The sequence below is a fragment of the Rhodococcus sp. IEGM 1341 genome (assembly GCF_030056895.1).
In the GTDB taxonomy this organism is placed as follows: Bacteria; Actinomycetota; Actinomycetes; order Mycobacteriales; family Mycobacteriaceae; genus Rhodococcoides.
Genome location: NZ_JASHKV010000006.1, coordinates 56,853 through 172,195, shown reverse-complemented (window position 1 = coordinate 172,195; position 115,343 = coordinate 56,853). Strand labels below are relative to the sequence as shown.

The window sequence follows — 115,343 nt, the reverse complement described above, 5'->3', positions numbered from 1 at the left end:
GCGTTTGGCCAAAAGCATGAACGACCTACGCGGGGCGATCCGCACCAAGTACGGGTCGAAGTTGCTCAATGATTGGTCCACCATCCCACCCGCAAACAGTTACGAAGCCGCCATTCCGCACCACACCTGGGTGCGATCAGCGGACGCACTGACCACTAAAATTCGTGCGTCGGGAACGCCGCTGCTCAAGTCGCAGCGGCTTCAACAGTTTGGCGACTTGGTCGGTGCTACGAACAAGTTGATGCTCAGCTACACCGGTTCGCTCGACAGTCTGCAGTCCGAGTTCGACCGAACGGTTGCCGAGGTCTACAGGACTGCTTTTACCTCGTTTTCCAGTAAAGCGAAGTCTGCAGCTACACAGTCAATCGCACACTGGCAAAAGACCCTCCCTGTGCGACTGCCGAAGCCACACTCAACGCTCGGACCGGTCTGGTTGTCCAAAGTCGCCGCGTCAGATATCCGGACCGGTGTTGCCGAACTAAAATTTCCGGTCGGTCACGTGGGTTGCTCTGGTTTCGACTACGGACTGACCTATAGCCCTGGGCACCCAGTCGAGACCAGCCTCGAGGCGAAGGGAACGGTATCGCTGAAGCCCGAGGAGCACTCAATTCCACTGATCCTGGATTTGGACAAGTCCGGTGGGTTCGTAACCGACAGTGCAGTCGTTCTCGAGAATGTCGCAATCGAGATGCTCGCGTTACTGCCTGCTGGACGCGTGAAGATCGACGGCGTCGACCCAGTAAAACTCGGCGCTTCCATGAACTTCCTGTACGGCTTGGGCGACGCAGGACCGAAAATCTACGGTGACAAGGTATGGGGCAGCCACAACGTTGCCGAACTGCTGGTCGAACTAGAGGCCCACGTCGCATTCGTCACCCAGAAATACCTTCAAGGTAGCCACGAAACGCTCACGAGTTACAACCGAGAAGCCGGTGAGGTCGCGGAGCCTTACCGTCTCGTCCTCCTGTTCGACCATCCGAAAGCATTCTCAAAGGACGGTCGAACCAAAGACGAAGAGGCCCTGACACGGCTCAAACGGCTCGCCGATGTCGGTCGACGAGCCGGGGTGATCATTCTTGCGCAAGCACCAAGCAAGCCATCCGAGCTGGCGGCACTGGGGTCTGCCATGACTTCGATCGAGGATACGACGACCACCGCTTCGTTGCGATTGCCGACCTCGTTGCCCAAAGACAACCCCGTCGCGGCTACCGCGACACACTGGATACTCTCCGCATACGCCTCCCCAACCGCCGCGCAGAGAAGTGACTTGCTGGCCCACATCGAGCGGCAATTGGCGGCCGCAGCAGACGTCCGCGTAGACCCCGCAAAAGTCTTCGTTCTTGCTCAATCCGAAGCACGACGGGCGGCGGCGAAAGGTATCCGTGCGAGCGAGACCATCGCAGATCCCGATTCACCTGCGACATGGTGGACCGGAGAGAGTTCGATCAACGTAGTGACCCGATTCGGACGCATGGGTGCAGCGAATGTGGCCTCGTTACAGCTGAACTCCGGTGACTATCCCGCCGCGCTGGTGGGTGGCCGCACTGGCTCTGGAAAGTCTGTTCTTTTGCACTCGCTGATTCTCGGCTGGGCTATGCAATATCCTCCTGAGGAACTCGAGTTCTATCTGATCGATTTTAAAGAGGGTGTGGAGTTCAAGCCCTACGCTGCGGGAGAACTACCCCATGCACGCGTTGTCGCCATCGAAACCAACCGTGAATTTGGCATCAGCGTTCTACAGAGCTTGGACAACGAGATAGAAACGCGTGGCCGAGCATTCAAGAAGGTGGGCGGGGGCGAAGTGAATCTCGACACCTACCGGAGAAACACGGGAATTCTCCTCCCCCGAATAGTGCTGGTAATCGATGAGTTCCATATGATGCTCGAAGGTGACGACGAAACATCTCGAGTTGCCGCAGCGCTCATAGAACGGGTAATCCGCCAAGGTCGCGCGTTCGGCGTTCATGCACTACTTGCATCGCAATCGGTGTCAGGTAGTGCTCAGAAGATTCGCGTTGCATTAGATCAAATTCGTTCCCGTCTTGTCTTGGCGAGTTCGGCCAAAGACTCCGAACTCTTGCTCGCCGACAACAACGTGGACGCACAGCTTCTTAGTAAACCTGGTGAGGGAATCATCAACACCAAGGCTGGAATACGCGACGCGAACAACCGTTTTCAGTGCGCATACTGGTCCGGCGAAGCCCGAGAGCGCGCCGTCCACACCATGCGAGACCTCGCTCATTCTCGCGGGTACACCCGCCGACCTGTTGTCTTCGAGGGTAACGCAGAGGCACATGTGGAGGACTTCGATTACCAACTCTTCCAGGCTTCGTCGCGCATCGGCGCACTCGAACTACCTGTTGGTGCACCCATGAGCCTTTCCCAACCCGTTTCCATGACCATTGCGCGCGCGGCCGGTGGAAATCTACTGATAGTGAATCCAGAAGGAGAAGAAACCCTGGCGCTACTCGCTGCATCACTGCTGGCATCGGGTATCGACGTCGACATTGTCGACTTCGCGGCTCTTTCAGAGAAATGGGTAGACACATTCAAGGCGTTCACCGACCACGGCGCGAAGCTCACTCGCGGACGTCAGATGCCTAACCTTCTGAAAGAACTGTCGGATCTGATAGACGAACGCGTCGCGCTGGACGACTTCCACGCGACATCCCGTGTGCTCATGCTCGCCGGTGTTCAGCGGGCGCGCGACCTGACTCCAGACTCACCCTACGGAAACGACGAGCCCACTCCCAGCGAGTTACTGACGAAACTGATTAAGGACGGCCCGGAGGTTGGCATACACGTAATCACCTGGACCGACCGCTACGCGTCTTTTCTCCGCCGATTCGACATCAGTGCGGGACGAGAATTCTCGCACAAGCTACTCGGCCCCATGAGTGAATCCGACTCCCGCCAGCTTGCCGATACTTCCGATGCAGCTGAGTTAGCGAGCTCGCAATACCTATACGATGATTTCGATACCGGCGATCAAATTCGGGCTCGTCGTTTCGCGGTGCAAGATCCGCAGTGGCTCATCGCGCTTGCATCTCGAGCGGGAGCGTCTGAGAGTGTCTAGGGGCGCGCGGGTCGATCCTCAAGCCGTTGTGAGACTCGCAGTCGACCTCCAAAGTCATTCACGGACGGCGCACGAAACGTGCGCTTCGGCATCGGCGACCGCGAGTCGAGTAGCAGCCGAGATCGCTACAATCGTCGACCGACGGCGCGGACACGTCCGGCAAGCCGAGCAGGACTACCGCAACTGCACAGCACGAAACCTCGACGATGCGGTTCCAGATTGCACCGTTGAGGCCCGTACCTTGGCCTCAGCCGTCGATAGTCTCGAATCCGCACAGAACGCAATGCGCAGGTTTTCACGGGCACAGGAGGCGTTCTCCCAATCGACGCACACATACCGATCGACGATCTCTGCATGCCACGATGAGGCGCGATCGAAGCTGACTCAGATCGCCCAAGACCTGGAAATCTACGAACGCTTCTCCCTCACTCTCGGTCGGACCGGCGCGTCTCAAAGTTCCTACGGCCTCGCAGGTAAGGGCGACGGAGCCTCGGGCGCTGGCAGTGCGATCGGTGACCAAGCCGGCTCGACGCCCGCCGGTGACACTGCGGTCATCTACCCAGCCGGGGTTCCGGATGGCTATGGCTTGATTCCGCTGAGTCGCATAGTGCCCGACGACAGCATCACCGGACCCGAGAGCTTCAAGATGGACAGCCCACCCGGGGATCTCGAATGGGCATTCACCGCATTGAATAACGTCGTTCTTCCAGCTCTCGCGCTCGGAAAGACCGCGGAATACTTCGCGGACCGCGATTCGAGAGAAGGCAGGGTCGGGAATCGGAGCTACTCAGCCACGTTCAGTGGTTTCTTCGGTCAAGACGAATGCCCTCGATTCTCGATTGCAGACAACGGCCGCATAGACGTTGCCAACGGCCGTCACAGAGTCTGGGTTGCGTCACATCTGAACCTGCAGCACATTCCTGGATTTGTGATCAACCCGTGAACCGACTCCACCGGAGCAGTGACCTGCACGCGCGTAATGTCTCTCATCGTCGGGCAGCCCAGGCAGCTGCCGCGTCATTGTGGAACGATGTCGTCCACGACCGCGTCAAGACCGGAAAATTGGATGTTCTGGAAGCGGCCGATCGACGCTATGAAGCGGCGCTCGTCGAGTTCGGGGAACAGATTCACGACATCATGGACTCGCTCGAGCGATCCTGAATTTGAACTCACTCAAAACGAAAGGCACAACATGGCTGGTGTCAACGCTGATCCCGCATCGTTGCGAAAGCTTCGATCCGATATCGACAGAACTCAGAAAGATATTCAAGCTGCGATCTCGCGGACGCGAGGGTCTTTGAGGTCCGCACAGTGGAAGGATGCCGCCAAGGACAAGTTCGAGCGCGAACTGGAGTCGACACTGCAGACTCTCCAATCGTTCGACAAGAACGCTGAGCTACTGAAGTCGCACCTAGAGCGCAAAGCACGCGAACTCGACCAATACCTAAGCCGTTAGCCAAAATTCCATTTTCGCCCGAATCCGATTACCCACTAGACGAAGGGCAGACCCAACGTGTCTTCTTCGCAGGTTCGCGTCACGGATCTAACTTCAAGAGCAGTCGGCCTTGGAGCTCTCGGTCTCATTACCTGCTTCATGCTGTGGCTTTTCATATGGCTCTTCGAAGGTCCAACAGAGAGCAAGCATGAATACGGTCAGACGTACCTTCCGGACGGACTTTACGCAGCAACGCTCATTTCGCTGATCGTTGCATACGCGATCACTGTCGTAGCTGACTTCGTTCTCGGCAAATCGAAGTGGTCTTGGTTCGTGGGTGGCTTTCTGTTCGGTTTGATTATCTTCCTTTTCAACGTGCCCTGGAGCCAGCTCGACAGAGGTGCCGGCATGATGTTCAACCCACTTCTGTGGTGGTTGCCACCGATCGCTGGAGTCGTCGCGTACACCGGGCACGCAATCTACGCCGAGTTCGGTGCTGACGCCTAGCGGTTCGCCTCTGAAATTTTTGGACGGTTGGCGTCATTCCCGCTATCTTGCCGGCACTGGCCACCTGTACGCGCATGACCTTCAGCTTGGCATTCAGGGGTCCTGATTCTCGCTGGGATGTTCTCGTCGTCCAGCGGCATCGGATACGAACTGCTCCGGAACGTCAGCCTGGTGCGAATGGAAAACATCATGGGCATGGTTGTGTTGATTCTCGTGATGGCGTTGCCGCCGACCGTCGCCCTGTAGTCGTTGGAAACTCGCATGACCTCGAAATACGGCGGTCGGTGACATCTCTCTCGCCCTGTCAGGATCGCCCCGATCCTAGGCACGACAAAGTGTGCCGGCGGATCAACCCCGGTCCGTATCACCGAATCGATCAGCCCAGAAGGGCGCATTTCTGAACGAGTCAATATTCTGCGGCTTGTCGAAGAACGCGAAGTCGATGACCTGGTCCCAACTGAATTTGCGACCTTTTGCCATTGGCCACACAGCATCCTGGCTGGTGTAGAGATAGAACCTCGGTGATACCGGCCTGGGCGCTTCCCACTTGACCTCAACCGAACACCCATCGCCCGGGTTGTGAGTGATAACGCCCCGCAGGTGAAACTCCATGGCCGAAACGGAGTGCCCACGGTTATCGAATGGCACATCGTCGGTGAAGTTTCGACGCGTACGCACTGCGATCCGTTCGCCGACCCGCATGTCAGCGACTTTGGGTTCGTACAAAGGATGTAAGTCCATTCGCCACTCGCCGGCCGACAGGAAGTCGGTCACCTGGTTCTTCTTCGATGCACGAGAACCGGTCCCAACGACCCAAAACAGGTCGACGTCACCCAAGTCCTCAATGTCCTCGATGTCCTCGGTGGACGACGTCACGACATCCTCAACATTGCCGAACGACAGGGCGACGTCCTCATCAATCTTAAGGTCGGCGTCACTTTGCGCGCTGCTGCCTCCGAGATCTGCTGTTCTGGTGAGTTCCGGGTACAGCCGCTCGACGAGCTGGGGGCAGTGATAGCGCGTGTAGATACAGAAGTGCTTCCGCATCACATCGAGGACCAGCGCACCAGCTGCCCGTCGGACGTCAGGATCGGCCACGAGCGACTCCAACTGCGCGAAGTCGCTGCAGTGCAATGCAATTGTGTCTCCTCCGCCGTCTTCGTAGAAGCGCTCCTTCCTACGAACTGCAGGATGCCTCTTTCGGAACGCCGCTGGTGTCAGCGATTCGTACAGAACACTCTTCCGGACGTTGACGAAACCCAGGAGGGAGCCGCCGAGCCGCTTGCTCGCGGACAAGACGAAAACCTCCATCTTCCCGACGCTGACGCAAAATCGACGCGGAAAAGCGGAGCTGGCGTACGTTCCGGTGCTGACCGACCAATACTGAAACTCGGTCGCTCGCGGTGCCGGTATGCAGCCTTCTACATAGGTTTTGAGTAACGTGGTCATTTCCGGCTCCCGGTCAAGCTCCGCGTACCTGTCGGCCGCCGTAGAGTATCGAACCGATTGTGCAGAGAGCTCCTTCAAAGGCGTTGTGTCGTCTGCGTTGAACCGACCGGGGTCACGACGCCAGCGCTCCTGCGCTTCGTTGTCTAGAAGCTCGTCGAGTGCGTCGATACCGAAAGCGACACTTGCGTTCAGTACGTTTCGCAGCACTATTCCCGCTTCCTCAGCGTCACGGGTGAGTGCGCGTTCGAGTCGCTTCAACTCCTGTTTCGATGCCGTACGCGCAAGCAGGCGTACGGTCGAGATTTCGTTACCCCACTTCGTTTTGTGCCCAGCCATTCTCGATCGAAGGTCGACGGACTCGCCTACGTAGTACGACTCGTTGTCGAACTGAAGGAGGTACAAGCCGCTTTGCCTGGGGCCACCGGATGGGAGAGTCACCGATCTGACGTCGGCGAATTGGACCTCAGGTCCGAACCGATTGCGGTCTGCCCAGCGCGACACCGCGACGCGCGACGCCGGCTTCACAGCTCCCACCGGCCGACCGGACGGGCTCGGAGCTTAGGGTAGCTACCGACAGTGTTCATGTTTGTTCGACTCCAGGCTTCGAGTTGCCGTCCAGCCAAAGCCGAGCGGACAGCGTCAAGACATTTCGGGCGGAAGCGTACAGCGAACCTCCGACATGCCCGGACAGTCGAAGGTGGAAAACGATGTCACCCCGTTTACAACTCTGCCATTAGGACATACTCCCCTTTCCCCTCGCGCGCGTCTGCGATCCTCCGTATTGAAAGCCGATACCGAACACGCATCGACACCGGCCGTTCGCTTCCGGAACTGGAGGTTCGCCACCGAATCGAAGGCAGCCGTCACGCCGACCGATGTCGAAACGTATGTCATTGACTTGCCGCACTGAAAGCCCAGATCGGCGCCCACCTCGGCGGCGTCGATGTTCGATCCCAGGAACACGAAGTCCCAGCTGTACTCGGCCTCCTGCCGCTAAATCAACTTCCACATGGCAGAATTGGTCCACTCCCGCTACCCCAGCCAGAACCGCTGCTCGAACCCACCGCGCTCCACTCGTTTGTCCGCAACCAGGTTGTCGAGATCCTCTTCGGTCAAGCCCAAATGTGCGGCCAGGGCACGGACGACCTCCAGGACGTCGGCCAACTCCCCAGGCCAATCTTCTGGCGTGTCGTCATGAAATTCGCGCGCTTCCTCAAAGAGTTTGTCGATGAGTGCCTTTCCGTACTCACCATGATCGAGGGTTCGATATTTCGGGACGCGACCTGAGGCTTCGATGATCGACGGAATCAGATCACGAACAAGTTTTGCCATGCTCAGTAGTGTGCAGGTATGTCGATTCCCTCGCCCGCTGATCCGCTGACGCTTGGGCAGCACCTGGTCAGCGTTCTCGACTCTGGCGCGCGTGTCGCCACCTACAAGCTGGCCGTCCTGGTCGCGCTACTCGAGTTCTCGGTCGAGAACGTTCCCGAGGATCACGGTTCCGCGGTCGATATCGATCTCGACGACTTAGCCGAGCGCGTTGTAAGTCTCTACTGGCGGCAGGTCCGTGACTTCGACGGTCATTATCTCCGCCAGTCGACGCAGGCGAGAGCAACGATTCCCGACACTGTCCGCGAGTTTGCTCGTGCGACGGCAACTGCCGGCCGAGAAACGCCGTTGGACATCGCGGCCCGGAGAAACCCTGGTCTGTTCCGCGAGATGATCAAGAAGGTGAAGCTTGTTCTCGTGCAACAGCCGCTGCATCGCCTGCAACGAGTTCCGGGCGGGTACGCGGGCGAGTCATTTCTGTACGACGACAGTTGGATGAGCGCCAAGATGGGCACGAACACCGTCCTGGCCCAAGGCAACCGGATCACGCTGTACCCGGGAGTGTGTTTTGCTCTGGCGCGATTGTCCTCGTTGCTCAAGCCCGCGTTGATGCTTGCATGGGTCGACGATGTCCGGCGAAAGAACAGCTTCCTCGACGAGCGCGTGCCAGATCTCGAAGGCCATCTCTTCGGCAGCAGCCGAATCGCACTGATCCGTCCCAAAGCCGCGTTGATCGAGGCCTTCGGTCCGACTTGCTTTTATTGTTCGGCGCGCGTGGGGTCGGACGCCCATGTCGATCACGTACTCCCGTGGTCGAGAGTGGGCATCGACGGCCTCGCGAACTTGGTGTTGGCTTGCCCATCGTGCAACACGAGCAAGTCTCAGCTGCTGCCCGAGCGATCACACGTCCTACGCGCGCTCGACCGTGGCCGCGACCCCATCACCGAATTGGCGGCGAGCATCGACTGGCCTGTGCAGTTCGATCGAGTGGTCACTTCGGCACGAGGACTGTATGCGAGCCAACCAGACGGCTCCCCAATCTGGTTGGGCCGGAACAAAATCACAGCTATGCAAGTCGACTATTCCTGGTTGCAGGGGTACCACATCGACGTGGGGAATATCGTCGCGCCCGAGTAGATCGACCAACACGAGGGCGAATCCACTTGAAGATGGCGCGTAATTGCAAGTGAGCTGGCCCAGGTTGATCCGTCAGATCGTCATCCCGGCGGTGCTGCCAGCGTTGGCGACGGCTATGAGAATGACCTTGGGGCCCGCGTTCCCGGGACTGCTCGTCGCCGAAATATGTCCCCTCGGTCGAAGCGAGATTCAAAAGTGCCGGGACGAGTGCTGCCGCGGATCTATGTGTAGTCAACTTCGACATCCAGCAATCGTCATCGTATCGCCCACTGAGCATCCCACTCGGGCAGTGCAATTTAGAGGCGAGCGCTGTGTCGAAAAAGCGGAGGCCATCCGCATTAACGTTGTTGCTGTAGTGCCGGAAGCATAGCTGTCTTCGGCTGTAACGCCGTACGCCAAACCCCGATACTCAACGGGCTCGCGAGGGAGCTCCTTCTCTATACAGATCGGAATGTAGCGTTGCGTGTTTCGTTGTTGGTCGCCGTTGTGTCAGGCCTGCTGATCCTGAGCGGCTGCAGCTCAGACGTGTCATCGAGTGCCCCCAACCCGGGAGCGACCACTCCGTCGACGTCCGCCACCGTCCCTACCCCGGCGGTGACCGGTAGCTCGGAACCTATGCCCGCCCTCACTCCTGTAGAGAGTCCGGTGGCCGAAATCGAAGCTGCACCTACCCCGGCCGAGCCCTTCGTTGTCGAGTGTCTGTTCGGGACCCCGGGGCCTGCCCGATGGAGCGACGGCACCACGCGTTTTTCGCAGTGGTGTTTCGATGAGCTGGACGGCGATGGATACCTGCGGTCCGAACGAGAAGCCAACACATTCGAGTGCGACGGCTACGTGTGTCGGAACCCGTACAACGGAACGACCTATCCCGATCCGGATGCGGTGACTCCGGTACCTACAGGCACGACGTCCGGCCGCGGATATTCTTGCAACTCGAATGAATGTTATTGGCCTGACGGCTCCTTCGTGATCGGAGCAGATCGGTGCGGCATTGCGTGTGGAGAACCGCCGACGTCGGGCGATATTCAGACCCGATCGGGCTGCGAGGCGGGGTACATCACCGATCCCGATCTGTGCAAGTCCGTGGGCAACTAAGATCCGACGCATTCGCGTTGTAACACCTCCGCCGTTGAAACCGACCATATGGTCGTAACTGTCTGGCTCAGTGCCCGGCACCAGACCCGTGGCATTCGAGAGAGACAAACGATGAGCAACCAATTCCACAACAGTCCGAACTACGGCACGATCAACATCCACCAGACAACCCATGTCGGATACGTTGTGCCACAACGTTCTTGGCCGCGTCGCCATCCGATACTGACAGCGTTTCTGGTGCTGCTCGCCATCGGATTCGTGGGATCCAATCCATGGGTGCTGTTCGTCGTCGCGGCGATCTGGATCGGCATGAAGATCTACAAGTCCAACGAGGCGAAGAAGTTGGCTGCCCGGCAGGAACAACAGCGTCTGATCAACAGCGCGAACGCTCAGAATGAGGCCTTCCTGCAGGGCCACCAGTTCGGCACACACGGTCACTTTCCGACACAGCCATAGCGCCCTAGCCGCGGTCGATCGGCTCAGAACGACTATCTGAGCTGATCGGCGGCGATGCGAGGTCCAATACTGATGCGGTCGGCACTCTAGTCCCAGCAGCGAACCCGCGTGTCGCCCGCGACTGACTCAGCCCTACTCCCCTCGCGCCCGTCTTCGATCCTCCGGGGTGAAAACCGATGCCGAGCGCGCATCGACACCGGCCGATCGCTTTCGATGCTGATAGTCCGCCACCGAATCAAAGGCCGCCGTCACGCCGACCGATGTCGAAACGTACGTCATCGACTTGCCGCGCTGAAAGCCCAGATCGGCACCCACCTCGACGGCGTCGATGTTCGATCCCAAGAACACGAAGTCCCAGCTGCACTCGGACTCCTGCTGCTGAATCAGCTCCCGCACAGCGGAATTCGTCCACTCCCGGCTCGCGTTCTCGTGACCGTCGGTCATCACGAGAACGGTCACCGAGCCTGGACGCTCGCCCTCCGGCATCGTAGCCAGCCCGGCACCTACCTCGCTGACGAGTCGGCCGATCGCGTCGTACAACGCGGTGCTTCCCCGCGGCTCGAGCACAAGCGGGTCGACGTCCTCGATGGGTGTGTTGTCGTAGACCAGCTCGTACCGGTCGTCGAACTGTGCGAGCGTGACCACGGTCCGACCGTCGGCCTCACGCTCCCTGGCAATGAACGAATCGAATCCGCCGCGGGTGTCGTCGGCGATGGAATGCATCGAACCGGACCTGTCGAGCAAAGCAGCAACGAGAGATAGTTTCGGGTTGGTCATTGTTTCCTTCCGTGGGACGCAGCCTGAGCTGCGTCGAATGAATTGAATTGCGGGATAACGGAAGAGCGAATAGCGACGGCTACCGCAGCGCAACCGTCGTACCGCCCGAGAACGCCGAATCATACAGCTCGATTTCCGCAGGCACGGTCCCGACGGGGACGTCGAACACGACGGTCGTGTCCAGCGCGTTGCCCGGGTTGATTTGCTCGTAGCCGATGCCCTCGTCGAGGTAGGCAGTTGCGAGGCTGTCAACCGAGTACTGCTTGCCGTCGGCGTCGAGCAACTTCTGCGAGGACGCGTCCAAGCTCTGTGCTCGGTCGCCGATGTTGCGCACGGTCATCGTCACCTGAACGAACTCGCCCTGAGCGGTCTGCGTCAAGTACTCCGAGCCGACCGTCGCGACGGGTGGTGCGACCTCGGTGACGACGAACTCGAACTTGCCGTCGCGCACCGGGACACCGATCCCCGGACTACTCGGCTCGGCCGGTGCCGCAGGAGCCGCTTCCTCCGACGCCGAGGACCCGGCCGGCGCGGGAGCGGTCGGGGTCTCGGATGAACCACCACCGATGAGCCGAATGAGGACACCCAGCACGACGATCGCCAGGATGACGGTCAGGATCTTGTGTCGGGCAAACCAACTCTTCTTCTGCTCGGGAGCGGGCGGGGCGTACGGCTGCTGCGGGGGGTTCGGATTGTGGTTGGTCATGTCGAAATTCCTTTCGTTCGGCGATGCACCAACAACACCGCAGTCGGCCGTGTCCGCGCCTCGGCAGACCGGACGGTGCACCTCCTCCTTTCGGTCGCAACAGACGGCAATGCGGGCCGATCGGGCGATCCGCCGTGTCGGTGCTCGGCCGTACGCTGCAGTTCGTGAGCACCCACCGAACAGGCACCCTGCGCCGCAAAGCCTGGACTACGGCGGCGGTGACCTTCAGCCTGTTCTGCTCGATGATGACCGCGGGGTTGGCAGGCTCGTCCGGGACGCCGGGGTGGAACCTGGGCATCGGCGTCACGCTCAATCTTCTGGCGGGCGTCGCCTTGATCTGGCGACACGAACGGCCATGGGTCGTTCTGGGACTGGCGTTGGCCGGACCGCTGTTCTTCGCAACCGACGCGACAGCAGCATTGATTTCGCTGTTTGCCGTCGGTGCGTTCGCACGCACCAAGCCGCTGATGTTGGCTGCCGTCGCGGTGTATCTCGCGTGCGGGGTGTCGTTGACGTACGACGCGCATCGCAGTCGGTACTACTCCGTGCTGACCCTCGGCTCGACGAAGGCCGAGGATGGGTCCATTCCGGTGGAGTGGGACGTCCCAGCCTGGATTCCGTGGGTCGTCGCAGCAGTGCTCGTCGGGTTGGTCGTGGGTGGAGCAGTGCTGCGCCGGACACGATCCGACCTGACGGAGGCCGTTGTCACGCGAGACAAGGTGACGGTGGAGTCCAACGCTCTTCGTGAGGAGATGCTGCTGAATGCGGAACGTGCCCGCATCGCCCGCGACATGCACGACACCCTCGCTGCCAGCCTCAGTCGCATCTCGCTGTTCGCAGGCGGAATGCAGGTCAACAGCGCCGATGGACCCGAGAAGGTAGCTCAAACTGCGTCGTTGATTCGGCAGACCGCGCACGATGCGCTCGATGAGCTCAAGCGCATCATCGGCGTGCTGCGCGGATCGGCCGATGCCTCGAGCGGTGGCCGGCAAAGTGTCGAGGGCATCTCCGATCTGGTGCACTCGGCGCGGGACGCGGGCCTGCACACGACGATGATGCTCGACGTGACGCCCGGTGAGATTGGGGCTGCGAGCAGTCATGTGGCGTATCGGGTGGTGCAGGAATCGCTCACCAATGCGCAGAAGCACGCTGCCGGTTCGACCATAAGGGTGGCGGTGCACGGGTCCGATCAGGCGGGCGTTCGTGTGGAGGTGCGCAATCAGCTGATGGGGCAACCGGCGTTTGCGCATGGGTCGGGTACGGGGTTGGCCGGACTGGCCGAACAGGTTCGCGGGGTGGGCGGGACGTTCAGTGCCGGTGCGCAGCCGGACGAGTTCGTGGTCTCGTGCTGGTTGCCGTGGTACTCCTGACGGGCAGTGTCGGAGTCGCGTTCTAAGCTCAGCGAACCATGACAGCGCCAGCCGTGATTACCGTTCTGATCGTCGACGACGACCCCTTCGTTCGGCGTGGCGTGACCGATATCTTCGCGAAGACCTCGGACATTTCGGTGGTGGCCGACGTGGAGGACGGCGACCAGGTGCCTGCTGCGGTGGCGGCGTTCCGGCCGCATGTGGTGCTGATGGATCTTCAGATGCGCCGGATCGGCGGGCTGGCCTCCACTCGCGAGTTGATGACGCTCGCCCATCCACCCAAGGTCATTGCGATGACGGCGATGGATGTGGACGATCTGGTGGTACGGGCGATCGAGGCGGGAGCCCACAGCTTTCTGAGCAAAAGCGAGGCACCCGAGACGTTCCATCAGTCGGTTCGAGCAGTGGCATCCGGAAACACTCTGTTCAGTGAGGACTCGCTCCGGAAAATTGTGGCAACGTCGGTGTTGCCGGTGGCCCGGCGATCTGTGTCGATGGACGTGCTGAGCCCTCGGGAGCGAGATGTGTTGCGCATCTTAGCTACTGGTTCGACCAATGCGGATATTTCCTCCGAGTTGTACCTCAGCGAGACGACGGTGAAGACTCATATTTCCGGGATCTTCGTGAAGCTCGGGGTCCGCAATCGAGTCGAGGCGGCATTGGCTGCCTTCCGGGCGGGAATGGTCACGTGAGCGAGCCGATCCAGAACCGCTAATCACCAATTGAATTCAGTGTCCACGTATCTCGCGTCCTTATTGGTACCTTCACTCTGCCCGTATCAATCTGCACGAGGAGCCACGTGACCACACCGGTTACCGACCAGACCACAACGAGCACGCTGACCGGACATGTGTTCGTAGTTCGCGGTCTTCTCGAATCCATTGCGTGCGATGCGGTCATTGTGCCCACCAGCTCCAGCTTTCGCCCGCGCTACACGTGGTTCTCGGTCCTCGGTGTCAAGGACGGCACGGCACCGTTCGGCGCAGTCGACGATCGAGTCAGATCCTTCCCCACCGCCTCGAATCACGGCCCCGCGTGGCTGCTGAATGTGGCTCACGACGGTCACAGATCGGTCGACTGGTTGGTCGACGGTCTCAGAGCCGCGTTCGATCGAATCGCGTCCGAACTCGCATCGCGAAGCCTCGGTGATGGTCGGGTTCGTCCTCTCATTGCTCTTCCCACTTTGGGCGTAGGTCAAGGCGGGTACGAGGGTGTCCGAGGACAGGTGATACGAGCTCTTCATTCGACGGCAATGGACTTCGTCGCTCATTCGGACTTCGACGTCGTGTTCGTGGTCGAGAATGCAGCCGACTACGCTGCCTTCCAGTCCATACGCAAGGCCGCATCGAACGAAGGGCATGATCAAGCCCGACGGCTGGCCGAGCTCATTGCAGGCGGTGACGTCGCACTCCTTCTCGGCGCGGGTGTCAGCATTTCCGCCGGTCTGCCGACCTGGGACAACCTGCTGCGTCAGCTCAAGAACACGCTCCTTCCCGATCTCGATCCCGAGGTGTTCTCAGAACTCGGAGTACTAGATCAGGCACAGCTGCTCGCGAACTCGAGCCCATCGAAAGCGTTGGGGCACAGCGTCTCGCAGCTGATCAGATCGGTCGGAGTCAAGAAGCCGACGCTCTCACATTGCCTGTTGGCATCGCTCAACGTCGCTAAAATCGTCACCACCAATTACGACTCGTTGTACGAGGACGCATTCAATGCAGCTCACCGATCTGCATCGATCTCTGTTCTACCTCGAGGTGACGTGGTGGCAGATCAGCCGTGGCTCTTGAAGATGCACGGCGACGTCGAAGATCCGGACAGCATCGTTCTCAGTCGGCGCGATTTCGTGCAGTACGACGCGGAGCGCCGCCCTCTGGGTTCGATCGTCCAGTCACTGATGTCCACCGGTCATCTCGTGGTCATCGGTGCGTCGATGACCGATGACAACGTGCTCCGGCTGGCGCACGAGGTGCTGGCCATGAATGCCAGGTACGACCAGGAAAGAGTTCTCGGAACAGTCATCACTCTGCGGCCCGACGCGATCCGAAGCGCGTTGTGGAAGGGCGACTTCGACTTCGTCCCCGCGTCGACGGCTCCGACCGACAGAATCGCCGCGCGCGATCTCGAAATTCTGCTCGACCGAGTCGCCATGCACGCGAGCGAACAATCTCGCTATCTCTTGGACCCCAGGTACGCCGAGCTCCTCGCCGAGGACGAACAGCGCCTCGCCCGCACACTGAGGGGAGTCGCCGGTGCAATCGACGGGATGTCGACAGAGTCGAAGAACCGATGGACGGCGCTCAGCATGGTGATCTCCGAATTGGGGCACACGCAGAACAACGAGTAGTCACTCGGCTGGGGTGCGCGACGGGCTGCAGTGTCGCGCGCATCTTGAGCTGTCTTTGTCGAAAGACCGATGTGTCACTCCCCGTAGCTACAACAGGGACTGGGGGCGCATAAGCACGGATCTTCGACAAACCTGTCGGTGCCCTCGTGTACACATGAAGTTGCAGGCAGTCCGGTACTCCGGACTCCACTTTCGCCGACCTTCTCGGCAACACCTTCGCTCGACACAGAGGAGAACTATGGAACAAACACGCCTCGGGCCCAACGACATACCCGCTGGAGATCCCGGATTCATGGTCGTTATCGAGGTCGACCATCCGCTTTCGGACCTCACGCCCCAACGGCGTACGGAACTGCGTCGGAGCGTCGACATGGAGTCAGCACACGTGGAGGAGTCCGTGTTCGGGAATGCCCGGGTTGTCTTCCACACCGCCCACTGTGGATGGTGGGACGCAGGACGTCTCGCCCTCCGAACAGAAGAAAACGTCCGCCTGACGTGGCCTACCGTCGGAATCGAAATCTGCCGCGCCGACGTGTGGAGCGACGAACCGTTCTTCGATCACGAGCCCCACGGTCTCGGCGCGCTACCCGACTGGTGCCATCGGAGCGATCCACGACGCCATTCGACGGTGATCGTCGAGGTCGAACCCGAAGGCGAAGTACCTTCACGCCTGCGAGACTCAGACCTGGTGAGCGTCATGTACACGCCGCGGGATGCACGAACGAGTCGTTCCTCCACCGGCCGACCACAGATGATCGTGGAGCAGCACTTCCATGCCGCCAGCGCCGCGATGTCGACGGCCAAACCCGCAATTTCGATCGGCATGAATCGATCGATTACCCGTATTCGATCCGTGCGATCCGATGTCTATCGTGCCGAGGTTTCACATCGCGCGACGGCCAACAGTCTCGCAGCGATGCCGCAGATTCCGGACTGGCATTACAACCTCGACGACGAGGGCTATCGATATGTCGTGGTGACCGACCTCCGAGTCCGGCTGGAGGGGTGGAGTGTCGAAAGTATGGATGCCGACGAGACCGTTACGCGAAGTGACTTCACCTTCGGTGCCATCTGGGCCGATCAAAGTGGACGCGCGAACAGCACCGACGACGGCTGGGCGAAGGATGCGTGGGAAGCTCCGGTCGAACCCGGTTCACTAGTCCGTGCGTTCATCGTCGATGGTCGACGGTTGGAGGTCGATCAATGGGACTCGTTGGCCGCATGGATGATCGAGTCGCTGTTCGACAAGCCGGTCGGATTCATCGTCGAGGTGGGTCCCAGCGACTATGTTGCCGACTCCACCGATGACGCCCCGGTAGTGTGCTCGCAGGTGGTCGTCCTGAGCGGCGGCGTGTTGATGCTCAGACGCTCCCGGACCGAGCTTGGCCACCTACTTCTTGCCGATTATTCGGCCTCAGGCCTCCCTCTTGACGAGTGGCAGAACGACGGCCATTTCGAGGACTGCACTGACGGATATCTGTTCACCAAGGACATTCGTCTAGTTGCGCGGTCGTGCATCGCGTGGATCCGAGTCAATGCCGGCGCGAACACGACAGGCAACATCGGTTGTTCCTACCGATTCGCCGACGAGCTACCGCGGTCCTCGTGACGCACCAAGGAGAAGCTACTTTCACCCCAACCGACAGGAGATAGAAGAATGAAAGATCTTGGATCGATCTACCGTGCAACCAAGCTGAAAGACATGGACTCGGCCGCTCTGGTGTTCGCCATCCTGCACGAGATCGACGCCGACCGTGTCGACCGAGCACAGCTTCACAACGCCATGGAGGTGGCTACCGCCGCCCACATGTCGCAAAAGAGGATTGGGCGCGCCGCATACCCGATCGACCCGTACATCGTGCATCCACTCAGGAACGTTCTGCGCCTGATCAGGCTCGGTTGCACCGACACCGATGTTCTCGCCGCGACAGCTCTGCACGACACCGTCGAGGATCAACCGCGGGAGATCGTGTCGATTCTGGATGAGTCAAGGCTATCGGACGGACCGAATCAACAGGCTGCGCTGGACCTCATCACCGAACACTTCAGCCCAGAGACTTCCAGACTGGTTGCCGCAGTGACTAATCCGTCTACTGATGCGGTGCTATCGAAGGCCGAGAAGAACGCCGCCTACGCCGCGCACGTCGCAGAGGTGATCAAAGACCCCAAGGTCTTCCTGGTCAAGTTCGCCGACTTCGTAGACAACGCTGGCAGCGTGAAGTATCTCGAAGACGAGGCCAAGCGAGCGAAGCTTGCAGCCAAATACGCTCCGGTCGTCGCGGTCTTTGCCTCAGCCTTCGACGCCAACCGTAACGGACTGCGTTTGCCTCAGCACGGTCTCGACGCAGTGGATGCTCGGCTGACGGCGTTGTCGGAAAGGATGACCCGCTGATGCAGGCTAGGGGGTCCTTTTCCGCAACAGCCGCAATTATTCACCGAAGCCCACCGTCGGTGCAGGCCGCGCAACCACTTTTTCTCCCATCACCTGCTCACTGAGGAATCTACTCAGTTTCTGAGGGTCTGGTTCGACACGTTCCGCGTCCAATACATATTTCCATGTCGAGTGGTCCGCTGGGTCTGCGAATCGAATGAAACCGACTCCGTGAGCCGCCGCGACGGACCGCACTGCCTTGATGTCACTGCGCAGGGCCGCCGACAGGTGAGCCGGAACATGGACGGCGACGTATGCATGCGTGGCGGCCCTCCGGTGAGCCACGGCCTCGTAGACAGCCGAAACATCAATGGCATTGAAAGGTTTGACCTCGATTGTGGAGACTTCGAGGAATTCACCAGGAACATATTTGAATTTCCGTCGTCGAACAAAGGTGGCGTCGGGCCGCGACCACCGACCGCCGGTTCTCTTGGAGCCGGAGTTTGCGGTATCGTGCACACCCGCCGGTGGTACGGTTTCCGATTCTTTTTGCCAATGATTTTTCAGGGTTTGCACGACTGGCCCGTACAGGGCTGACTCTTTCGTCGAGGCGGGAACGAATTCCCACGGTTCGATATCGTTGCCGTTCACGTCTCGCGTAACCCAACCAGGAGGCGGGCTCACTCTTTTTAGGCTGCCGCGGTGACCTAGGACGACCAGACCCAGCTTCAGGAGTTCCTCCTTGGCCTCTACATATCTTTGCGGGGTCCACCTGAGCCGGGCTGCGAGCGATGTATGACCCGGCGGCGGGTCCGGGCTGTGCAGGAGACTGAGCAACTCATTGGAGTCGAGCTCCATCGGGTATTTTGACGGCAATAGTTCGTCCTTTGATCAGCGGGTCTTCAACCTATTTCTTACCGGATCAGTCCGGGTCAGTCGGTAGCGCCCTCGGAGTGGCCAAAACGGACTTGCGCAATCAAGACAGAGCTCACTGCGGTGTGACCGAAGCTCGATAGCCGTTTGCCAGCGAGAAGTCCGAGATGCCAGCGACTGCGTACGCGATCATTTCCGAGTGTTCCTGCAAACTGCAGCTGTGACTGAACTATCCGTCACCACAGGTTCTTCGATGTCGCTGCGAACCAACGACTCTGCAGCGCAGAGTATTTGAGCGCTTCCTTCCGCTGCCGGGCGTCAGCGGTTGCGACGTCAACAGGTCGACTGTTCGATGCTCAGACTGACACTGCGTACCGGCTGTGCTGGTTTGGGCTCAGGAATCGACTAGAGCACTTCGAGCGGTTGAGTCCGAAGCGGCGAAGTCAGAGACCACAGTCGCCTTGATCGCGCTGCCAAAGGCGTCGACACAGACAACTTCTTCGTCGCACCAGTCCCCCGGCCGACTCACACTAGGACAGCTGCCACTGACTAGCTGCATTGCTCACCGAAGGTCTCCTCAATTCGCCGAACAGGCGGCACTGGCATGAGTGGCTACTCAAGCCAGATCCGCTGCTGGAAGCCACCGCGGCGTGACCGCTTGTCCGCAGCTAATGCGTCCAGGGCCGCGTCGGTCAAGCCGAGATGCTCGGCGAGTGCACGGACTACCTCTAGGACGTCGGCCAGCTCCTCGGGCCTGCACTCCGGAGGTGCGTCACGAAACTCGCGTGCTTCTTCAAACAGTTTGTCGATCAGCGCCTTTCCATAATCCACAGGGTCTAAGGTTCGGAATAGTGGGACACGACCCGAGGCCTCGATGATCGAAGGAATCAAATCACGAACAAGTTTTCCCATGCTCAGTAGTGTGCAGGTATGTCGACTCCCTCGCCCGCTGATCCGCTGACGCTGGGCCAACACCTGGTCAGCGTTCTCGACACCGGCGCACGCGTAGCCACCTACAAACTGGCTGTGTTGGTCGCGTTACTCGAATTCTCCGTCGAGAACGTTCCCGAAGACCACGATTCCGCCGTCGACGTCGATCTCGACGACTTGGCCGAGCGCGTTGTAGGTCTCTACTGGCGGCAGGTACGTGACTTCGACGGTCACTATCTCCGCCAATCGACACAGGAGAGAGCAACGGTTCCCGACGCTGTCCGCGAGTTTGCTCGTGCCACGGCAACGGCCGGGCGAGAAACGCCTTTCGACATCGCGGCACGGAGAAATCCTGGCTTATTCCGCGACATGATCAAGAAGGTGAAGCTCGTTCTCGCCCAACAGCCACTTCATCGCCTGCAGCGGGTGCCGGGCGGGTATGCAGGTGCGTCTTTTTTGTACGATGACAGTTGGATGACCGCCAAGATTGGTCTGACCGCCGTCCTGGCCCACGGCAACCGGATCACGCTGTACCCCGGAGTTTGTTTCGCTCTGGCGCGACTGTCCTCGTTGCTCAAGCCAGCATTGATGCTCGCATGGGTCGACGATGTCCGGCGGAAGAACAGCTTTCTCGCCGAGGACGTGCCGGATCTGGAAGGACATCTGTTCGGGAGCGATCGAGTCTTGCTCGCACGTCCGCGAGCCGCGTTGATCGAGGCGTTCGGCCCATCCTGCTTCTACTGTTCGACGCGTGTAGGAGCGGAGGCGCATGTCGATCATGTGCTTCCGTGGTCGAGGGTGGGCATCGACGGTCTCGCGAACTTGGTGTTGGCATGCCCATCGTGCAATATCAGCAAGTCTCAGCTGCTGCCCGCACGATCACACGTCTTGCGAGCCCTGGACCGCGGCCGCGAACCCATCGCCGAGTTGGCTGCGAGCATCGACTGGCCGGTCCAATTCGATCGAGTGGTCACATCAGCACGGGGACTGTACGCCAGCCAGCCGCCGAGCTCCCCAATATGGCTGGGCCGAAACAAGATCACCGCTCTACAGGTCGATTTCGCTTGGCTGCAGGGATACAACATCGACCTTTCAGACATCGCCGAGCAGTAGTCTTCGACCTACACGAAAAGTTAATTCCAGAGTCGTCCATGCTCGGCCTGTTTGCACCGTTTCGGTCCTTCGTCGTACTGACGACTCTTCGAGCGAACAGCTGGTCACACCGCAATTCTCAAAACGCGGACGTCACCAGTTGGACCGTTCCGTCGAAGTGGCTACCCGGTTCCGCGTCGGGCGGAGCATAGTTGTAGCGATACCTCGCCGGTTCCGCAAGACGATCCTGCACAGATTGCGAAGTCATAGGCCCGATCGGGAATGCGGTCACGATCTGAACATCATCCCCGGACACCGAACCGTAGACCAGCGCAGTGGAATCGGTCATGCGGTCACAGATGTAGACGGTTCGCATCCGCCGACGCCAATCGACGACCTCGTCGACGGCCAACACCGTCCGGCTGTCTGCAGCTGGATCAGTCAGTAACGGCAACACGGCTGACGCGACGCGTTGCATCAAGGGCACCGTCGAAGCAGTCGGAAAGAAGAACGACGGCTTCAACCCGAAGGCTTTCGCAAAATCGTCGGTCAACCAACGCTGCCGTTTGAGGCCGTACGGAGTTTCGACCGAGGAAAGCAAATAGCCGTAGACATGCATGAGTCCCGCGTGCCCGATGGGGAAGTTGAACGCACCGGATACGCCATAATGCAACCAGGAGAACACACGTTCGCTGAACACGGGCGCTTGTACGTTGTCATCGATAACGGTAGACGAGGCCCACTTCGCCATTTCGACTTCATCGCACTTCGACGCCACGACCTGTTCGTCAAACCAGACGGCATCCAAATCAGAAAGAACAGCGCGGCCATCGACAGACTCACTGATGGCTAGTTCGATCCAGGTGAGTATCGACGATATGCCCTCCACGTGAATTCCAATCGCTGTATCGACTGCTGACTGAGTATTTGACAACTCGGGACCACCGCCAATTAGCCTTACACCGAGCTGAAACCTATGCGCCCCCTAGGTGCTGATGCCTTAGGTGGCGCGTAGCCAAACAGCGTGGCGATATCGCCCGTATCCACCGGATCTGTTATCAAACTTGGGTCCGAGCCGACAGCGAGATCCGCTGCGTAAGTGAGCAGCAGCGCGCCCGTCGTGCCCGTACGGAGCTTATCTGCCTCGTCGCCACCCGTATTGAACCGTCCTCCAGCAATGTGCTCGACCGGTTGTCGCTGTCTGAAGGAATTTCCTGAGAAACCAGGACGAGCCGACAACGACGTCGGGTCGACGTTACGACGCTTACGTCGGATGACTGGAACATCGATCGAAACCCCTTCGACTCGAAAGGTACGAGGATTGTTGAGGACGGGAAGTAGAACGGCAAAATCAGTAATGGTCGGAGACGCACCCAGTATTTGCTTCTCTAGAAAGTCCAGGTCAGCGCCGAATTCCCATCCATCCGCCCAGGTGAACTTTTTGAGCGCGTCCAGTATCTCAGCTGCGGGGACCGAAGCGACATATGCTCTAAACGTTTTGTCTCCAGTCTCGCCTTCCACGACATCCTCCAGCTCGAAGTAGTGGAACGTTGAAGGTTCACCGCTGAACCTCTTTAAGATCGGCAAAAAAGCATCGAAATGTGTTCTATTGACTGTACCGTCGCCGCGCTCAGGGTGCCGCATGAAGTCCGTCATCACTCCACCCTTGCCGCGCGTAGTCAGACGCGCGTGGTACATCTTGTTTGCTGCAGCCGGACGGAGCCAAGGGAGTTGCTGAAAAACAAGCGGCCTCACATCTATCGGCCGCAGTGTCGGTATGCCGTCTTCGTCGATCTCGGAGAAGTCGCTTAATTCTTTACGAAACGTCTCCTCATCACTGGTGATTGCCTCGAACGCCTCATAGAGATCGAAAGACCGACCTTTGCCATCCACGACATTGCTTGCGATATACAGCCGCACCAAGTCGCGGTACCCCGGCCGGAACCCGAACCAACGTCCCGCTTGCATCATGGTGTCTGCGCTAATCGAACGACGCATATAGTACGAGATTGTCAAGCCTTCGACGGTAAACCCTCGGCTCAGTTTGGTGCCACCTACAAGAATTTTCCAGACACTTCCGCCTTGAAAGTCGAGCTCCGCTTGAGCGTAGTCGCTGTTATTGTCACCATTCACCACAATAATCGGATGACCACTCGCGATCTTATCGACAGACCTGCCGATAAACTCTTTGAGCTCGTCGAAACTAGCCGGCATCCTGCCTTTTTCCAGAGGACGCGATTGTGAAACCGGATAGAAGTCGTCCTCCCACAGATTTTTCAAGCGACTTAGGCCACGAGGCTCGCTGTAGCCGCTCGAATTCCAAAGCTTCTTCAAATCCAGCCTAGTTTTGTCGTGCTCAGTCTTTTTCACACTTTCATGCACGAGCATCGTATGGTGTTTGAACTGCTTCGATCCGTGAGCCTCACGAAAAAGCTTTATGGCTCCGGTAAGCACGAAGGAGTCGAGCGCCGCCTGACGGCTGGACTTAGACTGCGCCAGGTTAGCGATATCGACCTTGCGTACTCGAGCAAGCTCGTTCGAGTTTCCGATGTCTTTAACATCTTCGTCGGCATGTTCTAGATCGTGAAAATCTGCCCCACCCATGTAGTCTGCAGGGCGATCCAGACTTATGATGAAGTCGCGCGGAAACAGCTGCTCCGGACTCTCAGCATCGATCAAAACGTTTGCGTAAGGCGTGGCTGTGTAGGCTAAGTACTGAGCTCGCGGCATAGCACCTAATAGATTTACAATTGCTTTGTTAATCGCCGTCTTATCGTTGACGGAATTTGTTCGCGGGTTCAGAGTATTGACTGATGCCTGATCGGCCTCATCATCCAGAATAACCGCAGAAAGTTCCTCGAGACGGCCGACCTTGGAAAGATCGGACAGTAGTCGCTCCAGCACGGTTTTATTCTTTTTCACCACTGCCAATCGTACGTTGACGCCCTGCACGTTGACCTCAGAGTAACTCGTAGCTTTAATATCTACGAGCTCACCATTGAGGCGTGGATCGAGTAGCGATAGTTTCGAATTTCCGAGCTCTTCGTAGTCTTTCAGATACGAAGTCAAACGTCGAATTGCTGGAATTGAAGGATCTGTATAAGGATTGACGCTGTGAGATAGGAAATCCGGCCAGTCTTCGTCACTCTGTGCATAGTACTCTGCCGATTCCAACGTTGCCCGGGTCACGTCGTCTGTGGCAGCAATTATGTTTTCTTTTCCCACAAGCTCCATGTCCAACCGTCGCTGAGTTTGACTTCGGAGGAGTTCAATTGTACCCGTCAAGACAATAATCAGCTTATAACCTGCGTCAACAGCCTTAGCAATGACACTTGTAAAATTCGCCGTTTTCCCACTTTGTACGTACCCAACGACTAGGCCTTTAGCCTGGAAAGATTCCGTCCGTCTCGGATCCGCCAGCAGGCCTACTATCTTATCGGTCGATTCATCGATGTCATTGACAACGGAAGGATCCCATCCCTTATCGATCAAAGATCGATAGTAAGCCTGACGATAGAATTCGTGCTCCGCTTTGCGATCTGATGTGTACCACGCGTCCCAGGGCTTCCCGCCGCTTATAACAATTACGCCGCTCTTCTTTGCTAGCGGAAATTTGGCGTCGAGGTTGGCGAAGTCAAGCCCGCCCAATCCCAGCTGACCGTATACGAAATGACGACGTTCCCTCGAAAGGGGTTCGGTGGAGCTAGACCAAGAGTCCGTCGAAGAATCCCACTGCTTGAGGCGTGCAACGAGTCGAGGGCGAACTAAGCTACTAGCTGAGTCATCGAGCAAAAGATCGACTATGTCTTCGACTTCTAGATTGAGGCCAAGCGAACGCGCACAAACGCGGGTTATTTCGTCGATCAGATCGTAGGGTGGCAATCCGGACTGTGCATCGATTTGCGCTACCGCGACCTTTACAAGTTGCGTAGTTTGATCATCGTTCATGAGCACCTTTCCGATCCAGCATTTCATTACCGCTAACTCAAACTTCGCGCCAACTCGTCTTCCGCAGCATCGGTCAAGATGGCCTGCCATATTTCAACATTATCTTTCGCTTTTGCACCAAAAGCCGATCCCCTGAAAACCTCCTCCATAAGCAGGTAGAGGGAGGCCTTCAGAAGAGGCGCATCGTTCATTCCGGAGCGACGCCCCATTGACAAAGTTTTCCTATACCTCTCATTCAACCAGAGCGTTTGCTCTGCGCGATCCACCTCGAAGAATTCGCCTGAACTAATGGCCTTCCAACGGACCTGGACTGGTGGGCGCGGTGCAGACTCCTCATACTCTTCGTCTACGGCCCGTTTTACCGCCGGCGAGAAGCCGGATCCTGGACGGACGACCGCTTCCCTCTTGCGTGACCTAACGTTGCCGGTGCGGAATACCGCCTCGGACTCATTCAAGTAGTTCGAGAATGAGACCCCGCTCTCTGAGACCGCTCTTTCGACTGCATGCCCAAATTCCGGTCGCGGCTGGACGCTGCTTTTCTCCATATTCATGTCGAAGACTTCGGGTAGACTGTCGATATCAAGTTCCACCCTAGCAAGCTGTGTGCGGCGACCATTCGTAAAAATATTCTTCCATCCGCCGGCTTCCAGCAACCGATCGTTTCTGTAGAAGTAGAAGCCCTGCCTCTGAACGGGGTCTTCATTTAGACGGAACTCCAGCGCCTGACTTCGAGCGGGCCATAGGTGCGCCGTAGCGGTGATAGCAGAGGGGCCGACTTCAACTGAGAATCTCATTGGGTACCGGCCATCCCCGCTGCGCCGATAAGCGAAAGGGTTCACTGCATCAACGATCCTCGGCGCTCCAGCGGTGCCGGTATCTGCGTCGTACACATCGATCAATATTCGTATATTCCGCTTTTCGATCAACCGATGTAAAACAAATCCTAGGTGAAATCTCAGGCTGTCGATAGTCCTAGATAGGTACTCGTTTACGACGTTCTCGTTTGTGCCGCTCGGGAAAGTCCGCACGTTGTCCCAGCGAACCATAGTCCCAAATTTCGAGTCAACAGATTCGAGGGCGAGGTCAAGTTGTTCGGCGCACTGAGAGCTCTCAAGGACTTCGCATTCAAAGTTTTGAACACCTTGGCGAGACCAACGCCGCCCCGCTGTATGATGCGTCTTGTCGAATTGGTCCCTTGCGATGACTGTCAACGATTCGGCCTGGCTGAATGACGCGGCCTTTAGCCCCATTCCGTAGTGTCCAAGCGATGACCCGTCGTAGTGATGACGCCTGCCGACCGTCATAGCCGCGTCAATTGCCTGCTCGCTCATTCCGAAGCCGTTGTCCATGATCAACAGTGACGAGGGTCTGCCCTGACGCAACATGAATCGGACAACAATCTTGTTCGCGGTTGCGTCTAGACTGTTGTCAATTAGGTCTGCAACTGCAGTATTCAGGGTATGCGAAAGCCCGATTGCTGCCATTACGTCCGGATCGGGCGGCAGAACCCGCATCTCTACGGCTTCTAAAACGGTGTTCATCGAAGGCGTGGTCATTTCACCGAGCCCGCAATGTTGTCGAGTAGGCGACCGAAAGGAGGTGCGAGTCGTTGACGCGTCGCTGGCAATTCAGGGTATCTCCCAACCGGTGCTCACCTTGAACACGGCCCCGACTCCGCATCCTCTTCGCTCATTCCTATCACAACCTAATGAAATTGGGCGGCGAACCCTCCACTCCTCATTCAACGGCACTTGGCAAGAGCGAACTCGCCTTACCAGTCCACACCACTACCAACTCGTCTCTTGCGCGAGTAGCTGCTACGTACAGCAATGACCTCTCACGCTGCAAGGCATCCTCTCGCTCCCCCTCAGGCAAGGAGTCGATGATGTATGACCGAGGAACCGAGTTCTCTCCAACTCCTACCAGGACAACCTTCGCGAACTCCATGCCCTTGGCCCGGTGCATTGTCATGACTTGGGGAGTTCCCTTCGCAGAGGCGGAACCCCGATCGACGAAGGTAGCCCGCACGTTTCGTTCACCGAGTGCACGCGGAAGCGACTGACCTTCCTTCTTTGTCGATACGAGCAGTCCGATCGACTCCGGATCTGTACCGGCCTCGATCCAGTCCTCGACGAGCTCGGCAACAACCTGGTACTGCTCGGTGAGGTTGGATACCTCTAGGCGGTTCGGCTTCGGCCCGGTTCGGGCCGACCGGTACCCCTCCGACGACTCGATCTGGTCCCCGAGGTCAGTGAACTCAGTGCCCGCAAGAATGCCAAGCGCAAAATGCAGATTCTGCTCAGTGGTGCGGTAGTTCAGCGTCAGCCGCCGCGAGCGGCCCACGATATTGATTCCGTAACGCCCGAGAACTACCCGTTGCCCGTATATCCGCTGGTGAGTGTCCTCGGCAAAGAAGAGGTCGTTCTTGCCCTCGGGTACAAGGGCTCTCAGTAGCAGAAACCTACTTGGGGTTAGATCTTGCGCTTCGTCGACGAGTACGTGGTCCGCCAGATCATTCGTGTCGCCCAATACCGTCGAGGCAATCGCGGCGCGCTCCTCGTAATCGGTCGAACCCGACGCGGCGGATGATGCTCGGTAACCAGCGATGACGTCCCACACCGCATTTCGCTTCGCTCGGTTCAGAGACACACCTCGTCCTGCTCGCTTCACACGTAGATAGTCTTCGCGAGTCGTGACAAGGTTCGGCAGCACGATGAGGCTGTACTCGGCCTCGAAGAACCAGTCCACTTTGAGGTCGCTTGGCAGGTCGACGCCGTATGTCGCGATCGCCTGCTTCCACGCATCCTGGGCCTGGCTCTTGAAGACCTCCGCAGTGCGGGGGCCGAGAACCTGTGCGACTGCTCCGTTTCCGGAGGCTTCGCCACCGAGCGCGGCCTCGTACTTGTGGAGGACGCGGGTCGCGATGGAGTCGACTCCCGCGATGAACACGCCGGACTGACCCAGATCGGTTGTCAGAGGAACCGACGCATCCAGTTGACGAAATTGTATTCGCAGGCTTTCGGCAAGGGTTGAACCGTAGGTGGTGAGCACAATCCGCGCTGCCGGATTCTTTCGGTAAAGCTCGCGTGCGCGATGCAGGAGGACGACAGTCTTGCCAGTTCCCGCTCCACCCGTCAGGCGGAATGGCCCGTTGGTGTCACGCCCCGCGTAGGTTCGCTGTTCCGGGTGTAGGAAGATACGCCACGCCGCGAAATCCGACCGCTCGATCGCTTCGCGAAGCTCGTCGTTGTCCTCGATGAAGGCAAACTCCATCTGTGCGGCGGGATGCCGCAGTGCCTTGAGCAGCTTGTCGTCATCGGTGCCCTCGTCCGAAGTATCGGTGTCGAGGGTGTACTTGTCTTTGATGTCGGTCAGAGACGTACCAGTAAAGATATCCACGAGGGCGGTGCCTTGCCAGGTCGCGGGTGCCGACTCGGCATACTCCAGTAGCGCGTCCGGGTCGTTGATGTCCAATGCACCCGCGGCAAAATCGTGATCCATCCCCAGATCGGCCAGATGCTCTACCGTGAATTCCCTTTCCCGCAACGTTTTCTCTGCATGGGAGTCAGGAAGCTCCAGCGCTTCCGCCCGTGCAGCCGTCACCGTGGGAGCGACGAAAACGGGCGGAAGATCTTCTACCGGCAACAGTTCAGCCACACCGTTGCGCGGGTTGATCGTCATTCGGCGAGTTTGAGCAATCTTGATTGCCTCGTCGTGCTGAAACGTTCCGATGAAGACGTAGGACGCCTCCTGTCCACTCCCCTGAAGTTTGAACAACACTGCTCGGTTGGACAGGTCCACGCGGCCAGTTCGCGCGCGGGGATCAGCCGAGTTGTTGATCGGCTCGATGTGCAGACTCTTGTTGTCGTCGTTCGCTGACAACTTCGCAAGGAATGCGTAGGTCGCTTTGTGAAGACTTCCATCGATCTTGTCCAGCCCACGACCGATCACAATCTGGGGCACTGAATCGCCTTCCTTCTGAACCAACGGTCAACTATGAGCACTAGCGCAACGCCGCAGCTTGAATCGCTTCTGCTACTGACTCGGCATCAGCCGCACACAGTGTCCACCCTGCCTCCGACAATTCCTGCTGATCTGTTCCGTCGAGCGTGGGATCGACTGCTATGCGCAACGTTGGCCACGAAATCTCCACCGGCAGTCCGGACACTTCTTCCCCTACCTCAGGCACCGGCACACCCAACTTTGCGAGGGCAGTCACCAACGCTTGGACGGGGCCGATCACCCCGTCGTAGACCTCGCGCCATGGTCCAGTCAATGAATCACTATCGGCCGCAACAGGTTGAACGGGCGTATCGGCAGGTGCGATGTTCATCGACGCCGAGCTCAGGTGTCGCCGTGTGGTGACCACGGCGGTGAGTGGACGCAGTTCGAGCAGGTTGGACCAACGAAGCCACTCTCTCCACTGATCGCGCGTCTCCACTGACAGTGCCGAGTCATTGTCGTCGATGACGATGGCAATTTCGGCCTCGCCGAGTGACTTACCCTCTGGGACTCGCACCGACACTGCGAAGCCCTGGTCCCGCCATACGAGCGTGTCGCCCGCAGTTTTCTCGACGACGTTCCCGTCGATGAGACTCAATGCCAGTTCTGCCGGTGCTGCACCGCCGGTGCGTGTCGCAGAAGTACTCATTCCCATGATTGCCAGGACCGGTAGCCAATGAGCAAGGTTCCGACGGGGGTGGGCTTGCGGGCTCTGCATCCACGCTAGGAGAAGGTCGATGCTCGTCGTAAAGACCAGGTCTATGGAGCCTTTCGCGAGTTGATCGCCCGCCATCTTCAAGAGGTTCGGAATGTGATCCGCGTTCAAAACCGCGGACGTCGACGGGTTCCCCTCCAAGTCCTGGTGGGTGACTGCAACTACCTGATACCCGCCGTCGCGAAGATTTCGTCTCTTCTCCGCGTCGTCCGCCAGTCGGTTCGTCGCCGGACTGGCATGGAATTGCCAACCGTCGGTGAATATTGCCGTTGGCGGGACATCGGGTGTCGCCGATGTCAGAACGAAGTCGGGTTTACTGCCCAGGATGTTCTCCTGAGGCCGAACACTCCACCTGTTGGACGACCCGAGCGCGACGTCCCAAGCGACTCCCCTATCGGTTGGTTTCTCGACGATGGTCGCGCCGAGGGCTTTCAGCCTTTCTGCGAAGACGACTCGGAACCGACGTTCCAGATTGGACTCGTGGTCGATTGATGGAGGCTCATCCGTCGTGATCGGCCACGGCATTGTGTCTGGGATCGGGGAATCGTCGTCGCTGGGCAAATCGCGGCCCAACAACAGAGTTCGCAGATGGCGTACGGCAGCACTTCGCGACGTGAACTTCACATCGGGGAACGATGCGAAGGGCAGCAAGCATTTTTCGCAGGCCAGCTTTCCGGCGTACTGGCACTCGCACGAAGCGACGACATCATGTGCGAGCCGAAGCACGTCCCAGATCGCGTGCGGGTCAGCGAGATCAGACAGGTATCCCGTTCCGCCAGGGACTATGTCATGCAGTAAGAGACCGGGTCGGTTGTCCCCGTTGAGAGATGGGTCGCTGACAGAAACAATCTGCAGATGGTCAGGATCTCCACCGATCCGTTCTCGCAACCCGAGTAGCACCGCAGCAGACAGTGATGGGATAGCAAAAGAATCTCCCCACGTCACCGAGGGCGGCAGCCGAAGGACAAGGCCTTCTGTGGTCAACGAGCGCGCCAGTGCGACCGAGACAGTCGACTCTTCGAGCGCTTTCCTGTACGAGCACCAAGGTCGGTGCTCGCCGGCCGAGTTTCGTCGAGTATCAGTGTCGAGCTTCCCGCATTCGGAGCACACACGGAACATTGCGGATTCGACTTCACCGCCGGCCAGCAACCGCGACGAACCACCACCCCGGCTCCCACCGGTATTGATCCATCGGATCGTCATCGAACGACGGTGAGTTGCGCCAAAGCCGAGACCGTCCACGAACCAGCGCCGGGTGAACGACTTCGGGTCGATATCGGCTGCGGTGGTGATGGTGTACGGGGTACGTAGCCGCTCTTCTCGCCCGTCGTCGATGGATGCCTCTTCGCGACGAATGACAGCCGAGACGCTCGACAGCTCGACAACGGGTAACCGCTGGCCTATGTCGCCGATCGCAACAGTTCCACACCGGGGGCACTGCGACGGCGCGACCCCGCCTCCTCCGAGATCGGCGACGAAACCGCATTCGGGACAGCATGCCCACTCGCGAACCGCGTCTCCATCCGCACCGAGGTCCACTGCATCGATAGCGATGGCGAATCCGCTTGCGTAGAAGGTTGATCCGGGTGCGAAGTCTCGCAATGCCTGAGCAGAACCTCGGCTCAACTCGAACTCGGTGTGTTCGAACTCCTGGGTCTCAGGGTGAATCCAGTTGACCGATACCGACAGGGTCACAGAGTCGTCCAGCAGCGTGTAGTTGGGGAAGAGTCCGAACGATTCGAGTGCGCTGATCCAGTACTCGGACCGGAGTTCTGAGAGTTGGTTACGCACCAGTCGTTGCGCCGCGAGCGCGGTCCGGTACGCCACCTTGTCTTCCTCGGTCGCAACCGTACTGTTGAAGGCCGTCAGCAACTCTGGGATAGCAGCTTCGACAGCCTTCAGACGATGCTGCAACGTCTCAACCCGGTGCGTCCACTCCACTGACGCTGCATGGCAACGAGACGCCAATTCACTGCTTTCGGAACCGCTTTGGGGCGTAGCAAAAGCGCGCAATCGCTCGGTAACATCGGAGGCAAGCGTGGAGAAGCCGAACACGAACTCGTCGACGTACAGTGCTGAATGGTCCTCAGCATCGGCGATCAGCGTGCCCAGGTAGGTGCTGGGTCCGGTGGCGGCCAAAGCGTCTGGTGTCGTCCTCGGATGAGGTGCGTTCTTTTGACGAGCAAGACGGTCGGCGACCGATGCCAGGAACTGGCGCCGAAGAATCTCCTCCGCGTCGAGGTAAGTGGCGGGCGGACGCACCGCTCCGTTGATGGTGGCATTGGGATCGGCAAAGCGGGGCAACTGATCTCCGCGCGCGGTGACGTAGGCCAGCGCCAACGCATTTCCGGTGAGTCGGCCGGCGCGGCCCACCCGTTGGAGGTACGACGCTACCGTCCGCGGAAGTGAGGACAGCATCACGGCGGACAGATCGCCGATATCGATGCCCATCTCGAGCGTCGGAGTGGCGACAAGGACATTCGGCGCGTTGGGAGGCGGATTGGTCTCCTTGAACTGAGACTCGTACTCCAACCTTTTCTCATCCGGCAGCAGCGAGGTGTGTTCGCGGGCAACGACTCGGCGGATGTCGTTGACGGCGTACATCTGTTGATAGAAGTTCGCGGCTATTGGCGACTGCTCCAGCTTGCCGGTGCAGTTGACAGTCAAGCACGGGCCGCCCTTGAGCTGGTCGATGGTTTCCTGCCCGCTGACGATGGAGTCACCGCAATGCGAACACACCAAAGCAACCGCTTCTTCGCTGTCGACTGCACGGGCCACTATCGATGCCGGCGATAGATGGAACGTCCGAGTCAAAGCACCACCTGGTAGTTCGCCGATCACGTCGCGGTGGCGCAACCGCTCGAACAGTAGGCGACTCAGCACTGCGCCTTCGGCAGGTGTGACCTCAAGTGTCTTGGCGGCCCAACTCGCATACCAACCTCGAGCCGACGCGATCGGCTCGAAATCGCTGTCTCGACGGTTCGTGGTCCCTAGCATTGGGAACCCCGGGGCCGATGTCCCACGACCGAAGCCCGGCATTCCTTGACTCCGCTTGCGACCACCAGTGATCCACCACCGGTTGCCGTCGTCCGTTCGGTATTTCTCGAACCACTCGTGGGCGATCGCGCCTCGGTTCCGCATTCGCTCGACAGTCCCTCGAACCCACCTGACCATCTGCGCATCGCCGATGGTGTCGGTGGTCAGCTGGACGTCCTGCCCATCGAGAACTTCTTTGGCGCACGACAAGAGAACGGCGCGCGAAATGTTCACTTCGGCAAGAGCCGTGCCGGTTCTCGTCAACGTTCGACCGACGCCAGAGCGAAGGCCGAATTCCATCTCGATGTCGAGTTGCAGTCGCTGGGTGACGAAGCCGGTCAGTGTCGTCGACGATCGCCCCAAGCGTGCCGTGCTCCAAAACTTCGAGAAATCGTCACGATCCGCCAATTCAGGCGGGAGTAGCCGGTAACGTTTTGCGCGGTCGTTACCGGCCATGGTGACCATTTTGTGAGCAAGTGCGTCGAGGCTCATGTCGCCGTCGGCGAGCGCTTGCCGGATCAGCGTGCGCAGCGTGAGCGCCCTCGACCGTGCCTGGACGAATCCTGCACGGTGAGCAGCGTCCTGCACGCTGTCGGTAAAGACCAGTGCTCGCTTCTCCCGCGGATCCAGCCCCGGTGTTCCGAATAACGTGGAGAGCGAGACAGACAGCATCGTCGCTATCGCGGATCCCAGGAATCTAATCCCATCGCGCTGCCGGCAGGACGGGCAGACGTCGCGCACCGAGTCTTCACCGGCGGTGTCGCCGACGTTGACCAAAACCGGCAACGCGCCCCCCTCCGCCACCACTGATTCGGCAGGACGCTGCGACGAGAGGCAGCGATCATCGACCGCAAGCCAATTCAGCTCGGAACCAGTGACAGGTTTGGTGGTCGAAGGTGTTGATGGAGAGGCTGATTCGGCGACCTCGTCTCCCTCAGAAGGGGCGTGAATCAGTGCCCGGAATCTGTCGTCGTCTCCTAGCTTCCGGCGACGGATAGTGGTGTCGTCCACGTCGAGGTCTGAACCGGTGGGAGCAAGCAAGACGCCCCAGCCCGACCTGTTGCAGTGCCGACAGTACAACGCCGGCAGGAAAGGTGCCGTCGGTCCATCTGCGTCCGCATCGTCTACGACCAGACCGTCATCACCCCAAGCGAATTGCGGCGCACCGGATGCCGCACGATCGAGCCGGGTGAGTTCTCGTATCCACAGGTGTACATCCACAGACGGTGCAGCTCGCCCGGACGTGGCACGAACGTGGCTCAAGGTGGTCACTAGCGAGCGAAGCGCGTTGGCAAGCACGGGCGGATCGACTCGCGCAAGATCAGCTGACGCAGCAATATCGTTTCCGGCAAACAGTTCCGGGGCTGCCAGCTCGCCAACGACAGCGGCGGCTTCGCATCGTTGGACCAAACGGCTGAAGACCGGATGTGCTTTGACTAGATCAAGACTCGCTTCGTCGATCTGATTGTCGGTCAGACTTTCAGGGTGAGTGAACAACGCACGAAGTACCGTGCGCGCAACCTCGACGGGATCACTGTCGTCATCGGGTGAGGCGGCCGCGAGCCGCAGAACTCGATCCTCGTCGATTGCGGTCGGGCGGATCTCAAGGCCGGCGAGCCTCGGTTCCGCACCCGCGGTCCACTCGGAAAGAGTTTCGCGGGATTCGGTAACTACAGCGTTATCGCTGAATTCATCGCCGAACACCGTGCGTGCAAATTCGAGCATCGTCGACGGATCATTACCGTCACCGAGTGTTGCCGACGTAGCAACAGGCGTAACTCGCCCTAGCGGGCGGGAGCGATCCTCGGACGATATGTCCGGCTCATCCTCAGACCAATGGCTCTTCAGCGTCATTCCCAGTCTGCGAAGAAGCATCGACACATCGGTGCCCTGAGCGCCGTCATAAGTATGAAACTCGTCCAGAACCAGATACTGCAGACTGGTGGCGCTTTGACGCCACAAGTCGGCATCGGCATGCCGCAGGAGTAGCTGGTCGAGCATCTTGTAGTTGGTGAGTAGGACATCCGGCGCAACACTACGAATCACGTCACGGTCGGTGATGAGTCCGTCACTGCTCACAATTGTTCTGGTCGAGCCTTTTTCACCTGTGTACAGAGCGGCAGTGATGCCATCGAGCTCCTTGTGTTGGGTGATCAATGCGGCGAGGCGTTGCGCCTGATCGTTGGCAAGAGCATTCATCGGGTACAGGATGATTGCTTTGGTACCCGTGATGCCCTGCCGCTTCGAGCGAAGAACGTGATCGAGAATCGGGTAGAGGAATGCTTCGGTCTTGCCAGATCCGGTGCCCGTAGTGACAAGCGTCGGTAGCGGGCGTAACTTGTCCGGTCCGAGATTGGCGCTGCTGAGTCGCTCGAATGCCGCGGCCTGGTGGCCGTAGGGGGTCAGACCGCCGACCCACTCCAACGACCTCTGCCAGCCGGGTTCAGCTGGTCGAAACGGCATCCGGAGACGCAAGTAAGGCCCTCGGAACATTCCGGTGGTCGGATGCTCGAGAAACGTGTCGAGGGCACGACGCGCGTCCGGATCTGCAAGAGCAAAGGTGGTGCCGAGGTAGTCCAGCAAGCTCGCCGTGATCCGCTCGGCTTGAGCGAGGGGCAGGAGCTCGGACGCCATCAGTGTGTCTCCATCGATGTTCCGCCTTGAATTCCGAGCCGCCGCTCGAATTCTGCGTACGCCTCACGCATATCTGCTTCGCGGTCGAGGAATTGGAACGGCGGCTCGTAGGTGTAGGTATTGCCCGACGGGTTGGTGGCGGTGCGCTCCTCCTCGTTCATGGAGTCACCTTTACGCCGCCAGATGCTCAGCACTTCGTTCGGGACAAGTCGGCCATTGGTGTCGTAAAGATACGTCTTTCGGTCGTATCCGTAGAGCACCGGAAACTGCGTGCGATAGATAGTGCACAATTCGTCAGCCGTAAGACCCAGCCCCAGCGCGACAAGGGCGTCGATCTCGACAAGCGCTTGGCGTCGGTCTGCTGCGATACGAAGGGGGGCTGAGTTCGTCCAAACGGCCGAATTATCAGCAAGGGCGTTTGACCGTTGGTGCGCGAATCCACCCGCCCACGAATCGGGCTTCAGACGGGTATCGATCGACTCTGCCCAAACATCAGCATACGCTTCGCTGACACAATTCAAGCGAAGCGCTCGCAATTGCAACCATCTCTGTATGTTCACGTCGCTCACGAACGGCAATCGATCCACTGAGGAGTATACGATATTGGCCTTGGGCGCGGCTCGCATCGTAAAATCGGAAATCAATGACGACATAATCGCCAAGCAGAGCATTAATTCGCGCGTGCTCGTGACGGTCCCCGACAAAATTGCATCTATATGAGTCGAACCAGGGGGGATAAGTGCGGGAATCAGCGTCCTTACTCCAGTATTAGCAGCCATCTTGCGCCAGGCGATACGGTACGTTTCTCGCGAAGGAACATTCCGAAGTTCGCCCGTAGGAGTGGCCATTTGCCAGCAGGTGTACGACGCATCATAACGAGCCATGTCTCCTACCGGCTTGTACGATGTTGCCGGTACGGTGCTTGCCGACAGCATCTCCAAGTCAACGTCGATCCAATCAAGGTTATTCATCATCGATTCGTTAGGAGTCTTATAGAACGGGTTACTCACGTGAATATGTGGGCCCTGCAATATGACGTCTGCCCAGCTTGAAGGCGTTCCCCACCTCTTATCAAAAAACCCCCTGTTAAAATCAGTGGTACCGTTCCATCCCTGCGAATAATATAGCCCGACCGACCCAATACGACGTGCCGACGAAATCTTTTTCAACGCTTCCGTGGAGGAGCGGTTCACGGTGTAGACCATCCGGGCATAACGAACGGGCACCTCCGACACCTCCAACAAGTCTTTCCACGACTTCAGAACATCATCATCAACCTCAATTATGCGGCCGCGATGAGGACGGAGATCCCACTTTCCATCAGGGTCCTTCAAACCCGGTTCGACCCCTGACCCGTCATGGGCAAGAGATCGCTCGACGGTGTCCGGATGGTAAAGAGACGTGGCCGACATGAAGCTGGGCTCTCGATTTGGTCCATAAACGTGCACTCCAAAAGACACTAGGTGGTGCACCTCGTACAGCTTCAATTCGTTTACAAATTGCCAGTGACGACGCAATCGGCTGTAAGTGGATTGCCGGAGCAATCCCGCCTTTTCATCTGTAAAGTGCGTCTCCGGATGAATCAGCGCCACAATTCCAGCTTTTGAACTGTTACGCCAAACCTGTTCCATGAAACAACGATAGAGATCTGGCCTCAACCCCTTGAGACTTGGGAAGAATCTCCAATCCGACACAAATTCCCGGACCGCCACGACGCCGGTCACCTGATCGAGGTAGAACGCTGCAGCGGACTCCGATTCTAAAACGGCAGCCCGCAATTTTAATGCGCGAGCGGTCGAGATCTTGGTCTCGAGTGCGAACGTCGCATCGAACTCGCCCAATGCCGCTGTCTCGTCGAAGTCGGGCCTTACCCACGGCGGATTCCCGACCTGCAGATCGAAGCCTCCCCCTGCGAAGACAGGAGCGAACTCTAGTTCCCAGTGAAAGAATCCCTGCCGCTGAGCAACTCGCTCTGCAACCCGCAACCAAGGCCACTCGGTTTTCAATGCATCAATTTTCGTGGCCTGCGCAAAGACCAGCTCGTTGGACTCGGTGGCTTCGAGTTCATCCCAGGTCGAAATGGCGAACAGGTTCAGCTGCCCGTCCTTCTTCTCACGCGCAGATTTCGCAACCGGGGAACCCAGCAATCCGGTCAAAGTCTCGATCCACTGTTCGAGAGTAGGCGGCTCTACGAGATCGCCACCCACGGATGCGTCTTCGTCTACGAGAGGCCAGAACCAAAGCGCACACCACGCATCCATCACTCGACGCAACCGCCTGTAAGCACCGTCCGGGTTGGCGAGTGACTTTTCGATTTCATCGCGAGTCACGACGGTCTCGGTAACCTCCGAATCGCGCCCCCACACCGGTATCGGCCGGCGGATTTCGCGCTCGGCAATCTCTAGCCTCTTCGACGCCAGCAGCCACAGGGTTTCGACGCGACCCGCAAGATCTTTGAGCTTGCGCAGCTGCTCGATGGTCGGCTTGGGCTTGAGGTCTTTTCGCCACGTCTTGAGATCAGCGAGCGCCTCGGGCGCGAGCTCTCGGGCCTCTTTCGCTTCGACCGTCGAGCCCCAACCGCTGGTGGGGAGCAGAAAATGGTGGATTCCATTCTTGACTGCGGTGATCGGCTGTCCGGGCGCGCTGTCCGCAAACCTGACATCAATCGGGGTGGCGTCCAGCCAGTCAAGGGAAGTCAATTGCCCAGTGGGAATGAGGGCGCGCCGAGCGCCGATGAGCGAATTGCCTCGCCGCAGGTGCAGACCGAACCATGGGGCGTCGAGGTCACGTGCCATTGTGTCGAGCCAAAGCGAGATCTCGGCAAACTCGACGGCGGTGGCGTTGAGATCGACTCCGTAAACTTGGTGCAACGCGATGTACGCCTTCACCCTTTGCAGCTCAGCCGGATATTCCTCGGGGTCAACTCGCTTATCCAGCTCACGTTGGCGTCGTGTCAGATATTGATCTGCAAGCTGGCGCACAGCCTCGATCGCGAATGCACCCGAGCCCAACGCAGGCTCGCAAACAGTAAGACCGAGCACCTCGTTCGCGGTGGTCGTCGACCCGTCTTGGTCGAGAAGTTCCGCGAGAGCTTGGCCGATAGTGAATTTGGTCAGCACTTCGGGTGTGTAGTACGACGCTGACTGTTGGCGCTCCCGGCCGGCCAGTCGAAAGACGAACGTTCCCAGCTCATGTCGGACTTTGAGTGGTTCGCCGGTGAGATCACTTTTCACCGTGACGAAGTCAGCCTCGGCGATTCCCTCGGTTCGACCCTCCGGGACGACCCAAGAACCCTTCGACGAGTCACCGTTCTTTGCCACCTCGTACAGGGTGTCTTTCGCGAAGAAGCCCGTGTAGCTCATCAACCCCTCGTATACCGCGCCGAGCTGATTGATACCGAGGTCGGCGTAGGAGATGAACCCACGATCACGCCCACGAGACTCTTTGCTGAGCAGCAAATGTCGCAACACCTTCTGCACAGCCGAGTTGCTGAGCTTGACCTCGTCGATCAAAGATGTTGCGGTCGGGAGGAAGAGGTCGGCTTTGAGGTTCCGGAAGGTCAAGCCCTCGGCTCGCGTCGAATCATCAGAGGAGCCGTTGTGGCCGCTGTCCACCCACTGGCACAGCACGTGCAGCGAATCGTAGAAGTGCGTGCCGTGTTCGGCTCGCGGCGTGACCAACTCGACGAGGAGTAGCTCGCGGAGACGGTCGAGGCTGTAACCGCGCTCGTAGGTCTGCTCGCCTGTGGGTAGCACGCCGAGCTCTGGACGAGCTTCTGCGTACAGCAAGAAGAGGATGCGATAGAGGTACCGTAGTGATTGCGCCGCAAGCGTCTGCGCCTGGGAGTCCTGCAGCGGGTCTAGTTTCCCATCGCGTCGGCGGGTAACGACGTCGTTGGCGATGAGTTCGATAGACAACCGCACACCCTCGCGAAGGTCCTTGGACACCCCCACCGTGTGCTTGGCGGACTCGTCGATGACGGTTGTCCACCAGATGTTGCCCTCGGCATCAGGGGCAAGCGACTCCGCCGACACACAGGTCAGTGCTCGATCGGTCTCCCCTCCACGCTTGTCGTCGTTGCGTTCGCACACCAGTTGAAGATCGACGGCAAGGTAGCGTCCCTCTAGCCATCGGCTTCGCTCGGTGATGAGTGCCTTCGAGCCAGCCAGGACCAGCATGAATTGCGGCCCGTCCTCCAGCGTTGCCAAATGGGATAGAAGTTGCGCGACGGAGTGGAGCGACTCCCCAGGCGCGTCATCGTTTCCGGTGCGGAACGTGCTTCGCAGTGTCTTTTCGTCTTTCGACAACAGCTGTTCGACGCTGAGCTCTGCTGCACCTTCCACGATGACCATTGGTGCGGGGCCCGTGAGTCCGCGACTGCGTACTGCCAGTGCCGGACCGTCCTCGGTCTCGGTTGCACCGAAGCGGATGAACTCCCAACTTAGGCCCTCGAACCCTAAGATCGACCGCAGGTTCGCATACAGCGACTCGAGCGTCTGCTGGTCTGCCACCTCGGCGAGATCCAGGAATTTCCGCGTCAGATCTCCGCGTTGCGCGGTGAAACGTGAACGCGCAGTGGGCCGATTATCGGCTCGCTCGGTCTCCCATTGCTTGCGTCGTTCGAGGACCCGGGCATGGAAGGACTGAGATGTGGCATCAGTGGTGAAGTAATGCTCGCTGATGAAGTCTTCGCCGACTATCAGCGCATCGGACGCGGTGCTCATTGATCGCTCTCCCTCGTCGTGCTTGCGGCCTGCAGGTCGAGTTCGTCTGGAACTGCCACCAATAGGGGGCGGATCAGACGGCGGTCGGGGTTCATAGCCGCTGCTGCGTCACGTTCGTGCATCACGCGTTCGGTTCGCTGGCGCAATTCATCTCGCTGAATCAGAGCATCGGCTTCATGAGTCCATCGCTCGGCGCGCAAGGTCCACGTTCGAATTCGGGACTCCGTTTCGTCACGGATAGCCGCTGCCTGCTGCTCTGCTGCAGAATCCGCTGCGCGGACCGCAGCGGCCACGACGGGGAGCAGTGGGGCGACGTCGCCCAAGTCACCTCGATTGATGTCTCCGAGGCCAAGGGCGATTATAGCGTCCGAGGATCCATTGTGCGGGAGCGCGAAGTTGAAACTCGGGTTACTCAGATCCGGAAACGACACTGTGTAATACGAGGCGGCAACCACCTGCCCTCGAGAGTTGGTCTGCGTAACCTGCACCAGCACCGTCGTGTCGGCCACCGATCCGCGCACCGCAAAGATCTGCCGGCGCCCGAGGTCAGCGAGGGATCGATCCGCCGCCCAGTCCAGAATGGGATGCAGTGGAGCGAGAAAGTGAGCCTCGGGCCACGTCGAGGTGGACTCCCCCGCACGTGCGGACCGGAGCTCCTCCTCACCTCGCAGCGGGGTGAGCGCAAGTTTGTACGTGTCGGTAACCGACCGGGCACGAAGATAGGACTGCGGCAACACCTGGAGCCGCTGCTTCAGGTCACGTGGTGGCGTTAGGCTCGCAATCGACTGCGCCGCATGAACTTTCCATGACACCCCGTTCGGTGCCGGTTGCCTCGGTGTTTCGATGAACTCTTCCAAAGCGTCGGAGAGATACGCGAACTCGGACGGGTACACGTCCGCGGATTCCACGAAGCTTGGAGTCGGCGCGGGCGTCGCTTCCTCGGCTGCCGCTACCGATCCTCCGCCAAGGCCGAGTTGTGCAAGCAGGCCGTCGAGTCCCCCACCCGACACGACTTGATCCACAGATCGCACCACCGACTCCAGGCTTTTTTCGCCTGCAAGCACCTTGCGAATTGCTTCTTCCTCGGCGGCAACGTCGTAGGTGCCCATCAGCGAGGATGATTCGCCCAAAGCCTTGTGCGCCTCGTGTTCTCGCTCCACCAATCGCGTCAACACCCTGAGGTCACCGGCGAAATGGGTGGTCGATGGAGTGAGGAGAAGCGTCACGATCCGAGGACGGTGTCGCTGACCGTAGCGGTCGATGCGACCATTGCGCTGCTCGATGCGGATGAGGCTCCACGGAATGTCGTAGTGCACCATGTCGTGACACTGAGAGTGAAGGTTGACGCCTTCCGACGCAACATCACCGGTCACCAAGATACGGATCGGCGAGGATTCGAGCTTGAACGATTCGACAATGTCCTGCTGCTCGGTATCGCTGAGCCCGCCGTGCAGGACCGTGACGTTCCCCAAGTCGCGACCATCGGTGAGTGTCATCTTCAAGTCGGCCGACAAGGCCTGCGCGAGAGCCTTGAGTGTTGCAACTCGCTCGGCGAACACGACGACGCGGGTATTGCCGTTGCGCTTCACTCCGATCTCGGCCAGGTAGGCGAGCAGAGCAATGTACTTGGCCGACTTGCGCAGCGGGGTTGCTTGGACCAACTCATCAAGATGATCGAGGGCGCTGATCTCCCGCGCTGCGTCGAGGTTCTCGGGATCCAACCGCTTGCGGCGCTCGGTGATCGACTGTGTCAGCGCATCGGGCGAGGAGAGGTACGCCTTTGCGAGCACCCATGGGAACAACCGTGTCGATCCCGAGTACGCCGACTGCCCCTGCTCGGGCCAGAGCCACACATCTTCTAGTTCACGGGCCACCAAATCCTCACTCGCCGACGCCGGTACCGTGATGTTTCGCGGCGGCTGACGTTCCGCCCACGCGTCGCCCACCTCACTGGCTACATCGGGATGGTGCCGATGCCGCCGAATCACCAGCTTCTTCACTTGTTCGGTGTCCAGCTCGCCCGAAGGGGATACCGCGCTCGGATCGAGCATGCGAATGAGCTCGGCAAACGATTCCGCTCGACCGTTGTGCGGTGTTGCCGACGCCAGAATCAACGCATCGGTTCGCGAGGCTAGCAGGCGTGCGAGTCGGTTGTTCTGCGCCGCAACATTGGTGACGTTGTGAGACTCGTCGATGACGACCGCATCCCACTGCTGCTTACGGAGGTGGTTCAGGTAGCGGTCGCTTTTGAGAGTGTCGATCGAGATGATGACCCGCTTGTAGTAGGTGAACGGGTTTCGGGTGGCAGGCAGAATTTGGCGAATCCGTTGAATACCAGCCGAATCGAGACGGACGAACGGCAGCGCGAAACGAGTCCACAGTTCCATCTGCATCTGCTCGAGCACGTGCTTGGGGGTCACAACCAAGATGCGTTCACCACGACCCCGGCGGACCAGCTCCGCCAGAATCATCCCGATCTCGAGAGTCTTACCCAACCCGACGGCATCAGCAAGCAGGATGCGGGGTCGGAGGTTGTCGGGATCGAGCGCCTGACGCACTGCCTTGAACTGGTATTCGAGAGGCCTGGCCAGTGCCCGGTGCGCAGTGGCCAAACTCGGATCCGCAATCGCTACAGGCGTCTTGCGAAGCATGGATTCCAACCACAGTCGCGATCTACGAAATTTATCGGAGGTATCGGCGACAACCGTGACATCAGTGGGATCGACAACAATCACCGTGTCGAGCGCCGTCGAGAAGGACGCCTCGGTGTCCCGAACCAGATCCGAGAGCCCCAACACGTGGACGACGTGGCCGTCCGACGTCGGTTCCACCGAGGAGACCAACCATTCCTCGTCGCGAACCTCGACGATTGACCCTGGCGCGGCGTTGAACGGGCGATCAGCCATTGCACCTGAATTCTCGGGGGTAACGCTCAATGTCACGCGCGGTGGTCCTCTCGCCTGGTCGGTGCCGACTCAAATACAACCCTAACGGTCAGTTCGTTAGGCCGACGCAAGTTCTTGAAGGTCACTCCAGTGACTGGCCTCCGAACGGCCAGGGTTTCGGTCAGACGGCGGCAAGAACATCCCGATCGAGCTGCGTGTCGTGTGAGCTAGCTGGTCTCACCAATTCGACAGGCGAAGCGTCTTCTCGACGTTTCATCCACTTGCTGCTGATCTTCGAATCGAGCTGCAACCTCGATGGCACAAGCCCGAAGGCAGCGGCCAGCGCGTGCACGGCCAGCCTGGGTGGCATTGCGTTGCCCACTTGTTGGGCCCACGCAGAGTCGACCCACGGGTAGTCAGCCGGAAAAGTTTGCAGTCGACCTGCCTCATGTGGAGTGAACCGGCTTTGCTCGACGCCACGTCGATCAAGGATGCGATTGCGCGACACTTTGCCCGTGACTGTGGCTGACGGCTGCTCCGAGGTCCGCCGACCACGCGCCGTAGAGATGCCTCCCGATCCGTAGTTCGATACGACCTCGAACCATCCTGACCTACTCAGCGCGGTGCCCATCGTCTCCCATGGCTCGAGGTCCGGCGTGCCGCTACCTCGTTGCATTCCTGCGCTATACGACTGGTGGCTCTCTCTTGGGCGGATTGGCGTGACGGTCCGGTTTGCAACCAACACCGCTCTGCGCCGAGTCTGGGGTACACCGAATTGTTCGGTTCGCAGTACTTTGCACTCCACTTGATAACCGAAGAACTCCAGCGCAGGCTTCATCGCCTCCCACACCGGCAGCACGGTCTGCACTTGCTCCAGGACGACTGCCTCGTAGGGGTTCCCTGCGACATAGGCATCTCTGACCCACCGAAGAGGCTCCAGCACAAGACCAGTTCGGACATCACCGAGATTCGCAAGCTCGCCTCGAATGTCTTCGCCGTGCACCACGCGTTCGATCAGGTCAATGACAACGCCGATCGAGTCACGACCGGTTCCTGATCCCGCCACCGTGAAGGTCTGGCAGGGTGGGCCGCCTGCAAGGACGGTCGCACCCGGGAAGTTGGCGGGCCCGAGCTCACGGACGTCATTCTGCGTGGTGTCCAAACCCGCCTGCCGTCGGGTAGCGCACGCATCCTCGTCCCATTCGATACCGTGAGTTTCCATACCGAGCCACGTAGCGGCGACGTCGATGCCCCCGGGCCCAGCGAACAGATCAACAACCGAGTGCGATGACAAATCGGTGACTACGTCGCGACTGTCGTCCATGAACGCGAAGCTTACGACAAGCGGTAGTCGATGTCGTCCAGCCTGCAGCTATCCGTGTCACCGAAACGTCGTACAGTCTCATTCGACTGAGGATCACCCATACCGGACACACAACCGACGACAGGACCCACTCACCCCATGGCCAAAGCAGTTGCGACCATCAACCTCAAGGGTGGCGTCGGTAAATCCACGATGACGGCCGCGCTGGCGGAGTTCATGGCAGGCGACTTCGGAAAGCGTGTCCTTCTGATCGATCTCGACCCACAGACCAACCTGACCACGATGATGATTGGGTCCGATCAGTGGCAGGCACTGAACAATTCCGGTCGCACACTGAAAGCGCTGTTCGAGGAAGCACTCGATTCGGAAGCGGCATCATTCGACATCGAGGATGCGATTCAACGGAACGTGTCGCCGTTGGCGAATCTGGGAGGAATCGACTTACTCGCGTCATCGCTCGACATGATCGAGATATCCGAGGAGGTCGCAGCGTGGCAGTACGACGAACCGGACTCGCTGGAGCCTGTGCTCGTACTTAAGCGGGCCGTGGACAAAATTCGTGATCAGTACGACTACATCTTGATCGATTGTCCACCGAACATGGGGATTATCACCCGAAATGGGTTGATGCTGGCCGATGCCTATGTCATCCCGACCATCCCAGATGTGTTGTCAACGTACGGTATTCCGCAAATCCAGAAGCGGGTACGCATGTTCTCAGACAAGACAGGCCATAAAATCAAGGCGCTGGGCTTGATTATCACGAAGTACCGCAAAGGCACCAATCTGCACCGCGACACCATCCAGCGCCTACAGAATGCGGTCCTCGACTACGACGCGCTACCAGCTCATGAACGTGAACTGACGGAACGACCACCGAACGTCATCCCCGTCTACATCCCCGACGCGATCGCAATCGCCAGCGCCGCTGACTATTTCGACTGGGGCACCCTGAACAAGCGATATGGCGGCGGGGCTACTGTCGGGGCCCTGAACGAATTGACCAGCCACCTGATGACGAATGTCGAGATTTACACATGAGCAACCCAGAATCACTTGCCGATGCCCGTTCCTCCTTCGAGACATCTCTTCTCGTACTGTCTGCTCGTGACGAAAATGCCGCGACAGTCATTCTCACGCTGGCTCGCCTCGCCGCTGACGAGATGGTCCGAAACACCGGGTTCGCTTCTGCAGCAACGGCCCTGAGCTCTTCTCGAATAGCTCCTCAAGCGCCTGCCACCATCGACACCCCCGCACCCCCGACGGGGACCACAGCTCCAACACGACGAACCCGCACCGCCCGCACGCCGGCTGTGCTCGACCCGTTCCAGATCCTGCGCAGCGACGGGCAGGACGGCCTCGCAACCCAACTCGGCAGACTCGACCTTGAGCAGCTCCGCGACATCATCCACCAGTACGGAATGGATCCGGACAGGAGAGCGATGAAGTGGAGGACAATCAGTAAGGTTCGAGAACGCATCGTCGAACGCGCGCTCTCGACCAGCTCGCGAGACAATGCCTTCCGTTGATCGACGCCTAGATCGACATGAGCGCGTCACTGAACAGGCCTTTGTCTTCATGGCCACCCTCCGGCGTCCCAAACAGCAATGCCCGGTCCAAATAGCGGTTGCCCAGTTCACACGACGTTTCTGGAAGCAGTACGCACGCGTGACATGCGGCTAGGTTGAGCGCGTCCGTTCCCGAGCCATGCGATTCGATGCACACGGGATCGGCCGAGCACCAGGACAGTCTCGCCAATCCTTCAGCCAGGGCCGGCCCCAACCGCTCGGTTTCGGCCTGCGATGCCACTCCACCGAGGCTGCCCGCCGAGTCGGAACTCGCCGTGTAAATAAGAACGCCCGCCATCTCCCCGTCATCGATGTACAGCCGTTCGCGAAGCGACGCTGCGGGATACCCTGCAGCGAGCGATAATTGATCGATCAGGACGTGTGCGAACGTGTGAAGCGCGACGCGAATCACCCCGGTCAGGTTTCGCTCGTCTGGGCGGGACAGACCCGGGCCGGCGGCCCGCTCCAGCAGACTCCACCTCTCGGCCGCAAACTTCTCTTGGGCCCACTCTTCAAGGACATCACGGTGAAAAGCCAGAAAGACGCCTTCGCCGATCACCTCGATCGCAGGCAGCCAGTGGGTCTTATCCGGTGACAGAGCGCAGAGATTGTCCTCGGTGTTGTCGTCGTCGAGTCGAGTAAAGCCATAGAGTGCTCGCACCTCGCGAAGCCTGGTAACTTTGCGCACGTCCGAGATGAGGTGCTCGAAATCGACCGGTACATCACGCTCCAGGCAAACGAAATCGTCGTCGAGACCTTCTTGTTCACGGCCTTCTCGCAATGCCGCGTACTCCTGCCGTCGCAAGGCCTCTTCGGTCAGAAGATCATCCAGCGCTTCGCCACGGCGGCGCTCCAGCTCGTTCTCGATCTGCTGTACAGAAAATCTGCGAGAGTGCTTTGCCAAGTTCCGTAGAAGCGCCGGGGTCACGGCTTCTGGGTCTCCGAGCGATACCCAATGACGATCGACGAACTTGGCAAGCGCAGCAGAGTACGGAGGTATCGAGATGGCCGACCTCACCGCAGGTAGCCAGACGTTCGATGCTCCTCGCTGCAGCGTCCGCGGGGTTTCGTCACATGCCTGTGCACTGTCAGGGCCTAGCCACGGTCGCCGTCCGGCGCACCTACCGAACTCGGCGAGTGCTTTCGGGCCTGCAGAACCATCGAGACTTCGAGGCTGCACCCCGCAAGTACACGTCAATTCCAAGTCAGCCAGAGACGATGTGCGCCCCTGCGCCCTCAGATGCATCGTGTGATTCGATCCGCCATCCTGCCCCTGGTGTAGCCAACGGTAATAGGGGAATTCATCGATGTGCCCTCGTGCGCATGCCACGATCAGACGAAAAGGACTCAGCTCTGTCCGCTTCTCGCAGCTACACCGGCTGACTTCCCTGTCGTTCGAAAGCCTGCCGATCGAGTCGATACGGCGGCAGGACGGACACACTTGGGTGACAGGAAATCTGATAACGGGGATGTCGCGCTTCCGCTTGGACCCAGCCGGAGGTGCCTTCAGTTCGGAGACACCCAGGCTCCGTGCGAGCCTTGGTTCGCTGATCGAGTCCGCCTCACGAGGCTTCCACTCGTGGATACCGGCAATCATGTAACTCGTTGTGTCGGAGGGAAACAGACTACCCACGCCGTACGTGCTGATGAGCTGCGTGCGCCGAGCTTTCGCAATGGTCATGACTGGCTCCTCATTCGGATCGAGTACAACGCGCTCTCAGCGTCGACATCGCGCAGGCTCATCAGCGTCGGCCAGGGTGTCTCGGCCAGCGTGTACTCGATGTCTTCATTGGTCAGCGCAGACGACGGTTCGACGAGAAGCGTGTCCGACGAGTCTTTTCGGTTTTCATATTTCATTGAATCCCGCGCTCGTGCTTCTGCAATCCACACTTTCAGCATTTCTTCGAGTTGCTCGACGGTGTCCGAGGTTTCTTCACCCTCAGTGGTCGATTCCACCCGACTCGCGATGAGTGCGATCAGACGGCGCAGCTCGGCCTCGTGACTCGGCGCCGAGTGAGCCCCGCGTTCACCAGACATCGAGTCGACCATGAGACGCGCCAGCGCGACAAACACGCCGTGAAGCCCGCGATCGCGCGCACGCGCTGCGAACGGCGTTGCACTCGTCGCCTCGACAGCCCTGTACAGGGCCTGATGGAATGGCAAGAAGTTCTCGAAGTGCGATCTGTCGCGCGATCGTGCCGAGTTGAAGATGGTGACGACCAACCCAGGGAAACGTCGACCGACCCTGCTTGTTGCCTGGATGTATTCGGAGCTTGATTGCGGCTGACCCATCACTGTCATGAGCCCCAGCCGGTCGATATCCACGCCTACCGAGATCATGTTCGTTGCCAGCACTACGTCTTCCGCGCTGCCGGACTGGAAAGTCCGCTCCAGACTCTTCAACCTCCGAGGGATCTCCGCAGATGACACACGACTTGTCAGCTCACCGGCCGATTGAAGGCGTCGCGCCTCGGTACCGGTCCGCCGCGACACGACTCCAACTCGCTCGCGCACGTCCCCCTCGACCTGAAGCAAGGCGCTGCCGAGAACCCGCAAACTGTTGAAGTAACCAAGCAGCGTCCAGTAAGGATCGCGAACCTCAGGTCGCCCATCGATGTCTCGAGCGGCCTGGAGTAGCGCTCCGTAGGTCCGGACCAACAGCGTTGCGTGGCTCGTTGCGGGGCTCATCACACCGACGTACATGCGCGTTCCCGCAACTTCACGCGGTGCAGGCTCAGCGAAGAAGGACTGGTCGGGATCGATTCCTGGAGGAGGGAATTGGCGCGATTCCCGGTCGAAGACAAGTTTGATCTGGTCCTTCGCCCGACGAATTGTGGCGGTCGAAGCGATGACCTTCGGCCGCGACGAAACATTACCGCTCGAGTCGACCGTGGAACACGCCAGATCGACAGCGGTTTCGTACAGGCCAACCATCGACCCCAAAGGGCCTGAGATCAAATGCAACTCGTCCTGAATGATGAGATCGGGAGGACTACCGACTCCATCTCGTGCAAACAGCTTCCCCACCTCGGCGCGCCACGCCATCATGGCGAACTTGTCTACAGTTCCGAGAATCAGCTCGGGTCGATACTCGTAAATATCCTGGTCGACGACGTAGACGGGCAAGCCTGATGCAAAGTCGCAGGCCCGGTTGCCGCACGCAATGACAAGTTTCGGCGACGGGCTGGAGACCACCTTGTAATGCGAATCGTTGAGCGCCCGCCCACACCAGGGGCATTGAGTCAGCTGCACCGGATTGGCCTCATTGATTTCGGATTCAGAGTTCAACGCCAGCAACGATTTCTTTGCGTCAGCCAGAGTGTTCGGCGTCCCTCCACGCCCTATCCACAGGCCTATCGAAAACGGCCTCGCCCCGAGCTTGCCGTCCGAAGTTCTGATCTGCTCGAGCGCACACATCAGCATGGTTGCGCGCTCGAACTGCTGAATCGTAAGCAAGCGCAGCGTGTACCGCATGATGACAGCTACACCGATTGCGGCGTCATCACGAATTCGGCGCAGCAGAACAACAAATGCAACAAGTCCCAAATATGCCTCGGTCTTGCCGCCACCGGTAGGGAACCACAGAAGGTCTGCAACATCACGTTCCGGATGGCTGCGATCAGCGACACTCGGAAGATTCAACAGAATGAAGGCGAGTTGAAATGGATACCAAGACTGCTCTTCACCGTCGCCGGCAGTCCCGGTAGCGCCGTTACGGACCCATACCTGCCTGGCTCGCTGGGCTTGCATCGCGGAATTGGCTAACCGGAACGCACGCAGTACGTCCGGATCCTGCTCCAGCAGCTCAATTCCGGCCTCGATACGAGTGGACGCTTCGCGGGCGTTCTCGATGTGCTCGGCAGCCGTCGGCGTAAGTGACTCCGGCACATCGGTTTCCCCGGCAGCCAGGGATGTCTCCAATGCCGAAATCCACTCGCGATACGCGGCCACCAGTTTGCCCAAAGTTCCGATAAGTGTCTCAGTCGTTGCGCCGGCGAGAAACGACATCCGCAGATCTACGTCGGAACCCACTTGTCCTGGTCGCGCCCGAGAAACCTCCTGTGCGGGCAGCAGCGTTGTTCCAATTCGGTTGGTGATCGCGGCTGAGACTCCGTACCACGTGACGGCACAACCGTGACCGATCCCGAAGTTTCGCGCATTGCGGTAGATCAGTTGGGCGGATCGTAGATCGTCTTCGGCTCCGAGTCGGTTGGGCATGCTCCGGTCGACTATCGCATCGACATCCGTCGACACGATCAGCTCGACCTGAAACCATGCCCTGGCGTCCTTGAGTTCATTCTTTTCTGCAGTCTGTACGTTGCGGGCAACTGCTGAAACCGTGACTTTGCCATCCCGCGGGTTACGGGTGAGGACGTACAGTTCGAGACCTGGTGCCACACGCAGTTTCACGGCACCCTTGGTAGCCAACGAATGCGTCACTCGATCGGGGCGGACTAGCTTCCTGCTCCACGTTGCTGGCCTGGTGCGGCCACGGCGGCGAGGCGAGGAGTCGTCCGGTTCGACCAAATCCTCCGAAGGTTCGTATTGTGCCGCCGAGATGTCGAAGTGAACTTCGTGAACCAGAGTCGAGTCGACGGTGAAGGTCAGACCCATCGATGAGGGGTAGCGCATGAGGGACTGCGCGACGGGCGAATCACTCGCACCATCTACCGTGTCGGGCTCCGCACTGTCGGGCTCCGGCTCGTCCTGCAGTGCATCATCCAAGGGCCACAGCACACCCACCACGTAACGGTCGAGAGGAGCCTCTTCGAGAACTTCTTCGTCCCCGCCTGCGGGCCCGAGGAGATCGCGTCGAAGATCCTCAACCATTTCGCTTCGAAACCCGTACATCTCATCGAGGTCAGTTGCGCCAGTCATCGGTTCTTACCGTCCCATTTCGTTGTCCAGTCCGGCCGAATCAAGCCTGCCAGTCGGGGCACAAGCCAGATCCCGGACTCGCCAAGCCCTACTTGTTCACTGATTTCGGGTGACCCCACCACCGACTCGATCGACATCACCGTCGCGCCATTGATAATCGTCGGCCATCGTGCGCTTCCGATGGTGAAGATGCGCCGGACCTCACGCCCGAACTGCTCGGTGGTACGGGCAAAAGCTGTACCCGTCGGCCCCTTCACAAGGTAGATCGGTGCGTCACGGTGGGTCCAGTCCAAGTCCAGATGGAGAGTCACCGTTCGCCCCGCCAACGCCCCGCTCGCAAGAATCTCCTGCACTGCCACTGCATTTCCGTCAACCTCGAACGGCTCGTCAGTGTCTATGTCCTCGACGCGAGCTTCGATCGCCCGCGCTAGCTTTTTCCCACCAGCCCCGAAGCCTTGCTCAGTCCAACGACCTGTCTGTCCTGAATCTTTCTGCATCCAAGACCTTGTCTTCTTGGGGGTACATCTGACTATCTCGTCCCGGGCGCGGCTCAGCGCCACGTAGTTGCGGCGAGCAATCGCGAGGTCGTCTTCGCCGGATTCGTACTTGTTGTCGTACAGGAAGACTCGGTCGAATTCGAGCCCCTTCGCACGATGAACGGTGGAGACAACAACGTCCTCGGTTGTATCGGCCAGCAAGGCAGTCGGTATTCCGTATCCCCCGATCACCTTTCGAACACGGGACACGTCAAGGTCGTTGGGAAATTGTGTACGCCCCTCCGATTCCTTCAATAGATTCCACGCGTCCGTCGGGTTTGCCACCGACGTATTGCGCAACGCAGAGATGACGTCCTCGCGTCTATTGAGGTTCCTCGGCAATTGCTGGGTGAGCTCGGCAACCCACGCGCGAGCACCGTGTTCTTGAGCCGTTCGTCTCAATGTGTGCCGGACGTTGATCGATGTCAGTTGCTGAGACACTCGCAAAGCGTCTCCATTGGTCTTCGTGAGTACAGCGGTACTCTTGCCTGCGCGGTAAACATCACCCAGCCAAGTATCTGAGTCCACTGCATCCAATCCTGAGATGAACTGGTCGACCTCTGCACGAGCTGCAGCCGGCTCTTCGATGGTCCTCAAACGTGGCCCTAGCTGTACGACAGCCAGAGGAACTTCTCCACGTGCACGAAAGTTTCGTTGGAGACCGGTCGCCTCTACATCATCCAGTCGGCTCAATTCGTGGATCACGTCCAACCGCTGAATCCGTTCTTCCGGAGTCAGCTGGAAGTCGTACAACGCTTGATTCGGATCGCCGAGTGCAGTGAAGCCGACATCGCCGCCCAATCTGTCGATCAGAGCCAGCGCTAGCCGTGCTCGCTGACCCACCAGATCCTGAACCTCATCCAGGACCACGTGCTGGATGTCGTCCAGCATGGGCAGATCGATATCGCCGTCGGTCAGTAGCTGCACTGCACGCGCAATTCGATTCTCGAAGTTCCCCTTTGGCTCTTCGTCGGCATCGATAATGACCCTGTTGGCGAAGGAGTCGAACGTGCGAATTTCCGCTTGTGCCAGCACCCGCGTCTGAAGTCGACTACGAACAGCGGATACCGCGGCCCTCGAGAAGCTCAGGACAAGCACCTCAGTTGACAGCGACAGGTCGCACTCGCGTGCCAGATGGTCGAGTCGCGCTGCGACAACTTCGGTTTTGCCTTGCCCAGCGCCGGCTATGACCACAAGTCGGTGTTCTGGTTCCGCCTCGGCGATGCGACGTTGAAGGTGATCGAGCTCGAATGCAGTCGCACCCAGATCTACCTCTAGAGAAAGGGTTTCGGGTTCGCTCGTCGAAACTGAAGTAGGCGTTGCCAGTTCAGCGGCTGCGCGGCGCCGGTCACGGAACCGCGTCAACGCGTCGATGGGGTGCCTTCTGGCCCTGAGCCGATCGCGGAACCTCGGTGTGGCTATCCGACCTACTTCGACTACTGGTGAAGCTGTTGGTTGATCAAGGGGCGCTCGGGATTCATTTGAACCTTCCAGGCGCGCCAGCAGGCTCGTCAAGCGTTGCTCGATCGAGCTCGCCCATCGCCCGGCGACCGCGTTGGACAGGCCCGACGTTGCAGACTCAGAAAGATCGGGCCATGGACGTAGTGCATCGACGACAGCGTTCTGCAGCCGCCGCACGTCTGCTTGATAGTGGGTTGCAACCGGTTCGGCCACCACCAAGGCAGGGCTCATCGTCAGGGTCCACGAGGTGCTCGGACCCCACCGCCGGTCTATGGCACTCGCAATGGTCGGCCGTATGTCGGACAAGACCCGGTCACGGACGCGAGATCCGATGGGCAGATCATTTTGTTCGACACCGCTAGGACGAACCTGCAGCGGCTCGTGGTCACCCGCAGTTATACCGGTCGACCCGAACTCGAAGAACAGAATATCGGCAGCGTCGACGTGTAGTGCGATCGCGGGTACCTGTGTATCCGTGAACTCGTCGTCCTGGTTCAGCTCACCGGTTGGGCGAGTCCCCGCTGTCCTGGTCAATTTTGCTGCCCGGAATGCTATGTGCGCATCCACGGCGAACTCTGGGACGCGCAGACGCCAGGCCGCGAGCACCGTGTCGAGGTCACCCGGCGTTGACACGGACCGTTCGAGCTCGTCCAACGCATCGTAGAGCTCGGCTCCCTCTTGGATTCGACGCTGCGAACGAGCCCATGACCTCCATGTGCGTCGGTAGTCGCCGAAGAGAGCGTCCAGGTCGAGCCCGTACTCACGGCGATAGAAGCTTGCGTACGTATGGACTTCGCTGAGATCAACAACCAGAACGTCAGGCGACCAATCCGCTAGCTCTGAGTCGTCGATGAGTTCATCCAGAGGCCAGGGCAAGCGAGGAGGAACCTCGGTTTCTCGTACGTCGCCGCGAAGCACCAGCAATCCATCTGAAGTAGCCGTCACCGAGGCCGCCAGCTCGCCCACCGAGTCCGTCAGAGACGTCACAAACGACGCCACACCACCGTTCTGGACAGCTGCACGCCTCACTCGGTCGTCAAGTGCACGTGCTTCGACCAGAACAGTTCGTAGCGATGCAACAGCCTGCACTTCCACAACCGAACGCAAAGACGCTCCTTTCAGTCTCCAACAACCTATCCCGTGGGCAGACTGCCCGGCCCGTTTACGTCCCCGTGCGTGTCAACAAACCGCGTCGTAGTCACCGGAAAGACGCGACTGCAGGTGCGGGTCGAGCGCACGATGGTGGCAGCCGCGTGGGGCGGCCGTCGAAGATCGACGCTCCGCGACGGGATCGATTCGATCCGCCACGGCCCCGCTTGCGATCTCGACTCAACGCGCTAACTGCACCTCCCACGGGAAAACTGCCAGTCGACGGGACACGCGATACGCGCGCCCCAAACCGCTTGCGGGCCCGAAATACAACGAAGCCGAAGTTCGTCCCGCCAGTGCGGTTTTTCGCTACCCTTCGCTAACCGAATCTAAGGCCGCGGTACACGAGACCCCACAGGGATGAGGAAGTTGTGATTCAGCCGAACGACGGTGCAAACCGGATCGACCTTCTTTCGCCTGCGGCGTCGCCGCATCCTGGCTCGGAGGATATCGAGGCCGCTTTACGAATCGGACTAACGCATATCAGCTATGCGCACGAAAGCGGCAGTTCCAGTTCCGCGCTCACCCCCGGCGTCTTGGACTCGCTTATAGCTCTAGGAAATGACTGGTTCGACCGCGAACTCGCCGCCAGATTGTATCTCGACCGCGGGTTCGAGAATGTCGGCATACTCTCTAGCCTTCGAGCACATGCGCGCGTCAAGTTCCGCGGTTGGGCACTGGATTCGACAAACCTGCGTGATGTCGTGAAGCTTGGAAAAGGAGTCGACCCCGGCCAGATCTCTGCGAAAATGGCGTCCGACGTACTGTTCACCCTTCTCGGGAAGCTCGTGCATTCGCGACTCGAAGACGTCGCGGTAAAACTTGTTTCGCGATTCTTCGTCGACCTGCTCTCAGGGCGAACACCGTCCACCGATCCCATCACCGCACTGACGCAAATTGTACCGGTCGCAGAGCAGACCTGGGCGTACTCTAAGCAAGGTCCAGATCATGCGCCTGTCTTCGAGGCTGCGTTCTCGGTCGCTGACGGACGCAGCTCAGTCGGTTCGGCAGCCAGCAAGAAATTAGCCCGCTTGCAGGCAGCCGATGAGTTCGTCCGACGGTACGGCTCATACGAAACCAGTAAAATTACGCCCTTCTCGTTGCCGCGAAGTATAGGGCTACCGCCAACCACCGAACAAGTATGCAATTCCTTAATGCGCCACCAATCAATCGAGCCAGATTGGAGACCCCTGGTCCAGCAGGCATTTCTGCATAGCTCTTGGGTGTCCGAGAATAAAGAACTTGTGAATCGGACCAATCAAACAGACAACCGACTCCTCGCTTTCGTAGGCGCAACCGTCCTGAGCTATGACTACACACGCTCGGTAGTCTCGTCGCAGATCGACGATAACCCTGCGGGCTATACCCATCTCACGCAAACGAATGAAAGCTTAACGCTGGCAGCAAAACTACTACGTCTTGACCGCGCGATTCTACTTGGACGAGGTCAACGAGCCAACGGAACACAACCAGAGATGGTGGCCTCATGCCTGCAGGCTCTCGCTGGAGCGTTATACCTTTCTCTAGGCGAACCCGAGAGCCTTACAGCACTACTATCGCAAGAATGGGCACCCGCCCTCCCAATCCTAAATCCAGCGATGCCTCGCGACCAGGATCCAGTAACGAAACTTCAAGAGCTACTGGTCAAAACCCGGGTTGACCACAGTTACGCGACAGTCAGCACGTCGGGACCTATGAACGGCCGAATGTTCATCGTTGAATTGAAAGTATCGAGCCCCGGAACCAACAGTTCGACTTCTACGCAAAGCACACAATGCAGCTCCGTCAAAGGAGCAAAGGCAGATGCAGCCCGTCCGCTGATTCGAGCACTGGAATGGCTCAGACAACCGCTCGGCCAGCCCACTCCATCCATTGCCGCTCATGTCGAATTTTTTCGCACTCACCTCGATGCCATCGACGAATCTTCGGAGCATGACAGACCCGCGAATATAAATGCTTTCACAGAAACGCCGTATTCAGAATCAAGTGGCTGCAACGGCGATCCAAAAGAACTCACTTCAGCGGCAAATGGTATAGACAAAGAGTACGCGCGACTCGCTTTCGAGGTGCTTCCCGACGCGCTCGGAACCAGAAGTTTCGTGGCGGATAGACAGATTCATTACGAACGCAATAATTCCAACACAATGCCGGCACTCGATCACAAACGGACGGATATCTTGGATTTAGTCGCACGACGCTACAAACAAAAGAAGTGCACTCTTTATACAGGCTACTCAACGTCAAGATCAGAACTAGACGCCGGAGATAATATCAACGAAGATTACTTGATCCTCGTTATTTCCCGAGGAGGAGGCGAGGATGCAATCGCGATCAGCCCCGCGGCAAGACGCCATGCTACGTATGTAGTCCGGCATGAAGTCGCCAAACTGCCGTGGCACGAGGTTTTCGCCAACCCAAAGTATGCAGCCAAAGACCTGGGTGCAAAACGTCTTGTATTTCGCGATCGATATCCGCTAGATCAATACAGGTCGATGTTTGAAAAAATCAAGCTTCTACTCGACTGCGCACCCAAATCTATAAACAATAAAATGCTTTACCAAACACGAAATTTCACTTACGCCTTCAGGAAGTGATCGGTTATATTTCTCAAATAAACAGACTCATAATGACCTCGAAATCGCAAGCCCGAAGGGACCGGTCAGGTCATCCGCACGCCTTCGGTTGTCCATTTGCGGAGTCCATCGGCGGAGAAGGTATGACCTTCGCCGAGCTGACCCGCGTGCGCCTGATTTCGGAGACGCTGTTGACTTGACAAGGCCATTGCAGTCATCGATCGCGCCGGGATGTATTAAGCACTCAGACATAGTCTCGCAGCACTTGTGATCGGGAGGGGTGACGTAATTTCTTCATAGTGTCGGTCTCGATTTGGCGGATGCGTTCGCTGGTCAACCCGTACATCTGAGCAACCTCGTCGCGTTCTAGGTGTCGACCGAGTCCGATACCGTTTCGATAGCGAATGATGGTTGCTTCACGCGCTGAAAGCGTCTCGAGAACGGAATCCAGTTGATCGCATAGCAGCGAGTGACTGACTAGGTCTATTGCCGCGACTTCATCATGATCGAACAAGTCCGCATAGTGACTGTCCGTGTCGTAGACGAGCCACTCCAGACTGAGCACTCTCCGCGCGGCATTCTTGAGCTCGTTGATCTCGTCTTCGGTCATGGCCACCTCGGCCGAAACGATGTCTATGGCTGCCTTGCGTTGAGTTCCACGGTCGAGTGCGGACTCGATTCGCTTGATCCTCGCCAGTGCTTCTTCAACATGGACTGGAAGTCGTATCGCTCGAGCTTCGTTGAAGACACCGCGCACGATTGCCTGCCGGATCCACCACGTCGCGTAAGTCGAGAATCTGTGGCCAGTCTTGTAATCGAACTTCTCAACCGCCCGCAGCAGCCCCAGGTTGCCATGTTGTACGAGATCGAGAAGATCGAGACCACGATGCTGGTACCGCTTCGCTAGAGAAACAACGAGCCGCAGGTTGGCTTCGATCAAGTGTGTTTGAGCGCGGCGACCATCCCTTGCCACCCACGCCAAATCACGCCGAAGAAAAGACGGCAGAGTGACGCCTGCTTCCTTCAGCTTCCCCAGGTGGTAGCCCGAGAAGAGTCCAGCCTCTATCCGTTTGGCGAGCTCGACCTCATCCTGCGCATCGAGCAGAGCTACTTGACCGATCTGTCTCAGGTAGTGCCCGATCCCTTCGAATCCATAACGGTCCAGCTCGAGATCGCCATCCGGATCTCCTTCCCGAGCGGCGGACACGACCAGCTCGACATGATAGGCATTCACTGTCATAAGGTTTTGCGTTCTAAGTTGCCAGTACAGCGCCGCGAACCTTGCCTGCCTCTCGCTCCAACAATTTCGACTCCACCGAGATCTCCTCGTCCTCTACACCCGATATAAAATCCCCGTACTCGGTCTGACGGTTATCCTCGACTCCGCCGACACTGGTCATTCTGTCGACCTCGAACGGGCAGCCAAGCGCGCGGCATGGAGCAGTTGTGCAACAGTCAGTGAATCAAGTTTCTTCGATCTGTAAATGAAATCCGGGTTGAATTTGTTGAACGCTCCGCTGGCAGCGTCGCCCTTTGGATATTCCTGAAGAGCAGCCGAGTTCAGTGCCGGGTCCACGACACTGAAGTCGAAGTGCTGACAGTTCGATTTCCCCCAGTCGAGCCGAGACTGGGCATCAGCGTCGCTTGCGCCAGCCAGCCCAGGTAGCACGGCACACAGTCGAAACTCTCGACCTTGCAGCTGCCAACCAACTGAGGTACCTTTCGCTCTATTCGGCTGAAGGTAGTGGAAAGCCGTAATTACTGGTGTCCCATTGGAGAACCCCGAGTCAACCGTGCAATCAAAGCTGCATGCATCGAGATCTGACTGAATAATCTGGGATACCGATCGCGCCCGGAGCTTGGCGAGCGACCATAGAAGCCGCTGTTCGATGTGGGCACCTGCCAGGCTATCGGTGAGCAGCACAGGTTCGTCTTCCGACCGGACTGTGACCGCGTCGGCCAGTTCCTGAAGGACTTTGATCATCTCCGCGTAGTGACGGATGATTTCAACCTCGTAGGACACGCTCACACCTTCGAGCGCGTGCAAGATCAGCTCAGACAACCTTCCATATGAGACCCTCACCCAGGACGCGCCTCCCGGTACGCGGTCAGTGGTGTCAAAGGTATCCTCGGGCCATTGCGGGTCCTGCAAGCTCAGAATTATTTGAGTGGGCCGATCGAGTTCGGTGTCGTTGAGGATGCGCGCTGAGTAGCCGTCCAGCTGATCGGGATCGGGCAAGCTGAAGACCTTGTTCTCGATCACCATCGGAGTTCGGTGATCGTCCCACCAGATCGACAAGTCCAAGTGGCCTCGTTCGCGGTCGACCCTGCGTATATAGCCCTGAGGCTTTGTGTCGGCAGAATCCGGGATGGGGACCAGCGCATCGAATACGTCGCTGGCTTGTTGTGGCATCTCGCGACAAAACCATGCAAGCAGGTTGGTGTGAAAGAGCTCGCGACCTCCGAGCATGATGTGAGCTAAGGGTTCTTGGTCAAGTTTTCGCGCGAGTTCGGTGATGAGCTCGACTCGATCGACCTCTGACAACTGAGGTGCTCCAACCAATTCATCAGGCGTGACCGCTGTTGCCGCAGCGGAACTGCAATTGACGAACCGGACCGGGTTGGAAGCCCCGTTCGGAAAGTATTGCGACACATCCAATCCTCCGTAGATGCCGTCAAGCTCACTGCTGGATGTGCCAGAGAATCCGAAACGCGTACTGTCCGGGGAACGCCGCCAGCTCTCGATCTTGTAGACGGCTTTGACGACACCGCGATGAACGGCGAAGGCGAATTCCGGTGCTCCCGGACCCTGCACGGTCCGGCTGGCAGCAATTTTCCACCATTTACTGGTTGCGGCGTACAGCTGCCCACGGAATTCCGGGGAAGATTCGTCAGATATCGGGTAAGACTTCGTCAGCCTGATGAGCACTACTCTGTGCTGCGGAGCGATGATCGACAACGTTCAGTCTCTTTCTTCGGGGCTGATCAATGGAATTTTCAGCTCTGCGCGAATGCAGATTGTGCGGGAAGGACGACCAGTGACCCATCTTCCTTGCGCGCGATCTCGATGGCAACGTCAGGCTGCGGACCCAACAGCTCGATCGATTCGCTCAACGCGCGCACACGGCGGGAGGTCCGAAGTAGCGTATCGACCTCACTCGATTTGAAGACAAAGTCACGGACACCGTGTGTGCGGTCGATCTCGAGACTCGACAGGCGACCAAGAACGGTGGAGATTCGGTGATGCAACGCCACCACACGCTGAGCCCGCCGCTTCAATGCTTGGGTGAATCCCTCGAAGAGTCTTGTCGGGTCGAGCTGAGCGTGCTCGACCGCCTGCAGGACTGCTACTCGTTGCTGTAGGTCGATCGAGAGTTTCGCCAACTCGAGATGAGTCCGGAACTCACCGCCGTCACCGCCGATACCTTTGAACGCCTTTTCCAAAGCAGCAACCTCGACCCGGCCGTCCTCGAACTTGCTCAGAGATACCTCCCATGCCGCCAGCCGTGTTTCGGCGTTCGCAAGACCGACGTTGATGTGAAAGACCGCGGTGTCCAACCCCAGCGAGGCTCCGATCTTGCCCTCATCCAAGAGGATGGCCGAAGCACTGTCGATAATCGGAATACATGCGTTCAGCGCTGAACGCTCACCCGTCAAAGCGTTGTCCTTGAGTTCACCGAGCATCTCGGTAATGGTGTCCAAAGCCTGTTGACGATTGCGCTCCGCACGCGCGTTCAGTCCCACAGCAACAGCCATCAGGACTAACGGTGCCGCAACAGTCAACGCGCTGGCACCTACGACAGCAGCCCCCGCAGTAGCAGCAGATCCACCGACAGCACCAGTCGCAGCGTTGGCGGCCGAACCGGCCACCGGGACGAAAGTGGCCTGTGCTGCGATACCGGAAGAACCCACAAGCGCACTATGCACGCCACCGGTCGCAACCTTCGAGGTCATCGACTTCAGCACGCCGCTACCCATCTGGGTAGCTACCTTTGCCGGCACCACCATCCGGTAGAGCGTCTCACCACCACTGTGAACGACTTTCGCCGCACCCGTCTTCGACGTACGACTGATCAACTGGGAAAGATGACTTGCCAGGGGGCTCGCACTCTCCAGGTGTATTCCCCCGGACAAATCAGCAGTTTTCGGAAGTGGATGAGCTTCAAGAGTGGCCAGTGGGGCATCGACCAAGGCTGCTAGGACCGTTCGCAACTCGTTGAGCCGCGCGCTCGTCAACGCGTCTTCGGTCATCACCAACGGCGACACCATTTCTTCGGTCGCCAAAGTCCAAACCGGGACGTCATACGTGCTCTCGGTCATACTGGGCCCTCCTGAGGTTGTTGACGCTCACCCTAACCGAACGGACCGACAGGTTTGGAGCGCCGCAGCAGTCAGACAGCACGTCATGCCAGCCCCAACCTCTTGCGTTCCAACTCGATGATCGAATTCTCTGCCGGAGCGACGCCTTGGTCCCACCCGTCGTCCACCGATGCTCGATCAGCTTCCTTCGCCTGACTACGTCGCGCGTATTCGTCGAAGAGCTGAGTCTTTCGCTCGAGCACTTCGCGCATCCGCTCGTCGACGGTGTCCTTCGCCAGCAATCGATGCACCTGCACGGTACGTATCTGGCCCATCCGATGTGCCCTTGCGATCGCCTGGACCTCAGTGCTCGGCTTCCATTGGGGCTCAGTCAGGATCACCACCGAGGCGGCCTGGATGTTCAAGCCCACGCCGCCGGCTTCAATCTGGCTGACCAACACTGCCCGACCATTGTGCGACGTGAAGTCGTCGACCATCTGCTGCCGTTGGGTCGATGACGTTGCACCAGTCAGTGGGCCGAATACGACGCCTGGCACCTCACGGCGGACTGCGTCGAGCACTGACTTGAAAAACGAGAACACGATGATCTTGGCGCCGTTGTCCTCAGCCTCCTCCACGATTTCCCGCAACCGTTCCATCTTGGCCGACTTCGTCTGCCCCGAACCTGCGTATGCCGACTGTCGCATCGCCATGAAATTTCGTGATGCCACCGCGTCCCGATACCGCGAGTTGTCGTCGGCCGTCGGTTGCACCCAGTCCTCGACTTCGATGAGTTCCGGTAGTTCCTTGAGGACGTCCACCTGATTGCGTCGCAGATACGCCGGAGCCACGGTCTTCCGGAAAAGGTCACCGCCACCGAGACCGTCCGAGGCGTTGATTCGGCGAGCGGTGTCAGGTTGTACATACTCCACGAGATTGCGAAACTCGACCACGCGGTTCTCCATGGGGGTTCCACTGAGAAGAACTGCTCGCTTGGACTTACCGATCAGCTTGTGTGACGCGATAGATCGTTGCGCTGCTTTGTTTTTGATGTAGTGCGCCTCGTCGATGACAACCAACGCTGGGGTCACCGAGATGTCGAGTCGTTGAAGGGTGTTGAAGGTGGTGATAGCAACTCCACCTTGCCGAATCCAATCCTGGGTTGCGGACTCCCGTTCTGCTCCGTGCAACTGAAGTGGACGCAGCTTCGTATGCTTTCGTGTCTCGATGGACCAGTTGATCAGCACGCTCGCGGGACAGACGACAAGAAAGTGTTTGTCCCCCTTCGCCGCAAGATGTGCCGCTACCGCCAATGCTTGAATGGTTTTACCCAGACCCATCTCGTCGCCAAGAATTGCCTTGCCCCGAGAGAGGATGTATTGCGCCCCGAATGCCTGATACGCCCGCAAATATGACCGAAGGTGTGTGCGGTCCAGCACCACCTTCTGCGTTTCGCTCGCGATGGTGGAGCCGACGAAGCCATGCGACGCATCTACCTCCGCCGCGCCGAGCGACGTGAACTGGCTCAACAGTGCATTGAGCGACGCCGCGTCCCGTTCGTACTCGGTCCATACATTACCCGCTGGACTACCTGCAGCGACGATCCGCGCGATGTGTTCGCGGATCGATTGCGTCTCTGGCGATTTGGCGACTGCATTGAGCTGGTACACAGCTTTCTGCGACTCGAGCTTCTTGGCTCTACTGGTGAAAATGCGTGAAATCCAGCTATAAGACCTGGACGCAGCCGACTGCCAGGGATCCACCAGCGTGCGCAGATGCGCGATTTCCACTGGCAGTCCTTGCACTTCTCGTTCCACCCGTCGCAGCGCTGTGAGGGACTCGAGCAGCTGAGCCTCGAGCTTGGGCTTTCGTTGCGGATCGAGACGCACCCGTTCGCCGGCCCGGATGCGCTTACGCTGCGCGACTGCGGCGTCATGGATCGCTTGTGCAGACTGCGGCCCGATTCCCGGAACGGCGCCGATCTCAGCCGGTGATGACTTCGCGAGATCCAATACGGTTCTTAGCCGCGTCTGCTCGAGACTGCCCAGGCGAGTTCCCCTGGGTAAGGACTGTTTCAGGCCGGCTGCGGGTGCCTTACGGAGGATGTCGTCGGCTTGCGCATCGAGGACTGCGTGGACGGAGCCCCTGATCGATGCACGCAAACTTACGGCGGCCTGCGTTGCTGCTTCACCCTCCGCAAATAGGGCATCGAACATCTCTGAAGGACGCTCCAGCTCCGGATCGCTCACGCCGAATGTCCTTCCACGCGGTCGCAGTGTCGATATTCAAGATCACATTCGCACACGATCACAACGAGCGTAGGAGTTCCGGCGGTAGCAGTTCGGAGCACATTGACGCGGCACGACTGACCTAGGCATTGATTTGCTGGGCGCAATCCAGGACAACGCTCCACAATTTGTCGAGGTCCAGATCGGATACCCTGCGACCGGGTGCCGAGGCCCTGTGGTTCTGACCAAGAAATACAGCGAGCTCGGCAAACCCGTCATGCGTGGCGATGTGCGGATACTTCGTCCACGAACCGGAAGCCATCAACTGACCGGACTTGTTGATCCACAGCGACATCGGCGGGTACCGATACCCGAAGGGATGAAAGAACACCGCTCCACGTGGTGGAGTGCCGAACCAGAAATCGTCGTGAGTCCCGTAGGAGACGTCGAGAGCTTCCTGCAGGTCGAACAACTTTTCCGCCAACGCCCGATCACCGTCAGACAGTACGGCCTCCAGAAACGACTCTTTCGTCCAAACAGGTCCCGCAGAGTCGCCGGACGAATGCGCTTTCGCATCGGCTAACTCGCCCCCGTAGGTCGACGGCACCAAGATTTCGAGACCACCGTGCCGGGCGTACGCGAGTTGCAATGCCGTCACGCGGATCTCGACGCGTGTAATTCGATTCAAATACTCGACCAGTCTCCGCAGATCCGCATCGATGCGATCTACAGCGAGGCAAAGGTGCACACACCCGGTGGCGATGTTCTCGGCAAGCCGCTCAACCGCCTCCTCCTCGAGAACACCTAGGTCGACGCCACCGCGCCTTGCCCACTGTCTCCTGAACGAGGCTTCGCCACCCAACGAAATCGCAGAGGCGTAGTCCAAGACCTGCCCGATCACCATCCGCCGTCGCTCTGTGTTCGAGGCCAGCTTGCATTCGACGACGGTGACCGAACCATCACGGTCGACGATGCAGACATCCGCTGGCCCGGCCGATGTGGCGAGCTCCCGTACCGTGAGAGCAGAGTCGGAGACACCCGGCACATGCTCCGGCGCGGCAGCAATGATCCGCTGAAGATGGTCTTCGTCGTCGTACGCCGACATCTCCGGAGATGCCCAACCGCCCTCGGATCCCAACTCGCGGACTAGAAATCTTGCCGTCTCATCTTTGACCATCAGACCGCCCTCTCAATCAGTTGGCTCGACGTGTAACTATGTGCGGACTCAGCTGAACGCCCAACCAATGACTGCGGCAACGATACAGAGGAAGAAGATCAGCTCGATTGCACCTTCTGCCGTACCGCTGCCGCCGTTCTTACTCATTCGCCGCGCGCCCTGCGCCTATCGGCTTCGGAGAAACCCTGGGCCACAGACGCTCCGTGCACCTGAGCACGCTTGCGGTCCTGGTAGCTCGCCACCGAATCGAAGGCAGCCGTGACCCCCACCGTCGTCGATACGTACGTCATCGACTTATCGCGCGCGAATCCGAGATCAGCACCCACTTCGACAGCGTCGATGTTGGAACCCAAGAAAACGAAGTCCCACTGGTAATCCCGCTCCTGCTTCGCAATCAGCTCGCGCACAGCAGTATTGGTCCACTCCTTGCTCGCGTTCTCGTGCCCGTCGGTCATCACCAGGACGGTGACCGAGCCAGGGCGGTCGTCCTCGGGTAACGCACTGAGCTCGGCACCCACCTCGGTGACGAGTTGACCGACGGCGTCGTAGAGGGCAGTCATCCCGCGTGGCTCCAGCACGAGGTTCGGTACTTCCGCGATCGGCTTCGAGCTGTAGACCGACTCGTATCGGTCGTCGAACTGAGCCAGCGTGACAACGGTATTGCCGTCGGACTCACGTTCCTTCGCGATGAACGAATCGAACCCGCCGCGAGTGTCATCGGCGATGGTGTTCATCGAACCCGAGCGGTCGAGCAGAGCAGCAACGAGAGAGAGCTGTGGATTGGTCAAAGAACCTCCTGATTTAAAGTGCGTCGAAGTGACGCGGTGAAGATGATGGCCGAACCATACCGAGGGGTACCGACAAGAACTGCGCTACGACGGTTACGCCCGTTCCATCAGGTAGGCCGTCACGTGGTCCCACGTCTTGAACGGTTCTTCCCCGTACCGCAGCCATTCCCCGTCGAATTCGCTGGCACCGTTGTTGCGTCGGTCATCTACGAGGAAGTCTCCCCGATTCAGGTTCTTGTGGTGGGACAGGATCAGTCTCTTGTAGGCGACGGATCCTTCGTCGAACCCGAGGTGCTTCTGCACCCACAGCACCTTGTCGTGCCAGGCGCTGGGGTTCTTCCAGGGGGCGGTGGAGAGGATGTAGGTGTCGAACACCGCCGCCAGTGTGCGGTAAGCGTCGAGCGCGCCATCGATGGGATCCATCAGTGAGAAGATGTGCGGTACCTCATCGAGATCGTCCGGGTATTTCGCGATATCGGCCGGGTCTGCTCGGTCAATGCCCGACTGAAAGTTCACAAGGGTGTTGTCGAGGTCTACGTAGAGAATTTTCTTGGCCATCGGGCACCTTTCGTTGTGCACCTTCGCGATGCAATGTCAGGGAAGAGTCGCGGGAACGTCGACACCGCAGAGGAAGCAGAACTCGATCCGTTCTGCGCTTCGATCATCGCACACGCCTACGACAAGCTGATTCGCGACCGATGCCGTCTCCGTGAGGTCCGTATTGTGTCGGACCCCTCCGCTACCGTCAGCCGTATATCACCGAGTCCCAGGGGAGAGCGAAACCGGTTGCGCCAGATACTCACCGCTCGTGCCGGGCGTCGTCCATTTAGCCCTCGCTCACCATGATGCACTCGACCTGCCCCGAGACGGGTACGAACGACTGGTGGCGGACTTATAGACCCTCGAGCCCTCCGTATGGCTAGGAGATTCGATCCGACGAAGATTTGGAGACCTATATGAAGCAACCCGACTACGCCTCTCCGGAATGGCATTTCGCATCGACCATCGACGGAGATCGGTACGCCGTGATCACCGACCTCGATCATGACTACGCCGGATGGTCGGTGGAAATCGAACAGGAACGAGAGATAGAGATCGGCCAGGTCGTGTCGAGAACCCTATGGAGGGACGACGACACCGATTTCAACCTGTTCGGCCGCGGAGACTCGGTGGACGGCTGGGGCGCACCTGTCGAAGGCGGGGCGCTGCTGACCGCGTTCTTCACCCCCGCGGGCACCCGTCTCGCGATCGATCCGTGGGTCTACACGCGAGAGTGGTTGGCCGAATCGCTCGTCGACCAACCGGTGGCACTCATCATCGACCTCGGACCCAACGACTACATCCCCAGCGAGCACCATTCCGACGACGTGCCGTGTGCTCAACTCCAGGTGATGGAGGACGAGGTATTCCTTGTTCGTCGCTCGCGTACAGAGCTCGGGCATTTGCTGCTCGCCCACTATTCTGCTTCTGCAATCACTCTCGACAAGTGGTACCTGCAGGAACACTTCGATGACTGCACCGACGGCTACCTGTTCACCAAGGATCGTCGCTTGGCCGCGGAAACCTGCGTCACCTGGTTCCGGGACAAGCAGGACCCGAACGAGAAGATCGACATCGGTTGTAGCTACCGATTTGCCGACCAACTCGTCCCCCAGGACCAGACTCTCTTCTAGCCTGGAGGCACAGATCAAACGAGCTGTCAGCTCACGTTGTGGTCGCGAAAGACTCTGTCATTCAAGCAAACCCGGTCGATCGTCGCAACCGCATGGCCGCCGGAACTCGCGGCATGGGGGTGTAGTCGCGGCTGGATACCGGATAGCGCGCGGCCACAGGCTGGGGATACACCTCGGTGGCGCGACTCTATAGCGATTACGTCCCGCCTACGGACGGCGCAGACCTGCGGGTTGCCTGGCATAAGCCGAACAGCCGGTATTAACCTCGTGCTCGAACCATGTCGCAATCCTCTCCGCTCGAAGGGCAGTCCATCGATGAAGTTGATCTACTTGCACGGTGTCGGCGACGGCGACACGAGCCGAGCGTGGCTCGACGCGCTCAACACAAGCTTGTTGGCCGAAAACCTGCCAGTGATCGACCCGAAAGACGTCATCGCACCTCATTACAGCGACCTACTCTCGAGTCCGGACGCCGCGGCGATCATCCCGAAACCAACGGTAAACGGAAAGATGTCCGATCTCTCGGTAGAACGGGCTCAGTTCATCGACAGGCAGATCGAGGCCGCGCGAGTGGTCGGTGCCGACCCGACGGCTCAGGCTCTTGGATTCCCCCTGCCCGACTTGGACGCAATGGACGCAAAGTTGGGTGCAGTGTTGAACGCCATGCCCGAAAAGTGGTACGCGAATGAAATCAAACAGATTCAGGCCTACGTGCACCAAAAAGGCCTTCGCGGAGCTGTACTGACTCGGGTCCTGGCGGAGATACCTCCACAAGGCGAGATCGTCATAGTTGGCCACAGCCTCGGAAGCGTCGTGACTGTCGATCTCTTGCCGCGGCTTCCTGCCGGCGTTTCGGTCCGTCGAGTAGTCACAATCGGAAGCCCCGCACAGACCGGACTTTTCGCAGTGTCCCGGCACGAACTTATCGGGAACTTCCCCTACTCACGAACCAACTCCTGGCTGAATTTCTTCAGTAGACGAGACCCGGTCACCCGCGCACGTGGACTGGCGACAGTGTTCGCCGACGTACAGGACATTCGGGTGAACATCGGTAAGGTCGGTCATAGCTCGGCTGCGTATCTCGAACAACACTGCGTGGCAAGAGCAGTCGGTACCGCGTACCACCAATCCGATCTGACACCAAGACGTACCACGAGGGTGACGACAGCGCTGACCGACGATACGGCCGCTTTGATATTGGAATTGCACTTTCGGTACGCGGTAGCTGAGGCGATTACTGATGCGAACATCAAGGCTCGTTTCACCGAAGCCATACGAATTAACCGGCGCGACCTGGTCGCCCAAATATGGGCAGCAGATAAAGAGGGTATCCCACTTCCAAAAGAACTGCATTTGCTGGCAGAGGGAAAGACGCCCAAAGTACCCGATTATTGGAGCACTACCAGCATAATCGAACAGCTGACCATCCTCGCGCTCAGCGATCTCACCGCGCCATTTGAAATTGACATCGCGGACGCCAGTTTCAAGGCCATACCAGATTTCGCCGAGCAGATCGGGCTGACCCGCGATTTCGGCGATGCCCTCAAGTGGACAATTCGAGGCTTCAACAACAAGATGACCAAACTCAGCAAGCCGGGGACGAGTTGGCAGCGATGGGCCATCGCCGGTGCAGGGGTGGCAGTCATCGCCATCGCGCCGATCGGCCTCATTGCGCTCGCGCCGACTGGGGCTGCGGGAGCAGCGGCGATGACCGGTGGACTGGCGGCGCTGGGGCCCGGAGGCATGGCCGGCGGCCTGGCCACGATCGGCGGCATCGCTGGGACGGGTACAGCCATCACAACAGCGGCAACCGTTTCCAAACGCCGAGGAGCGACTCGGTTGAGTTCCGCGGAACTATTGCTCGCCGTAGCTGTTGCCTACGCGCAAAAAGTCCTGGCCCATGACTTCGATGACGATCTGTGGTCGAAAGCGTCGGCAGCGGTGACAGAACTGTCTGCGCAGATCAACACGGTTGAGGCGCTAAGCGATGCAAAAGCACCTTCGGTGGCAGCGATGATCGCGGAGCGAGACATGACTCAGAACCTGGTCCAGTTCATGGATGCAAACGGTCTCAGTCCGGATACGTTGCCTCCCATTGCCTTGGCCTGATTCCAGTGTGAATCGTCATTCGCTCTTCAACAGAACGGCAACCACACCGCACAAATGCCGCACCTCGAGTGTGGCCGAGACTGCCGAAACGAGTGCCTTTCGGCAGCGACTGTTTGAGTCCCGCAGCAGGAGCCTTGCGCAGAATGTCGTCGGTTTGTGCGTCGAGATCGACTGGATCGATGCTCCGATCGAGGTGCGCAGGGTCTCCGAGGTGCGCGTGGCTGCCTCCCCCTCAGCCGGCAACGCGTCAAAGACCTCCACTGGACGCCCGAACTCCGGATCGCCCACGCCATGTCCTTCCGTGCCGTCGAATCGTCGCAGTGACCGATACCGACGATTGCACACGACACCGATGCCCGCAGGAGTTCGATCGGTAGTTCCAGTGCAGGTACCAGAGGACGCGAACATCCGTCGAACTATGCGCACTGCCTGCGGGCGACAGGTCGCAGCTGGTAGAACCGAGGCATGGCCTCTGCTCAGGAATTACCTAACTCAATGTCCGAGGAGGCCCCTTGATCATCCCCCCGGACCCGATGCAGCTCTTCGACGGGCAGCGGGCGTTCATTGCATTCGGCGCTCCGTGGAAGGACTCCGTCATCGCCCTCATGGATCCGAGGTGCGGTTACGACCCTTGGGAATACGACGACGGGATGACTCCGGGTGATGTGCTGATCACCGTGATAGAGACACAGCCGCGGGTGTTCGGCTGCATCGAGCTGACCGGATGGGATTCTGCGACAGACCGGTTCACGGTCGCCGACAAATGGAACCTCGTCACCCTGCCTGCGGTACCCGAGTGGCTGTCCTTGCCGACACATCCAGGGCCCCTCGATCACGACACCGGCAGCTACTTGCTGGAGACCCTCGGCACTCAGCGATGGGGTGGACGGCTCTACGAGGCCGGCGTCGACGCGTCCACCACAGCCGAGGCAGCACGCGTCATGATGAACAGCGGCGGACAATGCACGCACTGCGACGAAACCATCTGGCTGGCGGGGCCCGACGCACGCGAGCGGATCCACACTTATGTCTGTGAAGCGAATTCACATGTGGGCGATCACTATTCGGACTGGTCAGCGGCGCTGTGCACGAACTGCTACGTAAAGATGAGCGCCGGCGGATTCACAAACTATCTGGACTTCCGGTTCGCCGCGAACCCGCCGTGCCCACGGTGTTCGTTTCGCCGGTCGGTCGGCTACGTCTCGCGACCCTATGCCGATGATCTGCCGGCAACGGAATCACCATGGGAGTTCTACAGCGAACCTCATCGGCAGTGGGACAATCGTGGGTATTGGTTGTGCCACCACTGCCATTTCGTGTTCGGCGAATCGCCCGAGACCGGCGACAGATTCTTCTGACCGGCCTGGACGATCCCACAGCATTCGCAGGTTCTATGTCCACGTTCGGGTTTGAGTTTGCGGTGAACAACACCCGCGGGGTTCGATCGAAGCCGTTCAGCGAACAAGGACAGCTTTACAGCATGACCGTCCCACTTGCAGATCTGGCTCTTGAGGCGTTCGACGAGGCCGGCCTCTGACAGCCACAGTCATCGGCGGACGGCGAATTCGACGCCCTCTCCGTCCATGCGGTCCGGAGATTGCCTTGAGCCTGAGGGTCGATGCGACGTCGAGGGTTTGCAACCAGGGCCGAGAGCGAGCGCAGCTAGTCGGTAATGCTCTGAGTCCACAAATACTCAACTGTGATGAGTACCGCTGCTTGCGCAGAAGTCCGGCTTCGATGGGTGGTGACCTGCCCGTCCGGCCAGGTTACCGCCCACTGGTAGCGCGGATTACCGGGGTTCGCGGATCGGTGGATAGTCGGTGTGCCGAACATATCTGCGAGGTCGTCGTCCTTGGAGAAATCTGCAAGTGTTCGACGCCGAACTGTATCTACTGCGTCGATGATCGCTCGGGTAACTAGGCGCTCTCGTGAAGCACCCGAGAAAATTCCCGAGCGACCGAGTGCATCTCGAAGCTTTCCGTCACCCATGTCGCCGTGTGGCTGCACCCACGCCACAGCGTGGCCGAGAGTGTCTCCCTCTTGTGAAGCCTCGACCATCACGCCGACGAACCGCCACGTCAAGTTCCAGGTTCCGAGGTCTTCCTTCGAGAACTGATTTGCGAAGTCGTAAGGGCTGCAAGCGGTGTCCGCTTCGAGGTGCACGGTGAGGTCAATCCGTCGTGTGATGGCAATACGTATCGACAACCTATCTCGTGCATGTCATTGAGTCTTCCATTCTCGACGACTCCGGGTCACTGCTCGTGCTCCGGGGAACCTAGATTCGAACCTGCACCCCACGGTTGAAATCGAGATCAACGTCGACGGTCTTACCACTGAAGGGGTCTTGCAGGACGAGCCGAACTTGCGAGCGTCCGTACGGGTTGGTCGTTTCCGCCGACATGAGAATTCCGGAGATGTTCCAGTCGACGGTTACCTCTCGTCCAAGGTATTGTTCCGCGTCCTCAAGTATCTGAAATGCGCTGGGATTCGGGGACAACATAGGGTTCGGCTTCCTCATTTCGCCTAGTGGATCATTCAGGACGGAGTGGCCACGTTGTCGAACAGCCATCGTTCGATCAAGTCGGCTCGCGGGGCGTGAAGTTCTGCGGCCCAACGCTGGAGGAGATCGCAGTAGCGTTGGTAGGCCGAGGCGCGCCATTGACTGGTAGGCAGCGAGGTCCAGCCAATCGCGTATAAGGCACGCGCGACGCGCTCGTCGAGGATATAGCACGGATGGTCGGCAGCGCCGGCGCCAGCGAAGTATAGGTATTTGGTGAAGAATGCGGGCCCAAGTCCTTTCAGTGCGGGCTTGTTGGCGGGGAGCAAAAGATCATACGCGGATTGTGGATCTTGGCGGCTTATCTGGGCGGCGCGCTGCAAGAGTTCGCCAGCCGCTGTCGGACTCGCTGCGACCGCGGTGATCCTCGTACGGTTATTGCGGGGACTGGTTCCGCTGCCCCAGGCGACGGAATTCCACAACAGCGTCAATGCGCCAGTAGGCGATCGCGGCGCGTCCTCGGCGATCGCGAACAGCTCACCTCGCGTAATCGTCTCGCCGAGGAGCGTATCGGGCAGACCGTGCTCGGCAAATTCCTGGGCCCACCATTTCGGGTTCACGGATATACGGTGGTCGAATATCGCTTCGCGGGCATCAGTCCGATCGAGCCAACTGCCAGCGGCGGACGGCAACTCCAGTAGGGATAGATCCGTCGCTGTCATGAGCGACAATCATTCCTCATGGCATCGACAAGATCAGTGGAACCGGATATCGGACTTCCCGAAGGACGTAACGAACACGCGACGGCCGTTGGATTCGGCCCGGTTTAGCTGCGTTCGACGAGAACCCAGAGCATGAGGACGCAGGCAAAAGCGCGAATCCAAAATTTCGGGCACAACATCGCCGAAAGCCCCGCTCGATGAAGCCGAAGAGCCGTCCGACAAAGCATGGCGTATGTCGAATCGATGGTTTCACGTGTTCGTAGCAACCACATTGCAATCAGCCCCCAGACTTCTCAACTATTGAAGAACACTGCTTCTGTCGGATGGGCGTGTCATCCTTACCGCATGCCGAACGGACGCAACGCCGACGCTGACGTGGTCGCCGACAAACTTGCTCGAATCCGAGACCCGCACGTCCGACCGCTCAATGCGCTGTCCGACGTCATCGCAGATTCCGTCGGTCTCCCGCACGGCCACGTTCCGTACGTAGATCCAGACCAGGGTGGTATCAACGCCCGAATGTTAGTGCTGCTCGACAACCCCTCCACCAAAGCTGAGAGCGGCACAGGATCGGGCCTGCTGAGCCTGGACAACAACGACCGCACGGCTCGCAATTGCCGTGAAGCATATGAACGCCACGGTGTCTCACATGCCGACGTGGTCCACTGGAATGTAGTTCCCTTCCCCGTCGCAGGCATCAAGAATGGCGGTTCCACCCCTGCTGAGCGAACTCGATCTGTGCAATGGACAAAGGCTTTCGTCGAGTTGTGCCCACGAATAGAGATCGTTCTCTTGCTCGGTGCCGCGGCTCGTGACGGTTGGGCGCGTTCAGGAATCGACCGGGATCTTTATGTCGTCCCGGGGAAAATTCCTCACTGTTCAGCACGGGGGTTGAACACTGGCGGCGGACGTGAGCGCTTCGAGTCCGCGATCGCACAGGTCGCGGAGATGCTTCGATAGACAACAGCCGATCACGTTCGCAGGTGCACCTATCGGTCGAACTGGTCTGTCGGCAACGGGCACCGGCACTCCCCTGTTTGTTCCGATCGCCTACCAGACCCCATCCATATGGGACCGACAGTGCGCAGGGACATCGAAAACGCCGCCGAGTGTGTCGGTACCCGATGCTTCGATGGCGGCATGTCACGACTCGACGAGGGGTTCTCACCGCCCATGGCCTGTGTGCAGTGGTGCCAGCACCGCAGCTACGACTTGCATGTCCTCGACGACGGTGTGGAGGTGGACCTGGATTGGTGGAACGGCCACCTCGACAGGGCTGGTCATGACCTTCGGCTGCGCGGCCGCAACCTCGACGGAGAAATCGTCGAGTACGGCGGTGCCACCGTGCAGCGCAACGATCTTCGAATCGGCACCGATCTGGCTGTAGGGGAACATGATTCGCTCGGACTGCTGTTCCTCTGCGCAGCCTGGCAGGGCAGCCACCGGCACCGCAGAGCGATGCGGCGATTCCCGGACGTCATGAATCCACACCTCAGCCGCCCCGATGAGCACCCCGTCGCCAAGACTCTCGCTGTGCTCGACAGTTGCGTACGGAACCGCGCAGTGCCCGACCATCCGAACTCGACCTGGTCCGGATGGCCCGATGCACCCGGTGTCGGAATGTCCCTGATGGCCACGTTCCTGTGGGCCGTCAAGGCTTCGGTGTACGGCGGCCCGGCGCAGCTGATCGATCAATACGGAGTATCGACACTCATCCATGAGGGGTGGCTCGAAGACCCGTCGGTCACCGGCTTCACGCGTCGACGCTACGACCGCTACGTCGAATTCATCACCGCATGGGCCACCGACATCGGCACCAGCCCCGAACTCGTCGAGATGTGGCTCGTGCAGCGCTGGAGCGCCCGCCTCAAAGAAGCACGACAGGGTCGCTACACCACACCCACCTTGTTCTGAACCGTGAAGTCGACGTGAACCCACGGCACAGAGACACGCGCATGCGGGGAGTGATGGACGGTGGGCATAGGCGCGCCGTTTCGTAGACGGTGGCTAGAAGTAACACCGCGCGTTGCGGTTCCTCACCGCCTCGCCCACCAACGGGCCGGAACAAAGTTCCATCGGCCAACCAATTCTGGATTATTCTTCCGGCGTTCATCTTCACTGCTGTCGTGGTTCATGTCAGCCCTTTAGGTTTTCTCTCGTGATCGAGAACGAGGCCAGTACCACCACCCCCGTCGGGAGTTCGTCCAAACGTGCTCTCCTCGAGGAGATTCGGATGCGCTCAGCCGGTCTTTCGCCGGCGGAACAGCGAGTGTCGCGCCAGGTGCTGAGCCACCCGGAGGACGTTCTCGAGCTCTCGGTCACCGAACTCGCCGCACGCTCCGACACGTCCGTCGGTACCGTGATGCGCTTCTGCGCCCGCCTCGGCCTTCGCGGGTATCAGGATCTCAAACTCAATCTCGCCCGCACCGCCAGCTCCGTGACGGATTCACCCGCCGCGGAAGTCGACGCAGACGACACCGTTGACGTTGTCCTCGCAAAGGTGTTGGCGGGCAGCGCGACCGCCATCTCCCACGCTTCCGATCTCATCGACACAACGGCGCTGGCTGCCATCGTCGACAGTCTCGTCCCCGCACGTCGGGTCATCTTCGCCGCCGTCGGCACGTCGGCACCGCTCGCCGCAGACATCCCGTACCGCCTCACCACCATCGGAATCGACGCCACCTTCACTCCCGACCCGCTCGTTCAACACGTCACCGCCCGCATGCTCGGCCCCGGTGACGTCTGCTTCGCCATCAGTCACACCGGCTCCACCCAGGAAACTCTCGCCGTGATGCGCACCGCCGCACAGACCGGTGCCACCACTCTCGCCCTCACCAGTTTCACCTCCTCCCCGCTCACCGACATCGTCGACCACCGACTCGTCGCCGGTAGCCGCGAGACCTCCTACCGCATCGAATCCATGACCAGCAGACTGGTCCATCTCGCCGTCCTGGACGCCATCCATGTCGCGCTCATTCTTCGCCGAGACGGCTCCCACGAGGCCCTCGCGGCCAGCGGCGACATCATCACCGAACACCGCATCTAGCACTCTCGCACCACCGAACCTCAACTTCAGGAGATACCCATGCGCGGACGCGTGTTGTACGACGACGGCATCCCCCGCCCAGGAGCAATGATCAGCGACGGAATCACCGTCACCACCACCGCGTTCGACGGCAGCTTCACCCTCGACGTCACCGGAGCGTTCGTCTTCGTGACGCGCCCCGCCGGCTGGACCTGCGACCGCTGGTACGTTCCGGCAACCGCCGACGACGTGAGCTTCGTCCTGCGTCGTGATTCGGACCTGTTCCCGCACAGCTTCGTTCACATCTCCGATACCCATGTCGGCCGCGGCCCCTACTACCCGCAACCCGTCGAACTCGGCGGCCGATCCACTCTGACCGAGTTCCTCACCCGGCTCCCGGACGCGGTCTCCGGACTGTCGTCGGTCATCGCCACCGGCGACCTCACCGACCGCGGCATCGACGTCGAATACGGCGAGCTCAAAGATGCCGTCGCCGCCAGTCCCATCCCCCTGCATCTGCTGCCCGGCAACCACGACCACATGGGCGGCACCCTCGTGGGGACCGTCAGCCGCAACAACTACTCCATTCACACCGCGGACCCATCGGCATACGAGCGCCACCTCGGGCCGCGATGGTATTCGTTCGACCTTCCCGGCCTGCACGTCGTCGCTCTGGACTGGCACACCCACGAGCTCGGAATCGACCACGAACTCCAAAATTCCTGGATGGCAGCCGATCTCGAATCGATTCCCACCGACATGCCGTGGATCCTGCTCAGTCACGACCAGCCCTGGCACTCCATTCTCGGTGCCGCACCGCGAGCCCCCCTCGCCACGTTCTCGGGCCACCGACACACCTCTCGGGTAGTGGAGGTCGATGGGACACTGCACGTCAACACACCCACTCCCCTGTTCGCGGGTATCGACTTCTCGCCGCCGTCGTTCCGCGTCGTGCGCTGGGACGGTGAACGCATCTCGCTCGACACCCGAAGTCTCGCGACGTCCGGACTGGAGAAGTCGACCTTCTCGCTCGGGGCACCAGTGCCCCGGCCTGACGAATGCCTGTGGCGCGTGCAACTTCCCGGCAGCGCTCATCGCGCATCGGTGCGAGTCGCCGGAGACATCGTCCTCGCACCGGTCAAGGACGAAGACCGGGCAGCCGGCGGCATCCAGGCCATCGACGCACAATCCGGCGATCTGCTCTGGTATCGCGAACTGGGTTCGGCGGTCAAATGCACTCCCGCCCTCAGTGGTACGACGGCCATCGCCGTCGCCGTATCCGGAAACGTCACTGCTCTCGACGTTGCCACCGGCGACACCCGCTGGCACGCTCCGTCACCGGACCCGTTGAGGCTGTTCGCCTTTGCCGAACCGCTCGTACAGGGCGATCGGGTCATCGTCGGCGATCTCTCGCACCTGCGCTGCCTCGACCTGGCGAACGGCGAGACGGTCTGGGAGCGCACCGACCTCTCGGTCTATCAAACGATCGTCGACCACACCCGTCCTGTCATGGTCGACGGCACACTCGTCGTCGGAAGTTGGCCCACCCCGGACAGATTGGTGGGGCTCGACCTTGCCTCCGGCCAGACACTGTGGCCCGCGGCCATCGCGGAGATAGAACTCGGTGAGGGATTCGACAAAGCCGACACTCCCGTCGGCACCCCACTGTTCGACCAGACCAGCGGAGCGCTGTTCGTCTCCGTCATCGGCGCGCTCGCCCGCATCGACGCGACAGGACACACCGAGTGGAAGGTGCCTACGAGCCTGCCGTGGAACCCGTCCACCCCCGTCGCGACCGAATACGGTATCGCGATCGTCGATGCCGGTGCACGGTTGGCACTGCTGGACCGCAAGACCGGCGAGGCGCTGTGGTCCCTGTCCGTCGAGGGGGACGCACCGTTCGCCATGTCCAGCTACCAGCGCACCCCGCACGTTCTGTTCGCGGAGCCGGCGCTCTGCCAGGACAGGTTGCTGGTGCCCACGCTCGACGGACGACTGCATCTCGTCGATGCGAAAACCGGTGAGCTCGAGGGTTCGATGACCGTCGGCGCACCGATCGCAGCCGCCCCCGTCGTCACCGACGACCGGGTCTACCTCACCACCGTCGACGGCGGCGTGATCGCCTACTCGGTCGACACCATCCTGGGACGGGCGTCATGACCGCCATCCTGGACAAACCCGACGCGCCGACCTCCATGCCCCGTCGAAGCTCGTCGCACACCGGCTGGTTCCTCGTCGCCCCGGCCATGTCTCTCACAACCCTGTTCGTCATCGTTCCCGGCGCACTTGCGTTGGTAGGCAGCTTCTTTGCCATCGACATCACCAGTGGAGTCGAGTGGACGTGGATTGGCTTGGACAACTACACGGCGCTGTTCGCCGATTCCGCCGTCCGGCAATCGCTGCTCAACACGGTGCTCTACTGCGCCATGACCATCGTCCCGAGCCTGGTGATCGGCTTCTGGCTCGCGGTGCTGGCGCATTCGGTCACACGCGGCCGCCGACTGGTGCAGACGCTGTTGTTTCTCCCGTTCACTGCCAACCTCGTGGCGATGGCCGTCGTGTTTCGCTGGATCTTCTCCCTCAACGGCGGGTTCGCCAACGAGATGCTCGCCCTGCTCGGTGTTGCGCCCCTGAACTTTCTGGGCGACAGCACTTATGCACTTCCGACCGTCGCAGCCGTCGGCGTGTGGCGCGGAGCTGCACTGGCGATGATCCTGTTTCTGTCCGGACTGACGAGCATCCCCACCTCCGTCGACGAGGCGTGCGCCGCCGACGGCATCACCGGGCTCACTCGACTACGTAAAGTCGTTCTGCCCCTGCTCAAGCCGATCACGATCTTCGTCACCGTCATGATCGTGCTGCAATCGGTGCAGGTGTTCGACACCATCAACGTCATGACCGGCGGCGGCCCCCTCGGAGCAACCGAAACCGCACTCACCATGACCTGGCGACTCGGGTTCGCGTATTACGACCTCGGTCAGGCCGCAGCCCTGTCCACCATCCTGCTCCTCGTACTCATCGCGATCGGCCTCCTGCGCCGTCGCTCCCTCAGCGGAGGAACCCAGTGATACTTCGCACCGTCCGCATCAGCGCGATCGTCCTCGCCTGCATCGTCTCCATTTTCCCGTTCTACTGGATGCTCCGTACCTCAGTCGCCAGCCAAGACTCGGTGATGATGAGCGGATTGTCCTGGTTGCCAGACTCGTTCGATCTGAGTAACTACTCCCGCGCCTGGACCGAAGCCAATCTCGGCAGGGCCATGCTCAACGGGGCCGCCGTCACACTCGGCATCCTCGCACTCCAACTTCTCACCTGCGTCCCGGCGGCGTACGCGTTCGCCAAAGTGCCCTTCCGCGGCCGAAGCACGCTGTTCGCTCTGACGTTGGCTTGCTTGCTCATTCCCACCCAGGCCACGGCGTTGCCGCTCTACCTCGGTATCGGATCCGCCGGGCTCGCCAACACGCTGACGGCGCTCATCATCCCCTTCGCCACCAGTGCATTCGGCATCTTCCTGATGCGCCAGCACATGCTCACCATTCCCGACGCTCTTCTCGACGCCGCGAAAGCCGATGGCCTACGGACACTCTCGACTCTCTGGCGCGTCGTCGTCCCCTCGGCCATGCCCGCGATCGCCACGTTCTCGGTGTTCTCGATCTTCGTGCACTGGAACGACTACCTGTGGCCCCTCCTCGTCGCTCGTGACGCCGCCCTACACACACCACCGCTGGCCCTTGCGGTGTTCCAGCAAGCCGACACCGGCTTCGACTACGGCGCCCTCACTGCCGGTGCGGCCATCATCACCACCCCGATCGTAATCCTCTTCCTCATCGCGCAGCGCCGATTCGTAGCCGGTATCGCCGGCGGCGAACTGCCGGGCTGACCTCCACCAGAACAGGAACCAAAAACATGACTACCTCCAAACTCGTCCTCGCGGCGAGCACCCTGTCCATTGCCCTACTCGCAACTGCCTGCGGCGGCACCGATTCCGGCGGGACCACCGCCGCTGCCGCCGACGTCTCGAGCTGTGACCCGACCGGCACCACCATCACCGCCCAGTACCTTCCGCAGGGCGACTCGGCTGCGCAGGCAGCGAAAGTGTCGATGGAACAGGAGTTTCCAGGACTGACCGTGGAGCTCAAGGGCGGTGGGGACACCAGCTACGACAAGGCAACTCAGCAGATGGTCGCCGACATCGCCGCAGGATCGCGTCCCGATGTCGCCATGATCGGACTCGGACAGATCCGTTTCTGGGTGGACCAGTACAAACCGCAGCCAATCGATACCTCCGCCCTTGCGGAAACCTACGACCAGCGTTTCCTCGACATCGGCAAGGTCGACGGCACGTCCTACATCGCGCCGTTCCAGGTCTCGATCCCGGTGCTGTACACCAACACGACGATGACCGAGGGTGCAGGCGTGACCGCCGCTCCGACATCGACATCCCAGTTGCTGGACGACGCCGCAACCGTCAAGGCTGCGACCGGATCTGCACCCGTATCACTGCCTCGTGATCAGTACGCAGACTGGGCCGCGCAGGCCATGATCCAGAGCGCCGGAGCAACATTCGTCAACAGCGACGGCACGCCCGGATTCGACAACGACGAAGGTCGAGCCGGAATGGACGTCTACGCCCAGCTCGGCGCACAGCAACTGCAGGTCCCCATCGGAGCCAATGATGCAATGACGCAATTCAATACCGGCAACCTCGCCTACATGGTGTCCACACCGGCCAGTGCTGCCAGCATCAAGAAGGCCATCGGCGACAAGTTCGACTGGACTGTCACCGAGATGCCGGTGCCCGACGGCGGTGAAGCTTCGCTACCCGCAGGCGGGAACGGATGGATGGTGCTCTCCGAAGACCCGTGCGAGGCAGCATTCGGCAACGCCCTGATCGGCCACATGCTCGATCCCCAGGTGATCACCGAGAGCTCGAAGTCGTTCAGCTACATCCCCGTCGACACCGCGGCCGCGGCCAATCTCGCTGCCGACCCCGACGCACAGTCACAGCTCGGTTTCGCCTGGACCTATACCGGCACCCCCACACCCATGGGTGGATGGCACGGCGATGCAACTCCGAAGGTGAACCAATTCATTCAGGACATGGTGCAGCGACTGACCGACGGCGAACCGCTCGACGCCGTCATGACCGACACCGTACGTCGTATCGATGCGGCGGTTCGCTGACATGAGCGCCATCGAATTGATCGACGTCATCAAGACATTCGGTGAGGTCCGTGCCATCGACAACGTCTCGATCGAGGTCGCCAGCGGTGAGAGCCTCGTCGTGCTCGGCCCGTCGGGATCGGGTAAGTCGACGCTGCTACGCGTTATCGCCGGCCTCGAACTGCAGGACTCCGGCGACATCACCATCGGCGGCGTACCGCAAACCCATCTGCCTCCGCACAAGCGCGACGTCGCCATCGTGTTCCAGAACTTCGCGCTCTATCCGCATCTCTCGGCTTTCGACAACATCACCCTCGGCCTACGCCACGGACTGAAACTCTCTCACGCCGAGGCGCAGTCGCGCGCAGACGACGTAGCGCAGCGACTGGAGATCACGGAGCTGCTGGGTCGTCGCCCGCGGGCGATGTCCGGTGGCCAGCGTCAACGCGTCGCGTTGGCAAGGGCATTGGCGCGGCGGTCGGGAGTGGTCTTGCTCGACGAGCCGCTCTCGGGCCTGGACGCGCAGTTGCGGCTGACATTGCGCTCGGAAATCGCGTCATTGCTCCGCAGTACCGGTGCGACAACCTTGCACGTCACCCACGATCAGAACGATGCCATGGCGATGGCCGACCGCATTGCCGTCGTGCGCGGCGGCGTCATCGAGCAATTGGGTACCCCGGAAGACCTGTACGCGCGGCCGAACAGCCTGTTCGTCGCCGGCTTCATCGGGTCCCCGGCCATGAACCTGGTCGACGGTTCCTCGGGCGCGTTCGGGCCGGTTCGGTCCGGGATGACCCTCGGTATCCGTCCCGAACACGTGAAGTTGGGTGGACACGGGGACTGGACGTTCGACGGAGTTGTCAGGACGGTCGAACACGAGGGGCCGTCGAAGATCGTTCACCTGGACGTATCCGGACAACCGGTGATTGCACGAGTACAACCACAGCAGGACGTACAACCGGACACCGTGGTGCCGCTCTCGTGCACTTCGGCCGATGTGCATGTGTTCGACAGCGAATCAGGGCTCGCACTGGGTACCGCGGATACGGTGTGGGATCGCGCGGTGGTGGCGGGATGACCTCGACGCTGGTGATCTTCGACTGGAACGGAACCATCATGGACGATGTTTCCCGCGCTACGCGTGCCATGAATCGTGTTCTCTCGCAGTACGACCGAGACCCCATCACCGAGGACGATGTTCGGCGTACGTTCCGGTTGCCGATGACCGACTGGACCACAACGCTCGGTCTTCCCGACGAGGCAGCAGAGCTGTGGAGCGTCGAAGTTACATACCTAGAGGCTGCGGCCCGCCCCGAAGCCCAGACTGTGCTCCTCGAATTGCGTTCGGCCGGTGTCGTTGTCGGCGTTGCGTCCGCGGCATCCGAAGCAGCCGTGGTTTCCGACGCTCGACGCTGCGGACTCCTCGATGTCATCGACCTACTCGCGACGGGCGTATCCGACAAGACCGAGTACCTACGTTCGGTCCGCCACCTCGCGGACCGCGCGGTGTACGTCGGAGACTGCGAATACGACGTTGAGTGCGCGCATGCGGCCGGCTTCGAAGCCGCGGCGATTGCTGGCGGATACCGAGCTGTTGCGGATCTCGCAACCGCCATGCCGGATGTCGTGGTGACCGATCTCAGGGACGTAGCCGGTCTGGTCACGGCAGGAATTCGCTCGTAGACCAGCGACCCGGCGCAGCGCTCGAGGGTTGTCGCATCGAGAGATCCGTTCTATGGTTATCCGTAATTACGGAATAACGGATAGGAGAACTCGATGCGACACTCGACCTGGATCTCGACAACCTGCGCGGCCATGCTGCTGGTGGGAGGATGCGCCACCGACACCGACGCAACTGCAACGACCACCACTACCCCGACGCCGGAGAACTGCGCTCCCGTCACGTCCACCGACCTCGCCACCGAGGACGGGTGGATCGGACTGATCGATCAGGCAGCCGACACCGTCAGCCTTGTCATCGACGACGGCCGCGGCCGAACCGTCGAACATCGGGCCGACCAAGAGCAAGTACTAGCCTCCGCAATCAAGGTGGTGCATCTCGCCGCTTACGCACAGGCCGTCGCGAACGGCACCATCGACCCCAACGAGCAAGTGGCCCTCTCGGATTGGGAGCGGTGGTACGTGCCCGGCACCGACGCCAATGCTCATCCGAATGCCCTGACCCGATTGGGCATTGCGAACGCCGGCACCAACGCAACCGACCCCAACGCCACGGTCCGCATCGACGACATGGTCTCGGCCATGATCCAGGAAAGCGACAACTCCGTTCCCGACTACCTGAGATACCGACTCGGCGATCAGGCACTCGTCGACGCCGCAGCAACTGGAGGCTGGGAGAACTTCGAGCTACCGAGCATGGTGGCCGACATGCTGTCGCTGTTCGATCCCGAACTCGCCGATGCAGATACCTGGGAGACCGCACAGAAGTGGGCATTCGACCCACAGTTCCGGGCCCAGGTCGAGGCAGCTATGCAACTGCCGACCTACGAGGATCAGACGGCCAGGGTGCAGAGCAGTTTTCGCGGCGCTTCGGCCGAACAGCTCAACGGAATGTATCGCGCCTTCACGGACGGCACTTATGGCAACGCATCCGACACCGTTCTGCGCCAACTGGAATGGCAACCCGCAGGTAACAGCGTTCGCGGTATCGGCTTCAAAGGTGGCAGCCTCGCGGGTGTGCTCACCCAGGGATTCGAGCTGCGCCGCAAAGACGGAACAGTCGCGACAGCTGTGTGGCTCACCGATGGTCTTTCCGCGGACAGATTCGATCAGGCCATGGCCCGTTTCGGCGTACAGCAGCAACTCATTGTCGAGGCGATGCTCTCGCCCGAGGTTCTCGACCGGATAGCCTGCGTGGTGTGAGCACAGAGTTCGAGTCGAGACTGGCAGAGCTGGAAGCCCGCGTCGCCGAGCTGGAACGACGCGACGCTCCCGAGCAGCTCGATGCCGCCCCGTCGACGGGCGGCATGGTCGCCTACCAAGGCGACGTGCATCTGCACGGAACGGTCCGCTGGGACATCGGCTACTCCCCCGACGCCATCGTGGAGTTACCAGTTCCGTCGGCATCAGAAGTCCTTGCTGCCCTGGGACATCCGGTGCGGTTGCAGATCGTGCGAACGCTGCTGCGAGGCCCTGCGAACGCGGCAGATCTCCTCGCAGCAGTGGGACTCGGATCGTCCGGCCAGATCTATCACCATCTCAAGACGCTGAGTTCGGCGAACATCGTCGAGCAGCAGGGCCGCGGAGATTATCGAATCGCTGCCAAAAAGGTTGTGCCGCTACTTGTCTCGATGCTCGCTGCTGCTGACATCGCGGGTGATCTGGGTACCTGAACCCGTCTCACGAACATCGGATCAAGGCACGAACAACACACCCAAGCCGGGGATCAGAGCATTCGACGCATCCGGATTCTCGCGGTCATGGGTGACGGTCACGAACACCGGACCTGTACCCGTCCGAGCCGTCACCTCGAGGGGCAACCGGAATGCCTGCGAGCCGCCCTGATTGGCCGGTTGAGTCCGATCGATCTCGTCGTTCCAGTGCCGCAAGCCGGCGGAGCCCGCCTCACCAGTGGATAGGTTGCGCCAATTGACCGTCAGGTGCCGGTAGTTGAACTGGTAGTAGTACGGCCGGATGTCGGCGGCCGAGAAGCGCACCTCACCCGGCTTCTCGCCGACCACCGCGCGAATCGGGATGGTCTGGATGAGTCCGCCGGGAACGCCCGCAGGGACGAATTGCGGCCCGGTGACGACCGGAACCAGCAACTCGGACGTCGTGGGCGCAGCCGTGGCCGTGCCTACGCCCGCACCCAGGACCAGCGGTACCGACACCGCAATTGCCGCTGCGGCCCGTCGTATCGATCGCTGCATCGTGAAACCTTCCGTCGGGATCCAATCAGGGAACGAGCACTATGCCCGCGCCAGGGAGAAGAGTGTCGAGGTACGGCGAGCCCCATTGACCGTCATTCGAGTAGTCACGACTGTGGGTGACCGTCACTACGACCGGCCCCGCGCCGGTGTTCGCTACCACCTCGAGGGGGAGGTCTTGCCGTCCGTACGGGCCCTCCTCGGGCGGTGTGGGATCGTCCTGCCAGTGCCGCAGATCGGCTGCCCCTGTCGCGCCTGTCGCCAGGTTTCGCCAGTTCAGGTTCAAGTACCGGTAGGGATATTGATCGGCGAACGGTGCAATGGTGGTTGCCGAGAAGCGCGCGACACCGGGCTCGTCGCCCACGGTGGCCTTCATCGGAATGGTCTGAAAGAAGCCACCGGGGACGGCGCCGGGAGCCATCTGGAATCCCGTCACGATCGGCACTTGCAGGTTCGTCACCTGGGGGTCAGCGGCCGCCGTGCCCGCTCCGATGCCGAACACCAAGGGAACGGTGAGTGCCGTCGCTACTACCGCTCGCCGCAATGACTTTCGCATACTGCTTACCTTTCGGTCATGTCGCACAACGAGATACCGGATCGTTCGTGACATCGAACCACGAACTCCAGGTTGAACCTGAAACATCAAGTGGTTCTTGAGTCTTTACCGAACCCACCCTCGCAGTCAGAGCGACAAAAGGACCGCTCGTATACCGATTCGTGATGGGGTCGTGACACGAAAGACGTTAACAGACCACTTGGCCCGTTCGATTCAATGGTCAGAGGTGCTGCACTCTGCAGCCACCGGTGAGGACGAACGAATGAGGCAAGTCCGCAACATCGTGGCCATGTGCGCACTGATCACCGCTACCACTCTGGCGACCACCGCCTGCGGCTCCGACGAGCCGGCGAGCACCCCACCGACTCCGGCCACCAGCGCAGCGGCTGCTCCGTCCGCAAACGGGTACTCCGACTCCGATGGTGGTAGCGGCTCGGACGGAGTCGCACAGGCTCCCGACGTCGTCACCCCAGCACAAGCAACACCCACCGCCGCGGACACAGCAGCCGTGCCGCCCGCCCCGAACCGCGACGACGTCAACGTCGATGCACGCGATTTCGAGCAAGCCGGCGGACAGTATTTCTTTCAGTCCCCCAGCGGGAACGTGTTCTGCGGATTCAGCTCCTCAAATGCGCCCGGGACCGTCGTGGGCTGCCAGGTGAGGTACTCGGTGCCGGGCAACACCGGCCGGGAATGCCTCAACACGGAAAACAGCACCTACGGGGTGCAGATTCGCCAGGACGGCACCGTCGAACAGATCTGCACCAATCAGGGCATCTTCGTCGGCCAAGGTAGCGACACTCGGGTTCTGGAATACGGCCAGGTCATCGGAGTCACCGGCACTTTCTGCCGGTCCTCCGAAGCCGGCGTCACCTGCTACGACGGCGACCGGGGCTTCATGATCTCCCGCGACGTCAACCTCGCATTCTGATGAAGGAGTTCTCGATGATCCGCAAACTCGCGCTCGCCGCGGTACTCACCGCAGCTGCACTGACGGCCTGTGGAAACCAGGATGCACCCGCCGCCGACCCGGCTCCGACGACCGGTATCGCCGCGCAGATACCCGCGCCTCCCCAGGTGACCATCGCAGCACCGTCCGCGACCGGTAGCGAGGCTTCTGTCGAATCTTCCGAAGCCCCCGCCGCGACCGGCGCAACGGCCGCCGACCCCGCGAGCAACACCGCACCCATCACCCCGGCGGACCCTGCCCGATACAGCGCGTACGGCGACCAGGTCGGATGGAAATCGCCGTCGGGCAACATCTCTTGCAAAATCGGCAACGGACCGTTCTCCTCGGGTTGCCAATCATCCAGCGCACCCGTTCCCGACGGTGCCGAGGCCGACTGTGCCCCGAACTCGACCTTCAGCGTGGACATGCTGTCAAAGGGCTTCTACCTCGAACCCGGCAAAGTGACTCCCACATGCTTCAACCAGGGAGTGTTCGGGGTCGAGAACGCGCAGCCGTTGGAATACAACACATCCATCACGTTCAATGGGATGACGTGCTTCTCCCGCGTCGAAGCGATGATCTGCGACGCCGGTGGCGGACACGGGTTCGTGTTGTCGATGCAGCAAGCGACGTCGAACTGATGGCGCGCAACAGGATTCGCACCAGTATCGTTTTCGCAGCCGCCGCGTGTGCCGGACTGATCCTCGGTGGGTGTAGCAATTCGTCCGCACCGACGGACGCGATGCCGTCGGTCATTCCCACGGTGGTCGTGGGTGTCCCAACGACATCCGCCGACGCAGCACAACCGTCGTCAACCCCAGCAACGAGTGGCACCGAGCCCCAATCCGGTTCTGCACCGACACCATCGATCGACTCCGCGCCGATCACTCCCGTCGACCCGGCCGGATACGCCGCACCCAATGACCAGGTCGGCTGGAAGTCGCCGTCGGGCAACATCTTTTGCAAACTCGGCTCCACTGCATTCTCGTCCGGCTGCCAAGCCACGGACGCGCCGATACCCGACGGTGCCGACTGCGACAAACCACCCTTCTCGGCCGACGAAATGAGCAAGGGCTTCTTCTTGGACCCGGGCCAGGTGACGCCGATGTGCTTCAACCAGGGCGCATTCGGAGTCCAGGACGCAAAATCACTCGAATACAACACGTCCATTTCGCATCTCGGTTACACCTGCTACTCCCGCGTCGAGGCTATGGTCTGCGACGCGGGCGACGGTCACGGATTCGTGCTGTCGATGCAGCAGGCGACGTGGAATTGACAACTACACCCGACGCGCGGGAACGGTGATTCCGCGCGCATCGAGGATAGGACGCACGCCCTCGGCGAAGTGATACGCCTCCTCCAGGTGCGGGTACCCCGAGAGGATGAACTCGTCGAAGCCGGCGTCGTGGTATTCGCCGATCAGGTTCGCGACCTCCTCGTGCGAACCGACCAGTGCAGTCCCTGCGCCGCCGCGAACGAGTCCTACTCCGGCCCACAGGTTGGGGTAGATCTCGAGCGAGTCCTTGCTGCCGCCGTGCAACGCGGCCATCCGACGCTGTCCCTCGGACTGTGACGACGAGTGCAGCGCATGTGCCTGCGACACCTGCTCCTCGGGAAGCTCGTCGAGAAGCTTCTGTGCGACGGCCCAGGCCTCCTCGGACGTGTCACGGCTGATGGTGTGCAGGCGGATGCCGTAAGTGAGCTTGCGGCCCTCGGCATCCGCGAGCGCCTGCACCTTCTCGATCTTGGCGCGAGCATCGGCCGGCGGCTCGCCCCACGTCAGGTACGTCTGCACGCGCTTGGCCGCGACCGCCAGAGCCGGCTCGGACGAACCACCGAACCAGAACTCCGGCAACGGATCCGGTGCCTCGGATACCCGCGCATCGGACACGTCGAAGAACTCACCCTGGTGATCGACCGACGGCTCGGTCCAAATACGTTGCACGAGTTCGAGAAACTCGTCGGTGCGGGCGTAGCGCCGATCGTGGTCGATCCAGTCCCCGAACCGACGCTGCTCGACGTCGTCGCCCCCGGTGACGATGTTGAACAACACTCGCCCCTCCGAGAAGCGCTGCAACGTCGCCGCCTGCTGCGCCGCCAACGTGGGCGGCGTGAGGCCGGGACGGAAGGCGACGAGGAACTTCAGCCGTCGGGTGCTCTGCAGTAGAGCCGCCGTGGTCAGCCACGCGTCCTCGCACCAGGTTCCGGTCGGAGTCAGCACGCCCTCGAAGTCGAGTCGGTCCGCAGCCTGCGCCACCTCGGTGAGGTAGCGCAGCGACGGGCGACGAAACCCGGCGGGTTCGCGGAGGTTGCCGGATGCGTGGGACGCACCGACGATGGAGCGGCCGTCGCCCGCGGTGGGAAGGAACCAGAAGATGCGTGCGGTCACGAGTGAACTCCTACGACGTGATGGGTGATCAGTTGGTGGCTCGTCAGTTGCTGGAGAGGGTGGCGTCGGCGATGGCGTCGTTGTAGCGCGTGTCGACGAAGCCCGCGAACGTGTTGCCGCCGGGAATGCTTCCGCTCTCGACGAACGCATCGAAGAGCGCCTGCTCGGACTCGATCACTTTGTCGTCGAGCGCAATTGCGGGTCGCTGGCTTCGCCCCTGAGCCAATTCACCGGCCGCCGGGTCGATGCCGACGGCCGTGGAGTACGCCGCCGCCCACTCGGCCGGGTTGGCGTTCGCCCAGGCGGACGCCTTGGCCAGACGAACCACGAAATCCTGCAGAGCCGTGTTCTTCGCGGGATCGTCCAGCGCCTGCTGAGACGCGATCCCGAAGCCGTAACCGTTGGCCACACCCTCGGCGGTAGTCACGGTCTTCGAGCCGTTCTGGACCTGCGCGATCGCGGTGAACGGATCCCAGATCGCCCAGGCATCGACCTCACCCGAGGTGAATGCCGTCAGCGCATCCGCAGGCTGGAGGAACACCAACTGAACGTCGTCGGTGGTCAAGCCGGCTTTCTGCAACTGCAGCAGTACATGGCCGTGCGCCGAACTTCCCTTGCCCACTGCGATCTTCTTGCCCCGCAGGTCTGCGAACGACGCGAGAGTCGAATCGGCAGGCACCAGGATCTGATCGCCACTCGCATCGTTGGTGTAGGCGGAGACGACCTTGATGCGCGCGTTGGCTGCGACTCCGAACACCGGGGGTGTGTTACCCGTGACCGCGAAGTCGATCTGACCGGCCGTTGCGGCCTCCACCTGCGGCGGGCCGGACATGAAGGTGGAGAACGCAACGTCGTACGGCGCAGAGTCCAGCTCCCCGGACGCACGAAGCAGGGCTTCGGTGCCACCCTTCTGGTCGCCGACGTCGAGGGTGACGGTGGCGAGCTGGTCGTTCGAGACGAGTTCGGGCGCTTCGGTGGTTGTGGTGTCGCTGCCGCGGGAGACGCAACCGGTGAGTCCGACAACCGTCAGGGACAGGGCAGCGAGTATCCCAACGGCGCGCAGCGATCGGGAACGAACGTGTGACGACATGCGTGAAAGATCCTTCTTATGAGAGGAATTGATTGCTCAGTGGACGCCGAGGGCGGAGAGCAAATGGGTACGGATGCGAGAGAATCCGGCTGTTCCCCGGTCGCGGGGACGAGGAAGATCGACGGCGACGGTCTCGGCCACGGCACCCCCGTCGAGCACCAACACCCTGTCTCCCAACGCAATCGCTTCGTCGACGTCGTGCGTGACCAGAAGGATGCCGAATCGGTGCCGTCCCCACAGGTCGAGTAGCAGAGACTGCATGGACAGCCGAGTGAGCGCGTCGAGAGCGCCGAACGGTTCGTCGAGCAGCAGCATCTCCGGCTCGCCCACCAAGGCTCTGGCGAGTGCGGCGCGCTGAGCTTGGCCGCCGGACAACGTCATCGGCCATGCGTCGCGCTTGTCGGCGAGACCGACTTCGTCGAGGGTCGCATCCGCAGCAGTCAACGCCTCGTTACCCGTCACACCGGCTGTGTTGAGCCCGTACGACACGTTCTGACGAACCGACCGCCACGGGAACAGGCGTGGTTCCTGGAACGCCACCGCAGGATGCCCGGCGACATGCCGCTCCCCCGTGTGGTCCGTCGACAGACCGGCCAGAACGCGCAGGATCGTCGACTTGCCGGACCCGGAGCGTCCGACCAGCGACACGATCTCACCGCGGTCGATGGACAGGTCGACACCCTTCAACACGTGACTGGAGCCGTAGAACTTGTCGATGCCGCGCAGGGTGGCGACGGACGTGGTTGTCGTAGTCATGAATCATGCATCCAATCGGTAACGAAGGGCGCGCTTTTCGAGTACCCGCACGATGCCGTCGGTGGCGATTCCCATCAGGGCGTAGACGACGAGTCCGAAGATGATGGTGTCGACCCGCAGGAAGTCCCGCGCATTGTTGATGATGTAACCGAGCCCGGATTCGGCGTTGATCTGCTCGGCCACGATTAGCGACAACCACGCAATGGCCAACGACTGCCGAAGTCCCACCAGCAGTTGCGGGGCGATGCTCGGCAGAATGATCGTGGTGAACCGCTGACGCCACGAGAAACCGAGTACGACGGCCGTGTCGAGGAAATTGCGATCGATCTGGCGAATCGCCGAGAACGTGTTGAGGTACAACGGAAATGCGACTCCCAGAGCGACGAGCAGGATCTTGGGAGTCTCCCCGATTCCGAACCACAGGATGAACAGCGGGATGAGACCGAGGTGCGGCAGCGCGCGCAGCATCTGCAGCGGCGGGTCGACGGTTGCCTCGGCAAGTTTGGACAGTCCGACGAGCGCTCCGAGCGCCACCCCGATCACCCCACCCAGCACGAGTCCCTGGACTACACGGGTTCCGGAAATGGCGAGTGCGTCGGCCAATTCACCGTTGCGCAGCAACTCCAGACCTGCGTCGAAGATAAGGGACGGTGCAGGCAGCACGCGTTCGGAGAGAACTCCGGCAGCACTGGCGATCTGCCAGAGAACGAGGAGCACGACTGGCGACAAGGCGCGCACGACGGTCCAGCGGTACCGCTGCCACGCAGAGCCTTTCGGCGAGACGGGTGTGGAGCCGATGCTGGAGGCGTCGCCGTCGCGCGTGTCCACGGGTCCCGCGGGAGCGGCGTACGACGTCATGACCATGGGTACAGGCCTTCCGGTTGAGTGCGAGCAGGTTCGACTACTCACCTTCGGTCAGACCGGGGTCTACGAACAGGGTTCGAATCAGCGTGAATGCAAGTCGGGCAGAATCGGTCATATGACTGTCGAGCCCATCCACACCGAGCGCCTGACCCTTCGTCTGTACGAACCCGCCGATGCGGACAGGATTCTCGCCTACTACAGCGACCCGGAAGTCTGCCGCTACCTGCTCCACGAAGCGTGGACGAATGCCAATGCGGTTGTGGCCGTGGGTAAACGGATGAAGCGAACAGGCCTGCATACCCAGGCGCTGTCACTGGTCGTCGAGCACGAGGGCACTGTGGTGGGCAACGTCGAGGCGTGGTTGATCGACGGATCCCCGGCTCTCGTCGAACTCGGCTGGACGTTCTCCCCCGCCGTATCCGGCCGCGGATACGCCACCGAGGCGGTCAACGCCTTGATCGAGCACGTGTTCTCGTTACCCCAGATCCACCGCGTCAGCGCACAGCTGGACGGTCGCAACGACGCGTCGGCCCGGTTGGCCGCGCGCGTGGGGATGCGTCAGGAAGCGCACTTCCGACAGAACTGGTGGTGCAAGGGGGAATGGACCGACACCCTCGTCTACGCGATGTTGCGAGAGGATCGCTGACCGGCGTGCTGCGTTCACTTCGCGACCATCTTTCGTTCGGTTCCGCGACATCGACCGGTGACCGGAGTGCGACAGTCTCGGGAAACTTCACTCGAACTCATGGGAGTTTTCACCGATGGCCACGCGTCGTAGAGCAGCCCTGCTGGGCACACTTGCACTGATCTCTGTTCTGTCCACGACGATGGGCAGCGTTGCCACGGCCGCGCCGGCGAGGACGGTGTCGCCGCTGTGCCAGGTTGCTGACCTGCTCCCCACCGGCTCGTCCGCAGGCCTCGGCTACCAATGTACCGAAGCCGGTGAGCTTCTCGATCTGCCGATCGGTGAGGTGCGCGCGACGCAGCCGTCGCTCGGGTACGACGAGGTGTACTACAAGCTCGGCCGATACACGCTCGGCAAGGACGAGATCAACAAGAAGTTCGACGACTGGTGCGAGGCCAACGGCCAGGAAGAGGCCGCGTCGGCATTGCCCGATGCGCGACTGGACAATCCGTCGTCGTTCACCTGCACCGTCCCCGTCGGTCAGGAAACGCCCGACACCATCGCACCGATGAAGACGGTCGTCATCGGACCGGGTGGCGTGCCCTACCTGACCGACGGACACCACACGCTGACCTCGTTCTACGAAACGGCCGACGGTGGACCGAATCTGCATCTGCGCCTGCGGGTGGTCGCGAACCTCAGTGACCTGAGCCCCACTGACTTCTGGGCGCGGATGAAGGCCGAGAAGTGGGTGTGGAACTACGACGTCGACGGCAACGAAGTTCCGGTCGAGCAGCTGCCGTCGGGAGTGGGACTCGCCCAGTTGCAGAACGACAAGTACCGCAGCCTGACGTACTTCGCGCGCGACATCGGCTTCACCCCCGGAACCATCCCGTTCCAGGAATTCTATTGGGGTGCATGGGTTCGCGACTCCGGCGCAGTCGACATCAGCGGCTGGGACAGCAACAACCTGGCGAGCTACCTGAGCACCGTCGAGTCGGTCTCGCGCGCCCAGGTCGCGGCACCGAAAGACGCGGTGATCGACAGTGGCCGCACTGCAGCAGAACTCGGTGCGCTGGACGCCTGGAACGACGGGAAGGCAGCCACCAAGGGTGAATTCGGAAAGCTCTCGGCACCGTACTCGGACGACAAGCCGGGCAAGTTGGCATACGCCTTGCAGTACAAGATGGGGCTGCCCAGGTAGTTCCGTTCACCTGCTACAGCCGGGCCCGGAGGCGGGACCGCAACCGAACTGCCACGAATCCGACGAGGGCGACTGCGACCGAGACGATGACGATCTTCTGCAGGATCTCGGCGTAGGCGTCGACGAGGTGCCAGTTCTCGCCGAGTTGATATCCCGCGGTGACGAAGATGGTGTTCCAAATCAGGCTGCCGAGTGTGGTGAGTACGAGGAACTTCATCATTCCCATCCGCTCGATTCCGGCGGGCAGGGAGATGAAGCTGCGAAACAGCGGGACCATCCGCCCGAAGAACACTGCCTTCGAACCGTGCTTGGCGAACCACGCCTCCGTTCGGTCGAAGTCGGTGGCCTTGATCAACGGGATCCGCACCACCAATGCCCGCGTGCGCTCGCGCCCGATGAGCGCACCCACCGCGTAGACGATGATCGCGCCCACGACCGAGCCGAGCGTCGTCCAGAAGAGAGCAGCACCGAAGGAGAACACGCCCTGACTGGCCGAGAAACCGGCAAGGGGCAGAACGAGTTCGCTCGGGATCGGCGGAAACAGATTGTCGGCGCCGACGACGACGGCGGCACCGGGCCCGCCGAGTGCGTCCATGACGCCGACCGCCCATCCGGCCAGCCCGTCGAGTTGCTCGGTTTCGGCCGATGCAGCAATCAGCAAGTCGGACATATTCATTCCCCTGTTCGTAAGTGACGTCTCCGGTCGAGACGGCCACTGAGAACGCTAGAAATTTTCCGAATGGGGGACATCGAGGTAAACCGTCGACCATTCATCCGGACTCCCCCGCCGAAATCCTGCGGTTTACCGCAATGTCAGCGACCGCATACCTCGCTACGCTGCTCGGGTGCAGGGAAACGACGTCGTGAATCCACCTGACCTGGCAGATCGGATTGCCGTGAGGTCGGTTGCTCGGCGTTGGCTGGAGGCGCTTTCCGGGGTTCTTCTCGGCAGCGCCATGGCGGTCTCTGCCCTGTTGTTCACCGTGGCAGCGGTACTCGCCCTCGCGTCGGCGCGTCTCCTCGGCCGGTGGGGAGCGCCGCTGAGGGCTGTAGTCGATGCCGGTGCACTCAGCCTGAGCGAGTGGGAGATTCGGCGAATCACTCGCTTCCACGGCACTATCCACACAGATGTCGCGACTTCTCACCGCTGTCGCTGGTATCTCGGAACACGCTGGACGATAGGGCTACTCGGTATCGGCGTGGTCCTGCTGCTGGTGCTGTGTCTCGTCGTGGCCGGCTCGATGATCTCGGCGTGGGTCCTGAGCGGAAGCTGGGGCCTGATCGAGAACTCCGACCGAGTCGACGGTGGACTCGTGGCGCTGGTGTCGCTGCCCGGGATCCTCTTGATCTTCGTCGCGATCGCTGGGGTAGCAGGGGTGGGATCGTTGGACCGCTGGTTCGCCGTCCAAGTACTCGGCCGACAGTCGGATCGGTTGCTGCACCAGCGGGTTGCCGAGCTGACGAGCAGCCGCGATCACGTGGTCGATGCCATCGACGAGGAACGCCGCCGAATCGAGCGTGACTTGCACGACGGCATACAGCAGCATCTGGTTGCCCTGGGGATGCTCATCGGCCGAGCCCGCCGCGCCGAGAAGCCCGACAAGGTGCGCGAACTCCTTGCCCAGGCCCAGGCCACATCACTCGAGGCGATCAACGAGCTACGCGAGGTCGCCAACCGGGTGTACCCGATCGCGCTCGACAAGGACGGACTGCGCGCATCTGTCGAGGCGATGGCCGAGCGGGTCAGTATTCCCGTCCGACTCACCTACGAACTGACCGACAGGTTGCGACCCGCGGTGGAGTCGGTCCTCTATTTCGTCATCTCGGAGGCCGTCACCAACGCCGCCAAGCATGCGTGCCCGAAATTGTTGGAGGTCAACATCGCTCATCAGAAGTTCGGCCGCGTGCTGGCCACCATCACCGACGACGGACCGGGCGGCGCCGATCCGTCCGGCACCGGCTTGTCCGGGTTGGCCCGCCGTGTCGCAGCCGTCGACGGCACACTGAGCGTGCACAGCCCGGTCGGCGGCCCGACTGTCGTGACGGCGAGCGTGCCGTGCGGGTGATCGTCGCGGAGGACTCGACATTGCTGCGTGAGGGTCTGGTCCGCCTGCTGGTCGACGAAGGCCACGACGTGATCGCGTCTGTGGGCGACGCCGAAGCGCTTCTCACCGCAGTGGAACAGGATCGTCCGGACATTGTCGTCACCGACGTGCGCATGCCTCCGGGTCACAGCGACGAGGGACTGCGGGCAGCGCTGACGATTCGCGATCGATGGCCGGAGGTGGCGGTGCTCGTGCTGTCCCAGTACGTCGAGAACCGTTATGCGGCAGAGCTGATCAGCGGATCCGGCGGCAAGGTCGGGTATCTGCTCAAGGACCGCGTCGCGCAGGTCGACGAATTCTTGGACACCCTGGACAGGGTGGCCGATGGCGGAACGGCCTTCGATCCGGAGGTGGTGCGACAGCTGCTGTCACGTACCAGCCGATCGAATCCGCTCGACCGACTCACTCCGCGCGAGCGCGATGTGCTCGAGCTGATGGCACAGGGGCTGACCAACGCACGAATCGCAGCTGATCTGTACATCTCGGTGAGCTCGGTCGAAAAACACATCAACGCAGTGTTCGACAAACTCGGATTGACGAACTCCATCGGTATGAGCCGCCGCGTGATGGCTGTGGTGGCCTACTTGCGTACGTGATCAGGCGATGCGGGCAGGCGAACCCGACACGATGATCCCGCCGGATTGGGGGATGTCCACCAGGAGCTTGCTGGGCCGGCCTACATGGCTTCCCTGGTGGATGACGATGCCCGCAGGTGGCTGAACCGCATGCGAGCCGCGGAGGTACCCGCCGGTCGCCGCCGCTGCCGCACCTGTCGCCGGGTCCTCCGTGATGGACCCGACCGGGAAGATATTGCGTGCGTGCCATAGCTCGGCGCTCTCCGGCCAGAGGACGATGATCGTCGCTGGCCATCCGTGTTCGTCGAGCACTGCGCGAGCGCGGCCGAGATCGGGGGTGAACCCGTCGAACACGTCCCGACCTTCGAGAACGACGAGGGGATGCCAATTGCCACCGAACGCCTCAGCGGGAACGTAATTGGGATGCAGGTGGTCCGACGTCAGACCGAGAGCACCGAGGACGTCGGCGAGGGCTGTGCCGGACAGCGGGCCCGTACTCGGCTCCACGCTCGTGAACGACACCAGCGGCGCACCATCCGAGCCGATGCTCGTCTCGATCTCGATGTCCCCCACCGGTGTCGCGAAGCGGATCGAGCCGACTCCCTCGATCGCGCTGATCGCTGCGGCTGTTGCGACCGTTGCGTGCCCGCAGAACGGCACCTCGGCGACCGGTGAAAAGTACCGGATATTGCGGTTCCGGTCGCCATCTCCGGGGGTGACGAAGGCCGTCTCCGCGTAGCCGACGTCCGCTGCAATCCTCAGCATGTCGATGTCGTCCAGGCCGCGGGCGTCGAGCACGACTCCTGCCGGGTTACCTCCTGACGGTTCACTGGAGAACGCCGTCCACCGTTGAATGTCGATCTGGGGCATGTGCCGAACGTACCCGCCACCGGGCAGGTCTGGGTCGCAGCGTCGAACGCCCGGTACTCTCTCGCGTCATGAACCTGAAACTGTGTGTGCTGCTGTGGGCGTCGGACGGACAGGAAGACGCACTCACCCGCTACGAAGACACGGTGCTGGAACTGATTCCGAAGTACGGCGGCGAAGTGGTGAGCAGGGTTCGCCGCGTCGACCCGGGCGACGGACCGCTCGAGGTGCAGGTCATACACCTGCCGGACCAATCAGCCTTCGAAGCCTATGTGGAGGACCCCGCGCGGCTTGCGCTCGCCGACGTCCACTGGCGTGCGGTGGCGAGGACCGAGATCATCCACGTGGAGACGATAGTCTAACCAAGCCGTCCATCTGTAGGGGTCCCCGATCCGGAGCACGCCGCCTCGATCATTCGCAAGTTCCACGGAAGCAGCCGTGCCGACGCCGAACTGCCTCGGGTTGCCCATGCTCCCGAACCGGACAGAACCCGCTAGTCTGTTGCCGGAGTCAGCACATCGGGGGTTGCTGACATCGACTTACCGGGGGGTAAATGTTCGAGCATCGCGGCAGTTCGCCGGGGTTGTATGTGCCGCTTCAACCGTCGGAGGGCACTGCCAGCAGGACGGTTGATCTGCGAATCATGCCCGACGGCCGAGTCGGGTTGGCGGCCTACACGTCGCTGACATCATTGGTCCAGAACTGCGGCAACGGACAGCCGTGGGGGCTGGTGGACGAACACGGGCTCGCGGAGATCCACGAGTCGGCCGAAATCGACGTCGTCCTACTCGATGCCGCACTTCCGCTGCCGGACAGACGTATCCGTGTTGCTAGCAGTACACCCGGTACCTACATGACGGATCCGCTCCGATGAGCCTGCCAGGCATCGAGATCGGTGACCTGAACGAACCCGCTCGGATACTGATCGAGAACGCGCAAGCGTTGGACTCCAGTGGCAGCAGCGCACCCGAGGTGCCGAACGCGGGCCCGTCCACCATCTTCGTCGGCGAGGCCATAAGGTCTCTGGCGCAGACGATGTCGGAGCTGATGATCGCCTCGGCTCGCGCAGCCGACGCAGTGCAGGCGTGCGACGAGAACTACGCGACCGCAGAAGACGCGAACACTGCGGCCGTTGTCGATGCAGGTGCACCGGGCGGTCCGCGCTGATGACGATCTACGTGTACCTCGACGTGGACATCGATGCGTGCCGCGAGTGTGCAGCAGCGTTGCGCACGCTGGGCGAGAGTGCAGAAGGCGGATTCGAGAGGTTCCGCGACGCACGCGACCGATCCGAGGACGTGTGGAAGTCCGGTGCCGGAGACAGTTTCCGCGACACGATCTCGACGCTGAGCGTGGCCGCAGAACGGACCGCGGACCGGGCAACAGCGCTGGCGCAGGCACTCGAATCGTTCGCGGACTCGATGCTGACAGCCCGAGAGTCCCTCAACCGAGCGGTCGCCCGAGCCATCGAAGCCGGCATCTGGGTCGGCCCGGATGTCTGCAACGCAACGTGGATCGGCGATCCTGATCCGCTGCCGCCGACGGGACCCTGGTCGATCGAGCAACTGACGACTCAGGCAAACCAGATCGCGGCGTACAACGACGCCGTCGACATGGTGACCGAGGCGCGGACAACCGAGTCGAATGCTCACTCCGCGTTGCAGGCTGCGTTCGAGGACAGCGCGGGCTGGCTGGACCGGCTGCGCAGCTCTGCGCCGTGGATGGCCGCCGGCGGAGCGATCAGCTACCTGGGCACTGCCGCTCAGCAAGCCGATCACTGGGGCGCGATTGCTCAGACCAGGGCTGCGCAACTGGAACGGTTCGTGGCCCTTGCCGCGGAAGCTGCACCAGATTCGGTCACTGCGGCTGCAACGAGAGCGACATCGGCCTTCACACCTGCGGCAGATGATGCAATTCGAGTCGCTGCGCAAAACAGGGCGCTTTTGCCGGGGACTAGCGCTACTACGCTCGGGCGTCTCGCAACTGTTGGACTTCCTTTCGGAGGCAAGGTCGGATCAAAAATCCCGATTGTTGGAATCGGGGTCACCGCAGGCCAAGTCGTCTATGACCTCCAAGATGCTGAAAGCCCGGGAGACGCGGCCAAGATAGTCGCAAAAGACGCTGGGGGTTTCCTCGCAGGTACTGCAGCGACGACTTTGCTACTCGGGAGCGTCGCTGGGGGGCCAGCAACAGTCGCGGCCGTTGGCGTCGGAATTTTGGTCAGCTACGGCGTGGGCGAGCTCATCGAATGGGCCGCCGACTGATGTCGAAATCGCGACGAATTGCGAGGAAGCCAGCTCCGATGCCGAATCCGACGACAGGCGAACCTCGACCACCGACCGCGCACCGAGGTGAGGCACGCGCACATTGGGTGACGATGCCGGGCGACCTCGAAAAAAGCGTTGTGCCACTCCAACACGGCCCAGCATTGGAAGCTTTCGAGGAGCCCCGAGGGACTAAAGTTCTCCAAGCTTGGATGCTGTTCGCGATCTTCTTGCTGGTTTTTGTCGTTCCCTTCCGCGGCTTCGGATGGGCTGACCTTTGGTTTCCGTGGTTCGTGATTCTAGGACTCCCTCTTCTGCACTATCGCAAGTCCCTCGGCGACCGCGTCCTGGCAGGAGCCCGCTGGGTTCAACAGCGCGACCAGTGGATCTCGACCTACGAAATCACCAAAATCCGATCCACCACCGTCGGACTGAACCGAGCATCCAAGATCGAAGACGTCCACGGCAACAAGCTCATCCTCGTACTCCGCGACGCCCAGATGAACCCACTCTTGTGGAACCTCGTCTACAACGGCATCGCTCACTCCGTCGCCTACGGCAATTGCGATATATCGAAAGCGGCACGCCGAATTCTCAAAGTATGAAAACGAAAGCTGGACAATCTTTCCGGGCTGAACAGAAAAGACCGCACATGCGCAGATTTGCTCAACCCGCTCCGATGCCCAACCCGATGACGGGCGAATCGAGGCCACCGTCCGCGCCGCGCACCGAATCCAAGGGTATGCGGATGACACCACCGGGTAGCCCGTCGACCGACATTGTAGTACCCGCGGAAATGGGACCACCCCTCGAATGGTGCGAAGAATCCAAGCACTACCCACTGCAGGGGGCGATCTTCTATCTCTGCCTCTTTGCCGTCAGCGGAACAGTCATCTATCGCGGATTCGACTGGACATCCAACTGGTTTCTGTGGGTCTTCATCACTGTGATCTGCGTGGCGATGTACTTCCATCTGAAGAAGGACCGTGTCATCGCCGGTGCCCGATGGATCCAACAACGTGACGAGTGGGCATCGACCTACGAACTCATCAGAATCCGATCCACCACCGTCGGACTCAATCGCGCCATGTCGATCCGCGACACCCACGGCAACAAATTTGTCCTCGTCCTGAACGCCACACAACAGAACCCACTGCTCTGGAACCTCGTCTACAACGGCATCGCCCATTCCGTCGCCCACGGCAACTGCGACATCTCGAAAGCTGCACGCCGAATTCTTAAGGTCTAGCCGGAGCCTAAGGAGAACCGGACATTAGAGACAGCGCCATCACAATTCGGTTCGTCCGACATCGTTCCTCGGCTGCGGCATCCGTTCCGAGCCGATTCGACTACCAGCGGTCGACGTGCAGCACCGTCTCGATCGGATCACGCGGCGCAACCTTGAAGGTCTCCCCTGTGTAGTACGCCGTGGGGATCAGCGCACCCTGGTGGAAGTCCTCGGGGATGCCGAGCAGTTCGGAGATCTCGGCTTCCTTCGCGAGATGGATTGTCGTCCAAGCTGTTCCGAGGCCACGCGCCCGCGCTGCCAAGGCGTAGTTCCACACCGCGGGCAGCAGTGAGCCCCACAAACCGGCTTGATTGCCGGCCGGAAGGGTCTTGCCGGCCTGGATGCACGGAATCAGCAGCACCGGAACCTCACCCATGTGCTCGCCGAGCCAGCTCGCACTGTCTCCGACGCGCTTCTGGACCGATGCGCGCTCCGGATCGTCAGTGAACAAGGCCGTCGCGGAATGCTTGGACGCCTGATACGCGGCGAACAGCTCGCCGTAGATCGCGCCGATGCGTGCACGAAGATCAGGATCGGTGACGACAATCCACTGCCACCCCTGCTTGTTCGACCCGGACGGAGCCTGCAGAGCGATCTCCAGACATTCCTTGATCAGCTCCATCGGCACCGGCCGCGTCAGATCGAGACGTTTGCGGACGGTGCGCGTGGTGGTCAGCAGCTCGTCGGGAGTCAGGTCGATGATCGGGAAGGAAGTCACTTCTCGATCATGCACCACCGACTGTCAGTCCGGCAGCATCTGTCGGATCACTGCCCAAGCGGACGCGTCGATCCAGGACGGATTCGATTGCTGCGGTGAGCGGAACACCTCGAGCATCGACAGTTCCGCGACAGACTGGATGTCGGACGCGAGAATGGGCTCGTCGAACAGGGCGATGTTCGTCGAGATCTTCCACTGCGGACCCGGGACCGGGGTGCCGGTCAACGTGCCGGCACCCCAGATTCCGCGTCGCGGATGGCTACCGACCCAGAACAACACCGGTTGCCCGGGTGCCATCAGACGCGTTCGATAGTTGTCGGCAACGCACCAGTGCGCGAGCGCTTTCCCTGACGCGACCATCGGTGCCAAGTCGGTCTTGTGCGGATTGCACTTGATCACCCATGCGCCGAAAGTCTGATCAGTTATCGCCCGAGCAGTCACTCGTGCAAGTCTAGGAACTCAGACCACCGCGTCGTTGCCCTGGGCTGCCGAGACCACCAGATTGTTTGCTGTGAGCCCGTTTCCGTTCTTGGCGGCGTCGATCCACTGATCCGTCGTCGCTACCGCCGCGAAGTTCGACTGGTAGAGCACCATCAGCGCCTTGTGCAGTTGTTCGGCCGAGACAGTGCCCGCCTCGTTCGAGAGGTTGATCGCGCCGGTGGCGTCGGACAGGATCTCGACGGTCAGGTCCAGCGCCTCGGCGTCGGCGCTGGAGGCGAGGTCGCAGTTGTTGGTCATGTAACCGACGATCGTGACGGTGTCGATGTTGTTGCCCTGCAACCACTTCGCGACGCCGGTACCGGCGAACACACTGCTGTACTTCTTCTCGACCCGCTCGAACGAGGGCTGCACGACGGCCTGAATATCGGGGTGCAGTTCGTACGTCGGGGTGCCTTTCACGAAAGCCGGTGCGCCGTCCGGCATTTCGTGTTGCACGATGGCCACGGGAATATCCTGCGCCGCGGCAGCTTCGATGGTGCGGACGATGTTGGCCAACGACTCCTCGCGCGGCGGGTACTGAATCTTCAGCACTCCCTCGAAGTATTCCTGCTGGACATCGATGACGATGAGGGCTCTGCGCGGTGCGGTCATGGGCGTTCTCCTTCACGTGGCGTTCTCGGTCGATACCCACACTTCGCCATTGGCCTTGCATCCACGAGTGGCACGGATGCATACTTTCGATGGAATTGCGCCAACCCGCCGATGGGAGTCATATGCGCATCGCGCTGTACGTGTTCGACGGCATGACGATGTTCCATCTCGCCGCCCCACTGATGGTGTTCGGCGAGGTGACTCGGCTTGGACTCGCTCCCGACTGGGAGACGCGCGTGTGGTCCGACGCGCCTGGGCCGATCCGCACCGAGGAGGGCTTCCCTGTAGGCGATATCGCAGGCCCCAGCACCGTCGACTGGGCCGACATCGTCATCGTGACGTCGTGGCCGGAGTCGTTGCCGCACATCGGAAGCGATCTCTCGAACGCACTCCGCGGGGCACATATGCGAGGCGCACAAATTGCGGGTCTGTGCCTCGGCTCCTTCGCCGTGGCCGACACCGGACTGCTGGCCGGCCGCCCCGCCGTCACCCATTGGACAAAGATGACCGAGCTACGGGAGCGAAATGAACACGCCGGCGTCGACGAGTCGGTTCTCTACATCGACCACGGAGACGTGATGACCTCAGCGGGAACCGCGTCGTCGATCGATTCCTGCCTCCACATCGTGCGCAAGCATCTCGGCTCGGCTGCCGCGACGCGGGTGGCGCGCAGTCTGGTGGTCGCACCCCATCGCGACGGCGGTCAAGCGCAGTACATCGAACGACCGGTCATCGAGGCATCGGGAGATACTGCGATCGCGGACGTGCTTCAGTGGGCGTTGGAGCGGCTGGGTGAGCCGTTGCCCATCGAGCGACTGGCAGACCATGCGCGCATGAGCCGTCGCAGCTTCATTCGTCAGTTTCAGCTCGAGACGGGATCCACACCGGCTCGCTGGGTGCTCGACAAACGCCTCGAGGAAGCTCAGAGCCTGCTCGAAACGACCGATCGCAGTATCGAGCACATCGCTGCCCTGTGCGGGTTCGGCAGCGCGGTCACCCTGCGTCAGAACTTCCGCTCGGCCTTCGCAGTGACCCCGACGGCGTATCGACGGCAATTCGCCGTCGGTTGTGCGCCAACGGTTGCGGTCGACAGGCAAGGATGAGCGACGTGATCCTGTGGATAGTTGCCGGCGTCGAGCTCGCCGCCATCATTGCTCTCGGTGTGGTCTTGATCGTCTCGCGTCGAAAGCTCAGCAGCACACGCCGTGCCCTGGACCGTGCGCTTGCCGAATCGCAACAACGGCGTAAGCGACGCGGCCTGGTGCCCTTCGCGATCAGAACCGCCTTCCACACCACGGACTTGCTCATCAACAAGGGCTTCGGCGCGACGGTCCGTAACTCTGTCGAGGATCTCGCCGGCTGGGCCAAGGTGGAACGTCCCGACCTGGCGCGCATGACCGCCGACGGCGACATCGTGGTGATGTTCTCCGACATCGAAGGATCCACCGCACGCAACGAAGAACTCGGTGATCGCGGCTGGGTGAAGCTGCTCGAAAAGCACAACAAGTTGATCTGCAAGTACGTCGCCGATCACGGCGGCCACGTGGTGAAGAGTCAAGGCGACGGCTACATGATCGCCTTCTCCGACCCGGGCCAGGCGGTGCGCTGCGGAGTGAAGGTGCAGGAGGCGCTACTGAAGAACCCCGACCGCTGGGACCGCATCCGCGTCCGAATGGGCGTGCACGTGGGCAGTTCCGTGCGACGCGGCGACGACCTGTTCGGCCTCAACGTGGCCATGGCGGCACGCGTCGCAGGACAGGCCGACGGCGGCGAAATTCTCGTCAGCGAACCGGTGCGCAACGCCATCGGTGCGGCGCACGACCTGAATCTCGGTACGCCCCGCGACGTCGAACTCAAAGGAATGAGCGGGAGCTTCCAACTGTTTCCGGTGGAGCTCCCGGTGCTGCCTAATGCGGAGGTCGCCCTGAACGAATGAATGGTCCATTCACAACGTCTGAGCGCGTGAATGGACCATTCATTCGATGGGGGGTGAGCCAGAGAAACTACTGCTTGGCCGACTCCAGAGCCTCGTTGAAGGTCTTGGACGGGCGCATCACTGCGGCGGTGGCTTCGGGGTCCGGGTAGTAGTAGCCGCCGATGTCGACTGCCGTGCCCTGTACCTCGTTGAGCTCGGCGACGATCTTGTCTTCGTTGTCGGACAGGGTCTTTGCGAGCGCGGCGAAGTGCTTGGCCAGCTCGGTGTCCTCGGTCTGCTCGGCGAGTTCCTGCGCCCAGTAGAGAGCGAGATAGAACTGGCTGCCGCGGTTGTCGAGTTCACCGGTCGAGCGCGAGGGGCCCTTGCTGTTCTCGAGCAGCTTGCCGGTGGCGGAGTCGAGTGCCTTGGCGAGGATGGTCGCCTTGACGTCGCCGGTCTTGGTGCCCAGATCCTCGAGGCTCACTGCCAGAGCCAGGAACTCGCCGAGCGAATCCCAGCGCAGGTGGTTCTCCTCGATGAGCTGCTTGACGTGCTTGGGAGCCGAGCCACCCGCGCCGGTCTCGTAGAGTCCGCCGCCTGCCATCAGGGGAACGATGGAGAGCATCTTGGCGCTGGTGCCGAGCTCGAGGATCGGGAACAGGTCGGTGAGGTAATCACGCAGGATGTTGCCGGTGGCCGAGATGGTGTCGAGTCCGCGGACCAGGCGCTCCATCGTGTATCGGATCGCGCGAACCTGCGACATGATCTGGATGTCGAGGCCCTCTGTGTCGTGATCCTTCAGGTACTTGCGTACCTTGCCGATGAGCTCGTTCTCGTGCGGGCGGTATGGGTCGAGCCAGAAGACGACCGGCATTCCGGACTCACGCGCACGCGTCACCGCGAGCTTGACCCAATCCTGGATCGGGGCATCCTTGACGATGCACAGACGCCAGATGTCGCCCTCTTCGACGGTCTGGGTGAGCAGCACCTCGCCGGTGGCGATATCGGTGATGTTCGCGATGCCCGCCTTCGGCACCTCGAAGGTCTTGTCGTGCGATCCGTACTCCTCGGCCTTCTGCGCCATCAAGCCGACGTTGGGAACGGTGCCCATCGTCGTCGGATCGAACTGACCGTTGGTCTTGCAGAAGTTCACCATCTCCTGGTAGATCCGGGAGAACGTCGACTCGGGGTTGACGGCCTTGGTGTCCTTGGGACGGCCGTCCGCTCCCCACATCTTGCCGCCGGCGCGAATCATCGCCGGCATGGACGCGTCGACGATGACGTCGCTGGGCGAATGGAAGTTCGAGATGCCGCGAGCGGAGTCGACCATCGCGAGCTCCGGGCGGGTCTCGTGACACTTGTGCAGGTCTTCGATGATCTCGTCGCGCTTGGACGCCGGAAGCGTCTCGATCTTGGTGTACAGGTCCGACAAGCCGTTGTTGACGTTGACGCCCAGCTCCTCGAAGAGCTCGTTGTGCTTGGCGAACGCGTCCTTGTAGAACACTCGCACGGCGTGGCCGAACACGATGGGGTGCGATACCCGCATCATCGTCGCCTTGACGTGCAGGGAGAACATGACGCCGGTGTCGTAGGCGTCCTGCATCTCGTGCTCGTAGAAGTCGAGCAGGGCCTTCTTGCTCATGAACATCGAGTCGATGACGTCACCGTCGGTGAGCGAAACCTTCTCCTTGAGGACGATCGGATCGCCGTCGGTGGGCAGCAGTTCCATCTTGATCTCGCGGTCACCGTCGACGACGGTCGACTTCTCACCGTGGTAGAAATCGCCCTCGCGCATGTGCGCAACGTGGGTGCGCGACGCCATCGACCACTCGGTCATGCTGTGCGGGTGCTTGCGGGCGAATTCCTTGACGGCCTTCGGCGCGCGGCGGTCCGAGTTGCCCTCGCGCAGAACCGGATTGACCGCACTGCCGAGGCACTTGGTGTATCGGTCGCGGATTTCGCGCTCTTCGTCGGTCTTCGGATTGCCCGGGAAGTCGGGAATCGCGTAGCCCTTGTCCTGCAACTCCTTGACGGCTGCGATCAACTGCGGCACCGAGGCGCTGATGTTCGGCAGCTTGATGATGTTGGTCTCGGGCAGCTGCGTCAGCTTGCCCAGCTCAGCGAGGTTGTCGGTCACTCGCTGGTCTTCGTTGAGGTAATCGGGGAACTCGGCGAGAACGCGGTTGGCAACGGAGATGTCGCTCGACTCGACGTTGATCTCGGCCGCGCTGGCGAAAGAACGTATGACCGGCAGAAACGCGTGAGTCGCCAGCATGGGCGCCTCGTCGGTCAGGGTATAGATGATGGTCGGCTTCTTCGCAGTCATGTTTCGCCTTTGCCTCAGTTTCAACGTCGTCTTTTGGATGCGTCCACTGTCGACTTTAATCTTTGAACCCGCCGCTGTGCGTCCCAGTGGGGTATCACTCCACCTGCGGTTCCAAGTTACCGACCAGTAGGGCGCTCAAAGGATTTCGCAACGTTCCTCGATCCGCCCCTGACCACCGCCGGAGCATCCGATTTGCCCGAATTGGAACAAGAACCCCCTCCCTGGCCGTTGAACCGATCATGACGACCTACAAGACTGTCAATCCAGCCGACGGCACAACCGTCAAGGAATTCGAAACTCTCGACACGGCCGGCGTCGAGCGCGCACTCTCCGACGCACACGCCGGATTCCAGACGTGGCGCAAAACCTCACCGAAGCACCGCGCGGAAATCCTGCACAAGGTCGCGGACCTCTACACCGAGCGTTCCGAGGAACTGGCCCGAACCATCTCGCTCGAAATGGGCAAGCCACTGACCGAGTCGCAGGGCGAGGTGGAGCTGTCGTCGAACATCTACCGCTACTACGCCGACAACGGCCCCACTCTGCTCGAGGACGAGCAGCTCGACGTGCCCGGCGCGGAAGACACTGTGCTGCAGCGTAAGCCGGTCGGTGCCCTCGTCGGCGTCATGCCGTGGAACTTCCCCTACTACCAGGTGGCCCGGTTCGCAGGCCCGAACCTGATGGTGGGCAACACGATTCTGCTCAAGCACGCACCGAACTGCCCGCAGTCGGCACTGCTGATGGAAGAGATCTTCCAGCAGGCCGGACTCCCCCAGGACGCGTACATCAACATCTTCGCGACCAACGAGCAGATCGCCGACATGATCGCCGATCCACGCGTGCAGGGCGTCTCGCTCACCGGTAGCGAGCGTGCCGGAACCTCCGTCGCCGAAACCGCAGGACGCAACCTCAAGAAGGTCGTCCTCGAACTGGGCGGATCGGACGTGTTCATCATGCTCGACTCCGACGACATGGACGCAACAGTCGAGTCCGCAACCCGGGCGCGGCTGTCCAACGCAGGTCAGGCCTGCAACGCCGCCAAGCGGATCCTCGTCGCCGAGCAGTACTACGACGACTTCGTCACCAAGCTCATCGCATCCTTCGAGGCCGTGCAGACCGGCGACCCGTTGGACGCGAACACCACCCTCGGACCGCTGTCGTCGCAGACCGCAGCCGACACGTTGATCGAGCAGATCGACGACGCCGTCGCCAAGGGTGCGACTCTGCTGACCGGCGGCAAGAAGATCGACGGGCCGGGTGCATTCGTGCAGCCGACACTTCTGACCGACGTCACCCCGGACATGCGGGCGTACAGCGAAGAGCTGTTCGGACCAGCCGGCGTGATCTACAAGGTCGAAAGCCCGCAGCAGGCAATCGAATTGGCGAACTCCTCCCCGTACGGCCTGAGCGGCTCGGTGTGGAGCACCGATCTGGACAAGGCCCGCGATGTGGCCGAGCAGCTCGAGGTCGGCATGGCCTTCGTCAACGAGCACGGCACCACCCTGCCCGGCCTACCGTTCGGCGGAGTCAAGCGCTCCGGCGTCGGCCGTGAGCTGGGACCGTGGGGCATGGACGAGTTCGTGAACAAGAAGCTGGTACGCGTCTCCGCGAAGTAAGCGGTACCGACGATGCTCCCCGGGCGCGCCGCCCGGGGAGTTTCGTCGTCCGGGGCATGGTCATACTGTCCCGATGATCGTCGAACACGCCCTGCTGCATGTCATTTCCCACCGCACCGAGGAATTCGAGGGCGCCTTCGCCGCCGCGAAATCGATCATCTCCTCGATGCCGGGGTTCGTGAACCTGACCCTCTCGCGGGGCATCGAGCAGCCGAATACGTATCTGCTGCTGGTGGAGTGGGAACGCCTCGAAGACCACACCCAGGGCTTCAGACAGTCCGACGAGTACCAGGAGTGGAAGACGCTGCTGCATCACTTCTACGAGCCGTTTCCCGTCGTCTCGCATTTCGACCCGATAGAGAACGCGTAGGAGATAGGTTCGAGTTTCGTCCCCACCGCCGTCTCGAGGAGTCACCCGTGGCCAATGCTTCGTCGTTCGTATCCAAGCAGGACGACACCGAGATCAGCACCTACACCTGGACGACCTCGGCCGATCCGGTCCGCGGCGTCGTGCAGATCGCGCACGGACTCGCCGAGCACGGCAGCCGCTACGCCCGATTCGCCGCGGCCCTGAACGACGCCGGATTCCACGTCGTCGCGTCCGATCATCGCGGCCACGGACAGTCGATCGTCGACACCCCCGGCGATTTCGGTGCCGCCGCATTCGCCGGATTGTGGGCCGACATCGAGCAGTTGGGCGAATCGTTGCTGACCGAGTACCAGGACCTGCCACTGTTCCTGTTCGCGCATTCGATGGGTTCGTTTGCCGCGCAGCATGTTCTGATCGAACGATCCGACCTGTACGAGGGTGTGGTGCTGTCGGGATCGACGACCTTGAACATCCTCGCGGCCGGGATGGCCGATGCCCCTGCGGGCGATCTGAGCGTGTTCAACGCCGCCTTCGAGCATCGCACCGGATACGAGTGGCTCACCCGCGACGAGGCAGAAGTGGACGCGTACGTCGCCGATCCTCTGTGCGGGTTCGACCTCCCGGAGTCGACGGTCCCCGCGTTGTTCGGTGAGGCCGACAAACTGGCCGACCCGCACAATCTCGAGCAGATTCGCTCGGACCTCCCGCTGCTCATCACCTCGGGAACCGACGACCCGCTCGCCGGCGGCGGACAGTTGATCGAGACTCTCGCCGCCCGGTACCGCGAGGCCGGGATGAGCGACGTGACCGTCACCCTCTACCCCGGCGCGCGCCACGAAATCCTCAACGAGACCAACCGGGACGAGATCACCGCGGACATCATCGGCTGGCTCGCCGACCGCGCCGGATAGACCTACCGCTTGCGTAGCTGCACGGGCTGCCCGTCCTCCGGGAAGGGCAGCGACGTGAAGTTCAGCGGCGCAACGTAATCGGGGTCGACCGACCAGTCGAACCGCAGCAGCAGGTGGTGCATGATCGTCTTGATCTCCGCACCTGCGAAGAACATGCCGATGCACTTGTGCACGCCTCCGCCGAACGGCTCCCACGCGTAACGGTGCACCTTGTCCTCCCGGCGGTCGTCGGCGAACCGGCCGGGGTCGAACTTCTCGGGGTCGGGCCAGTACTGCTCCATGTGGTGCGTGAAGTGCGGCGCGACCGAGGCGTACGTCCCCGCGGGGACGAACTTCCCCTGCACCTCGGTGTCCTTGACAGCGCGTCGCGCCACCACCGGAGTGGGCGAGACCAACCGCAGGCATTCCTTCATCACCAGATCGACATTGTGCAGTTCATCGAGTTGCGCAAGCGTCGGCGCATCGGTGCCGAGGGCATCGGATTCCGCACGACACTTGCCCTGCCACTCCGGATGCTGCCCGAGGTACTGCATCATCGTCGAGAGCGTGATCGTCGACGTGTCGTGTGCGGCCATCAGCAGGAAGATCATGTGGTCGATCACTTCGTCGTCGGAGAAACGCTCGCCGTCGTTCCCCTCGATGTGGCAGAGAACCGAGAACAGGTCGTCGGTCTCGGTGGCGCGGCGCGCTGGTAGGTAGCGCCGGAAGAACTGCTCGAGCATGGCTCGGCCGTCGAGGCCACGCTTCCACCGCGTTCCCGGAACTCGATAGCGCACGATCGACGTCGCGGCCTGGACGCACGCCACGAAACTGGAGTTGAGTTCGGCTATCTCGGCTTCGGTGCTGCCCTCGGCGCCGCCCATGAAGATGCTCGTTGCCACCTCCAATGTCAAAGCCTTGAGCGCCGGGTAGACCTGGACGTCGCGCCCACCCTCCCACGCGTCCAAACCGGTTGCGGTGACAGGATTCAACGCCTCGACGGATTTGGTGAGTCGGTCTCTCGTGAAGGCCTGCTGCATGATTCGTCGGTGCTTGAGATGCTCGTCGGAGTCGAGCAGCATCAACCCGCCGTGGAAGAACGGGCCGATCAGCAGCGACCAGCCGTCACCGTTCGCGAACGCCTTGTCTGCGTTCTGCAACACCTCTTGGCACGCGTCCGGACCGAGAACGGTGATCCACTTCTGCCCGGCCATCGTCAGCCACGACACCTCGCCGTATTTCTCCCACCGACTCCCGAGCAGTTTCAGCGGGTCGCGGATGTACTCGAGGGTGTGCCCCACGACGGGCATGCCGCCGTCGCCGTATACCGGTTGGAGCGTTGAATCAGCAGGTGGAGCAGCCAGAGCACGTGCCATCGTCTACCTCCGTCAATCTGACAGAGCGGCCTGTCAGATGAGATGTAGTCTGCGTCACACATGCTTCCTCTGTCAAGATCTATCCATGGCTTCCACAACGCGCCGCTACAACGGCATGAGTGCCGACGATCGCACCGCCGACCGTCGCGCGCGGTTGCTCGAAGCCGGACTCGAAGTGTTCTCGACGGCCGGTGCCCAGAACACGACCATGACCGCGATCTGCGCGGAGGCGAAGCTGACCGAGCGCTACTTCTACCAAAGCTTTTCCAGCAAAGAGGACTTGCTCGAGAAGGTGGTGGAGTCGGTATCCGACGAGATCCGGGCCGCTGCTCTGGACGCGCTGCACTCCCCGGCCCCCACCGTCGAGGAACAGGTGCGCAACGCCATCGCCGCGTTCGTCGGCGTGCTCACCGACGACCGCCGCAAGGGACGCGTCGCGATGATCGAGTCACTGGCCGTCGACTCACTGCGGGACTACCGACGACAGTCCATGCGCGCGTTCGCCCATCTGGTAGCCGAGCAATCTCGCGAGCTGTTCGGCGAACAGGCTTGGCCGCAACCACAATCCGAAATCAACGGTCTGCTGTTCATCGGCGGACTCGCCGAACTGGTCATCGCCTGGTTGAACGACGAAATCGACGTCAGCCCAGCAGATATCGTCGACGCCGCCGCACACCACCTCGTCGCGACGGCACACCGCTGAGGTGCCTTCGGCAGTGGCGTGAATAAGTGCGGCGGAGGGCACTTATTCGCACCACTGCGCCGAAGCGCACTCCTACCGGTCGAAGTGTGCCTTGGAGATCTGGCCGTGCACGCCGACCGTCTTGTCGACCACCTGCGACACGGTGAAGTTCGCGGCCGCGGAGAGGTACGCATAGGCCGTCGCCCGGTCCATGCCGAGGTCGGTCTCGAGGAAGTCGAGCGCATTGACCACGGCGCGACGCATGGCGGCGTTCAGGTCCGAACTCTGGCCGCCCACAGCACCGTCCGGGTCGGACAGGCCGATGGGAATCCACGAGTCCTCGTTCTCGGCAAAGGGATACGAGTACGCGACCGACGGGGCATCCCCGCTGCCCGCCTTGCAGACCGTGAGGCGGAACGTGCCGCGCAGGGAACCTTCCATCGCGGTCAGCGCCACCTCCCCGTCGCCCATCGCCATGTGCGGATCGCCGACGTAGAACAACGCACCCTCCGCGAACACGGGGAGGTAGAACGTCGACCCGACGCCGAGCAGGCCGACGTCGATGTTGCCGCCGCCGAGCGTCGGCGGAATCGAATTGGCATTGGGGGACGTCAGGCCTGGGTCACTGGCGAACGCGACGCCCATCATGCCCATGAACGGACGCAGCGGAAAGCGCACGGCCGCATCGCCGTACCGCATCACACCCTGCCCGTCCTCGACTGCGGTGAACGTGGAGATGTTGCCGTACTGCGTGGGGTCACCCGATGCCCTGCCATCGTTTCCGATCGGCGGCATCACCTCGTCCAGGCTGATGCCTGCAGGTGCCTCGCCGGACGCAGTGACCGCCAGAGCACCTTTGCCGTGCCGGCTCGACACCACTCCGTACGGAACGCGTGGAATCGCCTCGAGCGTCTCGATCTTGAGTACATCGCCGCGCTGCGCACCTTCGACGAACACCGGGCCCGTCACCACGTGCGGGCCGTCGACGTCGAAATTGCGCACCGTGCGGTCGTACCCGCCGGCGATGTCGATGGCGTCCTGCAGCACGTCGGACTCCGATACGCCCTTGCCGCCGAAGAATTCGACGGGATCGCGGCCCTGGTCTTCGAGAATTCCCTCATGGCTGAGCGCGTCGATGGTCACCGTCTCACCGGACTTCATCTGCAGCACCGACTCGGACTCGACCGTCGGGACGTAGCCCCACAGGACCTTGTCGACTTCGGAACTCAGGTAGTGGTCGCCGGAGATGTCGCCTGATCCGGGCTGAAGAATGCCGACCGGTGCCGGGGCCGACGAACTCACGGCGGCGGTGGTCGACGACGACGTCGAACACGCTGCCGTTCCGGCGATTCCGACGCCGGCGCCCAGGGCCGCCACCGCTTGGATGAAACCACGCCGACCGATTCCCTTGGTGATCGTCTCGGCCGCGTGCTCCGCCATCGACTGCGCCATGATGCCTCCTGAATTGTCCGAATCTCGAACGTAGACCGGAGGTGTTTCTCGGCAGTTACGAACACGCGTCGGACGAAGTGCTCAGCACCTCAACTGGGATGACTCCCGCCGTCGACGACGAACGCGAGAATAGGCGCTCCCCACTCACATCGGTAGATTCACCACTATGCCGACTGCCTCCACACCCGACGGATTCACCTTCGAGCGATTCGACGTCACCGACGCCGGATCCATCGCCACGGTCTTCGCGGCCAAGGAACACCGAGCCGGGCTGTACGTTCTGCACTTCACCGACGGCTCGGCCTACGTGGGCTACGCAGATTCGGTGGCCGCGCGGTTCGCCGCGGACCTCGACGCGTGGACCGACATCGAGGCACTCGACTTCACCGCAGGCATCGCAGACCAGCTCGAGCAGTTGCAGGATCTCGTGTCGCGCCTGACCCGCCTACGAGAGCGCCCCTCGGAGCCCGGTGAAATCGGCGAGGCACCGAGCGCGAAATCCGCACTGCCGAAGGAAAGAGCCAAGCGGGCGACATTGCTCGACGCGGCCGTCGGCAAGGCGCGCAGGCAGTTCTGGGAACTGTCCGACCACATCGCGTACCCCGCCATTCGCAGCATCGTGGCCGACTACATCAACTCCTCGATCCCCGACCCGGCGAACACCGAGAAGTACCTGTGGCAGATCGCTGCCCTGTCCGACGATCTCGCCGAGACCGGTCCGCGACGCTTGGTGACGCTGACGTGCGGCGGCTTCGAGACGCTCCGCGTCGACGAGATCGTGCACGACGACGACACGATCGAACTGGACCTGCGCATCAACACCAACGTTCCGCGCGACCGCACCGACGAGCAGCTCGAGGTCTCCAACGAGACGGTCAGCGCAGGACGCGGTCCGCACCGGGACGAACGCGTGTGGTCGTGGTCGATCGACCTCGGCGCGCTGCTGGAAGAAGATGTGGACGTCGACCTCGGCATCGACGACGACACGTTCGACGACCTCGCCTACGGCCTCAACTCCAGGTTGATGCGATCCGGAAACTCAACGGGCGCAGCGTCACACAACCATGACCTCGCGGCCGACCTGCTCGCCGAGGCATACCGGCAGCTGTTCGAGACCGAGTGACCGGTCAGCTCTGGTACGTCTCCTACGGGTCGAATCTGCTGCGCGAGAGGTTCTACACCTACCTGACGGGATCCGACGAAAGCTCTGAATTCGGTGCGCACCCACCGGCACCCTCGACAGCGTTGCCTGCCGCGGAAAGATGGCTGTGGATCGACTATCCGCTGTACTTCGCCGGAGTCTCGCGGCGGTGGACCGGAGCATCTGCGTTCGTCTCGACGACGGTAGATACCGCGAATCGGTCTGTAGCGCATGGCTATCTACTCGACCGCGTCCAGTTTGCTCACCTGGCCGCGGTCGAGAACGTCGTCGCATCCATCGATGCCGGGGCGACGGAGACACTGGCCGTCGGACAGTGGTCGCAACTGGCAGTGGATCGCAAGGACGAGAGCTTCCGTGGGAAATACGATGCACTGCTTCGACTTCCGGACATCGATGGACGGCCCGCGTTCACGCTGACCAGTTCGATCGTCCGAGAGCCCGGCGAACCGTCGAGCAGATATCTTTCGACGATCCGGCGCGGATTACTCTCCGCCCCGGACGATCTCGATGTGGACGCCTACCTGCAAGCTGCGGTCGAACGATCCACGGAGATCACTTCAGTGCATCGAGGTTCGTCTTCAGCAGCAGCACGTTGTAGTCCGACCACCGAGAAGCAGTGAAATACAGGTCTTTACCGCTCGACATCGGGTGAATGAACGGCGCGTAGATACCGCCGGCCGTCTGAATGGCGTCCAGGATCGTCTTCGGAGCGCTCCACGGACCCTCGGGATTGTCGGCAGTGCGAGCGACCAGGGTTCGGGAGTTCTCGTCCCCGTACATCATCACGTAGCGGCCGAGGTAATCGTTCCAGGCAACCGACATCTCGCTGACCGGGCCCTTGACGATGGCAACGGTGTCGCCGATGTTCTTGGACCACTGCTTCGTCGGATCCGGATCCTGCGTCGAGTACTCGTACGCGTCGAGATTCTCGATGTCGTTCGGTGCCACCCGTGAGACGAAGGCGTCGCCGAATCGTCCGTTGGGAGTGCCGAACTGGTACAGGTACTCACCGTCGCGACCCAGCACGTAGGCACTCTGCTGGAACTTGCCCTGGCTTTCGTGGACGTTGGTGAAGCCCGGAATCGTGACGCCCTTGTTGACGCGAATGGTCCTCGGGTCTGTCGTCCAATTCTGGCCGTTGTCGGTCGATTTCGCCGTCGCAGAGTAGTTCGTGACCCAGCGCCCGGGAGGGCCCCAACTCTGCACGGACATGTAGTTGATGTACTGAGTCCCGCCGATGGCGATGGCCGCGGTCGGGATGGTCGTGTCTTCGACGCTCGGTAGCTTTGCGCTCGAGATGATCTCGGCGGCGTAGTTCGGACTGCCGGCGCGCACGACGGCACCGGAAGTGTTGTCCGCCGGGTCGGCGGGACCGATCTGTATACCCTGCGCCAGGTTCGTCGACGCCTTGTCCGACCGGAAGAGCGCGTTACTGCGCCACTGGGCATTGCCGGAGGAGCAGTCTCCGAACGTGTCGCCGAAGGCCATCAGGATCTGGCCGGCCCCGTTGTCCCAGGTGATCCCGAGGTCGGTGCCGGACATCGCGAGATCGTTGTACGTGTCGTTCACACTCTGCGGACCGGTGACCCAGGCGATGCTCTGCGTGTTCCCGATGATCCGAGGAAGCGGCCCCTGAGGGCCCTGCGGGTTCTTGCCCGACATCCCGGCGCTGCCCGACGACCCGAACAGCGGCGACGAGCCCGGCCCACCGAGGCCGCCACAGGGCTCAGCGGAGACGGTCGGCGCGGTCAGAGCACTGAGCCCGCTCACTGCCAGCGCCAGGACAGCCCCGACAGCGATCTGCCGACTACGTACACGCATGGACGAACCCACCGTTCCCCGTGTGACTCACGATACTGATGTGACTGATGGGACGAGTGTTACGCAAATCTACTGGTCGCGCAACAAATCGAGCATGTCGGTGCTTGACAAAATGCCTACGGCGAGAATGACACTCGTGTGATTAGCCGGCAATCATGCGGGCGTGCGTCGTGTCCAACACGAGAAGAGCAGCGCCCTGTACGACGACGGCAGTGCCGTGGCCCAGCGCCTGGTCAACAGTGATCCGGCCGCCGAACCGAGGCTTCCTGACAGCGATATGCGCACCGGTCGCGATGTAGAGGACATCGAGACCGGCATTGATCCACAACAGCTTGGTCAAGCTCTTCGACGTCGGGACCGAGGAATTCAGCGCCCCGGCACCGGCGATGGCCACATCGATCGCTCCCCACCCGGCGGTCTGCTGACCGAACGCCCGCCAGGCA

General features: G+C 60.8%; 94 protein-coding genes (2 of these 94 cut by a window edge). 51 read left to right on the top strand and 43 right to left on the bottom strand.

Annotated features, from left to right (window positions below; translation table 11 throughout):
• The 5 genes from QM615_RS15480 to QM615_RS15460 form a co-directional block, all read left to right on the top strand.
• On the top strand, positions 1-3,076 hold the 3' portion of the coding sequence (locus QM615_RS15480) for an FtsK/SpoIIIE domain-containing protein (protein ID WP_502941882.1). It extends 839 nt beyond the left edge of the window; 3,076 of the gene's 3,915 nt are visible here — the last part of the coding sequence; its start codon lies beyond the left edge, outside the window; it ends in the stop codon at positions 3,074-3,076.
• Positions 3,077-3,317: 241 nt separating this feature from the next.
• Complete coding sequence (locus QM615_RS15475; RefSeq protein WP_283347628.1) at positions 3,318-4,019, top strand: hypothetical protein; 702 nt, start codon at positions 3,318-3,320, stop codon at positions 4,017-4,019.
• Positions 4,016-4,237 carry a hypothetical protein gene (locus QM615_RS15470; protein WP_283347627.1) on the top strand — a complete coding sequence of 74 codons (222 nt, stop codon included), beginning with the start codon at positions 4,016-4,018 and terminating at the stop codon, positions 4,235-4,237. Before QM615_RS15475 ends, QM615_RS15470 begins: the two co-directional genes overlap by 4 nt.
• 352 nt (positions 4,238-4,589) lie before the next feature.
• Positions 4,590-5,018 (top strand): hypothetical protein, encoded by a 429-nt coding sequence (locus QM615_RS15465; RefSeq protein WP_283347626.1) that lies wholly within the window; start codon positions 4,590-4,592, stop codon positions 5,016-5,018.
• Positions 5,019-5,135: 117 nt separating this feature from the next.
• The gene (locus tag QM615_RS15460) at positions 5,136-5,264 is read left to right on the top strand and encodes a hypothetical protein (protein WP_283347625.1); all 129 of its coding nucleotides are present in this window, start codon (positions 5,136-5,138) and stop codon (positions 5,262-5,264) included.
• 102 nt (positions 5,265-5,366) lie between these two features.
• Here the strand turns inward: QM615_RS15460 and QM615_RS15455 are convergent, their stop codons facing one another.
• A complete protein-coding gene (locus tag QM615_RS15455) occupies positions 5,367-7,001 on the bottom strand; it encodes a GIY-YIG nuclease family protein (RefSeq protein WP_283347624.1) in 1,635 nt (544 codons plus the stop codon).
• 498 nt (positions 7,002-7,499) lie between these two features.
• Positions 7,500-7,799 carry a nucleoside triphosphate pyrophosphohydrolase gene (locus tag QM615_RS15450; protein ID WP_283347623.1) on the bottom strand — a complete coding sequence of 100 codons (300 nt, stop codon included), beginning with the start codon at positions 7,797-7,799 and terminating at the stop codon, positions 7,500-7,502.
• An 18-nt stretch (positions 7,800-7,817) separates the two neighbouring features.
• Between QM615_RS15450 and QM615_RS15445 the strand changes: the two genes are divergently transcribed.
• Both QM615_RS15445 and QM615_RS15440 read left to right on the top strand, forming a co-directional pair.
• Entirely contained in the window at positions 7,818-8,933 is a 1,116-nt protein-coding gene (locus QM615_RS15445; protein ID WP_283347622.1) for an HNH endonuclease, read from the top strand.
• Positions 8,934-10,139: 1,206 nt separating this feature from the next.
• Positions 10,140-10,484, top strand: a complete 345-nt coding sequence (locus QM615_RS15440; protein ID WP_283347621.1) for a hypothetical protein — start codon at positions 10,140-10,142, stop codon at positions 10,482-10,484.
• Between the two features lie 132 nt (positions 10,485-10,616).
• Here the strand turns inward: QM615_RS15440 and QM615_RS15435 are convergent, their stop codons facing one another.
• The gene (locus QM615_RS15435; protein ID WP_283347620.1) at positions 10,617-11,261 is read right to left on the bottom strand and encodes a vWA domain-containing protein; all 645 of its coding nucleotides are present in this window, start codon (positions 11,259-11,261) and stop codon (positions 10,617-10,619) included.
• A 79-nt stretch (positions 11,262-11,340) separates the two neighbouring features.
• The gene (locus tag QM615_RS15430; RefSeq protein ID WP_283347619.1) at positions 11,341-11,967 is read right to left on the bottom strand and encodes a DUF4352 domain-containing protein; all 627 of its coding nucleotides are present in this window, start codon (positions 11,965-11,967) and stop codon (positions 11,341-11,343) included.
• A 134-nt stretch (positions 11,968-12,101) separates the two neighbouring features.
• Here QM615_RS15430 and QM615_RS15425 point away from each other — a divergent pair, with 134 nt between their 5' ends.
• The 5 genes from QM615_RS15425 (at position 12,102) to QM615_RS15405 (ending at position 18,073) form a co-directional block, all read left to right on the top strand.
• Positions 12,102-13,337: a histidine kinase gene (locus QM615_RS15425; protein WP_283347618.1), complete on the top strand. Its 1,236-nt coding sequence runs from the start codon at positions 12,102-12,104 to the stop codon at positions 13,335-13,337.
• Positions 13,338-13,375: 38 nt separating this feature from the next.
• Complete coding sequence (locus tag QM615_RS15420; protein ID WP_283347617.1) at positions 13,376-14,029, top strand: response regulator; 654 nt, start codon at positions 13,376-13,378, stop codon at positions 14,027-14,029.
• A gap of 107 nt (positions 14,030-14,136) precedes the next feature.
• The gene (locus QM615_RS15415) at positions 14,137-15,681 is read left to right on the top strand and encodes an SIR2 family protein (protein WP_283347616.1); all 1,545 of its coding nucleotides are present in this window, start codon (positions 14,137-14,139) and stop codon (positions 15,679-15,681) included.
• Between the two features lie 238 nt (positions 15,682-15,919).
• Positions 15,920-17,290 carry a hypothetical protein gene (locus tag QM615_RS15410; protein ID WP_283347615.1) on the top strand — a complete coding sequence of 457 codons (1,371 nt, stop codon included), beginning with the start codon at positions 15,920-15,922 and terminating at the stop codon, positions 17,288-17,290.
• Between the two features lie 48 nt (positions 17,291-17,338).
• Positions 17,339-18,073, top strand: coding sequence for an HD domain-containing protein (locus QM615_RS15405; RefSeq protein WP_283347614.1), 735 nt, complete (start codon positions 17,339-17,341; stop codon positions 18,071-18,073).
• A gap of 36 nt (positions 18,074-18,109) precedes the next feature.
• On the opposite strand, the gene QM615_RS15400 is transcribed toward QM615_RS15405, so the two are convergent.
• Positions 18,110-18,703: a hypothetical protein gene (locus QM615_RS15400; protein WP_283347613.1), complete on the bottom strand. Its 594-nt coding sequence runs from the start codon at positions 18,701-18,703 to the stop codon at positions 18,110-18,112.
• Between the two features lie 834 nt (positions 18,704-19,537).
• Positions 19,538-19,837: a nucleoside triphosphate pyrophosphohydrolase gene (locus tag QM615_RS15395; RefSeq protein ID WP_283347612.1), complete on the bottom strand. Its 300-nt coding sequence runs from the start codon at positions 19,835-19,837 to the stop codon at positions 19,538-19,540.
• Between the two features lie 18 nt (positions 19,838-19,855).
• On the opposite strand from QM615_RS15395, the gene QM615_RS15390 reads away from it, so the two are divergent.
• Entirely contained in the window at positions 19,856-20,968 is a 1,113-nt protein-coding gene (locus tag QM615_RS15390; protein ID WP_283347611.1) for an HNH endonuclease, read from the top strand.
• A 118-nt stretch (positions 20,969-21,086) separates the two neighbouring features.
• Here QM615_RS15390 and QM615_RS15385 read toward each other — a convergent pair whose 3' ends face one another.
• The 8 genes from QM615_RS15385 to QM615_RS15350 all read right to left on the bottom strand — a co-directional run bounded on the left by QM615_RS15385 (position 21,087) and on the right by QM615_RS15350 (position 44,215).
• The gene (locus QM615_RS15385; RefSeq protein ID WP_283347610.1) at positions 21,087-21,836 is read right to left on the bottom strand and encodes a hypothetical protein; all 750 of its coding nucleotides are present in this window, start codon (positions 21,834-21,836) and stop codon (positions 21,087-21,089) included.
• 68 nt (positions 21,837-21,904) lie between these two features.
• Complete coding sequence (locus QM615_RS15380) at positions 21,905-24,895, bottom strand: Z1 domain-containing protein (RefSeq protein WP_283347609.1); 2,991 nt, start codon at positions 24,893-24,895, stop codon at positions 21,905-21,907.
• A gap of 32 nt (positions 24,896-24,927) precedes the next feature.
• Entirely contained in the window at positions 24,928-26,451 is a 1,524-nt protein-coding gene (locus QM615_RS15375; protein ID WP_283347608.1) for an ATP-binding protein, read from the bottom strand.
• A 181-nt stretch (positions 26,452-26,632) separates the two neighbouring features.
• Entirely contained in the window at positions 26,633-28,882 is a 2,250-nt protein-coding gene (locus QM615_RS15370) for a 3'-5' exonuclease (RefSeq protein ID WP_283347607.1), read from the bottom strand.
• Positions 28,883-28,898: 16 nt separating this feature from the next.
• Positions 28,899-35,282, bottom strand: a complete 6,384-nt coding sequence (locus QM615_RS15365) for a DEAD/DEAH box helicase family protein (protein WP_283347606.1) — start codon at positions 35,280-35,282, stop codon at positions 28,899-28,901.
• Positions 35,282-40,006, bottom strand: a complete 4,725-nt coding sequence (locus QM615_RS15360) for an Eco57I restriction-modification methylase domain-containing protein (protein WP_283347605.1) — start codon at positions 40,004-40,006, stop codon at positions 35,282-35,284. Before QM615_RS15360 ends, QM615_RS15365 begins: the two co-directional genes overlap by 1 nt.
• Positions 40,003-42,912, bottom strand: coding sequence for a helicase-related protein (locus QM615_RS15355; protein ID WP_283347604.1), 2,910 nt, complete (start codon positions 42,910-42,912; stop codon positions 40,003-40,005). The genes QM615_RS15360 and QM615_RS15355 overlap by 4 nt, the downstream gene beginning before the upstream one ends.
• Positions 42,913-43,072: 160 nt before the next feature.
• Positions 43,073-44,215, bottom strand: a complete 1,143-nt coding sequence (locus QM615_RS15350; RefSeq protein ID WP_283347603.1) for a DNA cytosine methyltransferase — start codon at positions 44,213-44,215, stop codon at positions 43,073-43,075.
• Positions 44,216-44,353: 138 nt separating this feature from the next.
• On the opposite strand from QM615_RS15350, the gene QM615_RS15345 reads away from it, so the two are divergent.
• Positions 44,354-45,256, top strand: a complete 903-nt coding sequence (locus QM615_RS15345) for a ParA family protein (RefSeq protein ID WP_283347602.1) — start codon at positions 44,354-44,356, stop codon at positions 45,254-45,256.
• Positions 45,253-45,744: a hypothetical protein gene (locus tag QM615_RS15340; RefSeq protein ID WP_283347601.1), complete on the top strand. Its 492-nt coding sequence runs from the start codon at positions 45,253-45,255 to the stop codon at positions 45,742-45,744. The genes QM615_RS15345 and QM615_RS15340 overlap by 4 nt, the downstream gene beginning before the upstream one ends.
• A 7-nt stretch (positions 45,745-45,751) precedes the next feature.
• Here the strand turns inward: QM615_RS15340 and drmB are convergent, their stop codons facing one another.
• Genes drmB through QM615_RS15325 form a run of 3 tightly spaced genes read right to left on the bottom strand, consistent with a single transcriptional unit; the run spans position 45,752 to position 53,765 of the window.
• On the bottom strand, positions 45,752-47,464 hold the full coding sequence (drmB, locus tag QM615_RS15335) for an MrfA Zn-binding domain-containing protein (RefSeq protein WP_283347600.1): 1,713 nt from the start codon (positions 47,462-47,464) through the stop codon (positions 45,752-45,754).
• Positions 47,461-50,661, bottom strand: coding sequence for a helicase-related protein (locus QM615_RS15330; RefSeq protein WP_283347599.1), 3,201 nt, complete (start codon positions 50,659-50,661; stop codon positions 47,461-47,463). The genes drmB and QM615_RS15330 overlap by 4 nt, the downstream gene beginning before the upstream one ends.
• Positions 50,658-53,765 carry a UvrD-helicase domain-containing protein gene (locus QM615_RS15325; protein WP_283347598.1) on the bottom strand — a complete coding sequence of 1,036 codons (3,108 nt, stop codon included), beginning with the start codon at positions 53,763-53,765 and terminating at the stop codon, positions 50,658-50,660. The genes QM615_RS15330 and QM615_RS15325 overlap by 4 nt, the downstream gene beginning before the upstream one ends.
• A gap of 413 nt (positions 53,766-54,178) precedes the next feature.
• Here QM615_RS15325 and QM615_RS15320 point away from each other — a divergent pair, with 413 nt between their 5' ends.
• Positions 54,179-56,401, top strand: a complete 2,223-nt coding sequence (locus QM615_RS15320; RefSeq protein WP_283347597.1) for a putative dsRNA-binding protein — start codon at positions 54,179-54,181, stop codon at positions 56,399-56,401.
• A 223-nt stretch (positions 56,402-56,624) separates the two neighbouring features.
• Here QM615_RS15320 and QM615_RS15315 read toward each other — a convergent pair whose 3' ends face one another.
• The 8 genes from QM615_RS15315 to QM615_RS15280 all read right to left on the bottom strand — a co-directional run bounded on the left by QM615_RS15315 (position 56,625) and on the right by QM615_RS15280 (position 65,430).
• Complete coding sequence (locus tag QM615_RS15315; RefSeq protein ID WP_283347596.1) at positions 56,625-57,614, bottom strand: sigma-70 family RNA polymerase sigma factor; 990 nt, start codon at positions 57,612-57,614, stop codon at positions 56,625-56,627.
• Between the two features lie 19 nt (positions 57,615-57,633).
• A complete protein-coding gene (locus QM615_RS15310) occupies positions 57,634-57,780 on the bottom strand; it encodes a hypothetical protein (RefSeq protein ID WP_283347595.1) in 147 nt (48 codons plus the stop codon).
• Positions 57,777-59,339: a PD-(D/E)XK nuclease family protein gene (locus QM615_RS15305; protein WP_283347594.1), complete on the bottom strand. Its 1,563-nt coding sequence runs from the start codon at positions 59,337-59,339 to the stop codon at positions 57,777-57,779. Before QM615_RS15305 ends, QM615_RS15310 begins: the two co-directional genes overlap by 4 nt.
• A gap of 38 nt (positions 59,340-59,377) precedes the next feature.
• Positions 59,378-60,700, bottom strand: coding sequence for a hypothetical protein (locus tag QM615_RS15300; protein ID WP_283347593.1), 1,323 nt, complete (start codon positions 60,698-60,700; stop codon positions 59,378-59,380).
• A gap of 83 nt (positions 60,701-60,783) precedes the next feature.
• Positions 60,784-62,928: a DEAD/DEAH box helicase gene (locus QM615_RS15295; protein ID WP_283347592.1), complete on the bottom strand. Its 2,145-nt coding sequence runs from the start codon at positions 62,926-62,928 to the stop codon at positions 60,784-60,786.
• Positions 62,929-63,049: 121 nt separating this feature from the next.
• On the bottom strand, positions 63,050-64,084 hold the full coding sequence (locus QM615_RS15290) for a PDDEXK family nuclease (RefSeq protein WP_283347591.1): 1,035 nt from the start codon (positions 64,082-64,084) through the stop codon (positions 63,050-63,052).
• A gap of 143 nt (positions 64,085-64,227) precedes the next feature.
• The gene (locus QM615_RS15285; RefSeq protein WP_283347590.1) at positions 64,228-64,872 is read right to left on the bottom strand and encodes a vWA domain-containing protein; all 645 of its coding nucleotides are present in this window, start codon (positions 64,870-64,872) and stop codon (positions 64,228-64,230) included.
• 93 nt (positions 64,873-64,965) lie between these two features.
• On the bottom strand, positions 64,966-65,430 hold the full coding sequence (locus tag QM615_RS15280) for a 5' nucleotidase, NT5C type (protein WP_283347589.1): 465 nt from the start codon (positions 65,428-65,430) through the stop codon (positions 64,966-64,968).
• A 398-nt stretch (positions 65,431-65,828) separates the two neighbouring features.
• Here QM615_RS15280 and QM615_RS15275 point away from each other — a divergent pair, with 398 nt between their 5' ends.
• Positions 65,829-66,545, top strand: coding sequence for a hypothetical protein (locus tag QM615_RS15275; protein WP_283347588.1), 717 nt, complete (start codon positions 65,829-65,831; stop codon positions 66,543-66,545).
• A 315-nt stretch (positions 66,546-66,860) separates the two neighbouring features.
• Positions 66,861-68,654 (top strand): alpha/beta hydrolase family protein, encoded by a 1,794-nt coding sequence (locus tag QM615_RS15270; protein WP_283347587.1) that lies wholly within the window; start codon positions 66,861-66,863, stop codon positions 68,652-68,654.
• A 15-nt stretch (positions 68,655-68,669) separates the two neighbouring features.
• Here QM615_RS15270 and QM615_RS15265 read toward each other — a convergent pair whose 3' ends face one another.
• Positions 68,670-68,942: a hypothetical protein gene (locus QM615_RS15265; protein WP_283347586.1), complete on the bottom strand. Its 273-nt coding sequence runs from the start codon at positions 68,940-68,942 to the stop codon at positions 68,670-68,672.
• 224 nt (positions 68,943-69,166) lie between these two features.
• On the opposite strand from QM615_RS15265, the gene QM615_RS15260 reads away from it, so the two are divergent.
• On the top strand, positions 69,167-70,012 hold the full coding sequence (locus QM615_RS15260) for a hypothetical protein (RefSeq protein ID WP_283347585.1): 846 nt from the start codon (positions 69,167-69,169) through the stop codon (positions 70,010-70,012).
• A gap of 1,177 nt (positions 70,013-71,189) precedes the next feature.
• Here the strand turns inward: QM615_RS15260 and QM615_RS15255 are convergent.
• The gene (locus QM615_RS15255) at positions 71,190-71,873 is read right to left on the bottom strand and encodes an 8-oxoguanine DNA glycosylase OGG fold protein (RefSeq protein WP_283347584.1); all 684 of its coding nucleotides are present in this window, start codon (positions 71,871-71,873) and stop codon (positions 71,190-71,192) included.
• Between the two features lie 345 nt (positions 71,874-72,218).
• Between QM615_RS15255 and QM615_RS15250 the strand changes: the two genes are divergently transcribed.
• From QM615_RS15250 to QM615_RS15200, 11 genes are all read left to right on the top strand, one after another.
• Positions 72,219-72,833 carry a uracil-DNA glycosylase gene (locus tag QM615_RS15250; protein ID WP_283347669.1) on the top strand — a complete coding sequence of 205 codons (615 nt, stop codon included), beginning with the start codon at positions 72,219-72,221 and terminating at the stop codon, positions 72,831-72,833.
• Between the two features lie 180 nt (positions 72,834-73,013).
• Positions 73,014-73,787: an 8-oxoguanine DNA glycosylase OGG fold protein gene (locus tag QM615_RS15245; RefSeq protein WP_283347583.1), complete on the top strand. Its 774-nt coding sequence runs from the start codon at positions 73,014-73,016 to the stop codon at positions 73,785-73,787.
• Positions 73,788-74,031: 244 nt separating this feature from the next.
• On the top strand, positions 74,032-74,919 hold the full coding sequence (locus tag QM615_RS15240; protein WP_283347582.1) for a MurR/RpiR family transcriptional regulator: 888 nt from the start codon (positions 74,032-74,034) through the stop codon (positions 74,917-74,919).
• Positions 74,920-74,958: 39 nt separating this feature from the next.
• Positions 74,959-77,058, top strand: coding sequence for an outer membrane protein assembly factor BamB family protein (locus QM615_RS15235; protein ID WP_283347581.1), 2,100 nt, complete (start codon positions 74,959-74,961; stop codon positions 77,056-77,058).
• Complete coding sequence (locus tag QM615_RS15230; protein WP_283347580.1) at positions 77,055-77,966, top strand: carbohydrate ABC transporter permease; 912 nt, start codon at positions 77,055-77,057, stop codon at positions 77,964-77,966. The genes QM615_RS15235 and QM615_RS15230 overlap by 4 nt, the downstream gene beginning before the upstream one ends.
• Entirely contained in the window at positions 77,963-78,778 is an 816-nt protein-coding gene (locus QM615_RS15225; protein ID WP_283347579.1) for a carbohydrate ABC transporter permease, read from the top strand. Before QM615_RS15230 ends, QM615_RS15225 begins: the two co-directional genes overlap by 4 nt.
• 26 nt (positions 78,779-78,804) lie before the next feature.
• Complete coding sequence (locus QM615_RS15220; RefSeq protein WP_283347578.1) at positions 78,805-80,082, top strand: ABC transporter substrate-binding protein; 1,278 nt, start codon at positions 78,805-78,807, stop codon at positions 80,080-80,082.
• Position 80,083: 1 nt separating this feature from the next.
• A complete protein-coding gene (locus QM615_RS15215; protein ID WP_283347577.1) occupies positions 80,084-81,139 on the top strand; it encodes an ABC transporter ATP-binding protein in 1,056 nt (351 codons plus the stop codon).
• Positions 81,136-81,744: an HAD family hydrolase gene (locus QM615_RS15210; protein ID WP_283347576.1), complete on the top strand. Its 609-nt coding sequence runs from the start codon at positions 81,136-81,138 to the stop codon at positions 81,742-81,744. The genes QM615_RS15215 and QM615_RS15210 overlap by 4 nt, the downstream gene beginning before the upstream one ends.
• Positions 81,745-81,837: 93 nt before the next feature.
• Complete coding sequence (locus QM615_RS15205) at positions 81,838-82,944, top strand: serine hydrolase (RefSeq protein WP_283347575.1); 1,107 nt, start codon at positions 81,838-81,840, stop codon at positions 82,942-82,944.
• Entirely contained in the window at positions 82,941-83,414 is a 474-nt protein-coding gene (locus QM615_RS15200; protein WP_283347574.1) for an ArsR/SmtB family transcription factor, read from the top strand. The genes QM615_RS15205 and QM615_RS15200 overlap by 4 nt, the downstream gene beginning before the upstream one ends.
• Positions 83,415-83,435: 21 nt before the next feature.
• Here the strand turns inward: QM615_RS15200 and QM615_RS15195 are convergent, their stop codons facing one another.
• Positions 83,436-83,951 (bottom strand): hypothetical protein, encoded by a 516-nt coding sequence (locus tag QM615_RS15195; protein ID WP_283347573.1) that lies wholly within the window; start codon positions 83,949-83,951, stop codon positions 83,436-83,438.
• A 25-nt stretch (positions 83,952-83,976) separates the two neighbouring features.
• The gene (locus tag QM615_RS15190) at positions 83,977-84,504 is read right to left on the bottom strand and encodes a hypothetical protein (protein WP_283347572.1); all 528 of its coding nucleotides are present in this window, start codon (positions 84,502-84,504) and stop codon (positions 83,977-83,979) included.
• A 262-nt stretch (positions 84,505-84,766) separates the two neighbouring features.
• Here QM615_RS15190 and QM615_RS15185 point away from each other — a divergent pair, with 262 nt between their 5' ends.
• From QM615_RS15185 to QM615_RS15175, 3 genes are all read left to right on the top strand, one after another.
• On the top strand, positions 84,767-85,435 hold the full coding sequence (locus tag QM615_RS15185; RefSeq protein WP_283347571.1) for a hypothetical protein: 669 nt from the start codon (positions 84,767-84,769) through the stop codon (positions 85,433-85,435).
• A 14-nt stretch (positions 85,436-85,449) separates the two neighbouring features.
• Positions 85,450-86,094, top strand: a complete 645-nt coding sequence (locus tag QM615_RS15180; RefSeq protein WP_283347570.1) for a hypothetical protein — start codon at positions 85,450-85,452, stop codon at positions 86,092-86,094.
• A gap of 128 nt (positions 86,095-86,222) precedes the next feature.
• Positions 86,223-86,729: a hypothetical protein gene (locus QM615_RS15175; protein WP_283347569.1), complete on the top strand. Its 507-nt coding sequence runs from the start codon at positions 86,223-86,225 to the stop codon at positions 86,727-86,729.
• A gap of 3 nt (positions 86,730-86,732) precedes the next feature.
• Here the strand turns inward: QM615_RS15175 and QM615_RS15170 are convergent, their stop codons facing one another.
• The 4 genes from QM615_RS15170 to QM615_RS15155 are packed head-to-tail and all read right to left on the bottom strand — an operon-like array spanning position 86,733 to position 90,546.
• A complete protein-coding gene (locus QM615_RS15170) occupies positions 86,733-87,842 on the bottom strand; it encodes an LLM class flavin-dependent oxidoreductase (RefSeq protein WP_283347568.1) in 1,110 nt (369 codons plus the stop codon).
• A 43-nt stretch (positions 87,843-87,885) separates the two neighbouring features.
• A complete protein-coding gene (locus tag QM615_RS15165; protein ID WP_283347567.1) occupies positions 87,886-88,932 on the bottom strand; it encodes an ABC transporter substrate-binding protein in 1,047 nt (348 codons plus the stop codon).
• Positions 88,933-88,968: 36 nt separating this feature from the next.
• Positions 88,969-89,688, bottom strand: coding sequence for an ABC transporter ATP-binding protein (locus QM615_RS15160; protein WP_283347566.1), 720 nt, complete (start codon positions 89,686-89,688; stop codon positions 88,969-88,971).
• A gap of 3 nt (positions 89,689-89,691) precedes the next feature.
• The gene (locus QM615_RS15155) at positions 89,692-90,546 is read right to left on the bottom strand and encodes an ABC transporter permease (protein ID WP_094615038.1); all 855 of its coding nucleotides are present in this window, start codon (positions 90,544-90,546) and stop codon (positions 89,692-89,694) included.
• A 121-nt stretch (positions 90,547-90,667) separates the two neighbouring features.
• On the opposite strand from QM615_RS15155, the gene QM615_RS15150 reads away from it, so the two are divergent.
• Positions 90,668-91,198: a GNAT family N-acetyltransferase gene (locus QM615_RS15150; protein WP_283347565.1), complete on the top strand. Its 531-nt coding sequence runs from the start codon at positions 90,668-90,670 to the stop codon at positions 91,196-91,198.
• 115 nt (positions 91,199-91,313) lie between these two features.
• On the top strand, positions 91,314-92,381 hold the full coding sequence (locus QM615_RS15145; RefSeq protein WP_283347564.1) for a ParB/Srx family N-terminal domain-containing protein: 1,068 nt from the start codon (positions 91,314-91,316) through the stop codon (positions 92,379-92,381).
• Positions 92,382-92,394: 13 nt separating this feature from the next.
• Here the strand turns inward: QM615_RS15145 and QM615_RS15140 are convergent, their stop codons facing one another.
• On the bottom strand, positions 92,395-93,051 hold the full coding sequence (locus tag QM615_RS15140) for a DedA family protein (RefSeq protein ID WP_283347668.1): 657 nt from the start codon (positions 93,049-93,051) through the stop codon (positions 92,395-92,397).
• A 193-nt stretch (positions 93,052-93,244) separates the two neighbouring features.
• On the opposite strand from QM615_RS15140, the gene QM615_RS15135 reads away from it, so the two are divergent.
• Both QM615_RS15135 and QM615_RS15130 read left to right on the top strand, forming a co-directional pair.
• Positions 93,245-94,447, top strand: a complete 1,203-nt coding sequence (locus QM615_RS15135; protein WP_283347563.1) for a sensor histidine kinase — start codon at positions 93,245-93,247, stop codon at positions 94,445-94,447.
• Positions 94,438-95,082 carry a response regulator gene (locus QM615_RS15130; RefSeq protein WP_283347562.1) on the top strand — a complete coding sequence of 215 codons (645 nt, stop codon included), beginning with the start codon at positions 94,438-94,440 and terminating at the stop codon, positions 95,080-95,082. Before QM615_RS15135 ends, QM615_RS15130 begins: the two co-directional genes overlap by 10 nt.
• On the opposite strand, the gene QM615_RS15125 is transcribed toward QM615_RS15130, so the two are convergent.
• Entirely contained in the window at positions 95,083-95,931 is an 849-nt protein-coding gene (locus QM615_RS15125) for a PhzF family phenazine biosynthesis protein (protein ID WP_283347561.1), read from the bottom strand.
• A 68-nt stretch (positions 95,932-95,999) separates the two neighbouring features.
• On the opposite strand from QM615_RS15125, the gene QM615_RS15120 reads away from it, so the two are divergent.
• From QM615_RS15120 to QM615_RS15095, 6 genes are all read left to right on the top strand, one after another.
• Positions 96,000-96,290, top strand: coding sequence for a hypothetical protein (locus QM615_RS15120; RefSeq protein WP_283347560.1), 291 nt, complete (start codon positions 96,000-96,002; stop codon positions 96,288-96,290).
• Positions 96,291-96,571: 281 nt separating this feature from the next.
• Positions 96,572-96,802 (top strand): SAV_915 family protein, encoded by a 231-nt coding sequence (locus QM615_RS15115; RefSeq protein WP_283347559.1) that lies wholly within the window; start codon positions 96,572-96,574, stop codon positions 96,800-96,802.
• Positions 96,799-97,095, top strand: a complete 297-nt coding sequence (locus QM615_RS15110) for a hypothetical protein (protein WP_283347558.1) — start codon at positions 96,799-96,801, stop codon at positions 97,093-97,095. Before QM615_RS15115 ends, QM615_RS15110 begins: the two co-directional genes overlap by 4 nt.
• The gene (locus QM615_RS15105; protein WP_283347557.1) at positions 97,095-98,192 is read left to right on the top strand and encodes a hypothetical protein; all 1,098 of its coding nucleotides are present in this window, start codon (positions 97,095-97,097) and stop codon (positions 98,190-98,192) included. Before QM615_RS15110 ends, QM615_RS15105 begins: the two co-directional genes overlap by 1 nt.
• A 113-nt stretch (positions 98,193-98,305) precedes the next feature.
• On the top strand, positions 98,306-98,797 hold the full coding sequence (locus QM615_RS15100) for a hypothetical protein (protein WP_283347556.1): 492 nt from the start codon (positions 98,306-98,308) through the stop codon (positions 98,795-98,797).
• 191 nt (positions 98,798-98,988) lie between these two features.
• Entirely contained in the window at positions 98,989-99,441 is a 453-nt protein-coding gene (locus QM615_RS15095; RefSeq protein WP_283347555.1) for a hypothetical protein, read from the top strand.
• Positions 99,442-99,541: 100 nt separating this feature from the next.
• Here the strand turns inward: QM615_RS15095 and QM615_RS15090 are convergent, their stop codons facing one another.
• Genes QM615_RS15090 through QM615_RS15080 form a run of 3 tightly spaced genes read right to left on the bottom strand, consistent with a single transcriptional unit; the run spans position 99,542 to position 101,290 of the window.
• Complete coding sequence (locus tag QM615_RS15090; protein ID WP_283347554.1) at positions 99,542-100,198, bottom strand: nitroreductase family protein; 657 nt, start codon at positions 100,196-100,198, stop codon at positions 99,542-99,544.
• Positions 100,199-100,222: 24 nt separating this feature from the next.
• Entirely contained in the window at positions 100,223-100,639 is a 417-nt protein-coding gene (locus tag QM615_RS15085) for a hypothetical protein (RefSeq protein ID WP_283347553.1), read from the bottom strand.
• Positions 100,640-100,657: 18 nt separating this feature from the next.
• The gene (locus QM615_RS15080; protein ID WP_283347552.1) at positions 100,658-101,290 is read right to left on the bottom strand and encodes an isochorismatase family protein; all 633 of its coding nucleotides are present in this window, start codon (positions 101,288-101,290) and stop codon (positions 100,658-100,660) included.
• Between the two features lie 122 nt (positions 101,291-101,412).
• Here QM615_RS15080 and QM615_RS15075 point away from each other — a divergent pair, with 122 nt between their 5' ends.
• Positions 101,413-102,393 (top strand): GlxA family transcriptional regulator, encoded by a 981-nt coding sequence (locus QM615_RS15075; RefSeq protein ID WP_283347667.1) that lies wholly within the window; start codon positions 101,413-101,415, stop codon positions 102,391-102,393.
• Complete coding sequence (locus QM615_RS15070; RefSeq protein WP_283347551.1) at positions 102,390-103,226, top strand: adenylate/guanylate cyclase domain-containing protein; 837 nt, start codon at positions 102,390-102,392, stop codon at positions 103,224-103,226. Before QM615_RS15075 ends, QM615_RS15070 begins: the two co-directional genes overlap by 4 nt.
• Positions 103,227-103,293: 67 nt before the next feature.
• On the opposite strand, the gene QM615_RS15065 is transcribed toward QM615_RS15070, so the two are convergent.
• A complete protein-coding gene (locus tag QM615_RS15065; protein WP_283347550.1) occupies positions 103,294-105,531 on the bottom strand; it encodes an NADP-dependent isocitrate dehydrogenase in 2,238 nt (745 codons plus the stop codon).
• 239 nt (positions 105,532-105,770) lie between these two features.
• Here QM615_RS15065 and QM615_RS15060 point away from each other — a divergent pair, with 239 nt between their 5' ends.
• From QM615_RS15060 to QM615_RS15050, 3 genes are all read left to right on the top strand, one after another.
• On the top strand, positions 105,771-107,147 hold the full coding sequence (locus QM615_RS15060) for an NAD-dependent succinate-semialdehyde dehydrogenase (protein WP_283347549.1): 1,377 nt from the start codon (positions 105,771-105,773) through the stop codon (positions 107,145-107,147).
• Between the two features lie 73 nt (positions 107,148-107,220).
• Positions 107,221-107,517 carry an antibiotic biosynthesis monooxygenase family protein gene (locus tag QM615_RS15055; protein WP_283347548.1) on the top strand — a complete coding sequence of 99 codons (297 nt, stop codon included), beginning with the start codon at positions 107,221-107,223 and terminating at the stop codon, positions 107,515-107,517.
• Between the two features lie 47 nt (positions 107,518-107,564).
• Positions 107,565-108,428 (top strand): alpha/beta fold hydrolase, encoded by an 864-nt coding sequence (locus tag QM615_RS15050; RefSeq protein ID WP_283347547.1) that lies wholly within the window; start codon positions 107,565-107,567, stop codon positions 108,426-108,428.
• 2 nt (positions 108,429-108,430) lie between these two features.
• On the opposite strand, the gene QM615_RS15045 is transcribed toward QM615_RS15050, so the two are convergent.
• Positions 108,431-109,783 (bottom strand): cytochrome P450, encoded by a 1,353-nt coding sequence (locus QM615_RS15045; RefSeq protein WP_283347546.1) that lies wholly within the window; start codon positions 109,781-109,783, stop codon positions 108,431-108,433.
• Positions 109,784-109,868: 85 nt separating this feature from the next.
• Here QM615_RS15045 and QM615_RS15040 point away from each other — a divergent pair, with 85 nt between their 5' ends.
• A complete protein-coding gene (locus QM615_RS15040; RefSeq protein WP_283347545.1) occupies positions 109,869-110,486 on the top strand; it encodes a TetR/AcrR family transcriptional regulator in 618 nt (205 codons plus the stop codon).
• Positions 110,487-110,558: 72 nt separating this feature from the next.
• Here QM615_RS15040 and QM615_RS15035 read toward each other — a convergent pair whose 3' ends face one another.
• Entirely contained in the window at positions 110,559-111,917 is a 1,359-nt protein-coding gene (locus QM615_RS15035) for an acetamidase/formamidase family protein (protein ID WP_283347544.1), read from the bottom strand.
• A 166-nt stretch (positions 111,918-112,083) separates the two neighbouring features.
• Here QM615_RS15035 and QM615_RS15030 point away from each other — a divergent pair, with 166 nt between their 5' ends.
• Positions 112,084-113,040: a hypothetical protein gene (locus QM615_RS15030; protein ID WP_283347543.1), complete on the top strand. Its 957-nt coding sequence runs from the start codon at positions 112,084-112,086 to the stop codon at positions 113,038-113,040.
• Complete coding sequence (locus QM615_RS15025) at positions 113,037-113,699, top strand: hypothetical protein (RefSeq protein ID WP_283347542.1); 663 nt, start codon at positions 113,037-113,039, stop codon at positions 113,697-113,699. The genes QM615_RS15030 and QM615_RS15025 overlap by 4 nt, the downstream gene beginning before the upstream one ends.
• Here the strand turns inward: QM615_RS15025 and QM615_RS15020 are convergent.
• Positions 113,632-114,900 (bottom strand): glycoside hydrolase family 183 protein, encoded by a 1,269-nt coding sequence (locus QM615_RS15020; protein WP_283347541.1) that lies wholly within the window; start codon positions 114,898-114,900, stop codon positions 113,632-113,634. The two genes, QM615_RS15025 and QM615_RS15020, sit on opposite strands and share 68 nt — an antisense overlap.
• 142 nt (positions 114,901-115,042) lie before the next feature.
• Positions 115,043-115,343: the 3' portion of a DUF6992 family protein gene (locus QM615_RS15015; RefSeq protein WP_283347540.1), read on the bottom strand. The gene runs 113 nt beyond the window's last position; the window shows 301 of its 414 coding nt (coding positions 114-414); its start codon lies off the right edge, out of view; its stop codon occupies positions 115,043-115,045.

What these genes read in the sequence shown, in the direction of transcription:
- QM615_RS15460 (WP_283347625.1), top strand. Translation starts at nt 5,136, where the DNA reads ATGTTCTCGTCGTCCAGCGGCATCGGATACGAACTGCTCCGGAACGTC.
- QM615_RS15450 (WP_283347623.1), bottom strand. Translation starts at nt 7,799, where the DNA reads ATGGCAAAACTTGTTCGTGATCTGATTCCGTCGATCATCGAAGCCTCA.
- QM615_RS15445 (WP_283347622.1), top strand. Translation starts at nt 7,818, where the DNA reads ATGTCGATTCCCTCGCCCGCTGATCCGCTGACGCTTGGGCAGCACCTG.
- QM615_RS15440 (WP_283347621.1), top strand. Translation starts at nt 10,140, where the DNA reads ATGAGCAACCAATTCCACAACAGTCCGAACTACGGCACGATCAACATC.
- QM615_RS15435 (WP_283347620.1), bottom strand. Translation starts at nt 11,261, where the DNA reads ATGACCAACCCGAAACTATCTCTCGTTGCTGCTTTGCTCGACAGGTCC.
- QM615_RS15430 (WP_283347619.1), bottom strand. Translation starts at nt 11,967, where the DNA reads ATGACCAACCACAATCCGAACCCCCCGCAGCAGCCGTACGCCCCGCCC.
- QM615_RS15420 (WP_283347617.1), top strand. Translation starts at nt 13,376, where the DNA reads ATGACAGCGCCAGCCGTGATTACCGTTCTGATCGTCGACGACGACCCC.
- QM615_RS15410 (WP_283347615.1), top strand. Translation starts at nt 15,920, where the DNA reads ATGGAACAAACACGCCTCGGGCCCAACGACATACCCGCTGGAGATCCC.
- QM615_RS15405 (WP_283347614.1), top strand. Translation starts at nt 17,339, where the DNA reads ATGAAAGATCTTGGATCGATCTACCGTGCAACCAAGCTGAAAGACATG.
- QM615_RS15395 (WP_283347612.1), bottom strand. Translation starts at nt 19,837, where the DNA reads ATGGGAAAACTTGTTCGTGATTTGATTCCTTCGATCATCGAGGCCTCG.
- QM615_RS15390 (WP_283347611.1), top strand. Translation starts at nt 19,856, where the DNA reads ATGTCGACTCCCTCGCCCGCTGATCCGCTGACGCTGGGCCAACACCTG.
- QM615_RS15380 (WP_283347609.1), bottom strand. Translation starts at nt 24,895, where the DNA reads ATGAACGATGATCAAACTACGCAACTTGTAAAGGTCGCGGTAGCGCAA.
- QM615_RS15375 (WP_283347608.1), bottom strand. Translation starts at nt 26,451, where the DNA reads ATGACCACGCCTTCGATGAACACCGTTTTAGAAGCCGTAGAGATGCGG.
- QM615_RS15365 (WP_283347606.1), bottom strand. Translation starts at nt 35,282, where the DNA reads ATGGCGTCCGAGCTCCTGCCCCTCGCTCAAGCCGAGCGGATCACGGCG.
- QM615_RS15360 (WP_283347605.1), bottom strand. Translation starts at nt 40,006, where the DNA reads ATGAGCACCGCGTCCGATGCGCTGATAGTCGGCGAAGACTTCATCAGC.
- QM615_RS15355 (WP_283347604.1), bottom strand. Translation starts at nt 42,912, where the DNA reads ATGGCTGATCGCCCGTTCAACGCCGCGCCAGGGTCAATCGTCGAGGTT.
- QM615_RS15350 (WP_283347603.1), bottom strand. Translation starts at nt 44,215, where the DNA reads ATGGACGACAGTCGCGACGTAGTCACCGATTTGTCATCGCACTCGGTT.
- QM615_RS15345 (WP_283347602.1), top strand. Translation starts at nt 44,354, where the DNA reads ATGGCCAAAGCAGTTGCGACCATCAACCTCAAGGGTGGCGTCGGTAAA.
- QM615_RS15340 (WP_283347601.1), top strand. Translation starts at nt 45,253, where the DNA reads ATGAGCAACCCAGAATCACTTGCCGATGCCCGTTCCTCCTTCGAGACA.
- drmB (WP_283347600.1), bottom strand. Translation starts at nt 47,464, where the DNA reads ATGACCATTGCGAAAGCTCGGCGCACGCAGCTCATCAGCACGTACGGC.
- QM615_RS15330 (WP_283347599.1), bottom strand. Translation starts at nt 50,661, where the DNA reads ATGACTGGCGCAACTGACCTCGATGAGATGTACGGGTTTCGAAGCGAA.
- QM615_RS15310 (WP_283347595.1), bottom strand. Translation starts at nt 57,780, where the DNA reads ATGACCAGTGTCGGCGGAGTCGAGGATAACCGTCAGACCGAGTACGGG.
- QM615_RS15300 (WP_283347593.1), bottom strand. Translation starts at nt 60,700, where the DNA reads ATGACCGAGAGCACGTATGACGTCCCGGTTTGGACTTTGGCGACCGAA.
- QM615_RS15290 (WP_283347591.1), bottom strand. Translation starts at nt 64,084, where the DNA reads ATGGTCAAAGATGAGACGGCAAGATTTCTAGTCCGCGAGTTGGGATCC.
- QM615_RS15280 (WP_283347589.1), bottom strand. Translation starts at nt 65,430, where the DNA reads ATGGCCAAGAAAATTCTCTACGTAGACCTCGACAACACCCTTGTGAAC.
- QM615_RS15275 (WP_283347588.1), top strand. Translation starts at nt 65,829, where the DNA reads ATGAAGCAACCCGACTACGCCTCTCCGGAATGGCATTTCGCATCGACC.
- QM615_RS15270 (WP_283347587.1), top strand. Translation starts at nt 66,861, where the DNA reads ATGAAGTTGATCTACTTGCACGGTGTCGGCGACGGCGACACGAGCCGA.
- QM615_RS15255 (WP_283347584.1), bottom strand. Translation starts at nt 71,873, where the DNA reads ATGACAGCGACGGATCTATCCCTACTGGAGTTGCCGTCCGCCGCTGGC.
- QM615_RS15250 (WP_283347669.1), top strand. Translation starts at nt 72,219, where the DNA reads ATGCCGAACGGACGCAACGCCGACGCTGACGTGGTCGCCGACAAACTT.
- QM615_RS15245 (WP_283347583.1), top strand. Translation starts at nt 73,014, where the DNA reads ATGTCACGACTCGACGAGGGGTTCTCACCGCCCATGGCCTGTGTGCAG.
- QM615_RS15235 (WP_283347581.1), top strand. Translation starts at nt 74,959, where the DNA reads ATGCGCGGACGCGTGTTGTACGACGACGGCATCCCCCGCCCAGGAGCA.
- QM615_RS15230 (WP_283347580.1), top strand. Translation starts at nt 77,055, where the DNA reads ATGACCGCCATCCTGGACAAACCCGACGCGCCGACCTCCATGCCCCGT.
- QM615_RS15220 (WP_283347578.1), top strand. Translation starts at nt 78,805, where the DNA reads ATGACTACCTCCAAACTCGTCCTCGCGGCGAGCACCCTGTCCATTGCC.
- QM615_RS15215 (WP_283347577.1), top strand. Translation starts at nt 80,084, where the DNA reads ATGAGCGCCATCGAATTGATCGACGTCATCAAGACATTCGGTGAGGTC.
- QM615_RS15210 (WP_283347576.1), top strand. Translation starts at nt 81,136, where the DNA reads ATGACCTCGACGCTGGTGATCTTCGACTGGAACGGAACCATCATGGAC.
- QM615_RS15205 (WP_283347575.1), top strand. Translation starts at nt 81,838, where the DNA reads ATGCGACACTCGACCTGGATCTCGACAACCTGCGCGGCCATGCTGCTG.
- QM615_RS15195 (WP_283347573.1), bottom strand. Translation starts at nt 83,951, where the DNA reads ATGCAGCGATCGATACGACGGGCCGCAGCGGCAATTGCGGTGTCGGTA.
- QM615_RS15190 (WP_283347572.1), bottom strand. Translation starts at nt 84,504, where the DNA reads ATGCGAAAGTCATTGCGGCGAGCGGTAGTAGCGACGGCACTCACCGTT.
- QM615_RS15185 (WP_283347571.1), top strand. Translation starts at nt 84,767, where the DNA reads ATGAGGCAAGTCCGCAACATCGTGGCCATGTGCGCACTGATCACCGCT.
- QM615_RS15180 (WP_283347570.1), top strand. Translation starts at nt 85,450, where the DNA reads ATGATCCGCAAACTCGCGCTCGCCGCGGTACTCACCGCAGCTGCACTG.
- QM615_RS15165 (WP_283347567.1), bottom strand. Translation starts at nt 88,932, where the DNA reads ATGTCGTCACACGTTCGTTCCCGATCGCTGCGCGCCGTTGGGATACTC.
- QM615_RS15160 (WP_283347566.1), bottom strand. Translation starts at nt 89,688, where the DNA reads ATGACTACGACAACCACGTCCGTCGCCACCCTGCGCGGCATCGACAAG.
- QM615_RS15155 (WP_094615038.1), bottom strand. Translation starts at nt 90,546, where the DNA reads ATGACGTCGTACGCCGCTCCCGCGGGACCCGTGGACACGCGCGACGGC.
- QM615_RS15150 (WP_283347565.1), top strand. Translation starts at nt 90,668, where the DNA reads ATGACTGTCGAGCCCATCCACACCGAGCGCCTGACCCTTCGTCTGTAC.
- QM615_RS15145 (WP_283347564.1), top strand. Translation starts at nt 91,314, where the DNA reads ATGGCCACGCGTCGTAGAGCAGCCCTGCTGGGCACACTTGCACTGATC.
- QM615_RS15140 (WP_283347668.1), bottom strand. Translation starts at nt 93,051, where the DNA reads ATGTCCGACTTGCTGATTGCTGCATCGGCCGAAACCGAGCAACTCGAC.
- QM615_RS15125 (WP_283347561.1), bottom strand. Translation starts at nt 95,931, where the DNA reads ATGCCCCAGATCGACATTCAACGGTGGACGGCGTTCTCCAGTGAACCG.
- QM615_RS15120 (WP_283347560.1), top strand. Translation starts at nt 96,000, where the DNA reads ATGAACCTGAAACTGTGTGTGCTGCTGTGGGCGTCGGACGGACAGGAA.
- QM615_RS15115 (WP_283347559.1), top strand. Translation starts at nt 96,572, where the DNA reads ATGCCCGACGGCCGAGTCGGGTTGGCGGCCTACACGTCGCTGACATCA.
- QM615_RS15110 (WP_283347558.1), top strand. Translation starts at nt 96,799, where the DNA reads ATGAGCCTGCCAGGCATCGAGATCGGTGACCTGAACGAACCCGCTCGG.
- QM615_RS15105 (WP_283347557.1), top strand. Translation starts at nt 97,095, where the DNA reads ATGACGATCTACGTGTACCTCGACGTGGACATCGATGCGTGCCGCGAG.
- QM615_RS15100 (WP_283347556.1), top strand. Translation starts at nt 98,306, where the DNA reads ATGCCGGGCGACCTCGAAAAAAGCGTTGTGCCACTCCAACACGGCCCA.
- QM615_RS15095 (WP_283347555.1), top strand. Translation starts at nt 98,989, where the DNA reads ATGGGACCACCCCTCGAATGGTGCGAAGAATCCAAGCACTACCCACTG.
- QM615_RS15080 (WP_283347552.1), bottom strand. Translation starts at nt 101,290, where the DNA reads ATGACCGCACCGCGCAGAGCCCTCATCGTCATCGATGTCCAGCAGGAA.
- QM615_RS15075 (WP_283347667.1), top strand. Translation starts at nt 101,413, where the DNA reads ATGCGCATCGCGCTGTACGTGTTCGACGGCATGACGATGTTCCATCTC.
- QM615_RS15070 (WP_283347551.1), top strand. Translation starts at nt 102,390, where the DNA reads ATGAGCGACGTGATCCTGTGGATAGTTGCCGGCGTCGAGCTCGCCGCC.
- QM615_RS15065 (WP_283347550.1), bottom strand. Translation starts at nt 105,531, where the DNA reads ATGACTGCGAAGAAGCCGACCATCATCTATACCCTGACCGACGAGGCG.
- QM615_RS15060 (WP_283347549.1), top strand. Translation starts at nt 105,771, where the DNA reads ATGACGACCTACAAGACTGTCAATCCAGCCGACGGCACAACCGTCAAG.
- QM615_RS15055 (WP_283347548.1), top strand. Translation starts at nt 107,221, where the DNA reads ATGATCGTCGAACACGCCCTGCTGCATGTCATTTCCCACCGCACCGAG.
- QM615_RS15045 (WP_283347546.1), bottom strand. Translation starts at nt 109,783, where the DNA reads ATGGCACGTGCTCTGGCTGCTCCACCTGCTGATTCAACGCTCCAACCG.
- QM615_RS15040 (WP_283347545.1), top strand. Translation starts at nt 109,869, where the DNA reads ATGGCTTCCACAACGCGCCGCTACAACGGCATGAGTGCCGACGATCGC.
- QM615_RS15035 (WP_283347544.1), bottom strand. Translation starts at nt 111,917, where the DNA reads ATGGCGCAGTCGATGGCGGAGCACGCGGCCGAGACGATCACCAAGGGA.
- QM615_RS15030 (WP_283347543.1), top strand. Translation starts at nt 112,084, where the DNA reads ATGCCGACTGCCTCCACACCCGACGGATTCACCTTCGAGCGATTCGAC.
- QM615_RS15020 (WP_283347541.1), bottom strand. Translation starts at nt 114,900, where the DNA reads ATGCGTGTACGTAGTCGGCAGATCGCTGTCGGGGCTGTCCTGGCGCTG.